Raw genomic sequence first — 113,579 nt, forward strand, 5'->3', positions numbered from 1 at the left:
CCCGCGAGCCGGAGATGGTGAAGGCCTATCGCGACACCTGGACGCTGGGAGTTCACTCCTACCTGTCTTACTTGCGGGACCGGCTACTGCTCTGCAAGGAGTTGCTAGCGGACTCGGGCAGCATCTTTGTTCAAATCAGTGATGAGAATCTACACCGCGTACGCTCTCTTTTAGATGAAGTATTCGGGGCTGAAAATACGATTAGCGTAATTTCGTTCACGACAACTGGTGGGTTTGCAACGAAGTTCCTTAGTCGGGCTGGCGACTACCTGCTCTGGTATGCCAAGGACAAGGAGAAAGCTCGCTACTATCAGCTTTACCGCCTCAAGGCTGATGGCGGCCTGCAAGGTGACGACTACCGCTACCACCAAACACCGGAGGGCGAACTTAAGACGGCCACCGAGGAAGAGCATGCCGTCGTTGACCTAATGAGGCTTGACAACACCGTCAGCCAAGGAGCTGCTTCGGGGCCACAGCCCATAGAAATTAGTGGCCGCATCTACTCACCCAACGAGCGCACTCATTGGAAGGCGCAGTATCCCACCGGAATGACACGGCTGACGCAGGCGGGTCGATTATTCGCTAGGAGCGACAGCTTGGCATACAAGCGGTTTGTTTCCGACTATCCTGCCTTCGAACAGACAAGCCTGTGGGGCGATACCTCCATTGCTGGAACGGCCGCTGGCAAGGCTTACATCGTGTCAACCAACCCAAAGGTAATCGAACGGTGCATCCTCATGACGACTTCGCCCGGGGACCTGGTGCTCGACCCTACTTGTGGAGGAGGAACAACTGCTTTGGAGGCTGAGGACCTCGGGCGACGATGGATTACAGCGGACACCAGCCGGGTCGCCCTCAGCATTGCGCGGCAACGGCTGATGACGGCTCGGTTCGACTCCTACAAGATGCGTGCCCTTGACGGCAAAGATGTTGGGCAGAACCCAAGCGGCACGTGGCTGACCGACCCGAGCGGCGAACTCTCCGGACCGGTGACGTTCGACTGCAAGACGGTCCCCCACATCACCCTCAAATCCATCGCTCAGAACCAAGCCCTCGACCCCGTCTTCGACCGGTGGGACCCACAACTCAGGGAAGCCTGCGAACGAGCGAACGATGCGCTCCGAGCGTGTCCGGCTGACCTGCGGGTCAAGTTGCTCACCAAGGCGAAGGACTCCCTCGGCGAGAAGAAGGCCAATTCGGTGGGCAACGACCTCGCCAAGTTGAAGAAGGCGCTCTCCGACGCCGACTGGCGTCGATGGGTGCTCCCGCCCGACCTCAAGCCCACGCGCAACTACACGACCGTGGCGAACGACTTCGACGGCTGGTACGAGTGGGAGATGCCGTTCGACGCGGACCCCGACTGGCCGCAGCCGCTCCAGGACGCGGTGCGGCGCTACCGCGAGCTTTGGAAGGCGAAGATGAAGGAGGTCAACGACACCATCGCCGCCCGCGCGGAGCAGGAGGAGTTGGTCGACCAACCCATCAAGGTCCCCGGCGTGCTCCGGGTGAGCGGCCCCTTCACGGTCGAGGGGGTGATCCCGGTCGAGGAGAACATCGACGTGGACGAGGAGTCCCCCATCGAGCCCTACGACGAGGAACTCGACACGTTCGAGCCTGGTGCAAACGGATCCACAAGCATCGACGTGGCCGACGTCTCGAACGCGGACAGCTACCTCGACCAAATGACCGGGCTCTTGCGGAAAGACGGCGTCCGGTTCCTCAACAACAAGGTGCAGGAGTTCGCCCGACTCGACCGGGTCATGGGGGCCACCCACCACGCGGAGGGCGAGTGGGAAAACGGGCCCGACGGCAACGCGGCAAAGTCCGTGTACGTCGTGTTCGGCCCGCAATACGGCGCGCTGACGCGCGGCGTGGTGGACGATGTTCTGGCCCGGTCGCGGAAGGCGGACGTCGTGCTGTTCGTCGGGTTCTCCTTCGACGCGGAAGCAAGCGGCGAGCTTGGCTACCGCAAGGAGTTGTTCGAGGCCGAGCAGAAACGCGATCCCGGCTCGACCAATGTGCAACAGGTTGAAATGGTGCAGATTCGCCCCGACGCCAACCCGGCGATGGGCGACCTGCTCAAGACCACCGTGCACCAGCAACTCTTCACGGTGAGCGGCACTCCGCGGACCCGACTGGGCAAGTCGCCGACTGGCGAGCTCCAAGTCTTGATGGAAGGCGTCGACATCTACGACCCGATTGAGAACGTGGTGCGGTCGAGCGGAGCGGACAAGGTGGCGGCCTGGTTTGTCGACGGCGACTACGACGGCCGCACGTTCTGCGTGACCCAGGCGTTCTTCCCGGACAAGTCGGCATGGGAAAAGATTGCCAAGCACCTGGACAAGAGCGGCGCGGTCGACATGGAGCGGTTCGAGGCGTTCAGCGGGACCACGTCGCTCCCCTTCCCACCGGGCAAGCACAAGCGGGTCGCAGTGAAGGTCATCGACCCGCGTGGCAACGAGGTCATGAAGGTGCACCGACTGGAGGGATTCGGGTCGTGAGAAAAGAGGAGGTCCTCAGCTTGATCGTCAAGCGCATGCGCGAAACGTTCGAGGTGCGCCGCATCATCTTGTTCGGTTCCCAAGCGCGGGGCGACGCAGACCCGGAGAGCGACTTTGACGTCCTCGTGGAAGTGGAGAGCGACTTGCCCTTGCGAGCAAGGCTCCTGGCCGGCCAAGCCGCGTTGAGTAAGCGCCGGTTCTCGATCGACCTGCTGGTCCTCACCCCCGAGGAAGTCGCCCGGCAGGCCAGCTTTCGCGGATCGGCAGTGGACTGGGCCCTTGAGGAGGGGGTGACGATCTATGCCCGGTGAACCGGAGAAGTGGCTCACCAAGGCCCGACAGGACGAACGGGCGGCGGAGATCTTGCACGGCGCGGGAGGTGCGCGAAGCCTTGTCGCCTACCACCTCCAACAGGCGGCAGAAAAGCGGATGAAGGCGGAAATGGCGGCGATGGGCTTGCGGCCACGGAAGACTCACGACCTGGAGGAAATCGCCGTGGCCCTGGAACGCCCGGTCACTGACGAAGTCATGGAAGCCTTGAGGTCACTCTCGACACTTGCCTGGATGACGCGTTACCCCGACTGGGACGAGCCTACCGAAGCCGAACCGGCCCAATTCATCGCGGAGCATCGCCGGGTCGTGGACTGGCTGGGAGCCCGAGATTGAGGCAAGAGCCACAGCCGATCCAGCCCGTCGAGTCGCCGGTCATCTGCAGCCCCTACCGGGAGCCGGACTGGCATTACGATTACGACCGCAAGACGGGCGAAGCGACCAAGAAGCCTGGACGACGCCCGGCCTACTACTGGTTCAAGTCAGAGGAGCGGGTGCGGGGCCAGGGCCAACTGTTCGAGACGGAGGAAGAGCGGCGCGAACTCGACTTGGTCAACAAGCTGCGCCAGGACGTGAAGCGGTGGAGGGAGTCCGGCTACCCGGGGGCGGAGAACGTCACCAAGGAGTTGCTGCGTCACTGGTGGCGGGCCGACCGTACCCGCCGACTGTTCTTCTGTCAACTGGAAGCGGCCGAGACCATCATCTTTCTGAACGAGATCCGCGGCCTCAAACGGGACGGGTCTCGCCGCCGACCGGTCTGGTCGCCGGAGTTCTCGGACACGGACTTCCAGGCCCTCACCGACCGACCGGCCGACCCCGGCTACGCGCCGCTGACCCGCATGGGCGCCAAGGTCTGCACCGGCGCAGGAAAAACCACGGTGATGGCCATGCTGATCGCCTGGGCCTTCTGCAACCGGGCCCGTGTCCCGAGCGACGAAAGGTTTCCGAAAGCGGCCCTCGTCTGCTGCCCCAACCTGACCATCAAGGAGCGGCTCCAGGTCCTCCGCCCCGACGCCAAGGGTCAGGACATCTACACCCAGTTCGACCTAGTCCCGACGCTCTACCGGCCCTTGCTGCAGACGGGCAAAGTCGAGATTGTCAACTGGCACGCCTTCAACCCGACGAGCGAGCACAGCGAGGGCGGCAAGTCGTACGCGGTCGTCCAGAAGGGTGCGGAGGACGACGAGTCGTTCGCCCGCAACCGGCTCGGCACGCTGTACGACATGGGCCCCCTGCTCGTGATGAACGACGAGGGGCACCACGCCTACCGCCCCAAGCCCGCGGACGGCAAGCTCTTCGTCGAGGGGAGCGACGACAACGACGAGGCGACCGTTTGGGTCCAGGGTCTCGACCGCATCAACAAGTCCTGCGGCATCCAGGTCTGCGTCGACCTCTCGGCGACGCCGTTCTATATCAAAGGGTCGGGCTTTCCCGAGGGGGAGCCGTTCCCGTGGATCGTCAGCGACTTTGGCCTGGTCGACGGGATCGAGAGCGGGATCACCAAGATTCCTCGACTCCCCGTCAGCGACACGACCGGCCGACCCGACGCGAAGTACTTCAGGCTGTGGAAGAACATCACGCGCGATTTGGCTGCCTCTCAGCGGGTCGCGGGTCGAAAGCCGAAGCCGGAGGTCGTCTGGGAGCGGGCCCAGGACGCCCTGGTCCAGTTGGCCGGCGAATATAGGAAGGCATTCGACGAGATCCAGGGGGCCAGCGACCTCCAACTGAAGGCTCCGCCGGTCATGATCCTCGTCTGCGACAACACGCAGATCGCCGAGCTCTTCTTCCGCAGCATCAGCGGTGAGGACGAGGTCGAGGCGCTCTACGCCGCCGAGTCCGATGACGACTCGGACGAGCCAGAAGTCGAGGAGGACGGACCCAAGAGGAAGGGCAAGAAGGCGAAGAAGAAGGTCGTGTACCGTGGCTCGCCAGACTGGGCCTCCTTGTTCGAGAACGGCCCGAAGTCCAGGCACACGATCAGCATCGACAGTAACCGCTTGGCGAAGGTGGAGAGCGAGGACCCGACGGCGACGAAGGACAAAGCCGCCCGGGAGCTGAGGGAGATCGTCAACACCGTCGGACGGATCGGGAAACCGGGGCAAGACGTCCGGTGCGTCGTCTCGGTCGCCATGCTGACGGAAGGCTGGGACGCGAACAACGTCACCCACATCCTGGGGCTGCGGGCCTTCGGCTCCCAGTTGCTTTGCGAGCAAGTCGTCGGTCGCGGCCTGCGCCGGATGAACTATGACCCGGACCCGGAGACCGGGCTGTTGCCCGAAGAGTATGTGGACGTGTACGGCATCCCGTTCTCGGTCATTCCCTACAAGGGCAAGCCGAGTTCCGCGCCGCCGGACAAGCCAGTCAACTTCATCCGGGCCGTTCCCGAGAGAAGTCACTTTGAGATCCGCTTCCCCAATGTCGAGGGATTCGTCTTCGCCCTAAAACGCAACCTCATCCGGGCTGACATCGACCAGATGGAGCGCATGGTCCTCGAACCGGAGCTGACACCGACCGCGACATTCCTCCGCATTCAGGCGGGGTATTCGGAGGGTGCGGCTTCTGGCAAGGGGCTCGGCGCATTTGTCGTGCACAACCGCGACGACTACTACGCGATGCATCACCCTCAGCAAATCGAGTTCGAGGTGGCGCGGCAGGTCGTGTCTGCCCTTGTGGGCGAAGGTGAGTTCGCGCCGGTCGGAGGGAACGCCCGGACCCGAGGCTACGCCCGCCATGAACTTTTCCCGCAGGTCGCCCGCCTGGTGCGGAAGTACGTCTCCACCAAGGTTGACTTCAAAGGCGCCGATCCTTGCGAACTCGGCCTCGACAAGTATGTGCGCCGTATCGTCGAGCGGTTGCGCGACGCTATCGAGCCGGACGACGACCAAGGGGAGGTGCCGTTGCTTCCGGTCCTGAACCGGTTCAATCCGGTGAGCAGCACGTCGGACGTCGAATACACGACTAAGCGCCCCGTGCACGCCACCGTCCGCTCCCACATCAACTCGGTGGTGCTGGACAGCACATGGGAGCAGACCGTTTCGTTCCATCTGGAGCGACTCACGTCTCTCGTCAGGTGCTATGCCCGGAACGACCGAGGATTCCTGACCATCCCCTACGAGTTCGAAGGAGTGCAGCACACCTACAGCCCGGACTACCTCGTCCGGCTGGCCGATGGTGCTGTGCTGCTTCTGGAGGTGAAGGGCCTGGCCGACGACGAGACCAACCAGAAGCACCAGGGCGCGCGGCGGTGGGTGTCGGCGGTGAACAACTGGGGGCAGCTCGGCCGGTGGGCCTTTGCGGTGTGCGGCAAGCCCCACGAATTGGAGGCGCTGCTGAGGGGATTTTTGCCGGAGGGGGAGGGCCCGAAGCGGGGGGTCGCGGGCGCCCGATGACAGGGCCTATTTGGGGTCCGGCGGGGGGCGTGGACGGGGGCTCGGACGAAAAAGTGAGCGAAAGGTGAGCGAAAGGTAAGCGAAAGGGTAGCACCAGTCGCGGAAAGGGCCCCGAAAGCCCGGTCCGGACGGTCGTCGGACTAGGCCCGGCGCCAGCCCGACCAGTCGCCGAGATAGAGGACTTCTTCCTCCAGACGGACCCCGAATTTCTGGGCGACACAGGCGGCGACGTCTTCGGCGAGGCGGCGGATGTCGGCGGCGGTGGCCCCGGCGACGTTGAGGATGAAATTGGCGTGTCGGCGGCCCACGGCGGCCCCACCGAGCCGCCTTCCCTTCAACCCGCACCGTTCGACCAGGTGACCGGCGGGGACGACCCCGGCGGCCTTGAGGGGGTCGGGGAGGTCGGGGAGCGACCGGGCGAAGGCGGCGTCGACGACGTTCTTGAAGAAGCTGCCGGCGCTGGCCGGGGGGGGTTGCTTGCCGATGCGCTGGCGCTGGTAGTCGCGGGCCAGGGCGTAGACCTCATGGGCGTCGCCGCGGGGGAGCACGAACCTGGCGCGGACCAAGCAGACGGGCTCGGCGCCGGGCTGGCGGAGGCGGGAGTCGCGGTAGGAGAACGCCATGAAGGCGGGGTCTTCCCACCGGCGGCGGCCCTCGTGGACGACTTCGACGGCGACGAGGTGGTCGCTGATGTTGGCGCGGTAGGCCCCGGCGTTGCTGACCAGGGCGCCGCCGACGCTGCCGGGGATGCCGACGGCGAAGCTGAGCCCGGCGAGGCCGGCTTGGGCGGTTTTGAGGAAGAGGTCTTGCAGCGGTGCGCCGCAGTCGGCGGTGACGGTGCCGTCGGCACCGACCTCGATCTGGCGGGTGAGGTTGAGGACGGTGAGGCCGGGGACCCCGGCGTCGCTGGGCAGGACGTTGCTGCCCCCGCCGAGGTAGGTGGCGGCGACGCCCTCCCGCTGGGTGTAGAGGGCGGCTTCGGCGAGGTCGTCGGCGCACCGCGCCACGGCGAACGACTCGGCGGGCCCGCCCGCCTGCAGGGTGGTGTAGGGGGCGAGGGGCTTGTTCCGGACGATCTGGCCGGGGTCAAACGCCAAAGGTCTCTCCCATGATGTGGGCGCGCTTGGCCTGGCTGATGCTGGGTCCGGCGACGTAGTGGGCGGCGAGGGCGAAGGCGTCGCCGAACTGGAGCCCGGCGAGGAGCGGGCCGGCGTTCTGCGCCCGCGGGACGACGTCTTCCCCGCTGGCGGCGTCGGCGGGGAGCCCGGAGACGACCGAAGCCACCCCGTCGGCGGAGCGGTAGAAGTATTCGCCCTTGCGGGACGGCAGGGCCACGGCGGCGGGCGCGCCGGTCAGGTCGAAGGAGGTGGTGGCGGCGACAGGCACCGCCAGCGCGTAGGCCCAAGTCTTGGCGACGGCCAGGCCCACCTTGACCCCGGTGAAGCTGCCGGGCCCCGCGTCGACGACGATCCGGCTGACGGAGGCGAGCCCGCGGTCACCGAGCAGGGTCAGGGCCAGTTGGATGACGGTGCCGCTCGCCGCCCGTGGGGCAGTCGCCTCGGCGGCGCCGGAGAGGCGCCCGTCCTCGTCGAACACGGCGACGCTCACCAAGGGCGACGACGTGCTGAGGGCCAGCGTCATAGCACCGTTTCGACGGACATGCGGTCGATCAGGTCTTGGACCAGGTCTTTGTCCGCCTCATAGTCGGCCTTGCTGACGGCCCGGTAGTCGAGCAACCAGAACTTGTCGTCCGACCAGCCGAGGGCGTAGACGGCGTACAAGGGCCCGGCGGTGCCCTGTCCCCACCGGCGACCGACGAGGACGCCGACCCCGGCCCGGTTCGGGTAAGGGGCGGTCTCCTCCCGGTGGTCGACCTTGGTGAACTCGGCAAGGGAGACACCGCCGATCCGGAGCCAGCTGTTGCGGGCCTGGACGGCATTGCCGGTGGCCGCCCGCAGGGTGACGGTGCCCTTCAGGCCCGCGTGTTTGGCGACCTCGCCGGTGACCGTCCAGCCCTCGGGCATGTAGTAGTCCCACTTCTCGACGCGTTGGCGGTTGGTCGCTTTCCCGGTCTTCGGCGGGGCCTGCAGCTTGGGGTTCCAGACTGTCTCAGACTTGGGTTTGGTCGGCTTGACCGGTGTCTCGACCTTCGTCCCCGGGGCCTCCGCCTTGGGCACCACACCCGAGACCGTCCTGATGGTGAGCAGGGCGGAGCGCCATTCGGCCTCGGCTTCGTCCGACGCCGCGGCCGAGGAACTGACCCGGAAGTTCAGCTTCTCCGCCGTCCGTGAATAGAGGAGTCCGATGAGGGTGACGCGGGTCTCCGCGCCCACCACCTCGGAGGTGCGGGTCAACAGCAAGGGGACACCGAGCAACTCCTCGGTCCATTGCTTGAGGACCTGGCGCTTGCTGGTCTCGCTGATGTCCCGCTGCAGGCTTTGCCACTTCTCCGCGTCGCTCCGGTAGGCGGTGTCGATGATCTGGACCTTGACAGGCTGGCCGGACTTGGTCTTGAACTCAATCACCGAGAAAAGGCGTTCTTTGCGGACGGCCCACGCCTTGGGGTGCTGGAACTCCAACCCAAGGCTCTCGTCGCGGTATGTCCGCATGTCTTTGGCTTGCACGATCGCCAACATCGCGAGGGCACAGGTCGCTACCGGCATAGGTCAGCTCTTCAGACGGCCGACGGGCCCCGGCAGGATCGCAGGGCGGGTCGGAAGGTCAAGTTACCCCATGCTGGTACCCTCGGGGCGTGGCCTTGGGCGTGCAGATGGAGCGGGAGATCCGCGAGCAACCGACAGTCTTGGCGGCGAACCGCGACCGGTACTTGGCCGAGTTGTCCGCGGCCCTCCGCGGGCGGTCGTTCGACCTTGTCCTCCTCGCCGCCCGCGGCAGCAGCGACAACGCCGCCCTTTACGCCCGGTACCTGATCGAGATCCACCTGGGCGTCCCGGTCACCTTGGCGGCGCCATCCGTCATCACGCGCCACCAGTCGGAACTTCGGTTCCCGGGCCGGACGCTGGCGATCGGCATCAGCCAAAGCGGCGCCGCCCCCGACGTCAGCGAGGTCCTCGCCTACATGCGCCGCCAGGGCCACACGACCCTGGCCGTGACCAACACTGCCGGTTCCAGGCTCGCCGGGGAAGCCGAGTTCGCCCTCGAACTGGGGGTCGGGGTCGAGGGAAGCATCGCGGCGACCAAGACGTACAGTTCGTCGCTTCTCGCCATGGCCCAGGTCGTGAGGGCCTTGGGCGCGGACCTGCCCGCACCGACGGTCCCCGACGAAGCCTGGGTCGACGCCTGCGAGGCGGCGGCGGAGCAAGTGTCGGGACTCTTCGTCCGGTCGTCCTTGGTCTTTTGCCTTGCCCGGGGGTACGACTTTGCCACCGCCCAGGAGACGGCCCTGAAGATGATGGAGTGCGCCATCGTCCCTGCGAAGAGCTTTTCGACCGCCGACTTCGCCCACGGGCCCCAAGCCCTCGCCGAGCATGGGACCGTGGCCCTCGTCTATGGTGAGGTGCCCGACGGACTTTCCGGAACGGGCACGGCCGTCGTGCCCGCCCCGCAAGCGGGACAAGGCGTCTACGACCCGCTCTGGCATGTCGTCTTCGGCCAATGGGTCGCCCTGAAGGTGGCCCGGGCCAGGGGCTTCGACCCCGACCGGGCGCAAAACCTCTCGAAGGTGACCAAGACGCTCTAGCACGGGGGCTTTACACCCACTCCCCCAACCCCGTCGCGCCGAGTCCCGTCCCTTTTGTTACAAGCTGAGACTATGGAACGCCGTACCGTCCGCAACATTCTGGTCGTCCTTGTGCTGGTCTTCGCGGCATGGCTTGCCTGGAAGGCCGTCATCGGTATCGCGTTCGGATTGCTCGGCGCCGCGTTCAAGGTGGTCCTGCCCGTCTTGGTGGTGGCTGGAGTCAGCTTCTGGGTGTACAAGAAGCTCTTCGGTGAACGCTCTCTGAGCGACCCGGGGCATCCCCGCCTGCCCCGCCGGTGACGGCCGACCTCCGGACTGGCTAGACTGGCGACGTGACGACGCTGATCCTGGCCTCCCTTCTCCTTCCCAACCAGCCGAACATCGAACGTGACCCCTTTGGCGTGCCGAAGGTCCACGCTGAAAACGTCGTCGAGGCGTACAGGCTTGACGGCTTGGCCTGCAGCCAGGACCGCCTGTGGCAGATGGAAATGAGCCGGCGGCAGTGCCGGGGCAAACTGGCCGAGGTGCTCGGCCCGGCCGCCGAAAGGAGCGACCGCCAGGTTCTCGCCCGAGCCTACACCGACACCGAGCTCCAGGCCCAGTTCGATGCCCTGCCCGCCGACGTCCGGGCGGCGTTCGCCGCCTATTCCGACGGCGTGAACCAGGACATTGCGGACCGGACGAAGGCGGGCAACCTCCCCGCCGGCTACAAGGAATACGGCTTCACTCCGGAGCCATGGACCGTTCTGGACTCTTGCGCCATCGTCGTCCGTTTGGCGCGGCTCTTTGGCACCGGCGGCGCGGGTGAGCTCCGGAACTTGGCCCTCCTCTCCTACCTCACGACCCAGAAGGTGAAGGGGCACGAACTCGACGTGCTCGACGACCTGGCGTGGCCCAACGACCGTCGGAGCCCGACGACGGTGGCCGGCGACGGCGGCCCTGCCCAAACCATCTTTGGCACCCCCACCAGAGCCGCGACGGCCGCCCAGTTCGCCGCCATACCTCGGCCAAACCTCCTGGAACTTGCCGGGGCCATCGCTATGGCCGACCAGACCGACAGCAAGTTGCTGGCCAGCCATGTCGGTGCGCCGTACAAGACCGGCAGCTACGCCGTCTTGGTGCCCCGCTCGAAGAGCGCCACCGGCAACCCGCTCCTGCTTACCGCGCCGCAAATGGGTCACGCGACTCCGAGCATCATCCACGAGGTCGCCATCGACGCCCCTGGGCTCCAGGTCGCCGGCATGGAAGTGCCCGGTATCCCCGGGGTCGCCATCGGCACAAGCCCGCAGATGGCCTGGGGCCTGACCAGTGGCGTGGCCGACATCGAAGACGTGTTTTGGGCCCCCATGGTCGGCAGGGACGGCTACACCTACGACGGCAAGACGCTGCCGATTGAAAAGGTCGTCTTCAACGTCAAGGTCAAGGGCCGGCCCGACTCGACCTTCACCCAACTCCGCACCCATCACGGGCCGGTGTTGCTCCTGAGTAGCGGCGCCAAGGTGGTCTTCAGTCTGAAGTCGGGGCTCTGGAAGAAGGAGCTGGCGATGACCCACGCCTTGTCGGGCCTTGCCACCGCCAAGACCGCCGCCGACGTGGACAAAGCGGTCGACTCCGTGCCCACCACCTTCAACCTGTTCTATGTCACCCGTGACGGCCACTCGGGATACCGCTATGTCGGCCATGTGCCGACCCGTAACCCGGCCCTGGACCCGCGCCTCCCGAGCGAAGACACCCCGGCCAACCAGTGGCGTCCCGCGGTGCCCCGCCCGGCGATGCCCCGCCTCGACGACAGCCCCCAGGGCCTCATCTCGAACTGGAACAACAAGTCGGTCGCGTGGTGGCCCAACGGCGACACCCCGGTCTGGGGGCGGATCTTTCGGGTCGACACCCTGCGCGCAAGCCTCGGCAAGGCCAAGCTGACGGCCTTCGACTTGGAGAAGGCGGCCTGGGACATCGCCCGCCGGGACGACACGAACGGCTTCTTCCGCGCCGAGATCGTCCGCGCCGTCGCCAAAGACCGGGGACGTTCGCCAGCCACCGAGGCCGAGAAGCAACTGGCGGGGTGGGACGGTTGGTCAGTCCAGGGGTCGGTGGGGGCCGAGGTCTACCGCGAGTGCGTCCGGCAGCTCCGCATGGCTCTCTTCCTGAAATCGATCGGCAACCTGACCGGCGAGGGGCTCTTCGTCCAAGCCGTCCAGCCCTCCGTGATCGCGGAAGCCCTGGACGGCAAGACGAAGTACGACTACTTGGCAGGGACGACCAGGGACGCCGTGCTCGTCGCGTCGTTCAAGGCGGCCCTGGCCGAGCTGGCCATGAAGCATGGCTCCGACATCCGGAACTGGCAGTACGGTGCCGGGTCCATCACCGTCCCCGGCGAAACACCTGTCCCTTACATCAACCGAGGGACTTACATCCAGGTGACCGAGTTCTTCCCCGACGGCCCCATGGCGCGGAGCGTCGCCTCGCCGGGGGTCAGTGAGTCCGGCCCCCACGCCTTCGACCAAGTTCCGCTCGCGCGGGCGTGGACTTTCAAGCCGATGTGGCGATGGTGAGACCGGCCCTGCAAGGTGGTGCCGTTTTTCCCCCGACACTGGGGTAGTTGATGGTCGTCCGCCGGCCACCCACCGTCTTTCGCCTGCTACAGGCCCGCGCCCCTGCGTGACGGGGCGGGAGACTCCCCGCCATGGGCCTTCGCCAGGGCTGAGGACGGCCCTCGGGACCGGTGCGCCCCGAGGCCCTTGGCCGGGGTATCTTCCTGGGGCCAGCGTGCTCCCGTCGTCTAGCGGTTCAGGACATCGCCCTCTCACGGCGAAGATCGCGGGTTCGAATCCCGTCGGGAGTACCACCTCTTTTTGAACCTATTTGAACGGATGAGATTCGAACCATCTTGAGGTTTGTCCGAGTACCTGGTTTGGATCGCGTACCTAGCCTCCGAAGAGCGCCACAACTCGCGCAACTCGGTAGACTGCGTCGTAAATGTCTCTACCACTGGAAGGAACACCGTATTTAGCGACCCGGGAAGTCGAGCATGCGATCGAGTCAAGACTCTCTGAACTACAAAAGCGAGTCGATCGTTTGCGTGGAGATGGGGTTCTGAGCTCGAGCGCTTTACAGCGGTACTACGGTCAAAAGCGTTTTGAGCAGGTCGCCGAATCAAATGCTATTGAAGGCAGTACCCTTACAGTTCGTGAGACCGAACTCGCCATTACGAAAGGGATAACTATAGACGAGCACAGCCCTAAGTATATAGCAGATGCTCGAGCCCTGGATAAGGCGCACGAAAGACTAGTCGAGTTAGCCTCGGCGGACAGGATCATTGATAATTCGGTAGTTAACGAGTTACACAGCCTTCTTCTCGCAGGTCATGGAGGCTCCGGGATGTTCAGGTCATCGAGTGTTCGCATCACTGGAGCCAAACACACTCCACCAAAGACTCGGGAACAGGTCACGAGTCAGATGGCTTCATGGCAAGAATGGTCACGACAGCATCAGGATACTTCGGCTCCGATTCGCTCGGCAATCCTGCATGCTTGGCTCACACACATTCACCCGTATACGGACGGCAATGGCAGGACCGCGCGAGCCGTGGGCAACCTGCAGCTTATTCAAGCAGGATATCCCCCAATCATTATCAAGAAGGTCGAGAGGGAGCGCTATTACGATTGCCTGAGCGAATCAGATGAAGGCAATCTAGGTCCGTTCTTGGAGCTGATCTTTGATCGATGCGAATCTTCCTTGATCGGGATTGAGCAAGCGACGAAGGCCGTGGCCACAGGACCTGTGCTGACAATTCGCGAACGTCAATTCAAACAACTTGAGATTTGGAACACAGCGGTCCATCTTCTCGGCCAAATGGTCGACTTGGAGGTCTCTCGAGCGATGGAACAGGTCGGTGGTTCTTCTAGTGTCCGCCTATTTGAAAGCAACTTCTCCCTCGAGGACTACCTTGAACTGTGTCAAAAACGGCCAGTTCCAAGATCATGGGCATTTCAGGTTCGCCTGACGATTCCAGGTCTTAGGCCGTTTGAGGCCTTGGCCTGGGTTGGGCCGCGCACGCCACCTATGTTCCACAAAATGGGGCACCAGGGCGGACCATCTGTTTTCTGGTCCGTTTTGAACCCTGACGGCTTTCCTCGATGGGTTCAAGATTACGAACACTCCCTTTTTGGTCACGAGATTACGTCGAGAAGCGGAAACGGGGATGCCTGGACTGTCTACGTAGGCAGTTCGACCTACGTAGAGTGCACTACAGGTGACCTCGCGGCAAAGATTAGCGATTCTCTATTAAATGCTGTCGCGGTGGCGGACTGAGCTGGGGCGATTCATATCTGCAAGGCGGTTCGAAGCGTGTACACTTCGGAGTACCATCCATCCCCAAGTCCTCAAGAGTCGGCCTGGCGCATCCCGTAGGTAGAGCCCAGTTGCCACCGGCACCGCCGCGAGGGTAAGACACGCCCACGATGGACCAGGGCATCCGCGACTATCACGACAAGCAAGACGACGACGTCCGGGCGGTTTGCGAAAAGCTCTATGGCGAGATCGTCGCCGCCCTCCCCGAGGCCGAAAGCAAGGTCTGGCATGGCAGCCCCGTCTGGTTCCTCGACGGAAACCCCGTGGTCGGCTACCACAAGTTGAAGGCGGGGGTCCGTTTGCTCTTCTGGAGCGGGAGGTCGTTCGACGAGCCCGGACTCAAGCCCGAGGGCTCGTTCAAGGCTGCCGAAGCGATGTACAAGTCTTTGGACGACATCGACACCGTCGTCCTGCGCGCCTGGCTTGCCAAGGCGCGGGACATCCAGTGGGACTACAAAAACATCATCAAGCGACGGGGCGAACTCATCCTATTGAAGGGCCCCGGAGTCTAGGGCCGGTTCATCGGTGGGACAGCCACGCGGCGAAGCGCCGGAGTTCTTCCCGCAGGGCCTTGGCACAACCTTTGGCCACCGCCAATTCCGGCGGCCCCACCGTGAACGCCCGGCCGATCGCCCGAAGGTGCTTCAGGCGGAACCGGTCGCCCTGGATGACGACCACGACCGGTTGCCAGTGGGGCGGGTGGAACTTTCCCTTGAACTCGGCCAGTCCCCGGAAGTTGTAGAACCGCGTGTAGTGTGCCCTGGCCCAGCCCCGGACAAGCCGTAACCACGTCGGGTCGGTGTCCAGTTCGGCCCCGTTCGCGACCAGGGGGACGATCCCCATGGTGAAGTACAGCGCCCCCGCTTCGGCAACCGCCTTGGCCGAGTGGTAGAGCAACAACTCGACCGTGCCGTTCGGCGCCTCGGGCCCGCGGACAAACTGCTCGGTCAGCCAGCCCCGGCGCGCCGGCACCGGGCACAAGGTCACGAAACCGATCGGCCGACCATGCCGTTCGGCGACGAAGATGCGCCGGTCGCGCAGGTCGCCGAGAGTCTCCGGTTCGACCAAGAAGTGGAGCGTCGGCAGGCCGCGGGTGGCGAGCCACGCTTGGAGCACCGCCTTCAGGGCTGGCTCGTGCTCAGCCCTCTCGCGAGACCATTCCGACACCTGGACATGCTTGTTACGGGCACGGTTCAACTGGGCGCGGAGCGAGGCGTCACCCTCCACCAATGCGACAAACTCGGCGGGGTCCCACTCGGGCTGAGACCCCAGGACGACGTTGACGTAGCCAGTCCGGGTGTCCAAACAATCCTGGAGGCGAGACTCGGCCCCGAAGTAACAGGCCTGCAACCCTTGGCCACGTAAGTACCCGTCCCACTCCTCCAGGGTCGCGTCCAGCCGATAGGCGGCGCAAACGGGGGCGCCCGCGACGATCGCCATGCCCCCCGACCGGACGAATCCGACCATGCTCTGCCCGTCGGCCGACCACCAGTGCTCAATGCCGTCATTGAGTAGCTGGTAGCAGGTGCTGTTCCAGCCGTGCCTCAAGACCAAGGCACGGTTCCGCTCCGACGCGGCCATCTCCCCAGGTTTACCTGGCTTCGAGCTGCGCTTTCAGCCTGTCGAACGCCGCGCCCCATGCCGCCCGCAGGCCGTCGGCCTCTTCCCTGCTCTGGATCCGCGCATGGGTCAAGGTGATCCCAGTCTTGCCTCCGCCTTTGTCGGCAAAGGCGGCGTCGACCTGGGTGCCGTGTTCGACGCCCTTGGTGCGCCATGCGATCCTCACGTCCTTGCCGGGCCGCAGGCGGAGCCATGTCCCGGTGTTCCCACCTGAATCACGGTACGCCCCGCCTTCTGTCGCGCCGTCGCAACCCAGCCAGCCACAGAGAGGGGCGTCGGTGAAGGCCTGGTAGACCGCGTCGGGGGTGGCGACGACCGTCTTGGTGACGCAGATGTTGTAACCCTCGCCCAAGCAGTCCTTTTTGTTGACGACGCCTTTGGCGCGCTCGTACTCGACCCAGACCGTCGTCGGCCACCACACGTCTTTGCCCCGCCCGGTCTGGTCATAGAGCCACTGGATGACCTCGCGCCTGCCGTCGGACGTTCCCCGGTCGTCCAGCGTCGCGAACCATTCAGTCAACGTCTTGCCGGTAGCCGCCTGGGCGGCGGCGTCGGTAACCGGAAAATCACTTTGCAGTGTCACATCCATCTTGGTGTCCTTGTCCCGGCACGCCGCCGCCCTAGTCGGAGTCACCGCTTGACCATCGGCGCCAGCGCCATTGTGGCGTAGCAGGTCGCGATAAACGACGAGTATTGCGATTCCCCGTGGGGGAAACCGGCTTCCATGTAGTTGTTCGCCGGGATCGCCCTCTTCACCACGTACCACGTCCCGTCGGGGTCTTGGTTCCGGAGCAAGAACTTCGCGCCCTTCGCATAGGCCGGCGAAGTCACTGGAGTCCCCGCCTTGCCCAAGGCGTAAAGGGCCAACGAGGTGCCGTAGGCGTCGCTCGGGACCCCAGACGCGGAGGCCCAACCTCCGTCGGCGTGCTGGTCGGTGGCCAGGTCGGCGGCGGCGGCCCTCACGTCCTTGGCCGGTGCACCGGCCCACTTCAGGCCGAGCACCTTGAACGCCTTGTCGTCAAGGGTCTTTGCCGGTGTCGCGGCGAGCCACTTGGCCGCCAAAGCGACCTTCCCTTTGTCGGGGGCGTATGCGGTCAAGGCGCGGACGGAGAGCGCCGTGTAGGTGAACAGGCTGGACTGCATCGGCGCCCGGGGCAGGCCGAACGACCAACTTCCGTCGGGGGCCTGGAAGGCGCCCAGCGCTTTGGTCATCGCCACGCGCCCGGCGTCGGCCTTCTCGCCTTTGGCCACCATGCCGACGAGCATCCAGGTGTATCCGGGGGTGACTTCGTTGACCTCGGCCAGCGGGATGTTGATCAGCTTCCGTGGGTCAGCGGCCCCGTCTTCGTTGAGGGGCTTCAGGGCGGTGACGGTCATGCCGACCCGTTGGGCCTGGACCTTGTCCAATTCTGCGCTGGTGGCAAATCCGTTCGCCTTGGCCACCGCCGTCGCCATGCGCCCCAACCCCTCGTGATGGCACGACACGCAGGCCGCGTTGTCAGCGAAGGTCTTCATCGACTTCTCGATGGCCTTGACGCTGGCCGCCACCGCCCGTCGGGCGGTCGGGACCGCGGACGCGGGGGCCTTGGCCCCGAGCAATTTGGCCGTCGCCGTGTGGCCCCGTCGCGCTGCGACGGCACCGGCGGCGGCCACACTACCCGACCTCGACCGGAGGTTTTCGACGACGCCGGGATAGTCCCCGTACGTCGCGGCCAGGACCAAGGCGTCGCGCCCGCTCTTGTCCTTGGCGTCCACCTTTGCGCCTCGGTTCAGGAGCATCTTGACAAAGTCGGCGTGGCCGTTCATGGCCGCCATAAGCAGGGGGGTCAAGCCCTCCTCGTCGGCGTGGTCCACGTCGGCACCGTGTTCGATCAGAATCTGGCCGACTTGCACATGGCCGCCTCGGGCGGCGTAGGTCAAGGCCGTCGCGCCGCTCGTGTCGGTCGTGTCGACCGCCGCCTTATGAGCGATCATTTCTTGGACAAACGGCACCGAGCCGGCGTTGGCCCCGTTCATTAAGGCCGTCTTGCCGTCGGCGCGGCTGGCGTTCACGTCGGCACCGTTGGCCAGCAGTATCTGCGCCCCGGGGGCGTTCCCGCTCAATCCCGCAAAGAGCAGCGCGGTGCCATACGGGCTGTCCGCGTTGACGTCGGCCCCGGCCTTGATCAGTTTGCCCATCACGCCCATCTGGAACGTGGCCGAGGCCAGGTAGAGCGGCGTGAACTCTAGTCCGTTCCGGGCATTGACGTCGGCTCCCCGGCCGATCAAGTCGTCGACGCCCTTGTCGTCGCGACGACCGACCGCCATGAAGAGCTCGGGGCCGAGGTTCCCACGGCTCATCGTCGGCGGGTCTGTGCTCCGTCGGTGTTGTTGTCCCTGCTGCACCGGGCCGAGCCCGGGGGCGACAGCAGCAGCGACGACCGCACCGACCGACAAGCACAAGGCAGCGCTATTGATTCGCGAAACGTTCATATTTGACAACTTTTTCATGCCCACATCCCCCCACAACCCCTATGCGGCATAATCTACCACTCCGCGATTGCTTGGGGTCGCAACCGGCCAGCTTGGGCCACGCCGGTTGGATTGACAAACTTACGGGGCGGGGAGGAGTCCGACGTTGCAACCAGCGCCAGAACGGGGCGATATGCCCGGGCCTCTTGGGCCCTCAGTCGCTCCGCGCGGGACCTTCCACCACCTTCCTCGCCGAAGCTCCCGACGAAACGATGGTCGATGTCACTTGCGAGACATAAGGGTCGCCGGTGGCACGGTGGAGCTTGGCAAGCCCGTCGATGATGTCAAACCTTATCTGGATGCTGTTCTTGCCCGACGTGCAGTTGTGGAACCAGTCTTGTAGCCCGTCGACGACCGTCCGTCGCAGGCCCTCTGACACCAAACCGACCCGCCAGATCTCGCGAAGGACCGTCCGCGCGACCGCCAGGCGGTCGTCCTTCACCAGCGCGAACACCCGGTCGAAGTCTCGGGACATGCGGGCTTCCTGGCCGTCCTTCGCAAGGAGACACAAGAGTCGGCCGGCCGCGGCACAGTTATCATTGGCCGGGCGACAGGCGATGGCGAGGACGAGGTCCCATGCGGCGTCGGCCCATGCGACCGGGCCGGAAGCCTGCTCGGTGATGGCGGCGATGGCGGTGGCCTGTTCGCGAGTCGTGCCGTTGGCCAGTGCATCCAGCAAATCAGAGTGACCTAGCGTGGCCAGCGGTGCGCGGGCCGACTCCGGATCTCTCGACCTATGTTCGTTCCCCGGTCGGAATTGGTCTAGCCAGGCGTCGACCTCTGCCATGGCGGCAGGCTCAAACGTGTAGATCCGACGCGTCCCCGCGGGTCGGACAGAGGCGAAGCCGGCGTCACGCAGGACTTTCAAGTGTTGGGACACCGCGGCCTGCGAGATCGGGAACTCGGCCTGCACCACGTCGACCATCTCGCCCGACGTCGCTTCTCCCTTACCCAGACGCTCCAAAATCCGCCGCCGGACCGGCTCGCCAAGGACCTCAAAGGCGTGCATCGCCACAGCCTTAACAATATCACACGGCACTTATACTGGGGTCCCCCGGGGGACAGATAGAATGACCCCATGGACGCACTCAACCAGGCGGTCTGCACCCTGTTCACCGAAGTCTTTGAGGGCACCCCGCCCGGTGCCGAAGGGACGTATTTTGTCCAGGGCGGCGAGGCAATGTGGGCGACTCTCGACGACCTGACCGCCGCCGAGGCGTCGACCCGCGTCTTCCCCGGGGCGAGCACGGTGGCGGCCCACACCATCCACACCAGCTACTACCTGGACTTGACGCTACGATGGATCGCCGGCGAGCGTCCGGAAGGGGATTGGCCGGGCAGTTGGGCCAAGCAGGAAGTCACCGACGAGGAGTGGGCCGGTGTCAAGGAAGAGTTCCGCCGCAAGGTGGCGGCCTTCGTCAGCCACGTGGCTTCAGCCACTCCGGACGAAGGCGACCTGCTGGGGATGCTCGCCAATTTAGGTCACGTGGCGTACCACCTGGGCGCGGTCCGTCAGTTGTATTTGGCAGTCGCCTCAGGACGCTGAGAAGATTTTTTGCCCAAATTGACGTTCGGGGAACTCGCCGCGCACGACGGCGGGTAGTGGGTGCAAAGGCTGTCGTAAGACCCGCGGTGGCCGCAAGAATCGCTCACTCCTGATCGCCAATGCCGTCGCCCCCGGCCCTGGAAACGCCGGAAATCCGGGGGGACCGCACTTCTTCCTCCCGCCTGGCTAGACTAGGGTCATGACCGCCCTCGTCGCCGCAGCCCTCCTGCAACCGGGCCGGCCCAACATCGTCTTCATCATGGCCGACGACTTGGGCTATGGCGAGTTGGGTTGCTACGGCCAAGAGAAGATCCCGACCCCCCACATCGACCGTTTGGCAGCCGAAGGGGTCAAGATGACGCGGTATTACTCCGCCAGTCCCGTTTGCGCGCCCGCCCGTTACTCCCTGATGACCGGCAAGCACCAGGGCCATGCCGCTATCCGTGGCAACACCGAGCGAGGCGGCGCCGGACCGAACGACCCCGAAGGACAGACCCCTTTACCTGACGGCGAGACGACCCTCGCGGACGTGCTGCACCGGGGCGGCTATCGGACCGGTGTCGTCGGCAAATGGGGCCTCGGCGGCCCCGGGCCGGACGGACACCCGCTCAACCATGGCTTTGACTTCTTTTACGGCTATATCTGCCAAAGGCGGGCCCACAACTACTACCCCGTCTACCTCTGGAACGGCTACCAACCCGACATCCTGCCGGGCAACAAACTGATGAGCGCCCACCAGCGGATCAAGGAGCCCTTGGCGTCCGAGGACGACTACTACACCCGGTTCGGTGGCCAAACTTATGCACCGGCCAAGATCACCGAAAACTGCCTCGACTTCATTCGGTCATCAAAGAAACAACCGTTCTTCTTGTACTACGCGCCGACCCTTCCCCACGTCTCTCTGCAGGCACCGAAGGAGTGGGTCGACAAGTTTCCGAGGGACTGGGACGCAAAGCCTTACCTCGGCGAGAAGGGCTACCTCCCGACGGCCCGCCCACGGGCGACCTACGCGGCGATGATCGCCTATCTGGACGACTCGGTCGGCCAGATCATGGCCGAGCTTGACCGGTTGGGGCTCAGCAAGGACACCTTGGTGGTGTTCACCAGTGACAACGGGGCCACCTTCACCGGAGGGATGGACCGCGCGTTCTTCAAGTCGAACGGAGCCCTCCGCGAAGGCAAAATGAGCCTTTACGACGGTGGCGTCCGCGAGCCGTTCATCGCCCGGTGGCCCGGCAGGATCACTCCTGGCACGACGACACCGCGCTTCGCCGTCGGATACGACGCTTTCGCCATGTGTTGCGAAGCGGCCGGGCTGAAGGCGCCACGGACCGACGGGCGCAGTTTTCTGGCCACGCTCACCGGCAAGTTCCAGCCCGTGCGCCCCTGGATGTACTTCGAGTATCCCGAGGCGTCGGCCCAGCAGGCCGTCTTCCTGCGCGAGCGGTGGAAGGTCGTCAGGCCTGACCTGAACAAGCACCCCGAGAAGGCCGAGCTCTACGACATTGTCGCTGACCCTTCGGAAACCAAAGATATGGCCCTCGCGCACCCTGAGCTGGTACGCGAGGGCCTTGACCTCATGGCCAAGGAGCACCGGCCCAACCGGCTGTTCCCCTTGGGACAAGCGGAGAAGGACTAGCCCTCGACCAGTCCGGCCAAGCGGGCCATGGTGTCGGCCAACCCCTTGTCCGCACCATACGTGTCGACACAGAGCACCTTCTCCTCCAGAGTCGGGAACTCCATGCTGAACGTCATCCGCGTCTCCTCACTGTTGAGGGCCTCGATGTCCACGGTGGCTTCAAAGTGCACGGCACCTCCGTCACCATAGTGCGTGTAGGTGATCCTGTCCGGTCCAGTTTGGTGGTACTTGAGGCGGTTGGGGTAGTCGCGCCCGTCGGGCCCGTGCATGGTCAAGACCCACCAGCCGCCGGGCTCGAACGCCAGTTCGTGGGTCGTCGTGGTGAAGCCGACCGGCCCCCACCAGTTGCTGAGGTGGACGGGGTCCGACCACATCGAGAGGAGCTTCTCTGGCGTCGCCCGGTACACCCTGCTCAGGGTCAGGGTCCGCTCGGGATGCAGGACCGTCACCGGACCACCTCCAACGAGCCCAGAAGGGTGTCGAGCTTCTCGAACCCTTCCCGGACACCGCGCTCCATGCCGAAGGCGACCATACCGTCGCGTGAGGCCTTGTCAGGAAATAGCGAATGGTAGGTCACTCTCGTGCCGTCCCCTTCCGCGTCGAAGGTGACGGTGTTGACCAGGGTGTGCCCGGGCGCGCCGTCCCACAGGAAGGTCGTGACGAGCCGCGACTTCACCACGACCTCGCGCACTTCGCCGTAGAACCGTTGTTCCGCGCCGTTGGAGTCCGCGCAGACCGAGTCCCAGATGCCGCCAGGCCGGCAGTCCATTTCGTACTTGGTGTACTTGATGGAGTGCGGGCCTTGCCAGCGGGCAAGGTGTTCGCCCTTCGTGTGGACGTCCCACACCAGGTCGACGGGAGCGGCGAAGAACCGCGAGAACTGGAGTTCCAGGTCTGACGGCATCAGGATGTCAAGGCTTTGCTTCATGGTTCGGATCCTTATTGGACTGAAGGTCACGGAGGTAGGCGTCCAGGCGCTCGAAGCTCTCGTCCCAGTACCGCCGGTACGGTTCGATCCAGTCTTGCGCCTCTTTGAGCGGATCGGCGACAAGCAAGCGCACGCGCTGTTGCGCCCGCTTATCGACCTTCACCAGCCCCGCCTTCTCCAGCACCTTAAGGTGCTTGGTGACCGCCGGGCCGGTCATGTCAAAGGTGCCCGCCACCTCGCCCATCGCCTTCGGCCCTTCGGCGAGCTGGGCCAAGATGGCCCGCCGCGTCGGGTCGGCGAGGGCAGAAAAAACGAGACTGAGGTGGTCGGACGCCATTAGTTACCGTGTGGTTTTATTACCACTTGGTAATATATCAGCCCACATCCAGAAAAGCAAGGGCAATTGTTGAAAAGTCCTTCCGTTTGGCTCAGAACCCGCGCAGGCCGGGCTCTCCGCGGAGCTTGGCGTACATCACGATGTCCTGGGGCGCGCCGCCCACCCAGAAGACGTGGCGGAGGACACCCTCCTGAACGAACCCGCACTTCTCCGCCAGCCGACGGCTGGCGGTGTTCCCTTCTTCGGCCTGGATCTGGATGCGGGCGAGGGGGAGCCAATCAAACAGATAGTCGACAAACAGGCTGACCGCCTCGGTGCCGTATCCCTTGCCTCGGTCGGCCAGGTCATAGAGGATGTAGCCGATCTCCTTCGTCGCATCATAGTAGTGCTGGGCGTTGAAATAGGAGACCGACCCGATGATGCGGTCGGTGACCGGGTCGACGATCAGCATCGTGCCGTCCTCCTTGCCCCACATCCCGTCGTCGTCAAAGCTCTTTTGAATGGCGACCTCACTGTGGAGGTCGAGGGGAAAGTACTGGCCCCGCGACCGAACCTCGGACCGAAGCTCCACAAGCTTTGGCAGGTCTGCGCGGCGGACCGTCCGCAGGTTGACGTGCTTTCCCCGCAACATGTTCAGAGGTTCTCCAGTGTCACGGACTTGAACTCGACCTCGGTGCCCTCCGCCTGGAGCGCGATTTTGCCGTGGTCGGCGGTGCAATCATGGCCGTCGTTCACCAGGTCACCGTTGACCCAGATGGTGATGTCCCTTCCCTTACACCTGATCACCATCGTGTTCCACTCGCCGAGCGGTTTCTCGCTGTTGTCCGTCAGATTCACGATACGGCGGTTCTTGTCGCCGTCTACCCCCCATTTTTCTCTGGGGCCACGGCGTATCTCCATGTTCGGCACGACAATGTCCTCGCCGATGCACCAAAAGTCACCGGCGTCGCCACTCTGCATCTGGCACTCCATCGACTGGGGGAACATGCCGCTGAGCCTCCGGAGCTTCGACGCGTGGACGAGGACCCCGCAGTTCCCCGGCCTGCCGGTGAAGCGATACACCACCGTCAGTTTGTAGTCGCGGTACTCCTTGGTCGTCAAGAGATGGCCGCCCGGTGTGCCAAGGCTGACCAGTTTGCCGTCGCGCACGATAAAGGGCACCTTGCCGTTGGGGTCGTTGTCCAAGGCTGGGACGTCCATCGTCCAGCCTGTGAGGTCCTTCCCATTGAAGAGCTCGACGGGTGCGCCTTGGGCCGTGGGGACCGACGGTCCCAGCAAGGCGAGAGTCGCTATCCAGGTGAACATACGCGGATTCTAACTCAATCCTAGGTGCCCCTCGAAATACTTCCAGCTAGCCAGCTTCCCGGTTCAAGACGCGGCCTTTCCACCTGGCATGGCCTTTGCCGTTTCTTGACGTCCGAGAGCCCATGAAAAAAGCCCTTTCCCTTGTCACTCTTTCGTTCGCCTCGGCCCTGAGCTTCGCCTCGTTGACTCTGCATGTCGACGGTCAGATCAGCGGTCAGCACGCCGGCATCGACGTCAAATACTTTGGCAACTCCAAGTCTTGGGGTGCCGGACCGTTCTCCGGAAACCTGGACGGCGGAGCGACCTTCCGCATGTACTGCGTCGACCTGGACCACACCGTGTCGCCGCCGGACAACTACGAAGTCGACCCTCAGTTCATTCCGGGTCTTTCGCTGTCCGACCGCCATCACTGGGCGATGCAACTCTATAACAAGTTCGACAGCACTGTCGACAACGCCACCAAGGGCGCCGCGCTCCAGATGGCGATCTGGGAAGTCATGGTCGACGGTAATGGCGACCTCGCCCACGGCAACTTCAAGGACAACGGCACGACCGCCGCGATCCGCAACCTCGCCGACACGTTCCTTGCCACCGACATGACCGGCGTCAGCGACGAAGGCTACTGGCTGAAGTCGGTCAACCACCGGGACGGCCAGAACCAGGACATGATCGGCCCCGTGCCCGAGCCGGCGAGCATGTCCGTCCTCGCCCTGGGTGCCGCCGGCCTGCTCCGCCGCCGCAACAAGAAAGCCTGAGCCTTGCACCGAAGGTCCCCGGGGTCACCCGGGGACCTTTCTAGTTTGTGGGCCTGACCGTTCGCTAACCTTACCAGTATTGCCCTTGAGCGGTCAACGCGGCACCACAATTGCTCTTCCAACGGGCATAGTGCCATGAATAGGATCACTACCCTCGCCACTCTCGCCGCTTGCTCTTCTCTGAGCTTCGCCTCGATCAACCTCCACGTCAACGGCCTGGAAGGCGGTCTCCACTCCACCGTCCACGTCAACTACAACGGCAACAACAAGGACTTCAGCGCTGGCCCGCAGACCGGCCATCTCGGCGCCGGCCCGGACTTCCGGATGTTCTGCGTGGACCTCGACCACACCGTCTCCCCGGGGAGCGACTACCAAGTCAACCCGACGTTGATCCCCACCATGGGCAACGCCGGCATGACCCTCGCCGCCAAGCTGTACAACAGCTTCGCCGGTGGCGTCACGACCGCTGACGAGGGCGCCGGCCTGCAGATGGCGATCTGGGAAGCCGTCGTCGACAATGGGGCCGTCGATTTCTCGAGCGGCAACTTCAAGGACAACGGGACCGCGGCCGGCATCATGACCAAGGCCAACTTCTACCTGGCCAACATCGGCAGCAACGACGCGGCCTACTTTCTGGACGCCGTCCACATCCAAGACAAGAACCAGAGCATGATCGGCCCTGTGCCCGAGCCGGCCAGCATGTCCGTCCTCGCCCTGGGTGCCGCCGGCCTGCTCCGCCGCCGCAACAAGAAGGCCTAAGGCAAACCCTTAGTCCCCATGAACCCGGCCCCGCCGACTACGTCGGCGGGGCCTTCACGCTTGCTGGGTTCTACCGGTCTGACGACTTTCCTGTTCAGCGGCGACGGCGCTTGAGCGCGAGCACCCCGAGGCCGAGGACGGCCATCGTCGCCGGCTCCGGTACCGCGTCAGTCTGGGAGAAGCTGATGTTGTCGATCCCCGCGTTGACGTTGGTCCCCCACTCGATCTTCAGGGTCTGCCCTACCAGATCAGGGCTGTAATGGTCGTGGGTGGGGCCAGCCCCGTGGGCGACGGTGGCACCAGAATCCCACACGATGTTGTCGCCCCCGTCGCGTACACGCAGGAACGTCAAGGGTTGGTCGGCAACGGGCCAGCCAGCCATGTCGAAGCTCTCCAGCCGGACCGCCCACCCGGCGTCTGCGGTCAGGATGACACGCCCGATCCCGGCCGAACCGTACGCCACGTGGTTCAGGTCGCCGTAGTCCGCACCCCAGTGGACCAATTGGTCGGAGACTTGGCCGAGGCCCGAGTCCAGACTGGCGTACGACGTGACGACGTTTGGCGTCCAGCCGCTACCCATACCGTACGAGCCGACTGCGTCGGACGTCGCCGTCACGTTGTCACCGTAGGCCGTGTCGATCGCGGCGGCATCACCAAGGGGTGACCCTGCACCGTCAGTCAAATCACTGAATGTCAAGATGGTCGCTTGGGATGTGCAAGCAAGTGCGGCCAAAAACGCCAACAGAGGTAATCGATTCATGTCCTCTCCTCAAGGCCACAGAGGCGGCTCTGCCAAACGATACTCGATCTTTTGCGGGGGATGATGTAAGGAATGCAGTTGACACTGCACTTTTTCGGGCAACGTCTTCGACGTCCAAACTTGGCTCACCCCCCTCAATTGAAAACGGCCCGACCGACATTGTCGTCGGACGGGCCGCGGGGTATGGTCTTCCAAAGTCAGCGGCGGCGGCGCTTGAGGGCCAAGGCCCCGAGGCCGAGCACGGCCATCGTCGCCGGCTCCGGTACCGCGTCAGTCTGGGAGAAGCTGATGTTGTCGATCCCAATGTTCCAGTTCTGACCCCACTCGATGATGAGAGTCTGGCCGACGATGTCGGGGGCGTAGTGGTCGTGCGTCGGCCCTGCCCCATGGGCGACCGTGGCACCGGAATCCCAAACCGTGTTGTAGCTCCCGTCTAGGACCCGAAGAAATGACAAGGCATGGTCTGCGTTGGGCCAGCCGGCGAGGTCGAAGCTCTCCAACCGCACACTCCAGCCGGCATCTGCCGTCAAGATGACGCGGGCGGTACCATTGCCGACCTCGGCGAACGCAATGTGCTCCAGGTCCCCGTAGTTAAGATCCCAGTGCAGGAGTTGGTCGGAATAGTGGAGGAGTGCCCCGTCCAAGGTCTCATACGATGTGGTGACGTTGGGCGTCCAGCCGGTGCCCATGCCATACGACCCGACCGCGTCGGACGTCGCTGTCACATTGTCGCCGTAGGCGGTGTCGATCGGGCCGTAGTTGCCCAGGGGGGCGCCGGCAGTGTCCGTCAGGTCACCAAACGTCAAAATTGTCGCTTGGGACGCGCATGCAAGGGCGACCAGGGCCGCCAGTAAAGTCAATCGGTTCATGTCCTCTCCGCAAAGCCAGATTTCTGGTTCACCATAACATACTCGCAAATTTCCCTTTGACCGCACTTGATTTGCCAACCTGGTACAAACTCTGGCAAGAAAGGATTAGGTTGGCGTTACATGTAACGCTCCAGTATGAGAAAGGGCCAAGCGCGGCCCCCGAGCCCGGAGCGCCCCCGCCAAAGACGTCGGCTATCCTTACCGCATGCCCTGGGCTCTGCGACCCGCGAAGCTGACCGACGTCCCCGAGTTGGGCCGTATCCATATCCAATGCTGGGACGAGACCTACCGCGGCTGGGTCCCCGACGAGGAGATCGACCGGCACACCGCGGAGTCCCGTTCCGGGGCATGGGCCCGGGCCGTCGGCGCGGGTGACTGGGTCCTTGTCGCCGAACGGGACGGGCGGGTCGTCGGCTTTGTCCACGCCGGCCCGGCCCGAAAGAACCAACCCGGGCATCCGGGCCAACTCCACTCCATCTATCTGCTCAAGGAAGTCCAGGGCCTCGGGATCGGCCAGGCCATGTTTGAAGCGGCCCGGCGACACCTCACCGAGGGGGGCTTGACCCCGTTCTTTTGTTACTTCCACCCCGACAACCCGGTCGCCGGCTTCTATCTGCGCAACGGCGGGGTCCGGATCGAGGCCGCCGAGCTGGCCGACGACAACCCGGGAGACGTCTGCGAAGGCTGCTTTTCCTTTAGCTGAACCGTCGGTCTCAGAACAGCCGCGCCAATGCGACGACGTCGGCGTTGCCGCCGCTGACCACGACCCCGGTCCGCTTACCGGCCGCCGGAACCTTGCCGAACATCACCGCGGCCAGTCCCAGCGCCCCCGTCGGCTCCACGACGCACTTCAGCCGCTCCCACGCGAACTTGGTCGCCTGGACGAGTTCCTCGTCCGAGACCGTGACAATGCCGTCCACGTGACGCCTCGCCAGACCAAAAGTCAGTTCGCTGAGGCTCGGTGTGCGTGCGCCGTCGGCGATCGTCTGTGGGTTGTCGACCCTCTGGATCGATCCCGCCGCCAGCGACCGCGCCGCGTCGTCTCCATTTTCGGGTTCGACTCCAAAGACTTGGGTTCCGGGCCGCAAGGCCTTGGCTGTCAGCGAGCATCCGCCCATAAGCCCGCCGCCTCCGCACGGGACGACGACCAAGTCTAGGTCGGGACAGGACTCGAGGAGTTCCAGTGCGGTCGTGCCCGCGCCCGCGACGATGTGCGGATGGTCGTAGGGTGGTATCAGCGTCAACCCGCGTTCCTCGGAAAGCCGCCTGCCCAACTCTTCGCGGGACTGCTCGGCCCGGTCGTAGAGCACGACTTCGCCTCCGTAACCTTCGGTAGCCGACTTCTTCACCGCCGGGGCGTCATGGGGCATGACCACCGTCACCGGACAACCCAGGAGCGAGCCGGCCAGCGCCAGCGCCGCGGCATGGTTCCCACTGCTGTAGGTCAGGACACCCTTCCGCCGTTGCTCCTCGCCCAGTTGCGACAGGGCGTTGTAGGCCCCACGGAACTTAAATGATCCTCCACGCTGGAAGCATTCCATCTTGCAAAAGACCGAAGCCCCCGCCCGTGCGTCCAGAGTGCGGGAGGTGACGACAGGCGTCACGTGGGCGACGCCACGGAGCCGCCCTCGCGCCGCTTCGACGTCGGCAAGACTGACCATGGGTTCTCAGTATGCCGACATCAAGACAATGGGCAAGATGATTTGGGACCACCTCGCCGTCGTCGTCGCCGTGCTCGCCGGGATCGCCACCGTCGGCCTCCATCACATCGGTTAGGCCCGCAAAACCCGCCGTCGCCCCACCTCGTATACTGCAGTGTCAGGAGACGACTGAAGTAATGAGTCTGTGGGACAAGATCAAAGGCGAGTTTGTCGACATCATCGAGTGGACTGACGACTCCACCGACACGATGGTCTACCGCTTCGAGCGGCATAACAACGAGATCAAGTACGGCGCCCAACTCACCGTGCGTGAGTCTCAGGTGGCCGTCTTTGTCGACGAAGGCAAGTACGCCGACGTCTTCACGCCCGGCATGTACACGTTGGAAACGCAGAACATGCCCCTCCTCAGCACGCTGAAGGGCTGGAAGTACGGGTTCAACAGCCCGTTCAAAGCTGAGGTCTACTTCATCAACACCAAGCGGTTCAACGACCTCAAATGGGGGACGATGAACCCGATCATGATGCGCGACGCCGACTTTGGTATGGTGCGCGTCCGCGCCTTCGGAACTTACGCGATGCGCATTGTGGACGCCAAGAAGTTCCTGAGCGAGGTGGTCGGCACAAACTGGGAGTTCACCACCGACCAGATCAGCGAGCAATGCCGCAACAACGTCGTGAGCGCCTTTGCCAAAGCCATCGCTGACGCCAACCTGCCGGTCCTCGACCTGTACTCCAGGTACGAAGAAATCGGGTCGAGCCTGCTCACCAAGGTCCAGCCGACGATGGCCGAGATGGGTATCGAACTGCTGAACCTCCTTGTCGAGAACGTCTCCGTGCCACCCGAGGTCGAGCAGGCCATCGACACCCGCAGCAAGATGGGCGCGGTCGGCGACATGAACAAGTTCATGCAGTTCCAGGCCGCCGAAGCCATGGTGAAGGGTGCGGAGAACCCGGGCGGGATGGGCGGTCTGGGCGCCCAACTGGCCGCTGGCCAGATCGCCGGCCAAGTCATTCAAAACGCCCAGTCGGCCCCACCGCCGGTACCTGCCCAGAAGCAGTTCCACGTGGCCGTCAACGGTGCCCAGCAGGGCCCGTTCGGCATTGACGCCTTGCGCGGCATGGTCGCGTCGGGACAGCTGACGCCCTCCTCGCTCGTATGGAGCCAAGGCATGGCCCAGTGGCAGGCGGCCGAGACGGTCGGGGAGTTGCAAGCCCTCTTCGCGGCGGTACCGCCGCCGATGCCTCCTTCGTCCTAAAGGGACTCCCGGGACAAACGAAGAAGCCCCGCCACTGGAGTGGCGGGGCTTCCTTGTCCTCAAACGGACTCAGGCTTTGCGGCGGCGCTTGAGGGCCAACGCGCCAAGGCCTAGGACGGCCATCGTGGCCGGCTCCGGCACCGCGCTGTCGGAAATGACGTCGCCCGGGCCACCGCCGACGCCGATCGAATAGTCACCCCAGGTCCTCACGTCGGCAGCGTCGTACACGTCAAACGTCGTCGCGACGAGGACGTAGTTGACACCGGCGGTGAGGGTCGTGCTGAGCGAGGACCGCAGCAGTCCACCGGTCTGATAATCAGCGTCCGGCAGGACGACGAACGCCGCCGAGTTGTCGTCGTTACCCGCCACGTAGTTTGTCAACGCGTCGTTCGCGTCAAACGGGGCCTCATAGATGAACATAAACGTGTCGATCGTGTTCGACGACGTGTTGGGGTTGCCCATTTCGGCCGTGTAGGTACCGGTCGCGGTGACGTGAAACGCGTGGGTAGCGTAAAGGTTGTCGACACCGACGCTGCTCAACCCGCTCCCATCAGCGAAGGGCCGGTTCCAGTGGGGGGAGTTTGCGTCCAGCGTGCCGTTCTCGATCAGGTTGACACCAGCGAAGCTGGCCGATGCGACGGCGGCAAGCACTACGAGGGACAATGTTCTCTTCAACATAAGGATCACTCCAGCAAAATCAACAGATTCTGCGACACCCTAAGCATGACCCATCCGCTCTCCCCGTGTAACCATGGGGTGCCTAAAAACCCGTAGATTTGTCGGGGAAGGCGGGTCTACCGTAACCAGCCGGTCCCCGAGCGGGTAAGAAGGGAGAGAGATGGCTGAGCGGTTCCCTTGCGCCCAATGCGGCGCCCAACTGGAATTCGCGCCCGGCACGACCTCGCTCAAGTGCCCCTATTGCGGCTTCGTCCAAGCACTGGTCGTTTCGACTTCAGGCGTCGTCGAGCTTCCCTACGAGCAATGGGTCCACGCGGACATCGCCCCCAACCCCAATCTCCAAGAAGTCGTCTGCCAATCTTGCGCGGCGACCTTCAGCCTACCGCCCAACCAAGCCGCCGGGGCCTGTCCCTTCTGTAGCGGCAACATCGTTTTGCCGCCCCACCAGTCGGGACAGATCCAGCCCCGCGCCCTGCTTCCGTTCGCGGTCGATAAAAAGCTCGCCCGCGACAAGTACCGCCAATGGATCGGGAGCCGGTTTTGGGCTCCTAACGACCTCAAGAAGCTCGCCATGGTCGAAGGTGGCTTGACCGGCGTCTACGTCCCGTTCTGGACCTTCGACAGCCATACCGTCACGGCGTACACCGGCATGCGCGGGATCGACCGCTACGTGACCGAGACCTACACCGACTCCGATGGTGAGACCCAGACGCGGACGCGCGTCGAGACCGACTGGTGGCCGGCGGCAGGCACCGTCGAAGTACCGTTCGACGACGTCCTCGTCCTTGCCAGCGGGCGTCTCCCGCCCCGGTACGCCCAGGCCATGCACACCTGGCAGCTCGGCGGGCTCATCACCTATGCGAACGAGTACCTCTCCGGCTTTCAGGCGGTGCGCTACGACAAGGGGCTCCAGGACGGCTTCACAACCGCCTGCGAAATGATGCAACCGGGGATCGACCAAGCCATCCGGTCTGACATCGGGGGCGACCGCCAGCAAATCAACAGCAAGGACACCGACTACCTGGACACGACGTTCAAGCACGTTCTGCTTCCCATATGGAGCGGTGCATACCGGTACCGGGGCAAGACCTGGAACTACCTGGTCAACGGCCAAACGGGCGAAATCCAGGGCGAGGCCCCGGTCAGCCCCTGGAAGGTCGCCATCGCCGTGATCCTCGGTCTGCTCGTGCTCGGCGGCATCCTCTACCTGTATATGCAGGACAAGGGCCACTAGGCATGCCGGAGACAGGTCGGGGCACCGACGCCGTCATGTTGTATGCTCAGGGGCACCATGCCGGGTCTCTCGCAACGTGCCGCCGCAATGCCTGCCTCGCCGATCCGCAAGCTGGCTCCGTTCGCCGAGGCGGCGGCCAAGCGCGGCGTCAAGATATTCCACCTCAACATCGGCCAACCTGACGTCCGCACCCCGGACGAGTTTTGGGAGGCGGTGCGCCGCCCCGACTTGACCGTGCTGGAGTACAGCCATTCAGCCGGCCCTGTCGCCCTGCGCGAAGGAATCGCCGCGGCCTACCGGGACATGGGCCTGGACGTCAAAGACGACGAGGTGATCGTCACCACCGCCGGCTCCGAGGCTCTGTCGTTCGCCATCGGCAGCGTGTGCGACGCGGGCGGCGAGGTCATCGTCCCCGAACCCATGTACGCCAACTATATCGGCTTCGCCGCGGGGATGGGCGTCAAGGTCGTGCCCATCACGACCCGGATCGAGGACGGGTTCGCCCTTCCTTCCGTCGACGAGTTCGCCAAGCGGATCACGCCGCGCACCAAGGCGGTCGTCGTGTGCAACCCCAACAACCCGACGGGGACGGTTTACTCGGACGACCAACTGGAGGGTCTTAGAAAACTCGCCCTCGCCCACGACATCTTCATCATCGCCGACGAGGTGTACCGGGAGTTCAACTACCTGGGCGGGCGCCCCAAGTCGGTCTTGGAACTCGAAGGGCTCGAGCAGCACGCCGTCATGGTCGATTCGGTCAGCAAGCGCTATTCACTCTGTGGGGCCCGGGTCGGCTTCATCGTCTCGCGGAACAAAGACCTCATGTCCGCCGCCCTGCGCTTCGCCCAGGCCCGGCTCTCCCCGCCGACCTTGGAGTGCCTCGGCGTGATCGGCGCACTCCGCACCCCGGCCAGCTACCTCGAAGAGGTCCGGACCGAGTACCAGAAGCGGCGTGACGTCGTGGTCCGGCGGATCAACGCGATCCCGGGCGCCCTGTGCCCGAGGATCGACGGCGCGTTCTATGCGACGGTCCGGCTGCCGATCGACGACTGCGACAAGTTCTGCCAGTGGCTGCTCGAGTCCTTCGACCACAACGGCAAGACGGTCATGTTCGCCCCCGCCACCGGCTTCTATGCCACGCCGGGCCTCGGAAAGGACGAGGTGCGCATCGCCTATGTCCTCAACACTGACGCGATGGAAGAGGCGATGGACTGCCTCGAAGCAGGCTTGGCCGCCTACCCCGGCCGCAAGTCACTGGCGGGTGTCTGAACCGCCAAACCCGGACAAAAAGAGAGCCCGGTCCTCGTCGAGGACCGGGCTCTCTTTACATGAAAGTGGTCGGTTTCAGACACCGTAGCCGGTTTTCTTGAGCCATTCCTTGGGAACCGGCTTGAGGCCACAGAGCACCTGGGCGAACATCTCGCTCTTCATGACCGACGTGGCGACCGTCAGGCGGACCTTGCCCGTCGGCGTGGTGATGGTCACCTTTTGCAGGTTGGCGTCCTGCACGCGGTTCTTGTGCGGGGCACGGAACTTCCATGCCGAGTGCCGGTGGCGAACATGCTTCGCGTGATTGGCTTTCTTACCGCTGACTTGACAAACCCTGGCCATCGACTTCTCCTAACTGGTCAACGCCTGCTTCCAGGCGGTCTGACATGGTACTCGGCACACCCCGCTCAGTTCAACAGACCGGGCCTTGTGGCGTCCCGCCCCTGTCCAAAGGAGAAGAGGGTGGTGCCGCAGGCCGGACTCGAACCGGCGACCCAAGCATTTTCAGTGCTTTGCTCTACCAACTGAGCTACCGCGGCACTATGGCGAGGATGACGGGACTTGAACCCGCGACCTCCGGCGTGACAGGCCGGCGCTCTAACCACTGAGCTACACCCCCGCGTTGCAGAGGCAGATTATTCCATGGATCGCCCCAAAAAAACGTGAGGACTGGGCCCCCGCGACCCCGTCATTCGGCGAGAAAAGCTCGGACCGCCTCGGTCTGACCAACATCGTCCAGCAAAAAGGCGTCATGTCCCATGGGCGCGTCGATCTCGACGTGCCGGGACCGGCACCCCGCCGCCTGGGCCATGGCATGGAGTTCGGCGCTCTGGTGCGTGGGATAAATCCAGTCGCTCGTGAAGCTGGTGAACAGGTATTCCGTGGTCGAACCCGCCAAGGTCTTGAGGTCGAAGTAGTCGATCGCCCGCGTCACGACCAAGTAGCTGTTGGCGTCAAACCGTCGGGTGAACTTGTCCCCCTGGTAACTCAGGTAGCTCTCCACGGCAAACTCTGGGCTGTAGGAAAAGTCGTATGCCTCCTTGTCTTGGAGGTTCCTCCCAAACTTCTTCTCGAACGCCGCTTCACTCAGGTAACTGAGGTGCCCCACCATGCGGGCCACGGCGAGGCCCTGGGTCGGCGGGTCGTCGGCCGGGTAGTCGCCGTCCCGCCACTTGGGGTCGCGCATGATCGCCTGGCGGCCCGTCTCGTTAAAGCCGATTTGCATGGCGTTATGGGCCCGGCATGTGCCCGTCCCCCAGACCTTTCGGACAAAACCGGGAAACCTTATGCTCCATTCCAAGGCCTGCATGCCGCCCATGCTGCCTCCGCACGCCAGCGCAAGGCCCGGGACACCCAGCCGGTCGAGCAGACGCCGCTGGACCTCCACCATGTCGCCGACGGTGACAAAGGGAAACCGGGAGCCATAGGGCCGGCCGTCAAGCTCGGACGCCGGCCCCGTCGTGCCCTGGCAACCGCCGAGCACGTTGGTGCCGATGACGAAGTACTTGTCGGTGTCGACCGCCTTCCCGGGGCCGACGATGCGGTCCCACCACCCCACGACGTGGCTGTCCCCGGTCAAGGCGTGACAGACCAGCACCGCGTTGTCCTGGGCGGCGTTCAAAGTGCCCCAGGTCTCGTAGGCGACGGTCACCGCGGGAACCACCGCGCCGCTTGCGCAGGTCAGGGACCCGACGTCCACCGTTTGGCGTCCGGACTCCACCGGCGCCTGGCGGTCGTTGTCCTGAAAGAGGGCGTGGTCGACCTCGTGCAATCCGCTACTCACGCTTGATCTGCTGACGCCACGGCTGGCCCTTCACCCCGGCTGACGGAGGAGGAGGGTTGCCGTCAGGGCCGGCCGGCGGGTTGCCGGTCGCAGGCGCCTTGGCACCAGTGTCGAGGATGCGCATGAACTCTCCGGGGTCCTTGGCTTTCCGTTTGGCTTCCTCGACATCGACAAGCCCGCCCTCGACCAATTTGGCCATGTACTGGTCCAACGTGTGCATCTTTTGCTTCGATCCCGTTTGGATGATCGAGCCGATCTGATAGGTCTTGTTCTCCCGGATCAGGTTGCGGACGGCGTGGGTGGCATAGAGCACCTCAAAGGTGGCGATGCGGCCGCGGCCGTCTTTCCGCTTGAGCAAGGTCTGGCTGATGACGCCCAGCAAGTTGACCGAAAGCTGCATGCGGATCTGCTGCTGTTGGTGTTGGGGGAAGACGTCGACGATGCGGTCGACGGTCTGGAGGGCGTCGACGGTGTGCAAGGTCGCAAAAACCAGGTGCCCGGTCTCCGCCGCGGTGATGGCCAAGTGGATCGTCTCCAGGTCACGCATCTCACCCACCAAGATGACGTCGGGGTCCTGGCGGAGCACGTACTTGAGGGCGTTGGCGAAGCTCAGGGTGTCGAAGTCCAGTTCGCGCTGGTTGATCAGGGCGACGTGGTCGTCGTGGACAAACTCGACCGGGTCCTCGACCGTGACGATGTGACAGTGCTGCTTGCGGTTGATCCGGTCGATCATCGCGGCCAAGGTCGTCGATTTGCCCGACCCGGCCGGGCCGGTCACCAGGACCAGGCCGCGAGGCCGCTCAATGAAGTCGTAGCACGCCTCGGGCAGGTGAAGCTCCTCCATATTGCGGATCTCGTAGGGGATCACGCGGAAGACGGCCTGGGCATGGTTGCGCTGCTGGAAGAGGTTCCCGCGGAACCGCGACACGCCGACGATCTCGTGGGCGAAGTCCAGCTCCATGTCGCGGTCGAACTTGGCGACCTGGTCGGGGCGAAGCAGGCCCTTGATCGCCGTGCGGAACTCGGCGTCGGTGAACGCAGGGACGTCCTCCAACAGGACCAGGTCGCCATAGACACGGACATAAACCTTGCCGGTGTCGGTCTTGATGTGGAGGTCGGACCCGTCCATCTGGACGCACCGACGCAAGAGGTCTTCAATGTGCAAGGGTCGTCTCCTCGATGAGGCCGTCCTTCAGGGCGCGGCGGTGGAACTCGCTCGTGTTGGAGCTCTTGGACAGGGCGTGCTCGTAGTCGATGACCTTGTCGCGCAGGAGTTGGAGCAAGCAACCGTCCAAGGTCTGCATCCCGTGCTCGTGGCCGGTCTGGATGTCCATGTACATCTGGTGGGTCTTGCCCTCGCGGAGCAGTGTGCGGATCGACGGCGTGGCCACCATCACCTCGAAGGCCGCCACCCGGCCGTCGCCTTCCCGGGTCGGGAGCAAGGTCTGGCTCACGATGGCGAGCAAGGTCACGCCAAGCTGGGTGCGGATCTGCGCCTGCTGGTCGGGGTCGAAGACGTCGACGATGCGGTCGATGGTCTGCGCCGCGTCGACGGTGTGCAGGGTCGAGAAGACCAAGTGCCCCGTCTCCGCGGCGGTGATCGCGAGTTGGATCGTCTCCAGGTCGCGCATCTCACCCACCAAGATCACGTCGGGGTTCTGCCGCATGACGTGGCGCAGGGCGTCGGTGAAGGTGTGGGTGTCGGTGCCCAACTCCCGTTGGTTGATGATGCTCTGCTTGTCCTGGTGGACGTACTCGATGGGGTCTTCGATCGTGATGATGTGCTTGCGGCTGTTCTCGTTGATGTGGTTGATCATCGCCGCAAGCGACGTCGACTTGCCAGAACCGGTCGGGCCGGTGACGAGGACAAGGCCACGGGGCGCCATCGCGATGGACTTGGTGACTTCGGGCAAGCCCAGTTCGTCGACGGTACGGATGCGGTACGGGATCAAGCGGAAGACCGCGCCGATCTTGCCCCGTTGCCAGTACATGTTCACGCGGAACCGGGCCAAGCCCGGCACCGCGTGCGACAGGTCGACTTCCTTGAACGAATAGAGCCTTTCCCGCCGTTCCTCGTTGAGGACGGCGAGGAGCATCGCCTGGCTTTCCTCCTCGCTCATCGGTGGTCCGTCGATGCGTTTCAGGTCTCCCCGGACACGCATCATCGGCGCGTTGCCTGCCTTGATGTGCAGGTCGCTGGCGTCGAGCCGGACGACCTCCTTCAGCAGTTCGTCGAGTAAGTAGGCCATGTCGTGGTCACCCTATCTGCGAAGCATCTGCTTCAACTCCGAGACGATGCCCGCGTAGTTCAGGGCGGTCTCCTCGCTGATGATCCCCGCCTTCACATAGCGGGCCAATCCCTGGTTCATCGTCTGCATGCCCCAGAATCCACCTTCGTTCATCAGGTGGTAGAGGTCGCCGAAGTGGCCGTCTTCAATCGCCTTGCTCACCGTCGGGGTGCAGATGAGGATCTCGGCGACGACGACGCGGCCCTGGCCGTCGGCCCGCGGGACCAGCTTTTGGGCGACGATCGCCCGCAACGAGTTGGCCAGGCGCTGGCACAGGTGGACCTTTTCGTGGGGCGGGAACATGTTGACGACGCGGTCCAAGGTCTCGTAAGCGCTGGACGTGTGGACGGTGGAGAAAACGAGGTGCCCCGTCTCACCGGCCTGCAGGGCGACGTTCATGGTCGTCGTGTCGCGCATCTCACCGATGAGGATGACGTCGGGAGCTTCGCGGACGACGGCGCGCATCGCCGGATAGAAGTCCGTCGTGTCGATGCCGACTTCGCGCTGGCTGACGTAGCTGTTCTTGTCCTGGTGCTCGACCTCGAGGGGGTCTTCGATGGTGACGATGTGGCACCGGCGCTCCTCGTTGATGATGTCGATCAGGGCGCTGAGCGTGGTCGTCTTGCCCGATCCGGTCGGACCAGTCACCAAGGCGAGTCCCTGCCGGTTCTTGGTGATTTCGGCAAGGCTCGGCGGGAGGCCCAGCTCCTCCAAGTTCTTGATCTTCGTCGGCACGATCCGCATGACCGCGGCCATCGAGCCCCGTTGGCTGTACACGTTCGTACGAATACGGCATTTGCCTTCCAGAACGAAGGCCAAGTCCATCTCGTTATGGTCCTCAAAGTGACGGCGCTGCCTGTCGGTCATGACCGAATAAAGGAGTCTCTTCACGTCCTCGGGTTCAAGGACCGGCCAGTCGCCGGGCAAGTCCCGGACGAAGCTGTGTTGCTTCATCTTGGGCTTGTTGTGCGCCTTGATCATCACGTCGGAGGCCGTGTTTTCATAGCCCACAGTGATCAGGTCTCGGATGTCGATCGAGGAAGCGTCTTGCATGGTGCGGCCTTGTCGCGCTCTAGCGCGGCTCCGCGTCGCCCGGGGAGCGTCGCGAGTATACCAACGCCCCTGGTCTCCACGGCCTGCTTCAGCGACTCCCTGGAGACTTGTCTTTCCTCAGCCCCAGATACACCAACACCCCGGCTCCGGCGACACCGATCCCCAGCAGAGGCACGACCGCCGGGTGCAGCCCTTTCGAAGGTGGTGGCGTGGCCGAGGCGAACGGTTCCTTGTGCGGCACGTTGCGGGGGACGCTCACTTGGGCCGGGTCTTGGGTCAGCGAGACAACGCGGTACTCGATGCCCGGTTCACCGCCCATCTCGGCAGCCTCGACCCTTACCGTTCCCTTGCGCACCGACCGGACCGTCCGGTTCGTCGGCTTCTCCCCGTCAAAGACGATCAGGAAGGACTTCACCGCGTACTCCGCAGGCCCACCAATGAAGGACTTGACCAGCGCCTCGATGTTGAGTTCGCCTTCTTCCCTTTCAATCAGGTGGTTGCAACCGAACTGGGCCGAACTGGCCGTGTTGTCGGCCGGGCCGCCGAGCCAGGAGGCGTATACGTACAGCCCACGGACGTCGCTCCCCGTCTCCTTGCCGACCGCCTCGCACTGCTTTTGCAGGACGTCGAGCGGATAGCCCTTCTTCATCATCCGCACCTCGACGATGTCCGCCCCGCTGGAATGCTTGTGGACGGTGATAAAGACGTCGGGGGCCACCGTGCGCGGGTCGACCGTCTCGCCCGACTGGGCAAACGTTATGGCGCACAGAAGGCTGGCGACAGCCGCGAAACGCCGACGCATAGGTGCCTCAAGATACCAGTAGACCGGACGGACGACCCTGGGGATATCCACCAAGCAACCCGAAACTTTCTGTCCAGAAGTGGCGTCTCTCCCCGGAAGAGTCCTGGGTTCCGCTAGACCCGGAGTTATAATGCCCAATCCCTCGCGTGAGGGCATGGTCTGCCGACCAAGGCAAAGTGACATGGACGAGCTCGAAATTGAACAGTCAGAACCAGTCCTGCTGACGCAGGAAGGCATGGACAGGCTGAAGGCCGAGCTTCAACGCCTGACCATCGTCAAACGCGCCGAGATCGCCGAGCGCATCCGCGAGAGCAAAGACCACGGCGAGTTCAGCGAAGACAACAACGAGCTGGACGAGGTCAAGGTCGAACAGGCGATCGTCGAGTCGCGGATCTCCGAGCTGAAGACGATCCTTTCTGGTGCCGCCGTGCTCAGCGACGACGACATCTCCACCGACCAGGTCGGGTTGGGGTCACTTGTCACCGTGACCGACGACGAGCGCGGCTTTAGCTTCGACGTCCGCATCGTCGCCAGCGTCGAGGCGAACGCCGACCTCGACCTGATCTCCGAAGAGTCGCCGATGGGCCAGGCCCTTACCGGCGCCAAGCCCGGCGAAACGGTTTCCTTCGAAGCGCCGGCAGGCCTGATCAAATACAAGATCGACGCCATCAAGAAGTGACCGTCAGGGCCCACAAGGGCACTTGATTTCTTGTCGTCCGGTGGTATCCTCGGACATCCCCCCAAAGGCACGGAGCGGAAAAAAGTGTTTGTCCCCTTGGGACGATCTTCCGTGAACTAACCATGGACGAAAGCAAAAAAGTAGGCAGCCTGCCGTTGCCGTCATCAAAGAAGGGTCTCCGCGGGTTCTTCCGGGACGTCAAGCTGGAGATGAAGCATGTCACTTGGCCGACTCCCAAGGAAGGCGGCCGGTTGACCTGGATCGTGCTGGGCGTCTGCGCCCTCGTCACGATCATGCTCACCGTCTTCTCGTACGCCATCGAGATCCTGATCAAGTTGCTGATCACCGGGGGCAAGTGAAGCTGACGCCATGGCACGATCCTGGTACGCCGTCCACACCATTTCTGGGCACGAAAACAAAGTCCGCGATTTGCTGACCCGTCGGGCCCAGGTCGAAGGCTTTTGGAACTTCGACCTCTTTGACATCTTGATCCCGACCGAACAGGAGGCCGCCAACCGCGCCGGCAAGCGCGTGACCCGCGAGCGCAAGGTCTTCCCCGGCTACATCCTCGTCCAGATGAATTTGAACGACGAGACGTTCAAACTCGTCAAGGGCACGTCCGGGGTGACCGGGTTTGTCAGCAGCGGCAACAAGCCGGTGCCGATGGAGGACTATGAGGTCAGCCGTATCCTCCACAACCTGGAAAGGTCAAAGGAAGTCCCCAAGGTGGCCTTCGACAAGGGCGACATCATCCGTGTCATCGACGGCCCGTTCCTCGACTACACGGGCCGCGTGGAAGAAGTCAATTCCGAAAAGGAAAAGCTCAAGGCGATGATCTCTATCTTCGGCCGCGACACGCCTGTCGAGTTGGAGTTCAATCAAGTCCAGAAGGACTGACCCTGCCGCCCCCTTGGCCCCGGCCAAGGGGGCTTGCCTTTTTCAATCTAACGAATTTTGTGCATGAAAAAGGCATTTGACCCTCGTTTGAGGCGAAACCGCCCTCGCCGGCGTACCTAGTCTTGTCATTGGGGGCGTCTACCGCACAGGTAGGATCAACCCCCAAGGAAGGAACCAACAGAGTGTTTTGGATAACCGTACTGGCCATCGCCCTTTTCGGCGTCGTTTTTGGAAGTCTGATCGAGGGCCTGTTCCACCAGTTCATCCTTCACACTCCGCAGCGGAAGTTGATGGGAGGGCGGCTGTACGAGGCGTTTGACAAGCACGCCCTGCAGCACCATCCTGAGTACCGGGAAGACGACTACCACAAAGTCCCCGACCACCACGAGAACCCCATCAGCCTGGGCCCCCTCATGTGGCCCGCGACGATGCTCTTCACGTCACCGGTGACCATCGCCCTTTGGCTGTGGCTCGGCCCCGTGGCCCTCACCTTCCCCATCACCCTCACCGCGTACTACGTGATGTACGAGTTCCTGCACTGGCATATGCACTTCCCGAAGTCGGACGGCACGCCGCGCTGGTATCACCGGTATCCACCCACCAAGAACCTTTTTGACTGGTTTGACAAGCGGCACTACGCCCACCACATGATCGACGACTTGAACTTCAACGTCGTCCTCCCGGTCTACGACCTCATGATCGGTCACTACACCACCGACCACACCAAGCTCCCCTGGGGAATCCGCCGGCGCAAGGCCAAGGCCAAGGCCAAGAGCGAGAGGTTGCGGCAGGAGTACGCCGCCAAGATCGGCAAAGAGTAGTCAAGGCCACGCCGCCGAACGAGTCGCCACCCCGAGAAGTCGGGGCGGCGATTGCTTTGTGACTTAAGCGTTCTCAAGCATCAAGACTTGGTCGTCTTCGGACTCCATCGCACTGTAGTAGTACGGTGTCGCCGACTCGAACTCGCCGGCGCAGGTGTCGACCATCTTGTAGACACTTCCGCCGGAAGCTTCGGCGATGGTCTGCTCATGTTCGACGGCCAGGGGCCCCAACAACTCGCGGACCGTGGCCGCAGGGACGCCCAAGGCGACCGCGCGGACGACGTCGGCGGCCGTCTCGTCCTTCCGCTTCCGGCCGTTGGCGGCCAAGCGGAGACTCTCGGTGACCACGACGACGCCGAGGATCTTGCGCAAGAACCAACGGTCGACGCGGCTGTGGGCGTAAACCTCGTCGAGGCTCCACCCCCGGCGCAAAGCCTCGGCCAAAGCCCAGAGCCGCTCGTCAGTCGGGTGGGACAGGGCGTGGCGTAGCGCAGCGTCGTCGCAGACCTCGGGCGCGAAGTTCGCGTGACGCAAGTCCTTAGCCTTCACTTCGAGCCCCCGCACCGCCTTGAGCAAGGCCGCCTCAAAGGTGCGGTCGATCGCCATGACCTCGCCGGTGGCCTTCATCTGCGTCGAGAGCCGCCGGTCGCCTCCGCCGAACTTGTCGAAGGGCCAGCGCGGCACCTTCACGACACAGTAGTCCAAGGCCGGCTCAAAGCACGCCTTCGTCGTCTTGGTGACCGCGTTGTCGATCTCGTCAAGCGTCTTGCCCGTCGCGATCTTGGCGGCGACCCGGGCGATGGGATAGCCGGTGGCCTTCGACGCCAGCGCCGAAGAGCGCGAGACACGGGGGTTGACCTCGATGACGTAATAGTCGAAGCTGTCCGGGTTCACCGCCAACTGCACGTTGCACCCGCCTTCGATCTTGAGGGCGCTGATGATCTTCAGCGACGCCGTCCGGAGCATGTGGTACTCGATGTCGCTGAGGGTCTGGGACGGGGCCACGACGATGGAGTCACCTGTGTGGACCCCCATCGGGTCGAGGTTCTCCATGTTGCAGACCGTGATGCAGTTGCCTTTGCCGTCGCGCATCACCTCGTACTCGACCTCCTTCCAGCCGAGCAGACTGCGCTCCACCATAAGTTGGGAGCGCATGGACAGTTTGAGGCCCTTGCGCCCGGTCTCCCACAGTTCGTCGCGGTTGTTGGCGATCCCGCCGCCCGTCCCCCCCAGCGTGTAGGCAGGTCGGATGATGCAGGGGTAGGGGACGACGTCGAGGATCGCTTCGAGGTCGGCTTCACTCTCGACGATCCAACTCTCGGGCACCGGCTCGCGGATCTCGCGCATCAAGGCCCGAAAGAGTTCCCTGTCCTCGGCCTTCCGGATCGCCTCCAGCTGGGTGCCAAGGAGCTTGACCCCGTACTTCTCGATGATGCCGGCCGCGTCAAGTTGGGAGGCCAGGTTCAGACCCGTCTGCCCGCCCAAAGTCGGCAAGAGGCCGTAGGGCTTCTCCCTGGCGATGACCCGTTCCAGAAACTCGACGGTGAGCGGCTCGATGTAGACCGCGTCGGCCGTCTCCTCGTCGGTCATGATCGTGGCCGGGTTGCTGTTGACCAGCACCACGCGATACCCTTCTTCTCGCAGGCTCTTGCAGGCCTGGGTGCCCGCGTAGTCAAATTCGGCGGCTTGGCCGATGATGATCGGACCGCTGCCGATGACAAGGATGGTCCGCATGTTCCAAGGTCTGATTATGCCTGGACTGGCACCGGAGGGGCGGGCCGGGCCTTCAGGGCGAGCATCGGCTTTTCAAGCAGGAACCAGCTGAGGGCCGCCGCCCCCAGGCTCAGGGCAAATCCGACGACAATGTAGTTCCAGCCCCGAAGGCCCATCTTGTCGCACAGGGCCAACATGGGGAGATGGAGGACATAAAGACCGTACGAGAGGTCGTCCCTGAGGCGGGGGATTTTGACTTCGAGGGTGCCGAGCCCCAGCACCCCGAAGGCCCCGCCGACGACCATGAGCGAGAACAACGCCCCGCGCACCTGCACCTCGGCAAAGTTCACGTAGACGGCGGCGATCCCCACCGAGGTGGCGATGAACGCCCACCAGTAGCGGCGCACCACCGGCAGGTACGGGCTGTCGGCCATGAACGTGCCCGCGACAAAGCTGAACGCCACCGCGAATCCGGTCGCGTCGCCGTCCATCGCATGCCGGATACGCAACACCGAATAGACCGCCATGACGCAGAAGGCGACCCAGAAGAACCCCCGGTGGAAGTGGCGGACCCCGTAAGCCCCCACCGCACTCAGGAGCACCATCAGGCCGTAGAGGCACTCCTCGACCGAGAGGCTCCACATCGCGAAGTTCGAACCGACGACCCCCGGCGTGATGATCGGGTGCATCAAGGCGTAGCTCAGGAGGCTGTCCCGAAGGGCGGGGACGCCGTGGAGCGCCACGGTCACCAGCAACGCGAGAAAGAACGCGGGGAGCACGCGCAGGGCGCGGTTCCGCCAGAATGTGCCGATCTTCCGCGTCCTTTGGAGCGATTGGAAGACCAAGAACCCCGAGATCGCGATGAACGCGGGCACCGGGTCGATCGGCAGCACCAAGAGCTGGTTTCCCCGGTGGGCGACCGGAATGTGCAACCAAACTACCTCCAAGGCAAGGAAGAGACGGATGTAATTGAACAGAGGGTAGTGGTGCCGGTCGGGAGGAACCGTGACCGCACCAGGTTCAATCACCCCCGTCAGGTTCAACCCTTCGCCTTGCATGTGCTCGCCGTGAAGCCAGTCTCCACCTGGGCCGCCCGTGGTCAGTCGCGATCAAAGAACCGGTCGACCGGGTCTTGACCCAGATAGAACTGACCGAGTTTGACACGTTTGGAATGGCCGTCCACCCAATAGACCGTGGCCCCTTCGGCGTAGGTCGGTTCGGGCCTTCCCCAGCAGTCGGCGGCGTCCATCGACGGGGGCAGGACGTACTTGCCGTCGTCCCCGCACCAACTCCCTTCGACGCTGGACTTGGAGGTGCTGAACAGCACCGAGTCGGCCGGCTCCAAGAACGAACTGGCGGCAAAGGTGTGCTGGTCGTTCACGTTACTGAAGTCGACCGCCATATCAGTCGTGTAGTGGGCGTTGTAGCCGAAGTGGGTGGTCAGGACCCCGTTCGTGTCCGTCTTCTTCACGCTCGATCCAGGGCACACCCACACCTGTTTGTCCTTGACGTACGGGTCGAGCAGGTCATGCCAGATGAAGAACCCCGTCTCGTTCCCGTACGCCGCCGGGACAAAGTGGTCGTCGTAGTCCGAGAGGTAGAGCTGGGACGCGGTGCCAAGGTTGCGCTCGTTGGACATGCACTGGACGGCCAAGGCACTGGCCTTGGCCTGGGCGAAGACGGGAAAGAGGATCGCGGCGAGGACCGCGACGATGGCGATGACGACAAGGAGCTCGACCAGGGTGAACGCGCGGCGACGGGGCATGGGCGACCGAGACCAATTGTAGCAGGCCAAGGCAGAGCCGGCCCGCCGCATTCGCGGCGGGCCGGCCAGACGGATCCGGGTCGGATCAGAACGGGGAGTCGGGATAGTAGAACTGGTCAGCGTTCTCGGGCGTGATGAGCTCGCACTTGATCGTGACCTTCTGCTCCGCTCCACCCGGCTTGGTGCCGGCTTTGAGGGCCTTGACGCACTCATCGACGCCTTGGTAGATCATCTTGGGCGGGTACGTGGTGTCAGCGGGGATCGCAGGGTCCTTGTCCATGATCCGCTTGACGACGTCCTTCATTCCGGCCCCACCGAGCATCCAAATGTTCGCGCGGTTGGCTTCCTTCAGGGCTTTCTCGATACCCAGGGCCATGTCGTCGTCACTCGCCCAGATCGCGTCGATCTGCGGGAACTTGAGGAGGGCGGTCTGGGTGACCTTGTAAGCTTCCTGCCTGTCCCACTTGCCCGGAAGTTCGGCGAGGACTTCGATGCCGGGGTTGGCCTTAAAGACCGCGTTCGCCGCATCGACCCGGTCGGTGTCGACCGTGCTCGGGATTCCCCGGTACACCAGGATCTTGCCCTTGCCGCCCAGCTTCTTCACGATGTACTCGGCGGAGATTTTGCCGAACTCCTTGTTGTCTCCCTGCAAGAAGATGTCGACCGGCGTCTTGACGCCGCGGTCGACCGAGACCAGAAAGATGCCTTGGTCCTTCAGCTTCTTCACCGCCGGTGTGACCGGGTCGGTCTCGGTCGCCAGGAAGACGATGGCGTCCATCCCCTGTGTGGCCAGCGTCTCCAACTGCTTGACCTGCTCTTCGGGCCCCTTCGCGGTCACGACCGTCACGTCCGCGTCGGCGGCCAAGTCCTTCTTGGCCTGGTTCGCCCAGTAAACGACGCCGGAGGTCCAGCCGTGGTCGGCCGCGGGGATGCTGACGCCGATCTTGTACTTCTTCCCTGTCGATGCCGTGGCGTCGGGCGCCTTGGCCCCAGGTTCCGTCTTCGGGGCTTCGGGCGCGTTGCACCCGGCCAGGGCGACCGCCAGAGACGCGGCCGCAAACCAAGCGAAGTTCACCTTCATGGTGACGCCATTCTAGCCGGAACGGCCCGACGATTGTCGCCCTACCCGCTCTTCTGACCGCGCTGGATGAGCACGGCGAGCAGGATGATCGTCCCTTTGACGACGCCTTGCCAATAGATGCTGACCCCCGACGCGACCAGCATCGTGGTGATCATGCCCAGCAACAACACCCCCACCAAGGTGCCCCAGACCCGGCCCCGCCCGCCTACCAGGCTCGTGCCGCCGATCACGACCGCGGCGATCGCGTCGAGTTCGTAGAACGAACCTGACGATGAACTAGAGACGGAGTTGAGCTTGGACGCCCCGATGACGGCGGCAAGCCCGACGCACAGGCCGACCAGACAGTAGGTGACGATCTTGACCTGGTTGACCGGGACGGCGGCATAGAGCGCGGCCTTTTCGTTGGCGCCGACAGCCACGACCCGTCGCCCGTACGGCGTGCGCTCCAGGAGGAACGTCGCCGCCACCACGGCAAGGACAAAAGCGATGACGATGAACTGGACCGTCAACGGCTTGCCGTTCGTGCCCATGATAAACGGCACCGGGACACCGGCGGAGGCGATGTTCTCAAACGCGCCGGTGCTGAGCGAGTTGATCGTCCCCCCGTCCGATAAGGCTTGGGTCAACGACCGGAACGCCAGCAGTCCACCCAAGGTCGCGACAAAAGGCGCGATCCGCCCGACGGTGACGAGGAGCCCGTTGACCAACCCTCCCACCGTCCCGACCGCGACCGATGCCAGGACCCCGGCCATGACGGCAGCCCCTTCGGCCCCTTTCCCCTCGATGACCTTGTTCATGGCCAAGATCCCCACGCCCCCGGCCAGGGCCATGAGGCTCCCCACGCTCAGGTCGATGCCGCCACTGACGATCAGCAAGGTCATCCCGATCGATATGAAGCCGACCTCGCAGTTCTGGGAAAAGAGGTTGCGCAGGTTGTCTGGGTTGAGAAAGACCTTCTGTTGGGTGACCATGTTGAACCCCAACAAGGCAAAGAAGGCGATCAAGACGCCCCACTTCTGCATGAACTCGCCGAACTTCAAGCCTCGACTCCCGCAACCAACATCATCATCTTCTCTTCCGTCATGTCTGCTCCGGTGAGCTCGCCCACCGTCCTACCGTCCCTGATCACCACCGCGCGGTCACACAGGCCGATCAACTCGGGCATTTCACTGCTGATGACCAGAAACGTCATTCCTTCCGCCGCCAAGCGTCGCACCAGGTGGTAAATCTCGCTCTTCGTCCCCACGTCGACGCCGCGGGTCGGTTCGTCGAGGACCAGCAGGCGGGGCTTGGTGTCCAACCACTTGGCCAGACTCACCTTTTGTTGGTTGCCCCCGCTAAGGGTCCTGACCTCCACGTCTGGCCCGGCGACCTTGATCTGCAGGTCCTTGATCCAGTCCCGGACACTGGCCTCTTCTTTCTTCCGGTCGAGGACGAGTTTGCCGTACGCCCGCAGGTTGGCCAAGGTCACGTTTTCTCCGACCGACCGGCTGAGGTGGAGGCCCAGTCCCTTGCGGTCCTCGCTCACATAGGCGAGGCCAGCGGCCAGGGACTGGCGCGGGTTCTTGAATTGGACTTGCTGGCCCGCAAAGGTGACACGGCCCGTGCCCTTGCGGAGGCCGACGGTCGCCTCGGCCGTTTCGGTACGACCGGCCCCGACGAGCCCGGCCAAGCCGACGATCTCGCCTCGCCGGACCCGAAAGCTGACGTCCGTGGCGTGGTGGGGTACCTGCAGGCCCTGCACTTCCAGCATCACCTCGTCCGTCCAACGGGGCTTCTTGTCCGGATAGTAGTCGGCCAGCTCGCGGCCCACCATCATCTTGGCCAGGCTTGCCTCGTCACACCCGCCTCGTGGCGAGGTCGCGACGAACTGGCCGTCGCGGAGCACGCTGATCCGGTCGCAGACCTCGATCAGTTGCTCCAGGATATGGGAGATGAAGACGACCGTGGTGCCCTGGTCGCGCAACCGGCGCATGAGTTCCAGCAGGGCGGTCGTCTCGCGCTCGCTGAGGACGGCGGTCGGCTCGTCCATGATCAGCACCTTTGCCTCGTAGCTCAAGGCCTTGGCGATCTCGACAAGTTGCTGGCCCGCGATACTCAGGTCTTCGACCATGGCGTCGGGCTGGATCTCCGCCCGGACTTCGGCCAACCACCGTGTGGCGGTCTCGCGGGCACGCCGTCGGTCGATCACGCCGAAGGAGCCCGGCTCTCGGCCGAGGGCGATGTTCTCGGCGACGGTCAGGGTGCCGACCAGGTTCAACTCCTGGTGGATCATCGCGACCCCGTTGGCCAACGAGTCTCGGACGCCGTTCCACTGGACGGGCCGCCCTTCGACCAGCACTTCGCCCGACGTGGGGCGTTCCACCCCCGAAAGGAGCTTCATCAGGGTGCTCTTCCCTGCCCCGTTTTCCCCGATGACCCCGTGGATCTCGCCCGGCTCAAAGGCCAAGCTCACCCGGTCAAGCGCCAGCACCCCCGGGTAGCTTTTCGAAACTTCTCGAGCCTCAAGCCTTGCCACGTCAGGGGCTATCTTAGCTGGTCCGGTAGGATCAACCCATGGCTTCTCTGGTCATCGCCCTCCTCATCGGCTTCCTCGCCGGCATCCTCAGCGGCATGTTCGGCATCGGTGGGGGGATCCTCGTGGTCCCCGCCCTCGTCCTGATGAACAAGCTGGACCAGAAGACCGCCCAAGGGACCTCGTTGGCCGCCCTCCTCGCCCCGGTCGGCATTCTGGGGGTCATCGCATACGCCAAGCAGTCGAAGGTCGATTGGCCGGTCGCGGCCTGCGTGGCCCTTGGCCTTGTCCTCGGACCGATGATCGGCGCCAAGTTTGTGCTGGATCTCGACCCTCTCACCGTCAAGAGGGTGTTCGGCACCTTCGTCATCCTCGTCGGCCTGTACTTCGTCTGGGGCAAGTGAGCCGGTCGACCGGTCCAGGGTCCCGGCCCTAGACTCCCCCGGCGCGTCAGAACCTACTGATGGTCAACGTCCTCGTCGCCGCGCTGTGCCTGGCCGCCTACCCTGACGTCACCGACGTGAACGGCCACAGTTACCGGCTGTCGGGACGGCCCGCGACGGTCGTGGTCTTCGTCACCGTCGATTGCCCCATCGCCAACCAGTACCAGCCTGAGATCGAGCGGCTCAGAAAGAAGTACGAGCCCCAAGGGACCGGGTTCTTCCTTGTCCATGTCGACCCCGACGTGACTGAAACCAAGGCCAAGGAGCACGCCCGGGAATACGGCGCCGGTGCGCGCCTCGTGATTGACCGTGGCCACACCTTGGCGAAAGCCTTCGGGGCCAAAATCACGCCGGAAGCGTTCGTCCTGGACTCCCGGGGAAAACTCGCGTACCGGGGCCGCATCGACGACCGGTATGCCGGGCTCGGCAACCAGACGGCCGCGCCAAAGCACCACGACCTTGCCGACGCCCTCCGCGCCGTCATTGCCGGACGGCCTCCGAAAGTCGCCGAGACCACCGGCTATGGCTGCTTGATCCCGAGGCTCTAGGAGGCTACGCGGTCGCTGCCGCCGCGTCGCCCGACTCCCCGAAGGTGGGGTCCAGCGCAACGTTGGTCAACTCGCCGGTTTCCTCGGCCAAGAGGACAGCCTTCAGCGAAGCCACCGCGACCTCAAGGTGCTTTTCCTCCGGCTCCTCGGTGGTGATGTACTGGGTCATCAAGCCCGGCTTGAGGAGCACGTTCACCCAACGCTGGTCCTTGGCCTTGCCGGCGGCACGGATGATCTCGTAGCTGATGCCGGCGATGACGGGCAGGACACACAACTCGATGCCCAGCCGGATGAGCACGACCAGCGCCATCGGCGCGTCTGCCTGGCCGAACCGCGGGATGAGGGGGAACAGGAGGAGTCCGACAAGCAGGACGATGATGGCGAAATTCGTTCCGCAGCGCGGATGGAGCCGCGTCTGGAGCTTGGCCGCCGCGACCGTCAGGTCTTCCTTCGCCTCGACCACGTTGATCGCCTTATGCTCGGCGCCGTGGTACTTAAAGACCTCAAGGATCGCGGGCAGTCGGCGGATCAGCATCAGGTAACCGATGAAGAAGACAATCTTGATCAGCTCGGCCAGATAGTTGGTCCCGGTGCCCTGCTGGTCTTTGGCACCCGGCCGCAACCACTGGGCGATCGCCTCCGGCCCGAGCTTGAAAACGAGAAACCCGAACCCGAGCGAGGCGAGCAGGGTCAGGGCGAGGGTCACATTGTCCAGGGTCTTGGTCTTGGCTTGCCCCTTGGACTCGGCCTCCAGTTGGACGTTCGAGGCGAAGTTCATCGCTCGCGACCCCAACGCCATGGTGTCGAGCATGGCGAGCGACCCTCGCAAGAACGGCTTCTTGAGCCACTTTTGCCGGCCGATCCAGGTTTGGGTCAGGGGCTCGGTCTTGACGACGATTTGTCCGCTGGGCGCCCGGCACGCCACCGACCAATAGTGAGGCGAGCGCATCATGACCCCTTCGACGACGGCCATGCCGCCGAACTGCAAGTACTCGCCCTGGGACATCTGTTTTGAGTCTACCGCCGCCACTTCTAGATGATCTGGCAAAAAACCTGACCCCTACAGGGGAACACAGGACTGCCGATATCTGTCAATATTATTGGACGAGTCGGGCGATGTTGCCCAGCTTGCTCATTCATAAACAATAAGGAGTCACAACCATGGAGATCCGACAGGATCGGTTGGAACTCACCGAAGACGAGGCCTTCGCGCTGTTGACCCTGGCCATGACCAGCGGCATCGCCCTAGACTCCGTCGGGGAAAGAGCGGTCAGGAAGCTGGCCGAACACTGCAAAGTCCATACAAGAAAACCGAGCAATCATCGAGATACGGACCGTGAGTTCTGCGAGGCAGGCTGAAAAGCCTGCCTCAACCGTTTTTGGAGGCCCGGTAACCTGCACGCATGGTCCCCGTTTCCGCTGTCGTCGCCGCGGTCGAGAGGCTGGCCCCGCCTGAGTTTGCATTTGGGTTCGACAGGACCGGGCTCCAGGTCGGGGTGCCGTCCGCAAGCGTGGGTAGGGTCGTCGTCTCCCTCGACTCGTCGTTGGCGGCGGTCCGGCACGCCGTCGACGTCAGGGCCCAGGCGCTCGTCTGCCACCACCCCCTGATCTGGGAACCCTTGCGAGACCTCGCCGGTGAGGGTCGGGTCGCCCAGGCGGTGAGACTCCTCATGAGGCACGACATCGCCTTCATCGGCGCCCACACCAACTGGGACTGTGCTCCTGGCGGGATCAACGACGTGCTGGCCGAAAGGGTCGGCCTCCTCGATGTCACCGCCTTCGGGACCGCCGAGCCAAGGCGCACGACAAAAGTCGTCACGTTTGTCCCCCCCGAGCATGAACGGGCGGTCATCGACGCCATGTCCGGCGCCGGTGCAGGCCAGATCGGCCTGTACCGGCGTTGCGCCTTCAGCACCCTTGGGACAGGCACCTTTGAACCGGACGAGGCCGCCGACCCCTACCTCGGCAGGCCCGGCGAGCGGGAATCAGTGGGCGAATCGCGGGTCGAGATGGCGGCCCCGACGGCACGGGTCGCGGCCGTGGTCTCCGCATTGCGGTCGGCCCACCCCTACGAAGAGCCCGCCTACGACCTCGTGCCTCTCGCCGACGTCCCCGGGCAACCGGCGGGAAGGGTCGGGTTCCTTCCCTCCCCCCTGTCGGCCGCCCAGTTCGCCGCTCATGTCGACCAATGCTTGGGCACCCGGACACACCTCTGGCAGGGGCACGACCGGCCCATTGCCAAGGTCCTCGTCGTCGGCGGTGCGGCGGCGGACTGCTGGCGCGACGCGGTCCAGGCCGGTTGCGACGCCTTTGTCACCGGCGAGGTCCCCCAGCACGCCGCCGTCGAGGCGTCCGAGGCAGGCATGACCGTCCTCGCCAGCGGGCACTACGCGACAGAAAACCCCGGCATGGCCCGCATGGCGGAGTTGCTTGGGGCCGCGCTGCCGGTGGAGGTGGAGTTCTTTGAGCCTGGACCAGGTTGGTCGGGCCGGCCGATCTAGGCCCGGGCCGGCCCCGTCCGACGTCCGGCCATGGCGAGGAATCCCGCGCCGGCCAAACCGGCCACGACCGAGGTGACGAGGACGGAGAGTTTCGCCACGGTCAGCGCCTCGGTGCCGGGGAACGCCAGGCCCGCGACAAAGAACGACATCGTGAACCCGATGCCGCCGAGCAGCGACGCGCCAAAAACGTGGCGGAAGGTGACCCCACCGGGCAAAGGCAGCCGGAAGGCCTTGACCGCGACCCACGTGGCGACGAAGATCCCGAGCGGCTTGCCCAAGAGGAGCCCCAGAAAGACCCCCAAAAAGACGTGATGGCCGAGTGCCGTCGACAGCCTCGCCGCGTCCACGGGCAGACCGGCGTTGGCCAAGGCGAACAAGGGGACGATCAAGAAGACCACCCAAGGGTGGACGAGGTGGAGCCAGCGGTTGAGGGGTGTCGTCACCCGCTCGGCCGACCGTTCGAGCATTTGGAGGCTGGACTCTTGGCTCTCGTCCAGCAGGTCTGACTGACAACCGCTGATCTCTTCGATCCTTTGCCTCGCGTTGGCCAAGAACTCCGGCACGTCGATCCTCGCCCGGGCCGGCACGGCAAACGCGGTCAGGACCCCCGCGACCGTCGCATGGACGCCCGAGTGGTGGGTCAACCACCAAAGGACCAAGCCCAAGACTCCGTAAAAGCCCAGCCACCGGACGCCCAGCCGGCCACCGACGACCATGACCACCCAGACCGCCAAACCCGCAAAGAGGTAGGCGGCCTTGACCGAGCCCGCATAGAAGAGCGCGATGACCACGACCGCCCCAATGTCGTCGACGATGGCGAGGGCGGCCAAGAACACCTTGAGTCCAGTCGGCACCCGGTCGCCGAGCAGGGCGAGGACGCCCAACGCGAAGGCGATGTCGGTCGCCATCGGCACCCCCCATCCCTTGGTCTCCGGTGTGCCCAGGCAGACCACAGAGTAGACCAAGGCAGGAACGGCCATGCCCCCGAGGGCCGCGGCCATGGGGACCATGGCCCGCCCCACCGACGACAATTCGCCGGCGACCATCTCACGCTTGATCTCCAGCCCCACGGCGAGGAAGAAGACCGCCATAAGCCCGTCGTTGACCCAGGTGATGACTGGGTACCCCTCGGTGTACCCAGCCCACTGGAGGCCGAAACGGCTTTGGAGCAGGTCGAAGTAGGGCCCCGCCCAGGCCGAATTGGCCAGGAGCATGGCCACAAGGGTCGCCACCACCAGCACCACGCCGCCAGCGGCCTGTTGCTCGGCAAAGGCCTGGAACGGCCTGACGACCCGCTCGATGACGGGGCTGCGGTGGACCCTCACGTCATGAAGTCTTGCCCGGGACGAGCGTGTCGGCCGACTCGTGGGCCTTGTTGGTGTTGATCACCCCTTGCCGCTCCCGCCGTCGTCGCCGGATCAGCAGGGCGTCGTGGGCCTCCTGCAAGTGGAAGAGGGCCGTCGCGTTCTCTTCGCAGGCCAGGCCGCGTCCCTGATGGTCGAGCAGCCGTTGCTGGAGCAACTCGATGACGTCCTCGATGCGGCAACCGTTCTCGCCGACCTCGTTGTAGGGCCCGTGTTGGAAGACGATCTTGATATAGGGCGTCTCGACCGTGCTTACGCTACCGTCTAGGCTCCGGTGGGCTTCCATGTTTTCTGACATCGTCTTTTTCTCCAGGACACCGAGGCGTCCAAGCTTCATTGTAGGAAATCGCGCCTGCTCTGTGCTGGCAAGTTGTCCACACACCGACCTCACGCTCGCCCGAGCATAATTGGGACGTGAACGGAACCGGGCGAATCTCTCTCGTCGCCGCCAGCTTGGCCCTTGCCTCCACGCCGGCATGGGCCGACGTCCATCTGGCCAGCGTCTTTGGCGACCACATGGTGCTCCAACGCGAGACCCAGGTCTCCGTCTGGGGTTCCGGCGCGACGCCGGGGCGACAGGTCAGCGTCTTCGGCTCGTGGGGCGCCGCAGCGTCGACGACCGCCGACAGCCAGGGCCGGTTCAAGGTCAAGCTGAAGACCGGCAAGGCGGGCGGGCCCTATCTGCTCACTCTCCGCGCCCAAGAATCCAAGGTCTACGGCGACGTCATGCTCGGCGAGGTGTGGGTCTGCTCGGGCCAGTCCAACATGGAGATGCCGGTGGGCTCCTTTGGGTGGCAGCCTCCGATCGACGACGCCCGCAAAGAGGTCGATGCCGCGAACCATCCTGACCTGCGCCTTTTCCACGTCCCCAACCGCTACTCGGCGACTCCCCAGACCGAGGTCGACGCGCATTGGGACGCCTGCACCCCGACGACGGTCACCAACTTCTCTGCGACGGGCTACTTCTTTGGCCGCGAGCTGCAGGGCGCCCTCAAGGTTCCCGTCGGGCTCATCATGACCTGCGTCGGCGGCACCGAGGCCGAACTGTGGACCAGCACAGACAAGCTCCGCCAACTTCCGGAGTTCGCCGCTTCGCTGGCCGGACGCGCCAAGACCCAGCAGGAGTACGCCGCCCGGGTCAAGGAGGTCAACGAATCCAACCTCCAGAAGGACCCCGGCTGGACCAAGTGGCAGGAGCCCGGCCTCGACGACTCGGATTGGGAGGCGACATCACCGACGATGTTTTCGACCACCGGTCTCGCCCAGTTCGACGGGCTGGTCTGGTACCGGGCGGTGGTGACTGTTCCGGAGTCGGCCGCCGGCAAGACGGCGACGCTCACCCTCGGCCCCATCGACGACGCCGACGTGACCTTTCTCAACGGTCGCCAAGTCGGCACGACCCACGCCTACAACCAGCCGCGCCAATACGCCGTCCCGGCGGGCCTTCTGAAGGCTGGTGAAAACGTGCTCGCCGTCCGCACCCACGACACCGGCGGCGAAGGCGGGTTCACCAGCCCGGGCGACATCGCCCTGAAGGGTGAGGGTTGGCAGGGCTCGTTCAGCGGGTGGAAGCGCAAGGTGAGCACCAAGCAGTCCGACCTGACCCCGTTGCCGGGCGCTCCGGGAGGCTACAGCCAACTCTACAACGGGATGGTCGCCCCACTGCTCCCCTACACGATCAGAGGTGCGGTCTGGTACCAGGGAGAATCCAACGTCGGTCGCGGATACCAATACCGGACCCTGTTCCCCGCCATGATCGAAGACTGGCGTGCGCGGTTCGAGTCCGGGGCGTTCCCGTTCTATTTCGTCCAGATCGCCCCGTTCAGCGGCTACGGCGGTGCGTCGCCCGACCTACGCGAAGCCCAGTTCTTGACCTTGGGCAGGCTCAAGTCCACGGGGATGGTCGTGACCACCGACCTGACTCCCGACGTCGACAACATCCACCCTCCCCGCAAGAAGGAGGTGGGGCAACGGCTGGCCGACCTCGCGTTGCGGGAAATCTTCCACAAGACGTTCGTCGTGCCGAGCGGCCCCCTCTACAAGTCCGTCACATTTGGCGGCGGTAAGGCGACCGTCAGCTTCGCTTGGAACAAGGGCATGCACGGCACCCTGGACGGGTTTGAACTGGCCGGGGCGGACCAGAAGTGGCACCCGGCCCAGGCGTCCGTCGTGGGGGACAAGGTCGTCGTCACCGCCGCTGGCGTCCCCGCTCCTGTGGCCGTCCGTTATGGCTGGAGCGACGTTCCCAGGCCGACCCTCTTCAACTCCACCGGCCTGCCCGCGTCGCCCTTCCGGAGCGACTCGTGGGGGCGAGTGACCCAGAAGAACAAGTGGTGACGGAGAAGGGTCGGGTAACTGCACATTTCGGGTGACAATCCGCCCCCAAGTGTGTAGAATGCCCGACCATGGACAACGATGTGGCCTCGGCGGAAGGCCGCGCCGAGCGGCGCATATGGCCGGTCATCCTGGCCAGTTCCGTCGGCACCCTGATCGAGTGGTACGACTTCTACATCTTCGGGGCCCTGGCCTCGATCTTGTCCAAGCAGTTCTTCCCTTCGGGCAACGAGGCCGGCCAACTCCTCAGCCTCCTCGCGACCTTCGCGATCGGCTTTGTCGTCCGCCCGTTCGGCGCGTTGTTCTTCGGCAGGATCGGCGACATCGTCGGCCGCAAGTACACGTTCCTTGTCACCCTCCTGGTCATGGGGGGGTCGACCGTACTGATCGGGTTCCTGCCGAGTTTCGCCGTGGCGGGTTGGATCACCCCGGTGGCCGTCATCGTCCTTCGCCTGGCCCAGGGCCTTGCCCTGGGTGGCGAATACGGCGGGGCCGCGACCTATGTCGCCGAACACTGCCCCGACGGCAAACGCGGCTTCTACACCAGCTTCATCCAGACCACGGCGACCCTGGGTCTGTTCGTCTCCCTCGTCCTCATCATGGCCTGCCAAAACTACTACGGGAAGGCGGCCTTCGAAGACTGGGCGTGGCGTGTCCCCTTCTGGCTCAGCAGCGTCCTCGTCGCCTTCTCGCTCGCCATCCGCGTGCGGATGGCCGAGTCGCCCCTCTTCGCCCATGCCAAGAACAAGGGCAAGACGAGCGCCAACCCGCTGCGAGACAGCTTTATGAACCCCGAAAACCGGCGGCTCGTGCTGATCGCCCTCTTTGGCGCGACGATGGGGCAAGGGGTCGTCTGGTACACCAGTCAGTTCCAGACCCTCTACTTCCTCAAGAGCGTGGTCCACATCGACGGGCAGATGGCCAACTGGCTTGTGGCGACCGCCCTGATGGTGGCGACACCGCTCTTCGTGTTCTTTGGCTGGCTGAGCGACCGCATCGGGCGTAAGCCCATCATCATGGCGGGTTGCGCCCTCGGCGCCCTTGCCTACTTCCCCGCGTTCCACGCTATCGCTGCAGCGGCGAACTACAACCCCGCGACCCCCAAGGCCGCCGCCCAGAACCCCGACCTGGCGCTCATCTTTTGGATCGTCGTCGGGCTTGTCACCCTCGTCACCATGGTGTACGGACCGATCGCGGCGTTCCTCGTGGAACTCTTCCCGACGAGGATCCGCTACACGTCCATGTCGTTGCCCTACCACATCGGCAACGGCGTCTTCGGCGGCATGGTGCCGTTCACGATCACCCTGATCCAAGACACCACCAAGGACCCGTTCATCGGGTTCGCCTACCCCGTCGTCATCGCCGCCGTCACGTTCGTGGTCGGCAGTGTCTTCATCAAGGAGAGACGCGACGTCAAGATGTGGGACGAGGAGGCAGCCCCCGCGTGATGCAGTCCTGGTTTCCCGAAGCCAAGTTTGGGATCTTCATCCATTGGGGCGTCTACGCCGTCAACGGCACGCTGGAAAGCTGGGAGTTCTTCAATGGGCACAGCACCTACGAGGAGTACTTCACTCAGGCATCCGGTTTCACCGCGTCGAAGTACGACCCGGAAGACTGGGCCGCCCTGTTCAAGGAGTCGGGGGCCCGATACGCCGTCCTGACGACCAAGCACCACGACGGCGTGGCCCTCTGGGACACCAAGGCCGGCGACCTCAGCGTCGTCAAGAGCACCACCGCCGGTCGCGACTTGGTCGGGCCCTATGCCGACGCGCTGCGACGCCACGGACTGCGGGTCGGGTTCTATTTCAGCCACCTCGACTGGTCGCATCCCGACTATGCTTCCATCGGCACCGACGACCCGGCCGCCAACCGCTTTGCCTTCCGCCAGGGCCCGACGGACGAGGCCGGATGGGAGCGGTTCTTGACCTTCCACCGCGCCCAACTCCGCGAACTTTGCACCCAGTTCGGGCCGGTCGACCTTCTGTGGTTCGACGGCGACTGGGAGAGGGACGCCGAGACCTGGCGGATGGCCGAGCTGCGCGACCAACTTCACGCCTGGCAACCGACGGCCGTCATCAACTCCCGCATGCAAGGACACGGCGACTACGCCACCCCCGAACAAGGAATGCCCCTCGTTCCTCCCGACGGCCCGTGGGAGTTCTGCGTGACCCACAACGACAATTGGGGGTGGAGATTCAGTGACAAGAACTGGAAGTCGCCGCAATACGTCTTGCGGATGCTCCTTGAGACCATCGGTATGGGAGGCAACCTCCTCTTCGACATCGGGCCCCGCGAGGACGGCACCGTCCCGCCCGAGTCGCGCGCCGCGCTCCTCTTTGTGGGCGACTGGGTGGGCCGGCATGCCGAGGCGGTCTATGGCACCCGTGCTGGCGTCCCCACCAACTGCTTCTACGGCCCGTCGACGAGGAGCCAAGACGGGAAAACCCTGTACCTCTTCGTCATCGGCGACCCCAAGGGCCACGTCGGTCTGCGGGGCGTCAAGGGCGACATCGTGTCGGCGACCTTGCTTGACGGGACGCCCTTGACTTGGAAAAGATTCGGCCACAGCGACTGGAACCCCGTCCCGGGAGCCTATGAGGTCGCACTGCCAGAACGCGGGCTCGATCCCGAGGTCACGGTGGTGAAGATCACGTTCAAGGAACCCTTCAGCGTCTACCAGGGCCCCGGTCGAGACTGACCACCCCCTGAATGTCACCTCCCATGGAGAAGGACGGTCGGCAAATTGACCGATAAAGACATGAGGGAGGGACCGTGGGTAGTACTCAACCAGCGTGGGCTTGGCATAGCGGACGGACCAATTCTCGCAACCGGTCTTCGCTGAGGACCAAGTTGATGTTTGCCGCGACCGTCGCGGTGACCGTCATGTCAGGTGTCCTGCTGGCTTCGGTCGGTGCGATCGCGCGCCAGGAGGTCGGCCGCTCCACGGCGGCCAGTTCAGAACGGGCCAACGCGGCCCTGGCCTCTCTGGTCAAGCACCGGCAGGAGAAGCACCTGGCCGACGCCCGGATGCTTGCTGGCCTACCAGTCCTCTCCGCCGCCGTCTTGACCAAGGACGTCGCCTCGGTCGAAGAGGTGACCAAACGCTACCGTTACATGGTCGGGTCAGGTTGGCTTGTCCTCACCGACAGCGACGGGAACTACCTTGGGGGCATGGGCCCGGAAGGGAGGGACGTCGGCCATTGGTCGCCCGACCAGTCGGCCCTCGCCGCCCGGACGGGAAGACCGCTTCAGGGCAACCTGGCCATTGACGGCCGTCTGGCGATGGCCTCGACTGTCCCGGTGGCCCTGGACGGGTCCAATGTGGGGGCATTGACCATCGCCACCCCCGTTGACGACGGCTTCGCCAAGGAGATCGCCGACTCCGCCCGCACCGACATCGCCTTCGTGACCAAGGGCCGGGTGCTGGGTTCGTCGGTCCCCATGGACCTCGCGGGCCCCTTCGATGCCCAGCGTCCCGAAGTCAATGTGGACGGTCAGACCTACGCGGTCTCTGCCCGCGTCCTCCCCGACGAATGGGGTGGTGTGCCTCTTTCCTTCATCAGCCTCTACGACACGTCCAAGGTCGACGGGGCGTTCCACGCGATCCAGCGTGTCCTGGCCCTCGTCTTTGGCGGTTCGGTCATGGCCGCTTTGTTGATGGGCTACACCTTGGCCGACCGACTGACCAGACCGCTTGAGGACCTCGTCGCCTCGGCCAGGGAACTCCAAGCCGGGCGATGGCCCGACCCCACTCCGACTAAGCGACGCGACGAGATCGGCCTCCTCCAAACTGTGTTCGACGAGACGGTCGTGTCGCTACGGGACAGCCAAGAGTCCCTCCTGCAGATGATGCAGGTCGACCCGTTGACCAGACTGCTCAACCACAACACGTTCCGCGACCGCCTCGCCAGCGAAGTCTTCGCCGCCCAGGCCGCCGGCAGACAGATGAGCCTTGTCCTGATCGACCTCGACAACTTCGAGGAGTTCAACGTGGACCGTGGTCGCGAGGAGGGCGACGTCGCTTTGGTGACCGTCGCCGACATCCTCCGCCAGTGGGCCGGCGCGACCGGGTGCGCGGCACGCTTCGGCGGCAACGAGTTCGCCGTCCTGTGCCCCGACGTCACCGCAGACGAGACCCTCGAGCGGGTCTCCCAGGTACTGGAGGAGATCTTTGTCCGCACCGGGGTGACGGCCAGCGCCGGTGTCGCCCCCCACACGTCCTCGACCGCGCGTCCCGATCTCCTGGTCTTGGCGGCGAACCTGGCCGTGCAACAGGCCAAGCTCGCGGGCAAGAACCGATGCCGCGTCTATGCCGGTGACGTGACCTCCGCTTCGCCCGACGACCTCAAGAGCTTCCTCCAGGGAGGCAGCTACGCCGCCGTGCGGGCCCTCGCCGAAGCGGTCGACGCCAAGGACCAATACACCCGGGGACACAGCCAACGAGTCGCCGAGTATGCCCGTGACCTCGCCCGTGCCGCCGGGTACGACGACGGGTTCGTCGAGCTCGTCTTCACCACCGGGACGCTACATGACGTGGGCAAAATCGGCGTCCCCGACCATGTCCTTCACAAGGAAGGGCGCCTGACCGACGAAGAGTTCGACCTCGTCAAGATGCATCCCGAACTGGGTGAGAAGATCGTCTCCCAGATCGCGACCCTCCATGAGACGCTTCCCGGCATCCGGCACCATCACGAACGGTACGACGGCAAGGGCTACCCCGACGGCCTGGCGGGAGAAGATGTGCCTCTGATCGCCCGGATCTTGGCCGTGGCCGACACCTACGACGCCATGACAAGCGACCGTCCCTACCGGCGGGGGATGCCGGTCGAGGCCGCCCTCGACGAGATCGCCATGAACGCGGGCACCCAGTTCGACCCCGACTTGGCGTCCCTCTTCGTCCTTTTGCGGCGGCGTGAGCTGGCCGCCTAGGGGTCGGGGACCATCCGGCGGACCCACTCTTCGACGGAGACGCCCAGCCAGCCATGTCGCCACCGGAGGACCGACAATACGGTCTCTTCCGTCCCTGCGCGGCCCTGCGCCAGCATCGACTGCCATACCGCGGGGAACTCCGCGTCGATCGTCGCCGCGGTCTCGGGCAACATCAGGGCCGCCCCGGCCACGACGTACGCCGAGTCGGCCCGTGCCCCGGTGGCCTGGGCCAGCCGGGACATGTCATTGAAGCTGAGGCCGTGAAACGTGGGGCGGTGGTTCTTGTTCGGGCGCCACTTCCGCGGGACCGTGGCAAACACCGGCTTCCTTTCCTCCTGGCGGACGCGCAGCCACGCCAGAAGCTCCTTGTCCAGCTTGTCACGGTCGTAGCCCTGCCAATCTTCGGGCACCCGATGGTCGTAGACGACGCTGAAGAGCAGGCCCGCGTCCAACCAGAGCACGTCCCCATAGGCCTTTGCCGCACCGGTCATCGCCGCGCACTTGGCCAAATACACCATCGGAAGGTGAGGCATCGAGAATTGGGAAAGCCCCTCGTTCTTGGGATGCCACCTCAGACGGACCGCGTATTGTTCCTGCCAATCTTCCGCCGCCCAGTACTTGCGGGCCATCTCCACATGGTCGGCGACGGTGACCAACTCAATTCCGTCGACAAAGCCCCACGGTTCGTTGGTGTAGACGACCATCGGCAGGTCGGTCTGGCCGCGCAACTGGTTCAGGAGGAGGCGGTAGTAGGTGCCCGTGTCCCGGTCGGGCCTCATGCCGAAAAGAGCCAGGCTGGCGATGGTGAGGGGACGGGTGGCGGCCATGAGACACAAAAACGCCCCTGGCCTCAGGGCCAGGGGCGGGCAGGGTCAGTCCTTCTTCTTGCGGTGCTCGCGCAAGAAGGCGGGGATGTCGATCTCCGACTCGTCGAAGATCTCATCGGGCTGGCTGGCCTCGCGCTGGGCGGTGCTGGCCTTGTCCCAAATGTCCTTGATCGTCGTGCGGCTGGCCCCTAGGCGCGCCTCGGTCTGGCCCGCGTTCGGGGTGAACGGTTGCACGTCTTGCAGGCTGGGCGCCGGCGGCTCGCCGACCACCGCGGTCGGCGTCGCACTGATGGAGTGCCGGGCCGCGGGAGTGGCCGAATAGGCCGGGCTCGTGAACCCGGTCGCCAAGACGGTGAAGCGGACTTCGTTGCTCAGGCTCGGGTCGACCACGGTGCCGAAGAAGATGTTGGCGTCCTCGGAGTCGCACAGCGAGTGGATGTAGGCCATTGCCTCGCTCACCTCGCTGAGAGTGAGGTCTTCGCTGCTCGTGATGTTGACGAGGAGGCCCCGGGCCCCATGGATGGACTGCTCGAGCAGCGGGCTGCTCGTCGCCTGCTGGGCGGCCTGGAGGGCGCGCTGGTCGCCGATGCCGTAGCCGATCCCCATCAGGGCCGGGCCGGCGTCGGTCATGACCGCCTTCACGTCGGCGAAGTCGACGTTGATCTGGCCAGGGACGGTGATGATGTCGCTGATGCCTTGGACGCCCTGACGGAGCACGTCGTCGGCGACACCAAAGGCGTCAAGGAACGTCGTTTTGCGCTCCACCACGTCCAACAATCGGTCGTTCGGGATCGTGATCATCGTGTCGACGCGGCCGACTAGGGAGGTCACCCCGTTCTCGGCCAGGCGACCGCGGCGCGGGCCCTCAAAGCCAAACGGCTTGGTGACGATGGCGACCGTCAGCGCGCCGATCTCGCGGGCCAGGTCGGCGACGACGGGAGCGGCGCCCGTGCCCGTCCCCCCGCCCATACCGGCGGTGATGAAGACCATGTCGGCCCCCTCAAGCACCTTGCGCACCTCGTTCTTACTTTCCTCGGCCGCCGCCTTGCCGACCTCGGGGTTGCCACCGGCGCCAAGGCCGCGGGCCAGGGTGGTGCCCAGTTGGATCTTCTTGCCCGCCAACGAGCGGTCCAACACCTGGACGTCGGTGTTCATCGCGATGAACTCGACTCCCTGGATGTTCGACTCGACCATGCGGTTGACGGCGTTGCATCCGCCTCCCCCGACTCCGACGACTTTGATGATTGCGCTGCTACTGCTCACTTTGACCCTCTGGTTACCAACTCAACGAAGCGGACTGGCGGGGAGCTAACGCGCCCCGAAGAGTGATTTTAGACTACGGACGGTCTCCTGCCACCCGGACTGGGCGGAAACGGGGACAAACTCGTCGTCGTGCCCGGCCAAGGCGTGCTTGGCGACCCCGACCACGGTGGACATTTGCGGCACCCCGACGTCCCGCGTGTGGCCGCCCGCCACGCGCGGATGGCTCGTCCGCACCTTTTTGCCGTCCAAGGCCCTGGTGAACAGGACCTCGGTACCCGGCAGAAGGCTGCCGCCGCCGCACAAGACGACCCCGGCGCGGGGGAACGTGGTCATTCCCGCGTCACCCACGGTCGCCAACGCCAATTGGACGGTCTCCTTCATGCGGCTCTCGACAATCTCGGCCAACACGTGCCGCTGCATCGGTCGAGAGCTGCCGTCTTCCTGGACGACCTGAACGACGTCGTCGGGGGCGACATGGTCGCCGATCGCACTGCCATGGGCGAGTTTGATCCGCTCGGCCTCGTCGAACGAGACGCGGAGCAAGGCGGCGATGTCGTTGCTGACGTGCCAGGACCCGACGGGGATCGTGGCCAGATGGACACATGCCCCGTTGTCAAACACGGCGATGTTCGTCACCGACCCGCCGATGTCGACGACGACGACCCCGGCCTCGCAGGCGTCCTGGCTGACCACGCCTAAACCGGCCGCAAGGGACTCGGGGACGATCTCTTCGACGTGGCGGCCACCGGCGGCGACGACTTCCTTGACCGCCAAGGCCTCGGTGCGGTCCACCGTCACCAGGTGGGTGGCGACCTCCAACCGGGCGGCATTGTGGCCGACGGGTTGGCCCGGGACGCGGTGCCCGTCGACGAGGAACTCGGCGGGGGTGGACATCAGGACCTCACGCCCTTCGGCCACCATGACCTGACGGCTGTTGCCGATGACTTGGTGGACGTCTTGGCGGCGGACGACGCGGCCGGTCGGCACGATCGGCACGTAGGCCCGGGTCAATTGGCTGGTCACGTGCACCCCGCCAATGGTCACAAAGACGTTTTCGGCCCGGCTGCGCACCTCGCTCTCGACCCGGCCCACCGCCCGGTCGATGGCCAAGGCGACGGCCTCTTTGTCCTTCACCAGCCCCTTGACCACGCCTTTGCAGGGGACCGAGGCGACCGCCTCGACCTTGACGTGGCCCTGGTCGTTCAGGGTCGCAGACAAGGCGGCGACCTTTGTCGTGCCGAGATCGACGGCGAAGACGCGCGGGTTGTTCATAGCGGTGTTTGAGGCGCCTGCTGCGCCTGTTGGGCGGCGACCTCGGCCTCAATCTGCTTGCGCTGACGGCCGTCTTGCCACTTGGTCAGGGCCATGCGCCTCAGGAGGCTGAGGTTGTTGAAGATCCGGGTGCCGAACACGAGGGCGGCGACCAGGTACAGGTTGACGTTGATCCGCGTCCCTAGCCAGACCAGGAAGACGGCGATGAGGATGTTAAAAATGAAGCCGGTGATGAAGACGTCGGTGTGGAACTTCCCTTCCAGGCCGCTACGGCTTCCTCCGCACACCGAGTCAAGCCCCGCCAAAACCGCCACGCCCAAGTAAAGGGCGACGTCGCCCTTGACCGGGGTGTTGATGACAAACCCCAGGACGATGCCGATGACCAGCGCGACGATCGGGACGAGGATCATGTCTTCGGCGGCGGCTCCTTGGCGTACTTGCGCGTCGTCGCCCCCGACCACGCGGGCAAATGTTGCTTCTCGACAATGTCGACCTTGACCATGTTGGGGTCGACCAGTCGGATCTCGTCCAAGACCCCCCGTGGGATGTTCACCCCGCCGTAGAGGTCCTTGGGGTTGCCGATCGCCTTGATCGTGATCGGGCTGGCGATCCGCTCGCCGTCGACGAGGACGGTCGGCCCGACGCACCGGACACTGCTGGTCGCTGCTAGGCGTCGGTTGTCGACGGCGACGGCCTCGGCGCCGGCGGCATAAAGCTCGTTGACGACCTTGATGATGTCGTTGTCATGGATCGTGCCCGCCTCGCTGCTTGGTAGTTGGTCCTGCTTCTTCGAGTCCGTCAACGTGATCGTGATCCCCGGGCCCTCGACCTCGGTCAGGCCGGCGAACAGGCTGGTCTCCTTGAGAGTCTTGTTGATCTCTTTGCTCGCGGAGCTGCCTTCGGCAAGTTTGCTCTGGAGGGCCGAGAGGTCGCCCCGCAACTTGGTGATCTCGCTCTTCTGCTCCGCTAGCTTGCGCCCAAGCTCTTGGTCGGTGACCACGGCAGGGAGCTCACCGGGAGCGAAAAGGCGCCCCAACTGCTCTTGGATGCGGGCGCTTCGGTCCGTCACCGACCAAGCCGTCGAAAACAAGAATCCCACGACCAGCATGAGGACGCTGACCGGGACGACCCAGTTGTTCGGTGGCTTGCGGATATGGAACGGGTTCAACATCGCCGGACGGCCAAGTTCAAGGCTTGTACACCGGTTGGTCTGGCGCGGTCAGGTTGATCACCGAGGCCGAACGCACGATGTCAGGTTGGGTGGACAGGATCTTTGCCAGCCCGTCGACCTTTTCTTGCAGCCTCTCCGACGTCCCGAGCACCACACGGGGGCCTTTACTTGGACTAAGAATTATGACTGACCTGGCGTCGATGTTGATAGTCCACAACGTGTCAGGAAACCGTGATCTTAGTTGGAGGGCCAACCAGGCGATATCACGGGCGGGCAGCGGGTTGGTCAGGAGACTCCATGGCCCCTCGCCGTCCGGCGGCAGCGCGACATGGACCAGTCCGGATGGTCGGTGCCGGCCCGCGTAGACGTCCCCTTGGTCGCTCAACAAGGCGGGACGGGCCCCGTCGACGACGGCGGCCGGGTTCCGGTACGTGATCCGAAGCACCCCACGGCCGAAGACGTTGCCCTCGTACCGGGCCGCGGCGATGTCCGGGACACGACGGACAAGCTCCTCCAAGTCATGGCGGTTGACCCTGGCCCAGGGCGTGCCGGTCAGGCTCTGCACGGCCTGGGTCACAGCCACGTGGTCGTCGGGGCGCGCGCCGACGACGCGGACTTTTCGCGGGGCGGTCAAGGGACTGAACCACATCCCCGCCGCCACCGACGCCGCAAAGGCGGCCCACAGCGGCACGGCCCAGTTCAACGGCCTTCTAGACTTCTTGGCGCGCCGCATCGCAGACCATCCATTCCACAAGGTCGTCGAAGGTCATGCCGGCGTTCTGGGCGGAAATCGCCACCAGACTGGTGCTGGTCATGCCCGGCAAGGTGTTGACTTCCAGGGCGACCGGCCCACGCGCCGTCACGATCATGTCCGTCCGAGTGACGCCCCGGCATCCCAGGGCCTTCACCGCCCGGACAGCGTAATCCTGGGCCGACTTGGTGTCAGCCTCACTGATGCGGGCGGGACAGTGTTTCGTCGCCTCGCCGGGGGTGTACTTGGTGGCAAAGTCGTATTCCCCACTCCCCGGAACGACCTCGATCGGGGCCAAGACACGCCCACCCAGACAGGGCACCGTGATCTCCACGCCTTCAAGGAACTCTTCGACGAGGACCTCGTCACCGTAGGCCAGGGCCTTCTCGACCGCTCCGGCGAGTTCGCCGTCACGCTTGACGAAGGTCAGGCCGACCGTCGATCCTTGGGCGTTGGGCTTGACGACGAGGGGCGCGGGCCACTCCGGCAACGGGTCACCGGCACGGAGCAGGATCCCTTTCGCGACCGGGACACCGGCCCGGGCCAAGACCTGCTTGGTCATGTCCTTGTCCATGGCCAAAGCGTTTGCAAGGACACCGCTGCCCGTATAGGGCAGGTGGGCGCACTCGAGGAGTCCCTGCAACGCACCGTCCTCGCTCCGGACACCGTGGACAGCAAGGAAGCAGACGTCCGGGCGGTCATTGCCGGTCAACTTGCTCAGGTCGCCACGTCCCAGCAGAAGGTCGGCCACGTCCACAAGGTAGGCGTCGTATCCGAGCCGCTCGAGGGCGCCAAGCACGGCGCGCCCGCTGTGCAGGCTGACCTCACGCTCGGGTGAGTCTCCACCCGCGACCACTGCCACCCTTCGCACCGGCCCGCGGGCGGCCTCGCTGATGAACGCGGGGACAAACTCTTCGATGTTCCCCGCCCCCATACCCACGACCACGTCTCCAGGCAACGCGAGCTTTCTGACCTCACGCGGCAACAGGTGGCGGCAGGGGACATAGGCGAACGGGCATGTCAGGGCCTCGACGACGCGCAAGGCGCTGACGCCGGGCAGCGGTTCTTCACGCGCAGGGTAGATGTCGGTGACGACGGCCAGGTCGGCCGCCGAAAGGGCCTGGGCGAAGGCGTCGTATTGGTCCTTGGTGCGGGAGTAAAGGTGAGGTTGGAAGACGACGAGCAGTCGCCGCCCGGGAAACTTCTCGCGCAGCGCGGCCACGCTCGCCGCGATCTCGGTCGGGTGGTGGGCGTAGTCGTCGACGACAGTGACGCCGGCCTCGTCCCCTTGTCCAGCAAGCTTGACCGTGGCGACAACCTGGAGCCGCCGCTTCGCACCATGGAACTTGGCGATGCCCTCCGCCGCCTTCGCCACGTCTGCGCCCGCCTCCACGCAAGCGAGGAGGGCGCCCCCCGCGTTCGCCCGGTTGTGCACCCCCGGAGACGACAACGTGAGGCCTGGGGCCATCCGGCCGAAGGTCGTCACGTCGTACTCCTTCTGGTTCCTGCCGAGAAGCGCCCCGACCTCCGCCGCGCCCTTCTGGTCCGAATGGACCAAGGTGCCGCCCAGCGGGATCGTCTTGACAAAGCGGACCACGCTTGCCAGAAGGTTCTGGTAGTTCTCGTGGAAGTCGACATGGTCGAGCTCCAGGTTGGTGAGCACCACGATATGAGGGTCAAGGTCGTGGAAGGAGTCGTAGGCCTCGCACGCCTCGACGACCGCCCACGGGTCCTTGCCGACGACCACCGACGAGCCAAACTCCGGCACTTCAGCACCGACGACCACCGTCGGGTCCATGCCTGCCGCCCTCATCCCGGCCGCGACCATGCCGGTCGTCGTCGTCTTGCCATGGGTCCCCGTGACGGCGACGACCTTCAGCCCCTGGAGCAACCAACCCAACGCCTGGGATCGTCGGTACACCGGGACGCCAAGCTCCTTGGCCCGCGCAAGTTCGGGCGACGTGTGTAGGTCGATGGCGTCCGAGAGGACCAACGCGTCCCCGGGATCCAGTCCCTTGCCGGTGTGGCCGATGTGGACATCGACGCCCGCCCAGGCCAACTCCTCGGTCAGCGGTGAGGCCGTCGAGTCAGACCCCTTGACGCGGCATCCTTTGTCCAGCAACAGGCGGGCGATCCCGCTCATGCCTGCCCCGCCGACACCGACGAGGAAGAAGGCCTGGGCCGAGTCCAGGCCGCTCCGGTCACGAAACTCAGTCTCGATCTCTTGTTTTGTCCGCATCAGTCAGCCGCTTCTTTGATGATGGACAGGATGCGCGGCACCGCGTCCGGCACGTCCCACTCGGCCAAGGCCTTCGCGGCGGCGTCACGCCGGTCGGTGTCCATCAACCAACTCAGAATACGCGCCTCGACCTGGGCCGGGTTCATGTCGCCCTGCGCCACCATCTCGGCCGCCCCCATGGCGACGAACTCGAGGGCGTTGTGGCGTTGGTGGTCGCCGAAGGCGTGCGGGTACGGCACGAGCAACGACGGCTTGCGGAAGGCGGCAAGCTCGGCCATCGTCCCGGCCCCGCTCCGGCACCACGCCAAGGAGCACTCAAAGAGGGCCGCCGCCATCTCGTCGGAGTCCAGGTAGGCGCGGACCTTATAGTCGCTCCGCACCGCCATGCGTTGCAGCGAGTCGTGGGTGACGTCGAAGTGGCTCGTCCCCGTGACATGGAGCCACTGCACTTCGCTCTTGGCCATGCGCACGGCCGTGCTGAGGGCCATGTCGTTCAGGGCCGAACTGCCCTGCGACCCTCCCATGACCAAGACCACCGGGGACGCCGAGCCGTGGCCGTGCTCCAGACTCAGACGGCCTTGGGCGCTTTGCCGCAGGGCGCGCCGTACGGGCATGCCGGTGCGTTGCACGTTCGCTCCCTTGAAATGGCGCGCCGTGCCATGGAAGGCGGTGCAGACCGCATAGGCGTCGCGGCCCAGGATCAGGTTGGTCCGTCCGGGGACGGTGTTCTGCTCGTGGACGACCAGGGGCACCTTGCGCTTTCGGGTGGCGTTCATCACCGGCGCCGCGGCAAAGCCGCCCGTGGCAAAGACGGCCTGGGGACGGTCTTCATCAAATGCCCTCAGCACTTGGCCGGTCGCCCGGACCAAGGTCAGTATGGACCGCAGCCCCTTGAGGGACAGCGGCTTGTAGACGGGCCGGGCGTCAAACGTGCGGAGCGACATCCCCGCCTTTGCGCAAGCGCCGACCTCGTGGCCCCGGGCGGCCCCGTAGAACTGGACTTCCCAGCCTTCGTCGCGGGCGCTGAGGGCAGTCTCAAGCGCGGGAAACACGTGGCCGCCCGTGCCGCCACCCGTCACGATCAATCTCATCTGCCCCCTCCTTGGCATGCGCTCTCACGGGATCGCCACAGAGCACCGACTGGCACACGCCGACCGCCACCCACAGGGCGACGAGACTCGAACCACCCGCACTGACGAAGGGCAACGGCACTCCGACGGGCGGCGCGGCCCCGTTCACCATCATCACGTTGACCATGGTCTGGATCGCGATCCAACTCGAGACCCCGCCCAGCACGGCCCGGCCGAACACGTCCTCGCGCGCCAGCGCGTGCACCATGAGCCGCCACGACACCGCGCCGATCAAGCCGATGACTGCCAGCGAACCCACGAGCCCGAACTCCTCGCCCACCGTCGCCAAGACAAAATCGGTCGTCGGGGCAGGCAGGACATATTTGGCCTTCCCGTTCCCCAACCCGACGCCCAACAGGCCGCCCCTCGCAAGGGCCGACTCGCTCTGGGTCGTCTGGTAGCCGGCGTCGTCGGCGTTCTCGCTACTCCAGCGGTGCAGGTGGTTGGCGAAGCGGTCGGCCCGGTACGACTCCTTGAAGACGAACACCCCTGTCGCGATGGTCATGGCGACAAAGAGAGTGGCGAGCAGCTTCTTGTCCACCTGGGCGACGACCAAGGCCCCGAAGCCTGCGCTGACCACGACGAGCATGGTGCCCAGGTCGCGCTGGCGCTCGATCATCAGCAGTGTCAGCACGATGAACAGCGCGGGGAGTCCCCGGACGATCCGAGGGACCCACACGCGGTCGAGGGTCTCCCCCCAGTGTTTGGTCACCTTGGCCTTCACCGGCTTCCACACCGCCAGCATCGCCCCCAAGAAAAGGACGACAGTCAGCTTGGCGAACTCGGCGGGCTGGACGGTGAAGGCCCGGAAATCGAGCCAGCGGCGAGCCCCGTTGATCTCCTTGCCGAGACCAGGCACGTCGACCAGCGCCATACCCACGACCACCGCCAAGACGCCAAGGAAGGCGAACCGTTTGAGGTTGCCGGGCCGCACCCGGCTGATGAAGACGGCCCCTAGCACGGACACGGCTGCGAAGACGATCTGTCCCTGAAGCTCCCGGGGGACAATTTGGCCGTTGGCGGCACCCCTGGCGTAGCCTGAGTCCCACACGGCAAGGAGGCCGACCAAGGTCGCCATAAACGCGAGGATGGTCAAGACGTGGTCGCTCTGTCCTTGAGTCTTCTTCATGTCCCTAGCCACTCCTTGGCTATCTTTCTGAACGCTTCGCCGCGCTCGCGGAAGTCGGCAAACGGTTCGGCGCTCGCGCACCCCGGCGAGAGGACGATGACCTCGCCCGCGGCCGCGCCGGCGACCGCCGCCTGGAACGCTTCTCTCAGACTATTATACGCGGGCCACCCACCCCCGAGCATCGCGTTCAGGTGGTCGGCCCTCGGCCCGAACAAATACACCTGGTCGTCGGTGTTTTCCAGGAACCGGGCGACCGGCGCAAAATCGAGGTTCTTGGTCTTGCCGCCCATGATGACGTGCTGCCGGGCTTTGAGCGCCATGCAACTGGCGACGACGGCGGCCGGGTTCGTGCACATCGAGTTGTTGATGACGGTGACTCCGTTGCGTCGCCCGACCAATTCCATGCGGTTGCTGAGCCCGGGAAAAGTCGTCAGGCCCGAAACCGCCGCGAGCGTCGGCTTGACGACCGCCCGCGCCATCTCCCAGGCCACCATCGCGTTGGCCAGGTTGTGCTCGCCGACAATCAGAAGCTCGTCGAGCCCAAAGGACTCTTCGTTGATCCACAGCTTATCGGTCGTGCGCTTGACCGAGGCGTTTTCCCCGACACCGTGGCCGCGTGGCGAGACAAGGACCAGCTTTGCCCCGTGCGACATGGGCTTGCGTAACCGGCTGACCGGGACCGACCGCTCGTCCACGTTCGCCACGATGGTGTCGCCGGTGCCCATGTTTTCAAACAGCCGCATCTTCGTCTCAAAGTAGTCGTCGAAGCTGGGGTGCCGGTCCATGTGGTCGGCCGTGACGTTGGTGCACGCGGCGACCCGGGGCCGGAGCGTCTTGACGAACTCCAGTTGGAAGCTGCTGACCTCGGCGACGAGGAAAGCGTCCTCGTCCGCGCGCATCGCCGCGCGGGTCAGGGGCTCCTCGGGGAACCCGCTCCCGCTGATGTTGCCGCACAAGATGGCCTCACGCCCCGAGGCGCGGAGGATCGTGTAGAGCATCGCGACCGTCGTGCTCTTTCCGTTTGTCCCGGTGACCGCCAAGATTGGAGCCCGGGCGACGCGCCCCGCGAACTCGACCTCGCTGATGACCTCTCGGCCCGCCATGTCCTGCACGCACGGATGCTCCCGCTGGAACCCCGGGGAGACGACAAGCAGGTCATAGTCGGCGGCGTCAAGGCGTCCGTTCCAACCGGTGACGACCTCGATCTCTTGGGCCTGGAGCTTTTCGGTGACGTCGAGAAGGGCCGGCAGGTCGCCCGGCCGCTGTTCGAAGACGGTCGCCCGGGCACCCAGTTGGCCACACGCTTCGGCCACCGCGACACCACTCACTCCCATACCCGCGACGGCGACCCGGGCCCCCAGAAACCGGTCGCGGCCCGTCACTTGGGCACGCCTCCGATAGCGACTGCGCCTGCCGAGCACAGGATCTGGGCGACGTGGAACAGCCGCACGATCCTTGGCTCGTCCCAGCCCTTCTCCTGGAACCCGTGGTGGACCGGCGTTTTGAAGGGCAGCAACCGACGCTTGAACACCTTGACGCCGCCGATCTGGACGACCACGGGCACGATCATCGCGAACATCATGCCCGCGAGCACGGCCACCTTCGGCACAAATGTGGCGGGGTCAGGGACGGCCAAACTAAACGTCGCCAACCCGAAGTAGGCGCCGATGGGCAATGAACCCACGTCACCCATGAACACCTTGGCCGGCGGAGCGTTCCAGACCATGAAGGGCAGCACGGCGCCGAAAAGGGCGGTGAGGACCGGATCAAGGTGTCCGACCGACAGGGCCTGGACCCCCACGACCGTCCACATCGCGATGCCGCCCGAGAGATTGTCCAGTCCGTCGGAAAAGTTGAACGCGTTGGCGTAAAAGAGCACCCACACCACCATGCCCGCCACCAGGGCGATGTTCGTCGACCCTAGCGTCAACGTGGCGGGAAGGGCCGCCACCACCTGCATCGCCAGCTTGGGCCCCCAACTCAGGCCCCGAGACCCGGTTTTGAGGCGGGGCACCAGGAAGTCGTCAATGTAACCGATCAGGGCGAACAGGACGATCGTGGCGAGCGCGGGCCAAAGCTTGGCCGTCGGCACCGCGACGCTCCCCGCGACCCAACCGACCAAGATGATGATCCCTCCCATCGTCGGGGTGCCTTGCTTGTGGGCGTGCTCCTGAATATGCTTGCTGACGTTTTGGCGGCTCTTGGCGGCGACCAACGCCTTCATGACGAAAGGAGACGCCACCGCCGCGACGACGAAAGCGACAAAAAACGGCACCAGGTCGGCTGGTCGGATCACGCCGTCCCCTCCAGCGCCCTTTCTAGCCCGAGGGCGCGGCTGCCTTTCAACAAGACCACGTCTCCAGGACGGGCCGAGGCGAGAAAGCGGCGCACGTGGTCAAGGTCCAGCGTTTCGTCGGCGTCGATCTTGTCGGGGCTGAACCCGACCTTCGTCGCTTCGTCTCCGATGAAGCAGGTCGCGCCACCGGTGAGGAGGACACGCTCGAACGGCAACGTTGCCAGCACCGCGCCGACCTGGCGGTGGCCGGTTTCGGTCTGGCCGCCCAACTCTTTCATCTCTCCCAACACGGCAAGGCGGCGGCCTTCGACCGGGGTGTCCGCGAGAGACCGCATCGCCGCCACCGTCGAGTCAGGCGAAGCGTTGTAGGTGTCTACCAAGAACCTGACCCCGTCGCGTTCAACAACCTGCATCCGCATTGGCATCGGCTCGACAGAGGCCGCTGCAGATGCCGCCTCTTGCACGGGGACCCCACAGGTGTGGGCGGCGAGGATGGCGGCGGCGACGTTGTTGGCCTGGTGCCTCCCGACCATCGGCAGTTCGACCTGCCACTCTTGCCCGTCCAGACGCCCCATCACGTGGCACCCTTCGAGACCGACGGCACGATAGCCCACGACCCGGCACTCCGCGTCCGGGCTTGTGCCGAACGTCCGGACCGGACCTGGGGCACGCGACGCCAGTTCGGGGAAGAAGTCGTCGTCCATCGGCAAAACGCTGGCTTTGATCCCGGTAAGGTGGCCAAGCATCTCCGCCTTGGCCCGCGCGATCCCGGCCCGGCTCCCCACCATCTCGACATGGGCCGTGCCCACCATGGTCACGAGACCCACCGTCGGCTGGGCGACCGACGCCAAATGGTCGATCTGGCCAAAGCCGCGCATGCCCATTTCGACCACCACCGAGCGAGTCTCGGGGGTCAGGTTTGCCCAGAGGAGGGGCGAGGTGAACTCCGTGTTGCGGTTGCCTTCGTTCTTCAGCACCGGCCCAAGCGGAGCAAGCGCGGCGGCGACGAGCTCCTTGGTCGTGGACTTGCCGTTGCTGCCGGTGATCCCGACCACCGGTCCGGTGAACTCGGAACGGAAGGAGCGGCCAAACCGGGCCAGCGCCTGGACCAGGTCCTCGACCAAGACATGCGGGCCGGGGACGGGGCGCTCGACGACCACGGCGACCGCCCCCGCCATAAGGGCGCGGGAGACAAAGTCGTGGCCGTCCACGTTGGCACCCTTGATCGCGAGGAAGACGACCCCCGGCGCGGCCTCGCGGGAGTCGGTGGCAAAGCCCTTGACTAGCTGACCAGGCTCCTCGACGTGGGCTTCCCCGCCGAGCCGACGGGCCAGGTCTCCAATCGTCATGGCCGGGCCTCCAGCGCTGCACGGGCCAGAAGCCGGTCGTCCATGGGGTGCTTGGTCCGGCCGATGATCTGGTAGTCCTCGTGGCCCTTCCCTGCGATCACGACGAGGTCGCCTGGTCGCGCCATCGCGATCGCCGCGGTGATCGCCTCGGGCCGGTCGATGATCTGCACACTTTCCGCGCCGGGCCGCAAACCCGAAGCGACTTCGGCCAAGATCGCCGCGGGGTCCTCGGTCCTTGGGTTGTCGCTCGTGACGACGCTCACGTCCGAGTTCGCGCTGACAACCGCCGCCATCTTCGGCCGCTTGGTGCGGTCCCGGTCGCCCCCGCAACCGAAGACGGTGATGATCCGGGCGGGCCCCAGCTTCCGCGACGACTTCAGGAGCTGCTCCAAGGCGTCGGGGGTGTGTGCATAGTCGACGATGACGCCGATACCCTTGTCGTTGGTGACCGCCTCGAACCGACCGGGGACGGGGCTCACCTGGGCGAGGGCGTCCAAAGACTCGGGCAACTGGTTCCCGAGGGCCAGCAGGGCGGCAAGGGCCGAAGTCGCGTTCTCGACGTTGAAGAGTCCGCCGAACCGCAGGCGCGCGGTGTGCGACCGCCCTTCGTAGGCGGCCTTGAGGGTGATCCCGTCGACCGCGACGTCGGGGGCGGTGACGACGAGGTCGGACTCCTCTGTGCCGTAGCCCAAGACCCGGCACGGAACCTCACCGGCCCATGCGGCGGCGACCGGGTCGGCCAGGTTCAACGCGGCGACGAACGGCTTTTCTGACGCGGCGGCGTATTCGGTGAAGAGGAGCTTCTTCGCGTCCGCGTACGCGGCCATCGAGCCATGGAAGTCGAGGTGGTCTTGCGTCAGGTTGGTGAAGACGCCGACGTCAAAGCGCGTCCCCGCCAAGCGCCGCTCAAATAGGGCGTGGCTCGACGCCTCCATGACGAGGTCGTCGCAACCGTTCTCGACCGCCAAGCCATACAGGCCCCACAGATCGGCCGGGAACGGTGTCGTGTTCTCCAGGGGGACATGGCCGGCCGGGTCTTCGTAGCCCAGCGTCCCCAGGTAGGCCGTCCTCCGCCCAAGCGTCGACAAGGCGTGACGCACCATCCACGCGGTCGTCGTCTTTCCGTTCGTCCCCGTCACGCCGACCACCCGCAACCCGGCGGTCAAGTCGCCGGCCACGTGCCGGCACGCCCGGGCGACGGCCGTGAAGAACCGCTGGGGGCGGGGGTCGACAAGCAGAGCCGACAGACCGGCGTCCGAGGCGGCGACGAGGCCGGCGGCAGAATGGACGACCGCCGCCTCCACTCCTTCCTTGGCGACCATGTCGAGGAAGACATGGGTGTCGCGGCTCCGCGACGGCATACAGACAAAGAGGTCGCCCGGCCGCACCTGCCGCGAGTCCGCCACGACCCGTTCGAGCGGGCGGCGCGGGCCGGGGCCGGCGCATTCGTCCGGGCGCACACCGAGTGCGGTCAAGAGGCCGGGCCACTGGCCAGAAATCACGGCCGAATCGTACCGCTGGCCGGTGACTTCCTTAGGCGGGAAGGCGACTTGGTGGCGGCAGGCGAGGTCGGCTTCTTGGTGGGCTTGACGATCTTCGTCGCCTTCGCCGGCTTGCCGGTGGTCGGCGCCTTCGTCGGTTTCTTCAACCGGGTCGCAGCCGGAGGTGCGCCCACCTTTGCCGGTTTGTCGGCCCGGGCCGAGACCGGAGGGGCGGCCACCGGGTCGATCGTCGTCGCCTTGGTCACCGGCACCCTCGGGGCCGGGGCAAGGGCAAACCGCTTCACGACAGCCTTGGCGATCTCATGGAACACCGGCCCCGCGACTTCGGCGCCGTAGTACCCGCCCTTCTGGGGGTCGTCGACCATCACGAGGATGACGGCCCGGGTGTCGTCGGCGGGGACGAACCCGACAAAGCTGCTGACATGGCCGGCCGGGCCGTGGGGGCCGACCTTTTGGGCTGTGCCCGTCTTGCCCGCGAGGGGATAGCCGTCCACCCGCAGGCCGAACCCTGTTCCGTAACCCATCTCGACGACCGACCGCATGTAGCTCCGGACAAGGTCGCTGGTCGCGGCGGAAAACACCCGCTCGCCCTGACCGGCGGGGGCCTCCTTGCCGCCGACCGACTTGACGAGTCGCAACGGCATCCGCAGGCCATGGTTCGCCAACGTGGCGTAGGCTCCCGCCAGGGCCGCCGGGGTGGCGGTCAGGGCCTGGCCAAACCCAAAATTGGCGAGTTGCATCTTGTAGCCGGCGTCCTTCGTGTTGTAGCGCCCGCGCACCTCGCCGGGCAGTTCGAGCCCTGGCCGCTCGAAGAGGCCAAGCCTCTTCATCATGTCGATCATCTTTTCCCGGCCCACCGCCTGCGCCCAGGCGACGGCGGAGACGTTGCAACTCTTGGCGATGGCTTTGTCCAAGTCGACCGGGCCGTGGGCACGGTTCCCGTGGTGTAGGTCGCACTTGACGAAATGTCCCTTGGTGATCTCGACTTGGCCCGGACAGACCGACTGCCAGTCGGGGGCCACTGCCTTCGTGTCGAGGGCCTCGGCCAGCGTCAAAACTTTGAACGTCGAACCGGGCTCAAGGACGACCATGGACCCGGCCTCGATGTCGGTGCCCGGTCGGATCGAGCCCTGGGGGTCGTAGGACGGCCAACTGGCCATCGCCAAGACGTCGCCGGTGCGGGGGTCCACCACCACCGCGCTACCCCGCGTCGCGGCATGCTTCTCGACAGCGTCCCGCAAGGTCGCCGCCGCCACCGACTGCAACCGGGAGTCGATCGTCAGGACGACGTCGGCGCCGTCGGACGCCTCCGTGCCCTTGACATTGTCATTGGGCATGAAGAGGCCGGTCCGGTCGACCATGCCCTCCAGTTCACCCGGCGTCCCGGCCAACTTTTTGTCCAAGGAGCTCTCAAAGCCGGTGACCCCGGTGGTTCCACGGACGATGCCGACGATGTTGCTCGCCGCGTCGCCCATCGGATACTGGCGGTTGAGAACGGGGACGAGCGAGACCCCGTCGGCCCGCCACCGGCGGCGGACGTCGCGCACCGCCGACGCCTGGGCGCCGGTCAACGGCTCCTGAAAAATCTTGTACTTGCCGGTGGCCTTGCCGTCGAACTCGCTGGCGGGCAGCCCGGTCGCCGCCGCCATCTCCACCGCAAACCCGGGAGACCGCGGTGATTTGGCAAAGGAGACCCCTAGCTCGAACGAGTCGACGCTTTGGGCCAACACCTTGCCGTCGGATGTGGCGATGCTCCCCCGCCGGGCGGGAATCTCCTTGGTGACGAACTGCCGGTGGTTGGCCTTGGCAAGGGCCTCGACCCTTGCCCGGTTGAACAGCTGGGGCATGGCCTGGGTGAGGGCCGCCGCAGCGAACGCCCCGCAGACCAGGACCAGCGGGCCCTGGACGGCCGCCTGCTCAGTCGGTTTGGCGCGCCTCATCGAGCACTCCCGCGACGGCGTCTTCGGGCGCCTCTTCAGCCTGAGTGACCGCCCCCAGGTGCCGGGGGACGTAACCCTGTTCGTGCGCCCAGGACTGGAACGAGGCCGCCGTGGTCAAGCGGTCATAGGCAAGTTTGAGGCGGGTGACGTCGGCACGGGCGGCCCGGGCCCGAATCGTCGATGTCGCGTAAGACCGGCGCTCCAACTCGCCATAGCCCTTGCCGAAGAGGGCCGAGCCCCCGTAGACGGCAAGTCCAGCCAAACAAGCGACGACCGACCACTTGAACATCAGAGACAAGGCGCCCGTGGCCGGCGTGGCCTGGGCACGTGGCCGAGGCCGTGGGGTCGCCACCGGCGCGACGGTAGACCGACGGCCCACGCGGGGCGCGTCAACGGCAGACGCACTGACCGAGGCCGAAGCCGTGCTCCGGCGTCCGGGCCGAGAGTAAACGTCCCGCGGGTCGCGGGAACCAATGAATGGGGCGGCGCTCATGTTCTAATGGATCCTTCGGACCGCCCTCAACTTGGCGGACCGGCTCTTGGGGTTGCGGGCGACTTCCTCATGGGTCGGCGCCAGGGGCTTCTTGTAGAGGTCTTGGAACTCTTCGGTCTCGACCAACCGCCGGACGGCATGCTTGGCGGCCCGGTCTTCCCCGCTGTGGTAGCTGAGCACGACCATCACGCCGTGCTTGGCCAACTCCATCCCTGCGGCGAAGAGGGCGTCCTCAAGACCCTCGAGCTCCTTGTTGACGAAAATCCTCACGGCCTGGAACGTGCGCGTGGCCGGGTGGATGCGCTTGTCTCGCTTGGCCGCCGGGATCGCGGCCAGCACGCAGTCGACGAGGTCCTGGGTGGTGCGGAGCGGCTGCTTTTTCCGGCGGTCGACGATCACCTGGGCGATGCGGCGGGCCCATCGCTCGTCACCAAGGTCGAAGAGCACGTCTTCAATCTCGGCGGGCGACATCCGGTTGAGGGCCGCGCTGGCGGGCTCACCCCGGCCACGGTCCATGCGCATGTCGAGAGGCCCCTCCGACCTGAACGTGATGCCACGCGACACGTCCTCGATCTGGGCGTTGTTCAGGCCCAAGTCAAGCAGGATGCCGTCCACGCCACGCGGCCGGCCCGCCTCGGCCAGGGCCGCGCCGACAACCTGCGGCAACGTCCGATAGTCTCCATGGTGGAGGCTCAGCCGTCCTTCTTGTCCATCTAAGCGTTCCTTCGCCATCTTCAGCATCTCCTGGTCCCAATCCATGCCGACCAGCATCCCGTCCTTACCGACTCTCTCCAGCAGGCGCAGGGCATGCCCCGCCAAGCCGAGTGTCCCGTCCACCACGACGGCCCCCGGCCGGGGATCCATGACCCGCAAAACTTCTTCGACCATGACCGGCTCGTGCCACGGGGCCGCCAAGCCTAGCTCTTCCTCCGCATCGCGTTGTAGCAGGCGAGCACCTGGTCACGAGTCTCGCGGTTGTAGCCTTCCCGGTCGCTCTTGTACGTCTCGTACTCTTCCTTGTCCCAGATCAGGTAGCGGTCACCCACACCGATGACCACGACGCGGCTCTTGATGTTCGCCATCGTGCGCAGATGCTTGGGGATGACCACCCGCCCCTGCTTGTCGCAGTTCATCATGTCTTCGGCCGGGCCGAGGAACAACATGGCGTAATCGACCCGGTACGGGTCGCCCACCGGCACCTCACTGAGCTCTTGGACTTTGGCCTGCCACGATTCCTCGGGGTAGGCGGCCAAGCATCCGTACTCGCTGGTGGTCATGACAAAGTTGGGCCCCAACCGGTCGCGCTGCTTCTTTGAGATCGCGACACGACCCTTCTCGTCGACCGCCGATTCCTCTTCGCCGATCAACTTCATCAGGTCGATGCCGTTTCTGCTTTCCATCAGCCAGCGATTCCTGAGAAGGGAGAAGACCGGCTGCCGTCCCTGGCGGCCGGTCTTCTGTTAACTCGCCCGGACACCCCGCCCGGAGCAGATCGCGACCACATTCCTTGGATCGCTCACCACCGGTCACCACTATACCACCACATTTCTTCCATCTAGTGGCATGTTTTGGTGTTTTTTCGCTAGAAACTCGTCACGGTTTCGCCCCGCTTAACTGATAAGTAGGCATATGTCTACTATTAAGAGATGGGCGACAAGGCGGTCTTATGGGTTGTCGTGGGATGATTTGAACCTGAAGGTGCTCGACCGACGCCCACCGACAGATGGTGGTGAAAAGTGGAGGAAATTTCTTCGACCTGGTCGCCCAGGTCAGGCGTCGAAGGCGTCGGGCGGTGCGCTTTGGGCCGAAACAGGGTCAAGCCGCAGGCGTTCGTAGACCCATGCGCCGAGCACGCCCCCCACCACTGGCGCGACGAGGTACAGCCAGACGTTGGCCAAAGGGGCTCCACCGGCCACCACCGCAGGGCCAAAAGACCGGGCCGGGTTCATCGACCCGCCGGACAACGGCCCCGCGACCATGATGCCGACGACCACGGCCAAGCCGATCGCGAGGGCCGGCGTCGGTGCGGCGACCCGTCGGTCGGTCGCCACCGCCATCACGACGACGAGCAGGGCGGCGGTGATCAGCACCTCCATCACGAAACTCTGCCCCAGCATCCCCACCGCCGGCACATGCGTCCCGCCGACCTGCCCGAGAACCGCCCGCGCCGTGGACGCGGCCAAGAATCCACCGGCAAACTGCGCGACCGCATAGCCCGGCACCCGTGACCAGGGGAAGCGGCCCGTGCAAGCGAGGCCGACCGTCACCGCCGGGTTGAAGTGGGCCGCCGAAACCGGCCCGAGGGCAGAGACCATCGCGGTCAGGACAAGCCCAGAGACCCAAGCTGCCGCCGCCAAGCCCGACGCGCCCCCCGGCCACTGGCCCGTCGATCCGACCGCGACGGGCATGAAAACAATGAAGAACGTCCCGACAAACTCCGCTGCGTACCTCCGGAACACGACTTCACCGCCTACCACCATACTGGCCCGACCGCACCGGGCCCCGTCAATACTTCTCCATAAACGAAGGCAGCGACCAGACCACCAGGCCCGGCCGCTGCCAAGTCTCCGACCCCAGGTCGGGGGGAGACGCCCGGCTAGCAGTCCGGACAGTCGCAGCACGAACCCGTACAGGTCGTGCCGCAGCAACAGCCAGACTGGTCTGGGCCGCCACCGCAACAGGCCGCGCTGTCCGTGGCTTGGCCGGTCATGTCTTCTTGGTCATGTTCTTTGGTTGGTTTCATGGTTGTCTTTCCTGGTTCTTCACAGCACGGGCTAGAGACGCCGTCCGCCAGAGCGGCCAGAGTGGACGCCACGTGGCGCAGACCTTCGGGCCGAAGGGAACAGACGGTCACTCTTCCCCGTCGCTCCAGGTTCACCAGCCCGGCCAACTCCAGTTCGTGCAAGTGGTGCGATATCGTCGAATTGATCTTGTCGGCCCCCGTGATGTGGCAACACACCTCGCCTGCCGACGGCCCTTCCACGCCGCCGTCCTCCCGCACCGGAGCGCGGCCGCAGCACATCTGCGACAGGAACTCGACGATATGGAGTCGGGTGGGGTCGGCCAGCGCCTTAAGGGACGCCTTGGTCATTTCGTCCGTCATCGCAATTTAATATACGGCATGTTTCGATCTATATCGAAATTATTGGGACGTTTTGCCGTTCCCGGCCTGTCCGGTCTGCCCCGCCCTCGCCATGCCGGAGCCCCGGCGATAGGCCCGGCCTCCTCCTGGTCCCCCGCTGTCCGCCGACTTTCTCCCGCCTCGTGGAGAAGACGGGAGGGAGACGGGAGGGAGACGGGAGCCCGTCGTTCAGATGGATGACCGCTTGGGCAACGGGGGCACGCTTCTCCCGCGACTTGGCCTCGTCCCTATGGGGGGGCCGTCGTCGGGCCCGGCCGGATCGAGCCGGGGCCCTTCGGGCCGCCGTCTTCTTGCTGGTGCCAGGGTCAGGGCGGCACCTGCCACAATGAGCCCACATGTTCCGCGTCATCATGCTCAGCTGGGAGTACCCGCCCCGGATCGTCGGCGGGATCAGCCCCCACGTCTACGAGCTGTCGCAAGAACTGGTCAAGCGCGACATCGAGGTGCACGTCGTCACCAAGACGACCCCCTTGGCCCCCGACGAGGAGGTCGAGGCGAGCGGCGTCCACGTCCACCGCGTCCACCTGGAGGCCGAACCGGACAATTTCGTCCACGAGATCCAGCTGCTCAACAAGGCCACCGACCTGCGGTGCCGCCGCCTGCTGGAGGACTGGCGGCCGGGCGGCCAACCGACCGTCTTCCACGCCCACGACTGGCTGTCGCTCGACTCGGCGCGGAGCCTCAAGTACGAGTACCAACTGCCGATGGTCGCCACCGTCCACGCCACCGAGCACGGGCGCAACAACGGCATCCACAACGATCTGCAAAAGTACATCCACGAGCAGGAGTACTGGCTGACCTACGAGGCCTGGCGGGTCATCGTGTGCTCGGAGTTCATGCGGCACGAGGTGAACCGCTACTTCAACTCCCCCTACGACAAGATCGACGTCATCTTCAACGGCGTCTCGCCCGCCAAGTTCGAGTTCGAGTGGAGCGAGAAGGAGCGCGCGGCATGGCGGGGCAAGTTGGCGACCCCAAAAGAAAAGATCGTCATGTACGTCGGCAGGTTTGTCCGCGAGAAGGGCATCCATGTCCTCCTGAACGCGGCGAGCGTGATCCTGAGCGAGGAGCCGGACACTAAGTTTGTCATCGTCGGCGGCGGTAACCGCGAGAACCTGGAGAAGTTCGTGCGCTGGTACGGGCTCCAAGACAAGGTGCTCTTCACCGGGTTCATGGCCAACCGCTCCCTCCACCAACTGTTCCGGAGCGCCGACGTCGCCGTCTTCCCTTCCCTGTATGAGCCGTTCGGCATCGTGGCCCTCGAAGGTATGGCCGCCGGGGCCGCGGTGGTCAGCAGCGACGCCGGCGGGCTCAAGGAGGTCGTCCTCCACGATAAAACGGGCACGCTCTGCTATTCCGGCGACCCGCAGAGCCTGGCCTGGGCCGTCCTCAACGTCCTGCGCGACCCCGTGCGGGCCGAGAAGCTGAAGAAGGCGGCCCGCAAGCGGCTGGACGACGACTTCAACTGGGGCAAGATCGCCGACCAGACGATCGACGTGTACAAGCGGGTCTGGGAGGAGTTCCTCCGCTCCTATTGGGCGGACAAGACGGTGTGGCCCGTCACTCCGGGGGCCGAGGAGCGGGCCACCGTCGCCCGACTGCGCGAAAAGGCCCTTACCGGGTCGTACGTGCCCAAGCCGATGCCCTACGTCGCGGTGCCGAGCGTCAAGATCGACCCAGACGCGGCCCTTGCCGCCGGTGCACCCGACGAGCAGGACGGGGACTGACGACCGAACGAGGGTTGTCTTGAGGAATCAAGTAAAACTACTAGTGACCATCGCTGTAAGAAATGTGGTCTATTGTGGTTTGAGGTTTGATTATGCGAAACACGTTGCTCATCACTTGCTTGGCTGCTTCGGCGCTGAGCCAAGCCGCCCTCTGGGACAACACCGCGAACTGGACGAACACCACGCACCGGAGCCAGGGTAACAACCCCGCCCTGCACATCACGAATACGACCGGAAGTGCAGTCGGTGTGTCCCACGTCGCCTTTCAGGGTCAGAACATGGTCGATCAAAACATCAAGTTCTTCCTGGCTGACAGTGGCGGTTCGATCTTGGACGAGGTGACGGTGTTCCGTTCGGCCACCGGGGCCCACGTGTTGACTGGTGCCGATGTCAACTGGTCTCTCGCCGCCGGTCAGTCCTACTTCATCGGCGCGGCATGCGAGACCAGCGGGAACGACTACGACTACTCCACGAGCGGCTTCCACCTTGAGAATGGATTGCAGAGTTCAGACAACGGGAACTTCAACGGTTACGGTAGCTTGACTCAGGGCGGCGGCGGTGCTGCGGACATGTCTTGGCAACTGGATTCCGTGCCTGAACCGACCACGATGGCCCTCGGAGGGTTGGCTCTGGCCGGCTTCTTGGCTCGACGCCGCAAGTCCTGACTTGATCCTCGACAAGAAAGCGGCTGCCGCCCCACGGGACGGCAGCCGCTTTTTTTTGGGGTCAGGGTGCCCTAGCCGCTCAAGCCAAGGCTCTTGAGGAACGCGTCCATCTTCGGGGCGCGGCCCAAGTACTCCTTCAGCATCTCCATCTCGTCTTCTGTCCCGCCCTTGGCAAGGATGTGGTCGCGGTACCACTTGCCCGCCTCCGGGTTCAGAAGGCCCTTCTCCTCGAACCGGGTGAACATGTCTTGGGCGTAGACCAGTGACCAGAGGTAGCCGTAGTAGGCCCCTTCATAACCCACCAGGTGCCCAAACGCCGCCTGGGGCAACGTCCCGGGCATTTGCTTGAAGACGGTGTCCTCGTCATAGACCTCGAAGGCGACTTTGGTCGTGTCGATCTTGCCGCCCGGGGCGAGGTGGTAGCGTTGGTCCATCTCACCGAGATAGACCTGTCCCTGGTTCTCGATCCCGCTCCCCAGGGTGCGGGCCTTCTTCATCCCTTCCAACAAGTTCGCGGGCAGGGGCTCGCCGGTCTTGTAGTGCTTGGCAAAGGTGGCGAGGACGCCCGGGTCCCACACCCAGTTCTCCAGCATCTGGCTCGGGGCCTCGACAAAGTCGCGGGCGACGCCCGTACCGGCGAAGCGGGCGTACCGTGACTTACTGAAGAGGCCGTGCAGACCGTGGCCGAACTCGTGGAACAGGGTCTCGACGTCGTCATGGCTGAGCAAGGCAGGCTTGTCGCCCTGGGGTTGGTTCAGGTTGCAGACGAGGGCGACGAGGGGCAGGCGCTCTGTCCCGTCTTCGTCGATCCGGTGCACCTGGAGGCCCCAACAAGCGGCGTGGGTGTACTTGCCGGGCCGCGGATAGAGGTCCATGTAGCACCGGCCGAGCAGCTTGCCCGACGCCTTGTCCTTGACCTCGAAGAGCTTGACGTCGGGGTGCCACACCGGCAACCCCAGCTTGGCGGCCTGGTCGGTGACATCGGTGTAGCTCACCCCGAACAATGTCCCGGTGACGTCGAACAACCCTTTCAGCACGTTGGGGACGGAGAAGTACTCCTGGATCTTCTCGCTGTCAATGGCGTACTTCTTCTCCAGCAGCTCGCGCTTGTAGTAGCTGTAATCCCACGGGTCCAGTTCGGCCTTGGGGTCATGGAGGTCGTCACGCTTGGCTTGGGTGAACTCGGCCTTGTCCAGGGCGGCCTTCTTGGCGAGGATCGGCTTCAGGTCGGCATAGAACTTGGCGACGGTCTCGCTGTTCTTCGCCATGCGGGTCTCGATCTCATAGTCGACGGTGTTCTTGTAGCCCAGCAGGTGGGCGAGTTGGTCGCGCTTGACGAGGAGTTGGGCCAGCAGCTCGACGTTCTTCTCTCCGCCGCGACGCAACCAGATCCACCGCGCCTTCTGGCGTGTCGCCGGGTTCGAGGCAAAGTCGACGATGACGGAATAGTTCGGCCCGGTCATCGGCACCAGGTAGCTTCCGGCCAGCTTCACCCATCCGCTGCGGGCGTCTTCGGGCACGCCGGCCAGTTCCTGCTCCGTCAACGGGAGTTGCAGGGTGTCGACGGCGATGTTCTCGTCGAACTCCAACCCGATCTTGTTGAGGTCTTTCTCCAACGCGGCGGCCTGGTCACGCTTGTCCTTGGGCAAGTCCATGCCCGCCCGGCGGTAGTCGCGGAGGGTGAACTCAAGCAGCCGCTTCTGCTCGCCCTGGAGGTCGGGTTTGGTGTCCGCGTACTCCTTGACCGCCTTGTAGAGGTCTTCTCGCTTGCCCAATTCGACGTAGTAGTCGCCGAGGAACTCTTCGGCGGCGCCGGCGTCGGCCCGGACTTTGGCGTCGGTGCTGACATTGCGAAGGAACACGGTCAGGCTGGTCGAACGGTCGAGGTCGTCGGTCAGGCGGTCGAAAGCGCCGATGGTGTTCTCAAACGTGCGCCGGTCTTTGGGGATGTTCACGATGGCGGCGACGGCTGCGTCCGCCTTGGCGACGGCCGCCTTGACGGATGCGGGGACTTCTTGGGCGCCGGAAAGCGTGGCGAGGGCCAGCAAGCCAGCGGCGAAGTACGGCTTCATAACCCCTGTAATACCCACTACGGCGGCAAGCGAGTTTCCTGGGGCCCTCAAGTCCGGCGGACTTCGACCGTGACCACCGACCCCGACGAGACCCTCACCTGGTCGTGTCCGTCCGCCCTGGTCACGTGAAGGGGGCGAGGGTCGTGGGGGCGGGCGGGGTCGGCGGCAAAGGCGCGCACCTGGCCCGCAAACGGCAGGCTGAACGCGGCCTCCCGGCCCGAACGGTTGATGAAGACAAACACCCAGCGCTTCGGGTCGGCGCTGTCACGAGAGGCGTGCACGGACGCAAGGGCGGGGTCGCCCGGTCGTCCGGCCTCCGTGAACGTCGAGGCCACCGAGACGTCTCCGAACCGAGACCCCTTGCCGTCGAAGCTCAGGTACGCGGCGAACCCGGCCAACTGCGCGGGCGACTTGACGTCCACCCCCCAGTTGGCGGCGGCGAACACGCCATATCGGCCGAAGAGACCGAGGACGTCGGCCTGGGCGACCAGGCCGCTCGGCTCACGGCCGCCGCCGTAGTTGTATTCCGTCACCGCAAGTTTGGTGCCCGGGTACGAACGGTCGATCCTCGTCTTGAGATAGTCAAGGAGCATGATCGGCTTCTTGCCCAGGCTGTCGGCGATCCAGCTGGTCTCGACATAGGTGGGGTCCCACAGCGACCGGGGAGCCTGCATCCGTGCCTCGGCGAGGGCTGACCCTCCCGGACTGTCGGTCGTGACCCGTTTGCCGCCGCCCTGGGCCTCGGGATACCAATGGACGTCCAAGACGTCCAGCAGCCGACGGCCCGCCTTGTGTCCCGCCGCCCGCATCCCGGCCAGATAGAAGTCAAGGAAGTCACGACCGTCGGCGTCCGGGGCGTCCTGGAGCCGACGGTACCCCTGCCACCCGTAGCTGGCCGGCCCGAACACCAAGGTGTCCGGCGCGACGCGCTTGATCCCGGTCGCGAACGCGACCCCGGACTTGAGGACGTCGTCGTATTGGACAGGGAGCGGCCGCAGCCGGGCATGGGTGCTGTGCCACAAGTCGGGTTCGTTGTCGAGTGAGTACCAGACCGGCGTGGCCTTTGTGCGGTGCGCCTCCACCCAAGCGACCATCTCGTCCTGATAGACCACGCCGTCTTTGGTGTCGGGGGTGGCCGCAAACGGGCCGGGTTTGACCGGTTTACTCGGCAAGAACCGCTTATGGATGTAGTCGGTCGTCTTCTTGACGTCTCCGTCACCGCGCTTGTCCGCACTGACGTACCCCGCGCACGGCACGGTGAGGAGCACGGCGGCCCCGTGCCTCTGGGCGGGCTCGAAGAAGTTGCGCAGTGTCCACCCGGGCTCATCGGTCTCGCCCAAGTAGCCGTCGTTCTGCATGTGCCAGTCCGCTCCCGCGTTGCTGGCGTTGGTCTCCCAGTTGTAGGCGGTCATCCGGTTGCCACCCTGCCGGACGAAGGGGTAAGCGGTCTTGGCGGCGTCCCAGTCAGGCTGGTTCGCCCCATAGATATAGGGCGAGACCGGCCGAGTGTCCTCAGGGTCGACCGTGACCGTAAAGACCGTCACTGCCGGCAGGGCGCTGAGCAAAACGGCGGCCAACATCGTCCTGTGGTCAAGTATGTGCCGCGGCAGACGTCAAGATAAGGGATGGCCATGTCGACCACCGTCGCGATCGACCCCGCCGACCTGACTGTGGCGGCGACCTACGACTTCCTCAGCCGTGTGGTCGTTCCCCGGCCGATCGCCTTGGTCAGCACCCTGGCCGACGACGGGACCCCCAACCTCGCCCCCTTTAGCTTCTTTATGGCCGGCGGGGCGAACCCGGCCAGCCTCGTGTTTTGCCCGGTCCGGGCCGTCGGAGGGCGCAAAAAGGACACTTTGGCCAACATTGAGGCGACCGGCGAGTACGTCATCAACCTCGTCGACCGCGCGATGGCCGAGGCGATGAACGCCACGAGCGCCAAGCTCCCGCCCGAGGCCAGCGAATGGGAGCACAGCGGGTTCCTCTCTGCCCCGAGCGTCAAAGTCGCCCCCGCCCGCGTGGCGGCAAGCCCCGTTTCGTTTGAAATGAAGTTGTTCCGGACCCTTGACCACGGAACCGGCGACACCTCGGCGACCTACGTGGTCGGCGAAGTGGTCTTGGCCCATGTCCATGAGTCAGTCTGGAACGACGGGACGGTCCAGGCGCTCCAGCCGATCGCCCGCTTGGGCGGGCCGAGCTACATCGACTTGGTGGGCGGACAGGTGTTCGACCTCGTGAGGCCCAAGGCACCGGGACCTGGCTAGGATTTGACGACGGACGGGACGTCGATCTCGACCGGCTTGGCGTTTTCCAACCGCCTGCGTTTGCCGTCCAGACCATAGAGGAACTGGCCGCCGTGGCCGCTGTGCCCGACGAGCAACACCCGGCCCCTGGCATAGAGAGTCCTGAACTGCTTCACTGACGCTTGGACTTGGGCGAGACCCGACTCCCATGTCGGAGACGAGGGATAGCGGTCCATGTCGGGCATCAGTTTGAATAGCCCCTCAAGGTCCTTGGGCAAGGTGATTTTGCTGCCCCAGGCGAACTGGGTGGCCGGCTTGCCCGTGCTCTTCATCGTGCAGCACTCGTACAGCAAGGGCCAAACCGTCGCCCGCTGTCCCGTCGCCCGGAGGTACGGGGCGATCGTCTTGAGGGCCCGCGGTGACGGCGAGACCAGGATGAGGTCGTACTTCGGTTCCTTCCGGAGCAGGACGGTCAAGGCATCGACCTGCTTTGTCCCCTTCTCACTGAAGACGTTGATCGTCTTCGAGTTGTACTTGCCCGTCGCGTTCGCCTCGGTCTCGCCGTGACGGACAAACGTCAGGTGGCACGGGGAGACGGCGGCGAGGGCGACGATGGCGGCGAACATGCCTGAGAGGATAGCATCCGCCCCCCACCCGCCCTGCTGACGGCAGGGCAGGAGGGGGACTGCCGGTCAATACGACGCCGAGTTTCTTTCAATCCGCACGCTTGGCAGGCGCGTGGTCTGGTTGATGTTCAGGTCATACCGACGGCTCGGGCCGTTCGTCCGGTCCACGTTAATCCGGAGTTCCAATGTTTCAAACCGCGAAGCCGTGTTCGGGACCTTCACCCATACGTAGTACGGAGTCTGGGTACTTCGCGTCCGGAAATTGAGCGTCAGTTCGGTGTTTGTCGCGTTAGCCGACCAACCGTCACACCACGTTGGGCGGTTGCTGGTCGAGGCGAAGCTTTCATGGTTGCCGGTGCTGAACGTCGTCGCTCCGTTCTTCGTGATGTACACCTCGTAGTTGCGCATGTCTTGCGTACCGTCTGTCCGCAGAAGTCGCACCACGACGTCCGAGTCAATACCGAGAGCCTTGCTTCCGCCGCAACCCGCCATCAAACCGGCGAGGGCGGCCCCACCGGCCCAAATAAACACTCTCCTCATAGGTAAGGGATTATGAAGCCGGAGATACTTGCCCACGCAAGAGAAGAAAAGAGACTTACCGGTCAAGGGACTGGCCACTTCCCCGGTCGACGCGGCCCTCGGGGTGCCGACGGCGGGTAGTACACTTCGACCCATGCCTCGACGCGAGTTGGACGAGTGGATGCTCCAGGTGGCCGCCGACTTCCAACGCCACACCGGATCCACGAGGAACCTGCGCGGCGGCTTCACCCAACAACGGGAATGGGCGCCGCGGGTGGACTTGCTCGAAGCGGAGACCCACTTCATCCTCCGTGTCGAACTCGCCGGCGTCGACCCTGGGCAGGTGACGATCCAGTTCGACCCAAAGCGGCATACCCTTGTGGTCAAGGGTGAGCGCGCTGACGGCCTGTGCGGTCGCAAAGAGCGCTACAACCCCCTGCAATTGGAGATCGAGACTGGAGCGTTCACCCGGGAGGTCCCCCTCCCCCACGTCCTTGTCGACGTGCGGAATGCCCAGGCCTCATGGACCAACGGCCTGTTGCAGGTCGTCGTACCAAAGGAGACCTACCTTGACGAGGTCGAGGTCAGGCACATCACGATCCAACGCCTGAAATGAGCGACACCGAAACCCGAACACCGGACGACGAGCCGGTCGTCGTGGCCATTGACGAGTCACCGGACGACACCACGGCCGACAGTGCCGAGGAGGCGAAACCGAGCCTTCCGGAAGTCCTCAACGTGCTTCCCTTGCGCGAGTCGGTGGTCTTCCCCATGCTCATCGCGCCCCTCTCGGTCTCACGGCCCGCCAGCGTCCAGTTGATCGACGACTCCGTCGTCAGCAGCGACCGGGTGATCGGCGTGGTGGCCCAACGAAACCCCGACACCGACGAGCCCGGCTTTGACGACATTTACGGAGTGGGCTGCGCGGTCATCGTCCGGACCCTCATGAAATCGTCCGACGCGACCCGCCTGATCGTCCAGGGCACGTCGCGATTCCGCATCGTCGAGGTCGTCCAGACGACGCCGTACCTGAAGGCCCGCATCGAGCCGGTCTCCGAGCCCACCGTCCCTGAGGAGGAAGCCGAGGAGGTCGAGGCCCTCCGCCGGACTGTTGCCGCCCTCTTCGAGCACGCTGTGCGCCTGTCGCCCGCCATCCCCGACGAGCTCCGGCAACTCACCGAGAACGTCCACGAGGCCAACGTCATGGCCGACCTTGTCGCCGCGCACCTCCCGTTCAGCGTCGTCGACAAGCAAAACGTCTTGGAGTCCGTCGACCTGAAGGAGCGGATGCACAAGCTGCTCCACATGCTCTCGCGCGAGGTGCGGATCCTCGAACTGACGAGCAAAGTCCAGCACGAGGTCAGCGCCGAGCTGAGCAAGACCCAGCGGGACTACTACCTGCGCGAGCAGTTGAAGGCGATCCAGCGTGAGCTTGGCGAGTCCGACGGCCCGGGGGCCGAGGTCGACGATCTCGCGATCCAAGTCGAAGAGTCGGGCATGCCCGAGGAAGCGATGGCCTCCGCCAACCGCGAACTCGACCGGTTGCGCCGGATCAACCCCGGGTCACCCGAGTACACCGTCGCCCGCACCTACCTGGAGACGATGCTCGCCGTCCCGTGGCAGACCTCGACCACCGACAACCTGGACCTGAAGCATGCCCGCGCCGTCCTTGACGCCGACCACTTCGGCCTGGAAAAGATCAAGCGCCGCATCATCGAGTTCCTCGCGGTACGGAAGGTGAAGGAGGGCGGCGCGGTCCGCCAGCCGATCCTGTGCTTCTACGGCCCGCCCGGGGTCGGCAAGACTTCCCTCGGCCGGTCCATCGCCCGGGCGTTGGGACGCGAGTTCTACCGCATGAGCCTCGGCGGCGTCCGTGACGAGGCGGAGGTCCGCGGCCACCGCCGCACCTACATCGGCGCCATGCCCGGGCAGATCGTCCAGGGGCTCCGGAGGGTGGGCACGAACAACCCGGTCTTCCTCCTCGACGAGATCGACAAGCTGGGCAACGACTTCCGGGGAGACCCCTCGTCCGCCCTGCTCGAAGTGCTCGACCCGCACCAAAACAGCGAGTTTCGCGACCACTATCTGGACGTGCCCCTCGACCTCTCCAACGTGCTCTTTCTCACCACCGCCAACCGGCTGGACACGATCCCCCATGCCCTGCGCGACCGCATGGAGATCATCGAACTAGGCGGATACACCGAAGAGGAGAAGCTGGAGATCGCCAAGAGGCACCTGGTCCCCCGCCAGGTCGAGGAGCACGGGCTTGCCGTCGGCAAGCGACGCAGGGCCAAAGTCAGGTTCGAAGACGACGCCTTGAGTGAGGTGATCAGGGGGTACACCCGGGAGGCGGGCGTCCGCAACCTCGACCGCGAGGTCGCCGGCGTCGTCCGCCACGCGACCCTGAAGTTTGCCGAGGGACGCAAGTCGGCGTTGACCGTTGACAAGGCGTTCGTCCACGCCGCCCTGGGTGCCCCGCGGTTCACCCACGACGAAGTCGCGGAGCGGGATCTGGTGCCCGGCGTGGCGGTCGGCCTGGCCTGGACGCCGGTCGGCGGCGACGTGCTGTTCATTGAGTCGGTCCGCACTCCGGGCAAGGGACACATGACCGTCACCGGCCAGCTTGGTGACGTGATGAAGGAGTCGGTCTCAGCCGCCATGACTTACCTGAAAGCCCACGCCGCCGAATACTCTCTGACCGAGGAAGACTTCGACAAATGGGACGTCCACATCCATGTCCCGGCCGGCGCGACCCCCAAGGACGGCCCCAGTGCCGGCATCACGATGCTCACCGCCCTCGCTTCCCTCTTCACGGGACGCCGGGTCAAGCAACGGTTGGCGATGACCGGCGAGGTCACCCTGACCGGACAGGTCCTCCCCATAGGCGGGGTCAAGGAGAAGGTGCTCGCCGCCTTTCGGGCGGGCGTCACGACTCTTTTGCTTCCCGATGACAACCGTAAAGACTATGCCGAGGACGTCGCCGACGACGTCCGTCGAAAACTCAAGGTCCATTTCGTCAAGGACGCGTCCAAGGTCCTTGAACTGGCCCTCCGTCGGTGAGAAGCGTTACTAGTAACACATATTTCTGCCAGGGAAACACTTCTTTAACTCTCACTAGCCTGAAGTGTGATTACCATGAGTTGTCAATCACGGAGGCATCCATGAAACGCACCATTTCAACCCTGACCATAGGGGCCCTACTCGCCGGGGCCGCCCATGCGAACCTCATCACCAACGGCAGCTTCGAGGAAGGCGTCCTTGTCCCAAACGGCGACAACACCATGGCGCTTAACCCCGGCTCGACAGACATCACCGGGTGGGTCGTCCAGAATTCCTCGGTCGCCTGGATCGCCGACCCCAACCCGTTCAATGGTGTCGCCGCGAGCGACGGGGTCAGGAGCCTTGACCTGACCGGTTACAGCGAAGGCCCCGGCGGCGTCTCCCAATCCTTCGGCACGGTCGTCGGCGCGGAATACACCGTCACGTTCGACCAGGGGGCCAACCCGGCGTACGGCCAGTCGACCATCCGGGTCCTTGCCGCGGGAGACAGCGAAGATTTCACCCTGACCAGTGACAACGGCCAACTCTGGGCGAACCGGACCTGGACTTTCACCGCCGTCTCGTCTGTGACGACCCTGGAAATCGGCCACTACTTCGGCGGAGACGTCTACACCGGCTTGGACAACGTCGTCGTCACCGGCCAGCCCGTGCCCGAACCCGCGACGCTCTCCCTGCTCGCCCTCGTCCCGATGGCTCTCCGCCGTCGTGCGCGCCGCTGAGACAAACACACCGCCCCGGCCCGCGGTGCGGGCCGGGGCGCACGGCGTCAAACGGGTCGTTCAGGCGCTCTTGGCCAATCGTGAGAACGAGTCCTTGTCCACGGCGCGCATCAAGCACTCCTCAAAGCTGACCTGTCCCTGGCGGTAGAGGTCGCTCAACGAGCGGTCCATCGTCTGCATGCCGACGTTCTGGCTCGTCTCGATGACCGAGTACATCTGGTGCGTCTTGCCCTCGCGGATAAGGTTCTTGATGGCGGGGACGCCGATCATGATCTCCAAGGCGGCGCGGCGTCCGCCACCGAGCCGGGGCATGAGTTGCTGGGAGATGACGCCCTCGATCGTATTGGCCAGCAACACGCGGATCTGGTCTTGCTGGTCGCTCGGGAAGACGTCGACGACACGGTCGATGGTGGCCGGGGCGTTGCGGGTGTGCAACGTGCCGAAGACCAAGTGGCCCGTCTCGGCCAAGGTCAGCGCGGCCTCGATCGTCTCCAAGTCGCGGAGCTCACCGACGAGAATGATGTCCGGGTCTTCGCGAAGCACCGCGCGCAGGGCGTTGTGCAACGAGTAGGTGTCGCTGTGCAGTTCGCGCTGGTTGACCATGCACTTCTTGTGCTTGTGGAGGTACTCGATCGGGTCCTCGATGGTCATGATGTGGGACGTCCGGGTCGCGTTGATGTCGTCGATCATCGACGCGATGGTCGTCGACTTACCGGAACCGGTCGGCCCCGTGACTAAGACCAGCCCCGACGACCGCTTGGCGATCTCCCGGATGATCGGCGGCAGGCTGAGTTCCTCGAACGACGGGATCCGGTTCGGGATCATACGCAGGGCCGCGCCGACCGCCATCCGCTGCATATAGATGTTCATACGGAACCGGGCGAGGTCTTTGACGGTGTATCCGATGTCGAGCTCGTGGGTCTGCTCAAACTTCTGCAGATGTTCGTCGGTCAAGACCTCGTAGCAGAGCCGCTGGGTCTGGTTCGGGTCGAGGACTTCGTAAGGCAGCGCGCAGATTTCGCCGTCCATACGGATCATGGGAGGGAGGCCGGCGGTCAGGTGGACGTCACTCGCCTTGCGCTCGACGGCCATCCGTAGGATCTCGTCGATGTGGACTTGGTCCACCGGCAAGGCTTGTTCGGTGATCCTCGTGAACTCATCCGGCTGAATATCACCGACGAAGTACTTCCCTTGCCCCTTCTCGGGCTCCAAGACGTGCAACGGCACCGGGGCCGGCATGTAAGGGTTTCCGTCTTCGTCGTCCTCAAAACGGTTCGCGGGGAGGTCCATGTCTAGGTTGTCCTTGGGTGGTGCGGTGTTCTCGACCAGAGTCAGGGGCGGTTCGGTGGCCACGGTCGGCATCGGCGGCGCGCTCACCTCCGTCGGGGGCATCGGTGGCTCGGCGCAGGCGACGGCATCGTGCTCCTCTTCCGGCGACTCGGGCGACTCGACGGGTTCGTCGTGCTGCTCCTCGTGGGCCTCGGCGACGAGTTCCTCACCGGACCCGTGGTCGGGCTCCGGTTCAGGCTCAGGCTCTGACTCCGCCACCGGCTCATGTTCTGGTTCTGGCTCTGGTTCCGGTTCAGCCACCGCCTCCGGTACCGCGGCAGGCTCCTCCGCCTCTGGCGGAGCGAGCGGATCGTCGTTCTCCTTCTTCGGCCCGAGGAACTTTTCCCAGTCAAACTCTTGTGGCATTGTCTCGTTCTCCCTTTTACATTCCATGTCGCGCCGCGTCAGACAACGCGGTCTGCACTTCGCGGGCCAGTTCGGCCAATTGCGTCTCGTCCAGCCCCAGGGCCGCGACGGCCCAATGCCCGTCGGCAGTCAGGGCGGAAAGGTCACCTTCCAGGACCTTCTCGGCCAGCCAGTCCGCCAAGCCGACGACTGTCCGCAGGCCTTTGCCCGGGTCGTCGTCTTCGGGCTGGTCAGCGTAGTTGAGGCCCTGTGACAGGGACTCGGGGAAACCCCATGCCTTTGCCGCGGCCAAGAGGATGTCGACATGGTCGCAGCCAAAGACCATGACCTCCGCCTTGCGGGAGTCGACCTTTTGCTCGGCGATCTCCACCCGCTCGTATTCCGTGCTGTTGTAGCGGCACAAGATCGTCTTGCCCAGGTAGTGGAGCAGGCCGCAGGTGTAAGCGGTCTCCGGGTCGCACTTCTTCGTCTTGGTCGCGATGAGCCGCGCCCCGACCGCCGTGTCCAAGGAGTGACGCCACCACTTGCGCCGCCGTAGCGACTCCTTGTCCGTCTTGCCGACGAACATGTCGAAGACGCCGACGGTCATGGCCAGACAGCGGACTTGCTTGAATCCCAGGAACATGATCGCCTCGCGGATCGAGGAGACTTTCTTCGGCAACCCAAGGGCGGCTGAGTTGGCCTGGGTCAAGAGCTTGGCGGAGAAGCCGGGGTCGACCACCACGGACCGTTCCAGCGTGCCAGCGGACGACTCCTCCGACGCGGTCATCTCCATGATCTGGAAGACGACGTGAGGCAACACCGACACGTCCTTGGAGCGCGACATGATGCGCTCGACCGCGGCGGCGGACGCTTGGGTTGGGATCGGCGCTGCAGACATCAGATCTTGTTCCCTCTGGGGGCTTTCCTATATATGTCGGATTGTTCGGTGTGGTTTCTCAAGCGTAAATGACCCTAATGACTTCGTCGACAGAGGTGACGCCGGTCAAGATCTTGCTGACCGCGTCCATCTGCATGGTCTTCATGCCCGCTTCCTGGGCCATCTTGTGGATCACGTGGGTCGAGCCACGTTTCAAGATCTGGTCGCGGATCTCCTCGGTGAGCACCATGACCTCATGGATTCCGGTGCGCCCTTTGTGGCCGGTCTGCTTGCAGATTTCGCAGCCGCGGCCCCGGAACAAGGTGATCTCGCCGTTCGTCTCTTGGCCCAGGTCGTCCGGGATGGGGAACCCATAGCGGAGGAGGCTTTCCCGCGTGACGGTGTATTGCTCCTTGCAGTGGTCGCAGATCTTGCGGACCAGCCGCTGGGCAAGGACGGCGTTGATGGCCGAGCTGATCAGGAACGGCTCGACCTCCATGTCCATGAGGCGGCTCGGCGCCGACGCCGCGTCGTTGGTGTGCAAGGTGCTGAACACCAGGTGGCCGGTCAAGGCGGCCTCCATGGCGATGGTCGCGGTCTCGGTGTCGCGCATCTCACCGACCATGATCACGTCCGGGTCTTGGCGGAGCATGGCGCGTAGCCCCGCGGCAAAGGTCATGCCCGCGCGGACGTTGACGCTGCACTGGTTGATATTGTCCAGTTCGTATTCGACCGGGTCCTCGATCGTGATGATGTTCTTGAGTCCGTCGTTGCTCTGGTTGATCAAGGAATAGAGCGTCGTGGACTTTCCCGAGCCGGTCGGCCCGGTGACCAGCATGATGCCGTAGCTCCGGCCCGCCATGTCCTCCAAGGTCTTGAGGTTATGCGGCAGAAAGCCCAATTTGGTCAGGCCGACGTTGATGCCGCCCTTGTCGAGGACGCGCATGACGATCTTCTCGCCGTAGACGACCGGCAAGGTCGAGACACGGAAGTCGTAGGGCTTGCCCCCGATCACCGCGCTGATGCGGTTGTCCTGGGGCACCCGCTTCTCGGCGATGTCCATGTTGGCGACGATCTTGAACCGGCTGGTCAACGGGGCGATGACCTTCTTGGGCAATGTCATCGCGTCGACCATGATGCCGTCGATGCGGAACCGGACGATCAGGGCCTCCTTGCGCGGCTCCATGTGGATGTCGCTCGCTTTGTCCTGGACGGCCTGGTTGATGATCATGTTGGCCAGCCGGATGATCGGCGCGTCGTCGGCTTCCTTGTCGTTGCCCCGCTCGTCGTCGTCGGGGGTGGCGGTCAGGTCGATGCCAAAGTCATCGAACTCCTTGACGACGCCGGCGATCATCTCCATCTGGCCGACGTCGGTCTTGTAGTGGAGGTTGATCGCGCGGAGAAGGTCTTCCTCGACGGCGATCAGGGGCTGGATTTCCAGCCCGGTGGTCATGCGGAGCTCGTCGATGACGAAGACGTCGAGCGGGTTGGCCATCGCGACGGCGAGTCGGAACTCGTCCCGTCCCAACGGCAGGGCCTTGAACCGCTTGGCCAGTTGAGGCGAAAGCATGTCGAGGGCGTCTTCACGCGGGACGACCTCGTCGATCTCGATGAACGGGATCTCCCACACCTTCCCCATGCACCGGACACGGTCCTTCTCGGTGATGAGGCCCATGTCGACCATGACCCGGGCGATGGGGTCGTGGCCGCCGAGTTCAACCTGCTTGCTCACCGCCAGCTGCAGCTGCGCGGGTGAGACCAAGCCCTCCTGTACGAATACTTCGCCCGTGAGCATGACCTTGACTCCCTGGAATCATCGGCGTGGCGGAGCCCCGAGACCTCCATGGAAATACTGGGTTATCGGCAGGCCAAGAGCAGGCGAAAATCGGCGGGGCTAAAGCTTGTTCCACATTTCGCCGAAGATCAACCACAGAAAAGCCGCCGACCTACGAAAAATGTGATCAGGGTCGGCCGGCCAAGTGATGGGAACCGAGAGACATGAGCATCCGGATCAACACCAATGTCCCGGCGATGACCGCCTTGCGGTACTTAGGGCAAACGGACGACATGTTTGGAGGAGTCGTGACGCGGCTCTCCACGGGCCTGCGGATCAACACCGCGGCCGACGACCCGGCGGGACTGATCAACAGCGAGGGCTTGCGCAGCTACATTAACGGCATCGACGCCGCTGTGCAAAACAGCCAGGACGCCGCGAACATGTCCAAGACCGCCGAGGCGGCCCTCGGCGAGGTCTCGCGTCTGTTGCTCGACATCCGCGCGATCGCGGTGCAGTCGGCCAACACCGCGGTCGTCGATGCCAACCAGCTTCAAGCCAACCAAACCACAATCAAATCGATCCTTGCCTCGATCGACCGCATCGCCGCCCAGACCAGTTGGGGCAACAAGCGTCTGCTCAACGGGGCCTCCGGCGCGGTCAGCAACGTGACGCGCACCGACCTCGTCAGCAGCATGTACATCGGCAGCACCTTCAACGGTGAGACGGTCAAGACCGGCAACCTGACGATCCAAAGGTCGAGTGCGGCGACCCAGACCACCACCGGCGCCATGGCGACCACCTTCGCCACCGCCGCGACGGCGGTGAACCAAGGCACCTTCGCGATCAACGGGCAGACCTTTGTGGTCGGTCCCGGAGAGTCGGTGTCTGCGGTCGTGGCTAAGATCAACCAGGCGTCCGACCAGACCGGTGTCATCGCCAGCTGGACGGCCGGCGCGGGCGTCACTCTGACCTCGACCAAGTACGGGTCGAACTTCCCGATCCGCTACACCGAGACAAGCACGATTCTCAACGGCGGCGCGGTCGCCAGCCCGGCGGTCGGCCTCAACGCGGTCTTCACTGTCACCGCCCCGACCACCACGTCCGGCACGCAGACGGAAACGTTCGTCGGCGGGCAGGGCCCGGGGGTCGACGGCCTCACCCTGACGTCAGCGAGCGGCAACCGCATGACACTGAGCCCGGCCGGAAACGCCACCGGTGCCAGCACCCTCGTCGGCGCCCTCAACGTCGGCTCACTCCAGTTCCAGATCGGCGCCAGCGCGGACCAGACCGCGACGTTCTCGATCCCGAACATGGCGTCATCAAACCTGGGCACCACCGCCGTCCCCGGATCGAGCCTGGCGTCGATGGACGTCACTACCCAAACCGGCGCGAACAACGCGATGAAGATCGCCGACGAGGCGATCCAGCAAATCGCCACCTTCCGAGGCCAGTTGGGTAGTTTCCAGAAGGACTTCATCGAGTCCAACATCCGGTCTCTTGGCATCGCCAAGGAAAACCTGACCGCCAGCGAAAGCGCGATCCGAGACGCCGACGTCGCCTACGAGATGACGCAGATGACCAAGCTGAACATCCTCAAGCAGAGCGGCATGGCCGTCCTCGCCCAGGCCAACCAGTCGCCGCAATCGGTCCTCCAACTCCTTCGCGGCGGCTAGTCCGCAGGCCTCACCGCACCAACCCCGCCAAGGGGAACGGCGGTGAGGCGAGGGGACGCACGGCCAAGGCGACGAGCACCAGGGCCGAATCGTCGGCCAGCACCCGGTTGCTCGACAGGGCCCCGCACTCACGGCACCGGTGGACGAGCGCCCATTCCCCGTTTGTCCGCGCCCACACCGCGATGGGCTCCATCGTCCCGCCGCAGTCCGCCGCCCGGTCGCCCGGCGAGTCGTCCACGTGCTTGGAGTGGAGGCAGTCTGGACAATGGTTGCGGTGGGCGCTGCCTGCCCCACCGAAGCTCACGAAAGTGCCGCAGTTTTGGCAGTCAAACCCTCCCCGTCCGTGCGGGTCGTCACCGACCCGGTTCAAACAGTCTTGGAGTGGCAAGGGCCGCCCTGTCGCAGCGGCCTGACGGCGTCGTTCTTGGACGGCGCGTCGGCGCGCCTTCTTGCGTATGCGGTCGGCGCGGGCGTCAAAGCCGTCGCCGTTGTCATGGTGGTTCTTCAAGTGTCTGGGTGTTCGTACAAAGGGTCTGGACGCACGACGGCCTAGGCCGTTGTCGCGTGAGAATATGGCAAGACACTTGGCGCGTCGACCGGCCCTCCATAGAGAGCAGGCCGGTGATCTGGTCACGCGCCGAAGAACACTGAAGCTTTTGCCATCGAACACCCCCGATAGGGACTTGCCTCTATTCTATCACAAGGTCAAGACTTGTCTGCCGAATCCCTATCAAAATGGTGACGCCATGGCCATCAAGACCGCCCTGCAACTCTACAGCCTGCGCGACGACTGCGCCGTCGACCTTCTCGGGACCATCGAAAAGGTGGCGGAACTGGGCTACGAGGGCGTCGAGTTTGCCGGGTTCTTCGGCCACAGCGCCTCGGCTGTCCGTGCCGTACTGGACAAGACCGGGCTCGTCGCCGCCGGTACCCACACCGGCCTTGACGCCTTTAAGGACGAGAACCTCGCCGCCACGATCGACTTCCATCGGGAGATCGGGGCCCCCTTCGCGATCATCCCTTGGCTTCCCCATGAGCTGCGCGAGACAAGCGGCAAGACAGAGGAGACCGCCCGGCTCTTGACCGAGGTCAGCGCCAAGGTGCGGGCCGCGGGACTTTACACCGGCTTTCACGCCCACGACGCCGACATGCGCCCCCTCGATGACGGCCGGTCGGCGTGGGACATCCTGGGCCGCGGCACTCCCGACGACTTCCTGATGCAGTACGACACCGGCAACGGACGGCATGGGGGCGCCGACCCTGCCCAGCCCTTGCTCGACCATCCCGGCCGGGGACGGAGCGTCCACCTGAAGGGCCACCCGTTCGGCAAAATCATCGGGAAGGACGAGATCGACTGGAAGGCCATCGTCGCCGCCTTGCCCGTCGCGGGGACCGAGTGGGTCGTCATCGAACACGAGACCTACGAGGGGGTGACCCCGCTGGAGTCGGTCAAGCAGTGCCTGGACGGTTGGAACGCCGTGCTCAAGGGCTGACCAGGCATAATCATCAGGCGATGAGAAGGGCGTTGGGGAAAGGGTTGGCGCAGATGCTCGCCGAGGCACAGCCGGAGGTCCGTGACGAGGCTCCGACGCAACTGCCCGTCGGGAAGATCGTCCCCAACCCTCGGCAACCGCGCGGCCGCTTTGACGACGAGGCCCTCGCCGAACTCACCACTTCCGTCCGCGAGTTCGGCGTGCTTCAACCGTTGATCGTCCGCCCCCGAGGCGACGGCAGCTACGAGCTGATCGCCGGCGAGCGGCGGCTGCGCGCGTCCAAGGCCGCCGGGCTCAAGGAGGTGCCGGTCATCGTCCGCTCGGCCAGCGCCCAGGCGTCCCTTGAGATCGCCTTGGTCGAAAACGTCCAGCGCGCCGACATCTCGCCGGTCGACTGCGCCATCGCCTACAAGAAGTTGGCCGACGAATTCGGCATGGGCCAAGAACAAATCGCCGCCCGCGTCGGCAAGTCTCGCGCCTCGGTGGCGAACACGATGAGGCTCTTGAAGTTGCCGGAAGACATGCTGGACGCCCTCGCCGAGGACATGATGACCGAGGGACATGCCCGGGCCGTCCTCATGGCGGACGGCCCGGCCCGGCAGCGTCTCGTCTTCGACCGGGTCATCGACGAAGGGCTCAGCGTACGCGAGGCAGAGCGACTGGCCCGGCAGGAACCGCGGACGCCCGGCGCGGAAAAGTCCCCCACCACCAAGAAGCCGGCCCCGGCCGACCCTGAGTACGCCGCCCTGGAACGCGGCCTCAGTGAGTACTTTGGGTCTCCCGTCCGCATCACCAGGTCAGAAGTCGGCGGCAAACTCAGCGTCGATTTCTACTCCGACGACGACCTCCAGCGTATCCTGGACGTGCTCGGTATCAGCCTCTGACCGCCAGACGGTGGATAACCTGGCGAATCGCCCCGTGCGTCAGGCCCGTCCGGACAATGAGGTGTCACCCTTCCTCGCTCTCGTCCCGATGCTTATGCCTGTCGCCCCGGCGGCGCAGCAGGTGCCCATGTTGCCCCCGATGGCGGTCGAAGAGACCAACCGCCTGGCCCTGACCCCGACGATCGACGGCGACGTCCAGCCGGGCGAATGGGAGACGTTGGCCGGGCCGACCGCATTCCAGTGGGAGCCCGACACGCTCTATTTCGCCGCCACCGCCAAGCTCGGCGAGGACGTCATCATCAGCATCGACTACGCCGGCGACGGATGGTTGGTGGGCGACGACAACCTGGAACTCCGGTGCCACCTGGAGGACAACCGCCTGAAGGTGACCCTCCGACGCCTCGACGCGACCAATCCCAACGGTCCGAAGTGGGTCGAAGCCGCCCTCGTCTCTGAAGCACTCAAGTTCGCCGCCAAGGTCAACGGCGACAGTTGGAGCATGGAAGCCAAGGTGGACGCCGACGAGAAGGGAGAGCCGGTCAAGGACGGCAAGCGCCTGGGAGTCCGCATGGACACCTTGCCCAGCAGCACGGACACCGACAAGCCTTACCTTCCCCGCACGATGGCGTTTGTCCGCCTGCAACTGGACAACAGCACCGGCCTCTTTTCGGGTGTGTCGTGGCGACCCGTCATCACGAACCGGAGCTTTGCCCTGGAAGACGAGTTCAAGATCCGGTACGAGTTCCATGTCGACCCGGACGGGCCGAGCCTCAAGACCTTTGAGGTCGAGGGGCAAGGGCGTGCCTCCGGCGTCTTGACCAAGATCCGCAACCCCTTCCCCATCGTCGACCGGGGCGGGCGGGCGCGGGTGGACTACGTCACGAAAGTCGCTCCGGGCGCGACTCCGGGGTACCGGATCGTCAGGGGGACTCTGGTGACCGCCGACGGTCGGGAAGCCGTCCTCCGCTCCAGCGTCCGCATCGCCGACCTCGTGGACATCGACGTCAACGTCCCGCTCGAACTCAAGGTGAGCGACGACGCCCAGATCATCCGGGGTGGGGTCACCTACAAGTCGCAGGCCCAGGGCCGCATCACCGGCACCCACACGATGACGGTCCCCGCCGGCTGGACGGTCAGCCGGGGCGCCCAAGCCAACCTTCTCATCTATCACACCCGCGGCCAGCAACGGATCGGCCTCGAGTACATCGTCCCCAAGGGCACAAAAGGGACGTTTCCGATCACCTTTGTCGCCCACATCGGCGACCGGACGATCACAAAGACCGCCTACGTCCACATCAAATGAGCGCTGACGCCCGCGAGCAGTTCGGACCGGTCGCCCAGCGGTACCTGACAAGCCGCGCCCACGCCCAGCCCGACGAGATCAACAAGGTCCTCGACCGGCTGGCCTTGGTGGAGGGCACCGCCGTGGACGTCGGCACCGGCGCCGGACACCTGGCCTACGCTTTGGCCGAGCGCATGGACCAGGTCCTTGCCGTCGACATCACGCCGCAGATGCTGGAGGTCGTCGCCGCCCAGGCGGCCGAACGTGGCCTGAGCAACGTCACCACCCGCCTCGCCCCCGCCGAAGACATGGGTCTCGTCGACGAGTCCGTTTCGCTCGTGGCGACGCGGCTGGCCGCCCACCACTTTCTCGATGTCGACTCGTTCGTCGCCGACGCGTCCCGGTCACTGGAGCACGGCGGTCTCTTCCTCGTGATCGACACGATGTCCCCCGAAGATGACGAGGTCGCCCGCCAAGTCGACGCCTTCGAACGCCTCCGCGACCCCTCCCACGTCTGGAACCTCAAGCCCTCGGAGTGGACGGACAAGGCCCGGGCCAACGGCCTGGAGCCGCTCTGGCACGACGTCCGGCGCAAGTCGCTCGACTTCGACGACTGGACCGAGCGCATGCGCGTCTCCGCGGCCGACACCGCCCGGTTGCGCACGATGGCCGAAAAAGCCACCGACGGTTTCCGGGACTACCTGGCCCCCCGCATGGTGGACGGGCGGCTCTGGTTCGACTTGTTGGAAATCTCTTTCGCGGCGACAAAGCCATGACCCCCACGGACCGATTCCTCGTCCCCCTTGTCAGCGCCTTCACCGACGACACCACCGCCGTGAGCGAGGTGCGTACCGCCAAGCTCGTCCGGGCGTACCGAGACCTCGGTGCCGCCGGCTTTGTCGTGGGCACGGACATGGCGGAATGGCCCGCCTTAGCCCTCAGCGAACGCAAGGAGGCGATCGAGTGGGTGATGCGGGAGAGCCAAGGCCTCCCGGTCTACGTCGCGATCACCGCCTTCACGACCTCGATGATGATCGACCTTTGCCAGCACGGGGCCCGGCACGGGGCCCGTGCGGCCGTCTTGTCCCTGCCCCCCGGCGCGCACCTTTCACCTCATGAGATCAAGAACATGATGAACGTGGTGCGGCGGCACGGGCAGCTGCCGGTCAGTTTGCTCGACGCGCCCGAGCGGCTCGAGGAGGTCGCCGAGGAGTTGGGCCTGGCCAACCAAGGCGCCCGGCCCCTGGCAAGCCACGACCTCGGCGGTCTCCAGGTGGCCAAGTCGCCGTCCACCATCGAGTTCGTCTGTGCGGACGGCTTCTGCACGCCGATGGCGGTGTTGGGCGCCAGCAAGGCCGAGACGGTCTTCCGTTCCTGGCACACCGCGGCGCCCGTGGCCCAGGGCCTGTGGCGGCTGGCCGGCCCCGTGCGACTCGGCAAGGCCGCCGCCGAAGCCTTGTCCCTGGAGGTCGGCGCACCCCGGGGTCCGGCACTGGGTTTGGACGACACCGGACGGACTGTCCTCAAGCGCCTCTTCGACTTGACGGCCCCGTGAAACTTCCGGCCCCCGGACGCAGTCGCGACCAGGGGCCGGGTACCTCTCGCGACTACTCGCCGACCGGCGTGACCAGGTCGCGCCGACGGATCTCGCCGCCACCGGCGGTGTAGTGGCGTGACCCCCACTTCCAGTGGTTCTCGTCCAACAGGCCCGAGGCCGGCACGCTCTTGGCGTGGGTGTCCGCAAAGCTGTAGTTCGCGTTGTTGCCGAAGCGGTCGGGCTGGGTGTAGACGATGTGGTTGTATGCGGTGGAGACCAGGCCGGCCTTGCAGTCGGCAAAGTCGGCCTTGGCGATCTCCGGGCTGACCACCGCGTACCATGGGAGCCCGACTTCGCCGGCCGCTTCACCCTGGAACTTCGTCGTCCCGTCCTGAAGGGTCAGGGCGTTGGTCGGCCGGTGCGACTTGAACGCCACGCCCGAGGCCGCGGAGCCGTCGTTGATGCAACTGGGCGTGTGGGTCATGGGGGCGAGGGCGATCACTCCGGCCACGTTCTCGATGACAGTCGTGCTCACCACTTTCATGGGGTCGATCGCCCGACGCTTACGCGGGAAGATCTGGGCGTTGGCCACGTAGCTCAGTCGAGGGGCCTGGATGTCCTGGACTGGGTTCTGGGACACCTGGCCGCCCGGAGCACCCCACCCGCCGTTGTCGCCGACGAAGTTCGTCGGGGCTAGGCCACCGCTTGGGTCGACCGGGCTGCGGAAGATCTCAAAGTTCTTCACGTAGGGCATGACGACCCCGGTCCAATGGGTGTACCCGCCGGACGAGTTGGTGTCGTTATTGTAGTAGTAGGCTGACGGATACGTGTCGTCGTTGTCACCGAGGTAGATCGCCGTCGCGGTGCCGATCTGCTTCATGTTCGAGAGGTCTTGGGTCTTCTTGGCCGCCGTCTTCGCTTGGGCGAAGACCGGGAAAAGGATCGCGGCAAGGATCGCGATGATCGCGATGACGACGAGGAGTTCAATCAGGGTGAAGGCCTTCTTCATGGCTAGTCCCAGCCCGGGCTTGGCGTTCGACAAGAACGAGCTACGCCGGGAGTGTGGGCCGCCGGTCACCGCCATAACCTGGCGTTAACACGCGTTAAAGGCGGCTTAACATATCGCCGAGACAAATCCCTATAAGTCGTAAACAGATGTGCCCACCAATCAATTGGCGGGCACCCCATGTTGCTCACTCTTTCGCAGCTAGTTCTTCACCAGCTCAGGCTTTTCCTTACCTCTACCGCCTGTCTTCTTCGTGAACCTCACGCCGCCCTCGCCGTCGACTTCCGCCACGACGGTGTCGCCGGCCGCGAAGGTGTTCATCAGCAGGGCCTCGCTGAGCGGGTCCTCGATGTACCTTTGCACCGCACGGCGGAGCGGCCGGGCACCGAGGTTCGGGTCATAACCCTTGTCCACGAGCAAGTCCTTGACCCCTTCGCTGAGCTCGATGGTCAGACCGATGTTGGCGGCCTGCTCGTTCACACGCTTCATGTAGAGGTCGGCGATGGTCAGGATCTCTTCGCGCTTCAGGTGCTCGAAGACGATGGTCTCGTCGACCCGGTTGATGAACTCGGGCCGGAAGAGCTTCTTCATCTCGTCCAACATCTTCGTCTTCATGTTCTCGTAGGTCTTGGGGTCGTTGATGTCTTGGACGACGTCGCGGAAACCCAAGCCCTTGTCGAGTTCGATCGGTCGGACACCGACGTTCGAGGTCATGATGATGAGGGTGTTGCGGAAGTCGACGGTCCTGCCCTGGCTGTCGGTCAGCTGCCCGTCCTCCATGACCTGCAAGAGCAGGTTGAAGACCTCGGGGTTCGCCTTCTCGATCTCGTCGAGCAGGACGACGCAGTACGGGTTGCGGCGCACCTGTTCGGTGAGCTGGCCACCCTCGTCGTAGCCGACATAGCCGGGAGGGGCCCCGACCAAGCGGCTGACACTGAACCGCTCCATGTACTCGGACATGTCGATCCGCACCATGTTCGACTCCTTCTCGTAGAGGTACTCGGCGAGTGCCTTGGCGAGCTCGGTCTTACCGACACCGGTGGGGCCGAGGAAGACAAAGCTGGCGATCGGCCGCTTCGGGTCCTTGAGGCCGCTCCGGGCGCGGCGGATGGCACGGGCCACGGCGCTGACGGCGTCCTTTTGCCCGATGATGCGGCGGTGAAGGTCTTCCTCCATCCGCAGGAGCTTCTGCTGCTCGCCCTCGACCAGGCGCGTGACCGGGATACCCGTCCAGCTCTGGACGATGGAGGCGATCTCGTGCTCGCCGACGACGGGGACGGCCTTCTCGCGGTCGTTCCACGTGTCCTCGCGCTCGATGATGCTCTGCTCCAGGTCTTCGAATTCCTTCTCGGCTTGGTCGAGCCGGTCACCCTCGGGGTGGCGGCGGAGGTGGTCGATCTCGGCGCGCAACTTGTTCAGCCGGACTTTGTCCTGTCGCACCTCGCTCGGCGGCAGGCTCTCCTGGAGCCGGACGCGGCTGGCGGCCTCGTCGACCAAGTCGATCGCCTTGTCGGGCAGGGTGCGGTCGGTGATGTAGCGCAGCGAGAGCTGGACGGCGGCCGTGATGGCGTCGTCGGTGATCTCGACGTTGTGGTGCGCCTCGTACCGCTCTCGCAGCCCTTTCAAGATGTCCACGGCCTCTTCCTCGTTCGGTTCGCGGACCTTGACGGCCTGGAACCGGCGCTCAAGGGCGGCGTCCTTTTCGATGTACTTACGGAACTCGTCTTGCGTGGTCGCGCCGATGCACTGCAGTTCGCCACGCGCCAAGGCGGGCTTCATGATGTTGCTGGCGTCGATGGCGCCTTCTGCGGCGCCCGCGCCCACCAGCGTGTGCAGCTCGTCGACAAAGAGGATGACCTGGCCCTCGGCCCGACGCACCTCTTCCATGACTTTCTTCATGCGCTCCTCAAACTCGCCGCGGTACTTCGTCCCGGCGACGAGGCCGGCGAGGTCCAGGGCGACGAGGCGCTTGTCCTTCAGCAAATCGGGGATGTCGCCGCTCACGATGCGGAGGGCGAGGCCCTCGGCGATGGCGGTCTTGCCGACGCCAGGCTCACCGATCAGGCACGGGTTGTTTTTCGTGCGCCGGGTGAGGATCTGCATGACCCGCTCGATTTCTTGCTGCCGACCGACGACCGGGTCGAGTTTCCCGTCTCGGGCCAACTCGGTGAGGTCGCGGCCGAACTCGTCGAGGGTCTGCGTCTTGGCGGAGCCGCCCGCCGACTGACCGGAGCTGCTGGACTTCGTCGACCCCCCGCTGCTGCGCGTCTGGGTGTCGTTGTCCTGCAGGGCCATGACTTCGCGTCGGGCTCGCTCGAGCTCGACGCCTAGCTTGGCCAGCACCCGGCCGGCCAGCCCGTCACCTTCGCGGATCAGGCCGAGCAACAGGTGCTCCGTTCCAATGTAGTTGTTGTTGAGGTTCCGGGCTTCGTCGTAAGCCAGGTCGATCACCCGCTTGGCGCGGGGCGTCAGGGTCATGTCTTGGCTTTGCCGGGCCTCGCCACGGGGCAGCTGTTTCTCAACCTCCGACCGGATGCGGCTGAGACTCACCCCGAGGCGCTCGAGGACTCGAGCCGCCACGCTGTCCGTTTCCCGGACCAAGCCCAGCAGGAGGTGTTCCGTCGAGACGTAACCCTCTCCAAACTTTTGGGCTTCTTCTTGGGCATAGAAAACGACTTTTCTCGCCCGCTCAGTGAACCGTTGCCACATACTCTGATTTTGTCTCCTGGCGGAATTTCCTGCTGGTCCTTCACGCCTTCACTACAGATAGACGGCCGGGGGCCAACCCTTGTGCCGTGCACGTGACGTTGGGCCCCCGTCCAGGCATGATTGTCGGTCGGTGTCCCAGGCTGGCCTAGGTGTCTTGAAGGTGATTCGGAACCGAGCCCGCTATAATGCGGGCATGCGGTCGGCTTGGCAGGTCGGGCTCTTCGTCGTTGTCTTTGTCGCGCTGGTGGTCGGTGGCTTGGCCGTCCTCCAGAAGGGGTTCTTGGCCGAAAAGACCGACACCTACTACGCAAAGTTCGCCGACGCGGGCGGACTCGCCAGCGGCGCCCCCGTCCTGCTCTCCGGAGTCCAGATCGGCAAAGTCGAGAGCGTGAAGCTGGACATCGACAACGCGGCGGTGGTCCGTCTGGCCGTGCGCCGCGGGCAGGCGATCCCGAAGTCCATCGTCGCCACGCTGCCGACCTCGTTTGTCTCGATCGGCGACAAGCAGGTCTTGCTGAAGCGCGAGCTCCCCACCGAGGGCTTCTACGCGCCGGGCAACGAGGGCGACCCGATCCCGGGCAAGTTGCTCGGCCCCCTTGAAGGTGTCGTCCCCGACAGCAAGGAGACGGTCGCCGAACTGAACAAGACCCTGGTCGCCTTCCAAAACCTCCTGAACGACCAGAAGCTCAAAGGCAGCCTGACCGGGCTGATGGACCAGAGCAAGGAGACCGCCGCGAAGTTCGGGGCCCTCGCCAGCCGTATCGACGGGCTGGTCGCCCAGAACCAGGGCAGCATCGGCAAGATGCTCGGTTCGATGACCGCGAGCATGGAAAACCTCCAGGCTGTCAGCGTGAAGATCAAGCAGATCGCCACCGACGGCGCCCTGGAAGGCAAGATGAACGACCTCCTTGCTTCACTTAACGAGGCGGCCGTGAGCGGCAAGAAGATGGTCGCCGACCTGCAGTCCTACACCAGCGACCCGGAAATCAAGGAGAACCTCAAGGCCACGATGGCGAACTTCAAGCAGATGAGCGAGAGCGGCACACGGATCGCCGCGGACGCCGAGATCATGGCCAAGAACGGGGCCAAGGTCAGCGGCAGCGGCGTCGAAATCGGTGAAAAGGCCAGCGCGCTCCTCGACAAGGCCAACAAACTTGCGACCGACATCGACGGCCTCGTCCAGAAGTTCAAAGAGACGGTGGACAAGGTCAAGATCCCAGGCTTGGGCGAGGGGCTCCCCAAGATCGGACTGGAAGCAGGCGTCACCCGCGAGACCGACCCCAACCGCAACCGGACGGACATCACCGCCATCGTGCCGATCGGCAAGGACTACCTCCATTTGGGACTCTACGACGCCTTTGAGTCGAACAAGGTGAACCTGCAATACCAGAAGACCTTCAACCCTCGTCTGGGCCTTCGGTATGGGGTCCACGCCAGCAAGCCGGGGATTGGGGTAGATTACGCCTTCGCGCCGAACGCTTGGTTGCAGTCGGATGTCTTCGGGCTCAACGACACCCAGTTCGACCTCAGGCTCAAGTACGGTTTTGGCAGCGGAATCCTAGGTTGGATCGGCGTCGACCGAATTTTCGAGCGCAACGCCCCGACTATAGGGATCGGCATCAAGAAGTAAGAAGGTTTGCGATGAAAGTCATCCTGAAGCAGGCTGTCCCGAAGCTGGGGAAAGAGGGCCAGGTCGTCAATGTGAAGGACGGTTACGCCCGTAACTTCCTGTTCCCCCACGGCATGGCCATCCTCGCCGACAAGTCCCAGATGGAAGTCTTGGCTCGTCGCAACGCCAAGGTCGCCCAAGGCCTCGCCGACACCAAGGCGGCGGCCGAGGCCACCAAGGAAAAGATCGACGGGGCCGTCGTCAATGTCGGCCAGAAGGTGGGCCGGGACGGTGTCCGCCTGTTCGGCGCGGTGACCTCGCAAGACGTGGCCGACGCGGTCAAGGAGCAGTTGAAGGTCGAGGTCGACAAGAAGGGCGTCCTCCTCATCCAGCCGATCAAGCGCCTGGGTGTCCACGATGTCGAACTCGACATCCACCGCCAGGTCGTCATCCACATCAAGGTCAACGTCTTTGACCAAGAGCACCCTGAGTCGGCCGCCGCCCAGCTTGCCGCCACCACTCCCCAGACCGCCGAGGCGGAACCGGCAGTCGAGGCCGAGGCCGAAGCCGTCGAAGCCTGACCATCCTCAGTTCCACGGACACGAAACTCCCGTCGGCCACGCCGACGGGAGTTTTCTCTTTCTGCCCCTTAGCCGCGCAGGGCCTTCATGCCCGCCCAGCCGTCCTTGACCTCCACGAGCCGTTCGACGCCAAGACGCTCCAAGACGCTCACCGCCACGGGCGAACGCGAGCCGCCTTGGCAATGCACGGCGTACGCGACTCTCGGGTCAAGGTCGGCGATCCGGCGCGGGAGAAAGCCATAGGGGATGGTGTGAGGGCTGGTCGACGGGTCGCTCTCATGCTCGCTCGCCCCGCGGACGTCGAGGGCGACCAGACCCTCGGGTAAGTCGGCGGCCGCCATGCTGGGAATCGTGCGGACTTCGCCACCCGCGGCCCTGACCGCCCCGACGATCTCCGGCCCGGCCCACGCCACGACGCGGTCTAGCCCGACCAAAGCCATCTCCTGCGCGGCCAGTCGGGCCGACCCTTCGTCGGACGCCACCAGGTGGATGTCGGTGTCGTAAGGCACGAACCACCCGCAGTTGATGGTGAAGAGCTTGTCCAGGGGGGCGTGGACGGAGCGGTAGATGTGCGACTCCAAGTATTCGGGGCTCGGGCGAACGTCCACGACCAGCGTGTCCGCCGACGCATACCGGGCGGCGTCGCCGGACCGCACCATGGCCGGGCGGTCGGCGGTCCGGGCGGGGCCCCGCTTGTTGCGCGCCTTCATTTCGGCGTAATAGGCCGGTGGTTCCGGCTGACCGCGCAAGACCTCGGCGACAAACGCGGACTCGTCCTCCATCAGCAAGGCCCAGTTCGCCGACTTCTCGTATCCGACCGTCGAGACCGGCACAGCGCCGAGGGCACGTCCACACGGCGACCCCGCACCGTGGGCGGGCCAGACCAATACGTGATCGGGCAACGACTTGATCCATTGCAGGGACTGGAACAGCGACCTCGCCCCGGGCTCCTGGGTGCCCTTGACCCCGGCGGCCTGCTCCAAGAGGTCCGGCCGTCCGACGTCGCCGACAAAGACAAAGTCGCCGGTGAAAACGGCCACGGGCTTCTCAGACCGGCCCAGGTCGCGCAGGACAAACGAGATGTGCTCCGGCGTGTGACCCGGGGTGTGTCGGACGGTCAGCTCGACGCTTCCCGCCGTGATCTTGTCACCGGTGCGGACAAGGGCGGCCCGGTCGCCAAACCCGTACTGCCAGTCAGCCGGACCTTCGGCGCTCAGGAAGAGCGTCGCCCCCGTCGCTTCAGCCAGTTCCTTGGCTCCCGACAAGAAATCGGCGTGGATGTGGGTCTCGGTGACCGCCGTGATCTTCATCTTGCCCTTGGCGGCAGCCTCGATGTACTGGCCAAAGTCGCGGTTTGGGTCGATCACGACGGCAGAACCGTCACCGGGGCATCCCACCAAGTAGCTCGCGTGAGCCAAACGATCGTTGTAGAAGCGCTGGACGACCATGTCAACTTTATGGACGCCACGTTACCCGGCGAGTGCGAACGGACTCAGGCGGCGTCGGACTGGTCGCTGTACACCGACACCCGGTCGCGTCCGGAATGCTTGCTCTCATACAGGGCCATGTCGGCCTGCCTCAAGATGTCCCGCGGGTCGTGGTGACCCGCCTCCGCCGTGGCGCAGCCGACGCTGACGGTGAGGTGCAGTCCGTCGAACGGTTCCCGCGCGACCGCCTGGCGCAACGACTCGGCGGTGTGGGCCGCGCCCTCCTCGTCGGTGTCGGGTAACAGGACGGCGAACTCCTCACCGCCATAGCGGGCGACCACGTCGGACTTGCGGCAAGTGGCCTTCAACCGCTCGGCGACCGCGCTCAGGACCTTGTCGCCGACCAAGTGGCCGTACTGGTCGTTGACCGACTTGAAGAAGTCGATGTCGAGCATAAGCACCGACAACGGCGCCCGGTTGCGGACGGCGAGCTCCACGGCATGCAGAAAGTGCTGCTGGAACGACATGTGGTTGTGCAGGCCCGTCATGGCGTCGGTCGTCGCCTGCTGGCTCAGGGCTTGGTTCATTTCCTCGACCTGTTCCATGCGCAGTTTGAGCTGCTTCTGTAAGTCCACAAGCTGGGTGACATCGTGGCCGTTCACGACCACAGCGTTGATGAGCGGCGTCGTCAGGTGGTTCGAGATGTCTAGTTGCAGAATGCGCCTCAGCCCGTCCGGGGTCACAAACTCATACATCCCCCGCACCCGGCCGTTCTCCTGGGCCATCGCGGCAGCCAGGGCCGACTTCAGGGCGTCTGGGCACGCGGCGAACTCCTCCAGGGGGTGTCCCTGCACGTCGGTCGGCTCGCGTCCCGTGGACACCGCCAAGCCCGGGCTGGCATAGGTGACGGTGGCCGTCTCGTCCAGCAAGAGCAGGACGTTGTCCGAACCTTCGACCAGAAGTTGCATACGGTCGATGGACTCGCGGCGGGCAAGGTCGAGCAGCACACTGTCGGTGACGTCGTGGACCACGACGAGGCTGTCGGACATGCCGCACGGAGAAACGACGACGTCGAAGTAGCGGCCCGAGGCACCGTGACGGAACCGGGCCGCCCGCTGGTCAAAGGTCGCCGTGCGCATCGCTTCGCAGACCATCTCGCCAAGCCCGGTCGGCAGGGCGACCGTCCACAGGAAGCCTTCGACGAGGGCGTCGGGCGCGACCAGACCCGCGTTGTCGCACAGCCGGACAAGCGACCCTTGGTAGTCGACCCGGAGCATGGTGACCGGTAATGAAGCGAGGAGGGCCTCGTCGGCGGCCAGGTGCTCGTGGAGTTCTTCGCGGAGGGCGTGTTCGTTCGTCTGGTCGTCGAGAGCCAGAGCGGCCCAACCCGAATGGGCAAACGCAGAAATCTGTGCGCTCAGGCGCAACTCTCGGCCGCTGGGGGTCGCGGTCACCCAGTCCAACTGCGGGCACGGCACGCCGTGCTCCATGTCCGACCAAGCCCGCTTCACGAGGGTGAGGTCGCCGCTCAGCCCGACGACGTCCCACACCAACTGGTCGCGGACGGCGTCTGCCGAGGTCTCGAAGAGGTTGGTGAACGACCGGTTCGTCATCTGCACGCGGCCGTCGCGGTCAAAGAGGGCGACGGGACGAGGCCAGTCGGCGACCATGGCCTGGAAGTCGTCGGAGATCGGCGTCATCCCTTCCCTCCCGGCAGTCGGGCCAGCCACTGGTCGACGTCGTCTGGAGTCATGGTGGCTAGGGCGAGGACCTTGGACCTCGACTTAGCCCCCTGCCTGACCGTGACGCTGGTCTTCGCCACCCCAATCGACTTTGCCACCAGTTCGACCACTGCCTTGTTCGCTTCCCCGTCGGCGGGCGGTGCGCTGACCCAGACCAAGCAACCCCCTGCCCCGTCTGGCTCCACCCGTTCTCGCGAGGCCCGGGTCGTCACACGGACCCTCAGCTCAGCGCACGGTGGCGTCAACAGCACCTCCTG

106 protein-coding genes and 3 tRNA genes are annotated in these 113,579 nt (G+C 64.8%); 44 read left to right on the top strand and 65 right to left on the bottom strand.

Annotated elements, in window-relative coordinates:
- The 4 genes from KF857_00005 to KF857_00020 all read left to right on the top strand — a co-directional run.
- Positions 1-2,501: site-specific DNA-methyltransferase (locus KF857_00005; protein ID MBX3110364.1), on the top strand; the 2,501-nt coding region annotated here is incomplete at its 5' end.
- On the top strand, positions 2,498-2,812 hold the full coding sequence (locus KF857_00010; protein ID MBX3110365.1) for a nucleotidyltransferase domain-containing protein: 315 nt from the start codon (positions 2,498-2,500) through the stop codon (positions 2,810-2,812). The genes KF857_00005 and KF857_00010, both read left to right, overlap by 4 nt.
- Entirely contained in the window at positions 2,802-3,167 is a 366-nt protein-coding gene (locus tag KF857_00015) for a HEPN domain-containing protein (GenBank protein MBX3110366.1), read from the top strand. Before KF857_00010 ends, KF857_00015 begins: the two co-directional genes overlap by 11 nt.
- Entirely contained in the window at positions 3,164-6,220 is a 3,057-nt protein-coding gene (locus KF857_00020) for a DEAD/DEAH box helicase family protein (GenBank protein MBX3110367.1), read from the top strand. The genes KF857_00015 and KF857_00020 overlap by 4 nt, the downstream gene beginning before the upstream one ends.
- Before the next feature lie 140 nt (positions 6,221-6,360).
- Here KF857_00020 and murB read toward each other — a convergent pair whose 3' ends face one another.
- The 3 genes from murB to KF857_00035 are packed head-to-tail and all read right to left on the bottom strand — an operon-like array spanning position 6,361 to position 8,883.
- The gene (gene murB / locus KF857_00025) at positions 6,361-7,317 is read right to left on the bottom strand and encodes a UDP-N-acetylmuramate dehydrogenase (GenBank protein MBX3110368.1); all 957 of its coding nucleotides are present in this window, start codon (positions 7,315-7,317) and stop codon (positions 6,361-6,363) included.
- Complete coding sequence (gene tsaB, locus KF857_00030) at positions 7,307-7,861, bottom strand: tRNA (adenosine(37)-N6)-threonylcarbamoyltransferase complex dimerization subunit type 1 TsaB (GenBank protein ID MBX3110369.1); 555 nt, start codon at positions 7,859-7,861, stop codon at positions 7,307-7,309. The genes murB and tsaB overlap by 11 nt, the downstream gene beginning before the upstream one ends.
- Positions 7,858-8,883: a hypothetical protein gene (locus KF857_00035; GenBank protein MBX3110370.1), complete on the bottom strand. Its 1,026-nt coding sequence runs from the start codon at positions 8,881-8,883 to the stop codon at positions 7,858-7,860. Before KF857_00035 ends, tsaB begins: the two co-directional genes overlap by 4 nt.
- Positions 8,884-8,972: 89 nt before the next feature.
- Between KF857_00035 and KF857_00040 the strand changes: the two genes are divergently transcribed.
- From KF857_00040 to KF857_00065, 6 genes are all read left to right on the top strand, one after another.
- Positions 8,973-9,920 carry an SIS domain-containing protein gene (locus tag KF857_00040; protein MBX3110371.1) on the top strand — a complete coding sequence of 316 codons (948 nt, stop codon included), beginning with the start codon at positions 8,973-8,975 and terminating at the stop codon, positions 9,918-9,920.
- A gap of 72 nt (positions 9,921-9,992) precedes the next feature.
- Positions 9,993-10,220: a hypothetical protein gene (locus tag KF857_00045; GenBank protein ID MBX3110372.1), complete on the top strand. Its 228-nt coding sequence runs from the start codon at positions 9,993-9,995 to the stop codon at positions 10,218-10,220.
- A 32-nt stretch (positions 10,221-10,252) separates the two neighbouring features.
- On the top strand, positions 10,253-12,472 hold the full coding sequence (locus KF857_00050) for a penicillin acylase family protein (protein ID MBX3110373.1): 2,220 nt from the start codon (positions 10,253-10,255) through the stop codon (positions 12,470-12,472).
- Positions 12,473-12,688: 216 nt separating this feature from the next.
- Positions 12,689-12,765 (top strand) — tRNA-Glu (locus tag KF857_00055).
- A gap of 131 nt (positions 12,766-12,896) precedes the next feature.
- A complete protein-coding gene (locus KF857_00060; GenBank protein ID MBX3110374.1) occupies positions 12,897-14,231 on the top strand; it encodes a Fic family protein in 1,335 nt (444 codons plus the stop codon).
- A gap of 149 nt (positions 14,232-14,380) precedes the next feature.
- Complete coding sequence (locus KF857_00065; protein MBX3110375.1) at positions 14,381-14,782, top strand: DUF1801 domain-containing protein; 402 nt, start codon at positions 14,381-14,383, stop codon at positions 14,780-14,782.
- A gap of 7 nt (positions 14,783-14,789) precedes the next feature.
- Here KF857_00065 and KF857_00070 read toward each other — a convergent pair whose 3' ends face one another.
- The 4 genes from KF857_00070 to KF857_00085 all read right to left on the bottom strand — a co-directional run bounded on the left by KF857_00070 (position 14,790) and on the right by KF857_00085 (position 19,410).
- Positions 14,790-15,851 (bottom strand): DUF2156 domain-containing protein, encoded by a 1,062-nt coding sequence (locus KF857_00070; GenBank protein MBX3110376.1) that lies wholly within the window; start codon positions 15,849-15,851, stop codon positions 14,790-14,792.
- Between the two features lie 10 nt (positions 15,852-15,861).
- Positions 15,862-16,479 (bottom strand): SRPBCC domain-containing protein, encoded by a 618-nt coding sequence (locus KF857_00075; GenBank protein ID MBX3110377.1) that lies wholly within the window; start codon positions 16,477-16,479, stop codon positions 15,862-15,864.
- Positions 16,480-16,520: 41 nt separating this feature from the next.
- Positions 16,521-18,362: an ankyrin repeat domain-containing protein gene (locus KF857_00080; protein ID MBX3110378.1), complete on the bottom strand. Its 1,842-nt coding sequence runs from the start codon at positions 18,360-18,362 to the stop codon at positions 16,521-16,523.
- A gap of 193 nt (positions 18,363-18,555) precedes the next feature.
- Complete coding sequence (locus KF857_00085; GenBank protein ID MBX3110379.1) at positions 18,556-19,410, bottom strand: winged helix-turn-helix transcriptional regulator; 855 nt, start codon at positions 19,408-19,410, stop codon at positions 18,556-18,558.
- 69 nt (positions 19,411-19,479) lie between these two features.
- Here KF857_00085 and KF857_00090 point away from each other — a divergent pair, with 69 nt between their 5' ends.
- Positions 19,480-19,947 (top strand): DinB family protein, encoded by a 468-nt coding sequence (locus KF857_00090; GenBank protein MBX3110380.1) that lies wholly within the window; start codon positions 19,480-19,482, stop codon positions 19,945-19,947.
- Between the two features lie 199 nt (positions 19,948-20,146).
- Positions 20,147-21,586 (top strand): arylsulfatase, encoded by a 1,440-nt coding sequence (locus tag KF857_00095; GenBank protein ID MBX3110381.1) that lies wholly within the window; start codon positions 20,147-20,149, stop codon positions 21,584-21,586.
- Here KF857_00095 and KF857_00100 read toward each other — a convergent pair.
- From KF857_00100 to KF857_00120, 5 genes are all read right to left on the bottom strand, one after another.
- Positions 21,583-22,035 carry an SRPBCC domain-containing protein gene (locus KF857_00100; GenBank protein MBX3110382.1) on the bottom strand — a complete coding sequence of 151 codons (453 nt, stop codon included), beginning with the start codon at positions 22,033-22,035 and terminating at the stop codon, positions 21,583-21,585. The two genes, KF857_00095 and KF857_00100, sit on opposite strands and share 4 nt — an antisense overlap.
- A complete protein-coding gene (locus tag KF857_00105) occupies positions 22,032-22,514 on the bottom strand; it encodes an SRPBCC domain-containing protein (protein MBX3110383.1) in 483 nt (160 codons plus the stop codon). Before KF857_00105 ends, KF857_00100 begins: the two co-directional genes overlap by 4 nt.
- The gene (locus tag KF857_00110) at positions 22,498-22,851 is read right to left on the bottom strand and encodes a winged helix-turn-helix transcriptional regulator (GenBank protein MBX3110384.1); all 354 of its coding nucleotides are present in this window, start codon (positions 22,849-22,851) and stop codon (positions 22,498-22,500) included. Before KF857_00110 ends, KF857_00105 begins: the two co-directional genes overlap by 17 nt.
- 91 nt (positions 22,852-22,942) lie before the next feature.
- Positions 22,943-23,482, bottom strand: a complete 540-nt coding sequence (locus KF857_00115) for a GNAT family N-acetyltransferase (protein ID MBX3110385.1) — start codon at positions 23,480-23,482, stop codon at positions 22,943-22,945.
- Positions 23,483-23,484: 2 nt separating this feature from the next.
- The gene (locus KF857_00120; GenBank protein ID MBX3110386.1) at positions 23,485-24,156 is read right to left on the bottom strand and encodes a DUF1080 domain-containing protein; all 672 of its coding nucleotides are present in this window, start codon (positions 24,154-24,156) and stop codon (positions 23,485-23,487) included.
- A 122-nt stretch (positions 24,157-24,278) separates the two neighbouring features.
- Between KF857_00120 and KF857_00125 the strand changes: the two genes are divergently transcribed.
- Complete coding sequence (locus tag KF857_00125) at positions 24,279-24,911, top strand: PEP-CTERM sorting domain-containing protein (GenBank protein MBX3110387.1); 633 nt, start codon at positions 24,279-24,281, stop codon at positions 24,909-24,911.
- Between the two features lie 135 nt (positions 24,912-25,046).
- On the top strand, positions 25,047-25,670 hold the full coding sequence (locus KF857_00130; protein MBX3110388.1) for a PEP-CTERM sorting domain-containing protein: 624 nt from the start codon (positions 25,047-25,049) through the stop codon (positions 25,668-25,670).
- 94 nt (positions 25,671-25,764) lie between these two features.
- Here the strand turns inward: KF857_00130 and KF857_00135 are convergent, their stop codons facing one another.
- Positions 25,765-26,430: a PEP-CTERM sorting domain-containing protein gene (locus KF857_00135; GenBank protein MBX3110389.1), complete on the bottom strand. Its 666-nt coding sequence runs from the start codon at positions 26,428-26,430 to the stop codon at positions 25,765-25,767.
- A gap of 197 nt (positions 26,431-26,627) precedes the next feature.
- Positions 26,628-27,299, bottom strand: a complete 672-nt coding sequence (locus KF857_00140) for a PEP-CTERM sorting domain-containing protein (protein MBX3110390.1) — start codon at positions 27,297-27,299, stop codon at positions 26,628-26,630.
- A gap of 205 nt (positions 27,300-27,504) precedes the next feature.
- Here KF857_00140 and KF857_00145 point away from each other — a divergent pair, with 205 nt between their 5' ends.
- Complete coding sequence (locus tag KF857_00145; protein MBX3110391.1) at positions 27,505-28,002, top strand: GNAT family N-acetyltransferase; 498 nt, start codon at positions 27,505-27,507, stop codon at positions 28,000-28,002.
- Between the two features lie 10 nt (positions 28,003-28,012).
- Here the strand turns inward: KF857_00145 and KF857_00150 are convergent, their stop codons facing one another.
- Entirely contained in the window at positions 28,013-28,960 is a 948-nt protein-coding gene (locus tag KF857_00150) for a threo-3-hydroxy-L-aspartate ammonia-lyase (protein MBX3110392.1), read from the bottom strand.
- Between the two features lie 176 nt (positions 28,961-29,136).
- Between KF857_00150 and KF857_00155 the strand changes: the two genes are divergently transcribed.
- Positions 29,137-30,216: an SPFH domain-containing protein gene (locus KF857_00155; GenBank protein MBX3110393.1), complete on the top strand. Its 1,080-nt coding sequence runs from the start codon at positions 29,137-29,139 to the stop codon at positions 30,214-30,216.
- 69 nt (positions 30,217-30,285) lie between these two features.
- On the opposite strand, the gene KF857_00160 is transcribed toward KF857_00155, so the two are convergent.
- Complete coding sequence (locus KF857_00160; GenBank protein ID MBX3110394.1) at positions 30,286-30,894, bottom strand: PEP-CTERM sorting domain-containing protein; 609 nt, start codon at positions 30,892-30,894, stop codon at positions 30,286-30,288.
- A gap of 160 nt (positions 30,895-31,054) precedes the next feature.
- On the opposite strand from KF857_00160, the gene KF857_00165 reads away from it, so the two are divergent.
- Together KF857_00165 and KF857_00170 are read left to right on the top strand one after the other, a co-directional pair.
- Positions 31,055-32,128 (top strand): hypothetical protein, encoded by a 1,074-nt coding sequence (locus KF857_00165; GenBank protein ID MBX3110395.1) that lies wholly within the window; start codon positions 31,055-31,057, stop codon positions 32,126-32,128.
- A gap of 57 nt (positions 32,129-32,185) precedes the next feature.
- A complete protein-coding gene (locus KF857_00170) occupies positions 32,186-33,397 on the top strand; it encodes a pyridoxal phosphate-dependent aminotransferase (protein ID MBX3110396.1) in 1,212 nt (403 codons plus the stop codon).
- A 75-nt stretch (positions 33,398-33,472) separates the two neighbouring features.
- On the opposite strand, the gene KF857_00175 is transcribed toward KF857_00170, so the two are convergent.
- From KF857_00175 to KF857_00210, 8 genes are all read right to left on the bottom strand, one after another.
- On the bottom strand, positions 33,473-33,739 hold the full coding sequence (locus tag KF857_00175) for a hypothetical protein (protein MBX3110397.1): 267 nt from the start codon (positions 33,737-33,739) through the stop codon (positions 33,473-33,475).
- Between the two features lie 121 nt (positions 33,740-33,860).
- Positions 33,861-33,936 (bottom strand) — tRNA-Phe (locus KF857_00180).
- A 4-nt stretch (positions 33,937-33,940) separates the two neighbouring features.
- Positions 33,941-34,016: transfer RNA gene (locus KF857_00185), tRNA-Asp, on the bottom strand.
- Between the two features lie 69 nt (positions 34,017-34,085).
- The gene (locus KF857_00190) at positions 34,086-35,180 is read right to left on the bottom strand and encodes a homoserine O-acetyltransferase (protein MBX3110398.1); all 1,095 of its coding nucleotides are present in this window, start codon (positions 35,178-35,180) and stop codon (positions 34,086-34,088) included.
- The gene (locus KF857_00195) at positions 35,173-36,345 is read right to left on the bottom strand and encodes a type IV pilus twitching motility protein PilT (protein MBX3110399.1); all 1,173 of its coding nucleotides are present in this window, start codon (positions 36,343-36,345) and stop codon (positions 35,173-35,175) included. Before KF857_00195 ends, KF857_00190 begins: the two co-directional genes overlap by 8 nt.
- A complete protein-coding gene (locus KF857_00200; protein MBX3110400.1) occupies positions 36,335-37,429 on the bottom strand; it encodes a type IV pilus twitching motility protein PilT in 1,095 nt (364 codons plus the stop codon). Before KF857_00200 ends, KF857_00195 begins: the two co-directional genes overlap by 11 nt.
- 12 nt (positions 37,430-37,441) lie before the next feature.
- Positions 37,442-38,521, bottom strand: coding sequence for a PilT/PilU family type 4a pilus ATPase (locus KF857_00205; GenBank protein MBX3110401.1), 1,080 nt, complete (start codon positions 38,519-38,521; stop codon positions 37,442-37,444).
- A gap of 88 nt (positions 38,522-38,609) precedes the next feature.
- Positions 38,610-39,323 carry a hypothetical protein gene (locus tag KF857_00210; GenBank protein ID MBX3110402.1) on the bottom strand — a complete coding sequence of 238 codons (714 nt, stop codon included), beginning with the start codon at positions 39,321-39,323 and terminating at the stop codon, positions 38,610-38,612.
- Between the two features lie 181 nt (positions 39,324-39,504).
- Between KF857_00210 and KF857_00215 the strand changes: the two genes are divergently transcribed.
- From KF857_00215 to KF857_00230, 4 genes are all read left to right on the top strand, one after another.
- The gene (locus tag KF857_00215) at positions 39,505-40,002 is read left to right on the top strand and encodes a transcription elongation factor GreA (protein MBX3110403.1); all 498 of its coding nucleotides are present in this window, start codon (positions 39,505-39,507) and stop codon (positions 40,000-40,002) included.
- A gap of 122 nt (positions 40,003-40,124) precedes the next feature.
- Complete coding sequence (gene secE / locus KF857_00220) at positions 40,125-40,361, top strand: preprotein translocase subunit SecE (protein MBX3110404.1); 237 nt, start codon at positions 40,125-40,127, stop codon at positions 40,359-40,361.
- Positions 40,362-40,371: 10 nt separating this feature from the next.
- A complete protein-coding gene (gene nusG / locus KF857_00225; protein MBX3110405.1) occupies positions 40,372-40,899 on the top strand; it encodes a transcription termination/antitermination factor NusG in 528 nt (175 codons plus the stop codon).
- A 182-nt stretch (positions 40,900-41,081) separates the two neighbouring features.
- Positions 41,082-41,720 carry a hypothetical protein gene (locus tag KF857_00230; protein MBX3110406.1) on the top strand — a complete coding sequence of 213 codons (639 nt, stop codon included), beginning with the start codon at positions 41,082-41,084 and terminating at the stop codon, positions 41,718-41,720.
- A gap of 63 nt (positions 41,721-41,783) precedes the next feature.
- Here KF857_00230 and carB read toward each other — a convergent pair whose 3' ends face one another.
- The 6 genes from carB to KF857_00260 form a co-directional block, all read right to left on the bottom strand.
- Positions 41,784-43,454, bottom strand: coding sequence for a carbamoyl-phosphate synthase large subunit (gene carB / locus KF857_00235; protein ID MBX3110407.1), 1,671 nt, complete (start codon positions 43,452-43,454; stop codon positions 41,784-41,786).
- Between the two features lie 14 nt (positions 43,455-43,468).
- On the bottom strand, positions 43,469-44,491 hold the full coding sequence (locus tag KF857_00240; GenBank protein ID MBX3110408.1) for an acyltransferase: 1,023 nt from the start codon (positions 44,489-44,491) through the stop codon (positions 43,469-43,471).
- 41 nt (positions 44,492-44,532) lie between these two features.
- Entirely contained in the window at positions 44,533-45,198 is a 666-nt protein-coding gene (locus KF857_00245; GenBank protein ID MBX3110409.1) for a type II secretion system protein, read from the bottom strand.
- A gap of 85 nt (positions 45,199-45,283) precedes the next feature.
- Positions 45,284-46,279, bottom strand: a complete 996-nt coding sequence (locus tag KF857_00250; protein MBX3110410.1) for a substrate-binding domain-containing protein — start codon at positions 46,277-46,279, stop codon at positions 45,284-45,286.
- A gap of 41 nt (positions 46,280-46,320) precedes the next feature.
- On the bottom strand, positions 46,321-47,319 hold the full coding sequence (locus tag KF857_00255; protein MBX3110411.1) for an ABC transporter permease: 999 nt from the start codon (positions 47,317-47,319) through the stop codon (positions 46,321-46,323).
- Positions 47,316-48,752 (bottom strand): sugar ABC transporter ATP-binding protein, encoded by a 1,437-nt coding sequence (locus tag KF857_00260; GenBank protein ID MBX3110412.1) that lies wholly within the window; start codon positions 48,750-48,752, stop codon positions 47,316-47,318. Before KF857_00260 ends, KF857_00255 begins: the two co-directional genes overlap by 4 nt.
- A gap of 83 nt (positions 48,753-48,835) precedes the next feature.
- Between KF857_00260 and KF857_00265 the strand changes: the two genes are divergently transcribed.
- Complete coding sequence (locus KF857_00265; protein ID MBX3110413.1) at positions 48,836-49,198, top strand: sulfite exporter TauE/SafE family protein; 363 nt, start codon at positions 48,836-48,838, stop codon at positions 49,196-49,198.
- A gap of 59 nt (positions 49,199-49,257) precedes the next feature.
- Entirely contained in the window at positions 49,258-49,785 is a 528-nt protein-coding gene (locus tag KF857_00270) for a redoxin family protein (GenBank protein ID MBX3110414.1), read from the top strand.
- 4 nt (positions 49,786-49,789) lie between these two features.
- On the opposite strand, the gene KF857_00275 is transcribed toward KF857_00270, so the two are convergent.
- The gene (locus tag KF857_00275) at positions 49,790-50,791 is read right to left on the bottom strand and encodes a DUF1385 domain-containing protein (GenBank protein ID MBX3110415.1); all 1,002 of its coding nucleotides are present in this window, start codon (positions 50,789-50,791) and stop codon (positions 49,790-49,792) included.
- A gap of 155 nt (positions 50,792-50,946) precedes the next feature.
- On the opposite strand from KF857_00275, the gene KF857_00280 reads away from it, so the two are divergent.
- On the top strand, positions 50,947-51,144 hold the full coding sequence (locus KF857_00280) for a hypothetical protein (protein MBX3110416.1): 198 nt from the start codon (positions 50,947-50,949) through the stop codon (positions 51,142-51,144).
- Between the two features lie 44 nt (positions 51,145-51,188).
- Positions 51,189-52,286: a Nif3-like dinuclear metal center hexameric protein gene (locus KF857_00285; GenBank protein ID MBX3110417.1), complete on the top strand. Its 1,098-nt coding sequence runs from the start codon at positions 51,189-51,191 to the stop codon at positions 52,284-52,286.
- Here the strand turns inward: KF857_00285 and nhaA are convergent.
- Both nhaA and KF857_00295 read right to left on the bottom strand, forming a co-directional pair.
- Positions 52,283-53,611 (bottom strand): Na+/H+ antiporter NhaA, encoded by a 1,329-nt coding sequence (gene nhaA / locus KF857_00290; protein MBX3110418.1) that lies wholly within the window; start codon positions 53,609-53,611, stop codon positions 52,283-52,285. The two genes, KF857_00285 and nhaA, sit on opposite strands and share 4 nt — an antisense overlap.
- 1 nt (position 53,612) lies before the next feature.
- Complete coding sequence (locus tag KF857_00295) at positions 53,613-53,987, bottom strand: hypothetical protein (protein MBX3110419.1); 375 nt, start codon at positions 53,985-53,987, stop codon at positions 53,613-53,615.
- A 77-nt stretch (positions 53,988-54,064) separates the two neighbouring features.
- Between KF857_00295 and KF857_00300 the strand changes: the two genes are divergently transcribed.
- The 4 genes from KF857_00300 to KF857_00315 all read left to right on the top strand — a co-directional run bounded on the left by KF857_00300 (position 54,065) and on the right by KF857_00315 (position 60,913).
- The gene (locus KF857_00300) at positions 54,065-55,987 is read left to right on the top strand and encodes a beta galactosidase jelly roll domain-containing protein (GenBank protein MBX3110420.1); all 1,923 of its coding nucleotides are present in this window, start codon (positions 54,065-54,067) and stop codon (positions 55,985-55,987) included.
- Positions 55,988-56,055: 68 nt separating this feature from the next.
- A complete protein-coding gene (locus KF857_00305) occupies positions 56,056-57,432 on the top strand; it encodes an MHS family MFS transporter (GenBank protein ID MBX3110421.1) in 1,377 nt (458 codons plus the stop codon).
- Positions 57,432-58,682, top strand: coding sequence for an alpha-L-fucosidase (locus tag KF857_00310; protein ID MBX3110422.1), 1,251 nt, complete (start codon positions 57,432-57,434; stop codon positions 58,680-58,682). The genes KF857_00305 and KF857_00310 overlap by 1 nt, the downstream gene beginning before the upstream one ends.
- Before the next feature lie 155 nt (positions 58,683-58,837).
- Positions 58,838-60,913 (top strand): diguanylate cyclase, encoded by a 2,076-nt coding sequence (locus KF857_00315; GenBank protein MBX3110423.1) that lies wholly within the window; start codon positions 58,838-58,840, stop codon positions 60,911-60,913.
- On the opposite strand, the gene KF857_00320 is transcribed toward KF857_00315, so the two are convergent.
- The 19 genes from KF857_00320 to KF857_00410 form a co-directional block, all read right to left on the bottom strand.
- Positions 60,910-61,740: a hypothetical protein gene (locus tag KF857_00320; GenBank protein ID MBX3110424.1), complete on the bottom strand. Its 831-nt coding sequence runs from the start codon at positions 61,738-61,740 to the stop codon at positions 60,910-60,912. The two genes, KF857_00315 and KF857_00320, sit on opposite strands and share 4 nt — an antisense overlap.
- A gap of 45 nt (positions 61,741-61,785) precedes the next feature.
- Complete coding sequence (gene ftsZ / locus KF857_00325; GenBank protein ID MBX3110425.1) at positions 61,786-63,003, bottom strand: cell division protein FtsZ; 1,218 nt, start codon at positions 63,001-63,003, stop codon at positions 61,786-61,788.
- A 45-nt stretch (positions 63,004-63,048) separates the two neighbouring features.
- Positions 63,049-64,275, bottom strand: a complete 1,227-nt coding sequence (ftsA, locus tag KF857_00330; protein MBX3110426.1) for a cell division protein FtsA — start codon at positions 64,273-64,275, stop codon at positions 63,049-63,051.
- Complete coding sequence (locus KF857_00335) at positions 64,272-64,685, bottom strand: small basic family protein (protein MBX3110427.1); 414 nt, start codon at positions 64,683-64,685, stop codon at positions 64,272-64,274. The genes ftsA and KF857_00335 overlap by 4 nt, the downstream gene beginning before the upstream one ends.
- Positions 64,682-65,446: a DUF881 domain-containing protein gene (locus KF857_00340; GenBank protein MBX3110428.1), complete on the bottom strand. Its 765-nt coding sequence runs from the start codon at positions 65,444-65,446 to the stop codon at positions 64,682-64,684. Before KF857_00340 ends, KF857_00335 begins: the two co-directional genes overlap by 4 nt.
- Positions 65,447-65,462: 16 nt before the next feature.
- Positions 65,463-66,179 carry a hypothetical protein gene (locus KF857_00345; GenBank protein MBX3110429.1) on the bottom strand — a complete coding sequence of 239 codons (717 nt, stop codon included), beginning with the start codon at positions 66,177-66,179 and terminating at the stop codon, positions 65,463-65,465.
- Positions 66,157-68,436 (bottom strand): D-alanine--D-alanine ligase, encoded by a 2,280-nt coding sequence (locus KF857_00350; protein ID MBX3110430.1) that lies wholly within the window; start codon positions 68,434-68,436, stop codon positions 66,157-66,159. The genes KF857_00345 and KF857_00350 overlap by 23 nt, the downstream gene beginning before the upstream one ends.
- Entirely contained in the window at positions 68,436-69,527 is a 1,092-nt protein-coding gene (locus tag KF857_00355) for a UDP-N-acetylglucosamine--N-acetylmuramyl-(pentapeptide) pyrophosphoryl-undecaprenol N-acetylglucosamine transferase (GenBank protein MBX3110431.1), read from the bottom strand. The genes KF857_00350 and KF857_00355 overlap by 1 nt, the downstream gene beginning before the upstream one ends.
- Positions 69,472-70,695 (bottom strand): FtsW/RodA/SpoVE family cell cycle protein, encoded by a 1,224-nt coding sequence (locus tag KF857_00360; GenBank protein ID MBX3110432.1) that lies wholly within the window; start codon positions 70,693-70,695, stop codon positions 69,472-69,474. The genes KF857_00355 and KF857_00360 overlap by 56 nt, the downstream gene beginning before the upstream one ends.
- Positions 70,692-72,077, bottom strand: a complete 1,386-nt coding sequence (murD, locus tag KF857_00365; protein MBX3110433.1) for a UDP-N-acetylmuramoyl-L-alanine--D-glutamate ligase — start codon at positions 72,075-72,077, stop codon at positions 70,692-70,694. Before murD ends, KF857_00360 begins: the two co-directional genes overlap by 4 nt.
- Positions 72,074-72,991, bottom strand: coding sequence for a hypothetical protein (locus KF857_00370; GenBank protein ID MBX3110434.1), 918 nt, complete (start codon positions 72,989-72,991; stop codon positions 72,074-72,076). Before KF857_00370 ends, murD begins: the two co-directional genes overlap by 4 nt.
- Positions 72,988-74,340 (bottom strand): UDP-N-acetylmuramoyl-tripeptide--D-alanyl-D-alanine ligase, encoded by a 1,353-nt coding sequence (murF, locus tag KF857_00375; protein MBX3110435.1) that lies wholly within the window; start codon positions 74,338-74,340, stop codon positions 72,988-72,990. The genes KF857_00370 and murF overlap by 4 nt, the downstream gene beginning before the upstream one ends.
- The gene (locus KF857_00380; GenBank protein MBX3110436.1) at positions 74,337-75,842 is read right to left on the bottom strand and encodes a UDP-N-acetylmuramoyl-L-alanyl-D-glutamate--2,6-diaminopimelate ligase; all 1,506 of its coding nucleotides are present in this window, start codon (positions 75,840-75,842) and stop codon (positions 74,337-74,339) included. The genes murF and KF857_00380 overlap by 4 nt, the downstream gene beginning before the upstream one ends.
- Positions 75,839-77,782: a hypothetical protein gene (locus KF857_00385; GenBank protein ID MBX3110437.1), complete on the bottom strand. Its 1,944-nt coding sequence runs from the start codon at positions 77,780-77,782 to the stop codon at positions 75,839-75,841. The genes KF857_00380 and KF857_00385 overlap by 4 nt, the downstream gene beginning before the upstream one ends.
- Positions 77,760-78,275 carry a hypothetical protein gene (locus tag KF857_00390; protein ID MBX3110438.1) on the bottom strand — a complete coding sequence of 172 codons (516 nt, stop codon included), beginning with the start codon at positions 78,273-78,275 and terminating at the stop codon, positions 77,760-77,762. The genes KF857_00385 and KF857_00390 overlap by 23 nt, the downstream gene beginning before the upstream one ends.
- 3 nt (positions 78,276-78,278) lie before the next feature.
- Entirely contained in the window at positions 78,279-79,190 is a 912-nt protein-coding gene (gene rsmH, locus KF857_00395; GenBank protein MBX3110439.1) for a 16S rRNA (cytosine(1402)-N(4))-methyltransferase RsmH, read from the bottom strand.
- Positions 79,191-79,192: 2 nt separating this feature from the next.
- Positions 79,193-79,675: a hypothetical protein gene (locus KF857_00400; protein ID MBX3110440.1), complete on the bottom strand. Its 483-nt coding sequence runs from the start codon at positions 79,673-79,675 to the stop codon at positions 79,193-79,195.
- A 369-nt stretch (positions 79,676-80,044) separates the two neighbouring features.
- A complete protein-coding gene (locus KF857_00405; protein MBX3110441.1) occupies positions 80,045-80,734 on the bottom strand; it encodes an aquaporin in 690 nt (229 codons plus the stop codon).
- 137 nt (positions 80,735-80,871) lie between these two features.
- Positions 80,872-81,378 carry a helix-turn-helix transcriptional regulator gene (locus KF857_00410; GenBank protein ID MBX3110442.1) on the bottom strand — a complete coding sequence of 169 codons (507 nt, stop codon included), beginning with the start codon at positions 81,376-81,378 and terminating at the stop codon, positions 80,872-80,874.
- Between the two features lie 374 nt (positions 81,379-81,752).
- Between KF857_00410 and KF857_00415 the strand changes: the two genes are divergently transcribed.
- Positions 81,753-83,144 carry a glycosyltransferase family 4 protein gene (locus KF857_00415; protein ID MBX3110443.1) on the top strand — a complete coding sequence of 464 codons (1,392 nt, stop codon included), beginning with the start codon at positions 81,753-81,755 and terminating at the stop codon, positions 83,142-83,144.
- A gap of 92 nt (positions 83,145-83,236) precedes the next feature.
- A complete protein-coding gene (locus tag KF857_00420) occupies positions 83,237-83,809 on the top strand; it encodes a PEP-CTERM sorting domain-containing protein (protein MBX3110444.1) in 573 nt (190 codons plus the stop codon).
- A 71-nt stretch (positions 83,810-83,880) separates the two neighbouring features.
- On the opposite strand, the gene KF857_00425 is transcribed toward KF857_00420, so the two are convergent.
- Positions 83,881-85,881 (bottom strand): Zn-dependent oligopeptidase, encoded by a 2,001-nt coding sequence (locus KF857_00425; GenBank protein ID MBX3110445.1) that lies wholly within the window; start codon positions 85,879-85,881, stop codon positions 83,881-83,883.
- A gap of 47 nt (positions 85,882-85,928) precedes the next feature.
- Positions 85,929-87,461, bottom strand: a complete 1,533-nt coding sequence (locus KF857_00430) for a hypothetical protein (protein ID MBX3110446.1) — start codon at positions 87,459-87,461, stop codon at positions 85,929-85,931.
- Positions 87,462-87,512: 51 nt separating this feature from the next.
- On the opposite strand from KF857_00430, the gene KF857_00435 reads away from it, so the two are divergent.
- Positions 87,513-88,145: a flavin reductase family protein gene (locus tag KF857_00435; GenBank protein ID MBX3110447.1), complete on the top strand. Its 633-nt coding sequence runs from the start codon at positions 87,513-87,515 to the stop codon at positions 88,143-88,145.
- On the opposite strand, the gene KF857_00440 is transcribed toward KF857_00435, so the two are convergent.
- Positions 88,142-88,750, bottom strand: coding sequence for a histidine phosphatase family protein (locus tag KF857_00440; GenBank protein MBX3110448.1), 609 nt, complete (start codon positions 88,748-88,750; stop codon positions 88,142-88,144). The two genes, KF857_00435 and KF857_00440, sit on opposite strands and share 4 nt — an antisense overlap.
- Before the next feature lie 66 nt (positions 88,751-88,816).
- Positions 88,817-89,290 (bottom strand): hypothetical protein, encoded by a 474-nt coding sequence (locus tag KF857_00445; GenBank protein MBX3110449.1) that lies wholly within the window; start codon positions 89,288-89,290, stop codon positions 88,817-88,819.
- Positions 89,291-89,423: 133 nt separating this feature from the next.
- On the opposite strand from KF857_00445, the gene KF857_00450 reads away from it, so the two are divergent.
- From KF857_00450 to KF857_00460, 3 genes are all read left to right on the top strand, one after another.
- Entirely contained in the window at positions 89,424-89,885 is a 462-nt protein-coding gene (locus KF857_00450) for an Hsp20/alpha crystallin family protein (GenBank protein ID MBX3110450.1), read from the top strand.
- Positions 89,882-92,329 (top strand): endopeptidase La, encoded by a 2,448-nt coding sequence (gene lon, locus KF857_00455; GenBank protein MBX3110451.1) that lies wholly within the window; start codon positions 89,882-89,884, stop codon positions 92,327-92,329. Before KF857_00450 ends, lon begins: the two co-directional genes overlap by 4 nt.
- A 101-nt stretch (positions 92,330-92,430) precedes the next feature.
- Entirely contained in the window at positions 92,431-93,048 is a 618-nt protein-coding gene (locus KF857_00460; protein MBX3110452.1) for a DUF642 domain-containing protein, read from the top strand.
- Positions 93,049-93,108: 60 nt separating this feature from the next.
- Here KF857_00460 and KF857_00465 read toward each other — a convergent pair whose 3' ends face one another.
- From KF857_00465 to KF857_00475, 3 genes are all read right to left on the bottom strand, one after another.
- Positions 93,109-94,287 carry a type IV pilus twitching motility protein PilT gene (locus KF857_00465; protein MBX3110453.1) on the bottom strand — a complete coding sequence of 393 codons (1,179 nt, stop codon included), beginning with the start codon at positions 94,285-94,287 and terminating at the stop codon, positions 93,109-93,111.
- A gap of 472 nt (positions 94,288-94,759) precedes the next feature.
- Complete coding sequence (locus KF857_00470) at positions 94,760-95,623, bottom strand: HDOD domain-containing protein (protein ID MBX3110454.1); 864 nt, start codon at positions 95,621-95,623, stop codon at positions 94,760-94,762.
- A gap of 58 nt (positions 95,624-95,681) precedes the next feature.
- Positions 95,682-97,364: a type II/IV secretion system protein gene (locus tag KF857_00475; GenBank protein ID MBX3110455.1), complete on the bottom strand. Its 1,683-nt coding sequence runs from the start codon at positions 97,362-97,364 to the stop codon at positions 95,682-95,684.
- 236 nt (positions 97,365-97,600) lie between these two features.
- Between KF857_00475 and KF857_00480 the strand changes: the two genes are divergently transcribed.
- Positions 97,601-99,052, top strand: coding sequence for a hypothetical protein (locus KF857_00480; GenBank protein MBX3110456.1), 1,452 nt, complete (start codon positions 97,601-97,603; stop codon positions 99,050-99,052).
- Positions 99,053-99,062: 10 nt separating this feature from the next.
- Here the strand turns inward: KF857_00480 and KF857_00485 are convergent, their stop codons facing one another.
- On the bottom strand, positions 99,063-99,560 hold the full coding sequence (locus tag KF857_00485; protein ID MBX3110457.1) for an RNHCP domain-containing protein: 498 nt from the start codon (positions 99,558-99,560) through the stop codon (positions 99,063-99,065).
- Between the two features lie 238 nt (positions 99,561-99,798).
- Between KF857_00485 and KF857_00490 the strand changes: the two genes are divergently transcribed.
- From KF857_00490 to KF857_00510, 5 genes are read left to right on the top strand one after another with little or no spacing between them, the layout of a single operon-like run.
- Positions 99,799-100,545, top strand: coding sequence for a sugar phosphate isomerase/epimerase (locus tag KF857_00490; protein MBX3110458.1), 747 nt, complete (start codon positions 99,799-99,801; stop codon positions 100,543-100,545).
- 20 nt (positions 100,546-100,565) lie between these two features.
- Positions 100,566-101,429, top strand: a complete 864-nt coding sequence (locus KF857_00495; GenBank protein MBX3110459.1) for a ParB/RepB/Spo0J family partition protein — start codon at positions 100,566-100,568, stop codon at positions 101,427-101,429.
- 34 nt (positions 101,430-101,463) lie between these two features.
- Complete coding sequence (locus KF857_00500; GenBank protein MBX3110460.1) at positions 101,464-102,732, top strand: hypothetical protein; 1,269 nt, start codon at positions 101,464-101,466, stop codon at positions 102,730-102,732.
- Positions 102,729-103,487 (top strand): class I SAM-dependent methyltransferase, encoded by a 759-nt coding sequence (locus KF857_00505; GenBank protein ID MBX3110461.1) that lies wholly within the window; start codon positions 102,729-102,731, stop codon positions 103,485-103,487. Before KF857_00500 ends, KF857_00505 begins: the two co-directional genes overlap by 4 nt.
- A complete protein-coding gene (locus KF857_00510) occupies positions 103,484-104,266 on the top strand; it encodes a dihydrodipicolinate synthase family protein (GenBank protein MBX3110462.1) in 783 nt (260 codons plus the stop codon). The genes KF857_00505 and KF857_00510 overlap by 4 nt, the downstream gene beginning before the upstream one ends.
- A 52-nt stretch (positions 104,267-104,318) precedes the next feature.
- On the opposite strand, the gene KF857_00515 is transcribed toward KF857_00510, so the two are convergent.
- Together KF857_00515 and KF857_00520 are read right to left on the bottom strand one after the other, a co-directional pair.
- On the bottom strand, positions 104,319-105,257 hold the full coding sequence (locus KF857_00515; protein MBX3110463.1) for a prepilin-type N-terminal cleavage/methylation domain-containing protein: 939 nt from the start codon (positions 105,255-105,257) through the stop codon (positions 104,319-104,321).
- Positions 105,258-105,455: 198 nt separating this feature from the next.
- Positions 105,456-107,963 (bottom strand): ATP-dependent Clp protease ATP-binding subunit, encoded by a 2,508-nt coding sequence (locus tag KF857_00520; GenBank protein ID MBX3110464.1) that lies wholly within the window; start codon positions 107,961-107,963, stop codon positions 105,456-105,458.
- Positions 107,964-108,156: 193 nt separating this feature from the next.
- Between KF857_00520 and KF857_00525 the strand changes: the two genes are divergently transcribed.
- Together KF857_00525 and rplI are read left to right on the top strand one after the other, a co-directional pair.
- Complete coding sequence (locus tag KF857_00525; protein MBX3110465.1) at positions 108,157-109,593, top strand: MCE family protein; 1,437 nt, start codon at positions 108,157-108,159, stop codon at positions 109,591-109,593.
- Between the two features lie 11 nt (positions 109,594-109,604).
- The gene (gene rplI / locus KF857_00530) at positions 109,605-110,153 is read left to right on the top strand and encodes a 50S ribosomal protein L9 (GenBank protein ID MBX3110466.1); all 549 of its coding nucleotides are present in this window, start codon (positions 109,605-109,607) and stop codon (positions 110,151-110,153) included.
- A 68-nt stretch (positions 110,154-110,221) separates the two neighbouring features.
- On the opposite strand, the gene KF857_00535 is transcribed toward rplI, so the two are convergent.
- Genes KF857_00535 through KF857_00545 form a run of 3 tightly spaced genes read right to left on the bottom strand, consistent with a single transcriptional unit; the run spans position 110,222 to position 113,567 of the window.
- Positions 110,222-111,601 carry an MBL fold metallo-hydrolase gene (locus KF857_00535; protein ID MBX3110467.1) on the bottom strand — a complete coding sequence of 460 codons (1,380 nt, stop codon included), beginning with the start codon at positions 111,599-111,601 and terminating at the stop codon, positions 110,222-110,224.
- A gap of 44 nt (positions 111,602-111,645) precedes the next feature.
- Positions 111,646-113,280, bottom strand: coding sequence for a diguanylate cyclase (locus KF857_00540; GenBank protein MBX3110468.1), 1,635 nt, complete (start codon positions 113,278-113,280; stop codon positions 111,646-111,648).
- Positions 113,277-113,567, bottom strand: coding sequence for a DUF167 domain-containing protein (locus KF857_00545; GenBank protein MBX3110469.1), 291 nt, complete (start codon positions 113,565-113,567; stop codon positions 113,277-113,279). Before KF857_00545 ends, KF857_00540 begins: the two co-directional genes overlap by 4 nt.
- Positions 113,568-113,579: the final 12 nt, after the last annotated feature.

This window comes from Fimbriimonadaceae bacterium, assembly GCA_019638795.1.
Taxonomy (GTDB): domain Bacteria; phylum Armatimonadota; class Fimbriimonadia; order Fimbriimonadales; family Fimbriimonadaceae; genus JAHBTB01.

What these genes read in the sequence shown, in the direction of transcription:
- KF857_00015 (MBX3110366.1), top strand. Translation starts at nt 2,802, where the DNA reads ATGCCCGGTGAACCGGAGAAGTGGCTCACCAAGGCCCGACAGGACGAA.
- tsaB (MBX3110369.1), bottom strand. Translation starts at nt 7,861, where the DNA reads ATGACGCTGGCCCTCAGCACGTCGTCGCCCTTGGTGAGCGTCGCCGTG.
- KF857_00035 (MBX3110370.1), bottom strand. Translation starts at nt 8,883, where the DNA reads ATGCCGGTAGCGACCTGTGCCCTCGCGATGTTGGCGATCGTGCAAGCC.
- KF857_00045 (MBX3110372.1), top strand. Translation starts at nt 9,993, where the DNA reads ATGGAACGCCGTACCGTCCGCAACATTCTGGTCGTCCTTGTGCTGGTC.
- KF857_00060 (MBX3110374.1), top strand. Translation starts at nt 12,897, where the DNA reads ATGTCTCTACCACTGGAAGGAACACCGTATTTAGCGACCCGGGAAGTC.
- KF857_00065 (MBX3110375.1), top strand. Translation starts at nt 14,381, where the DNA reads ATGGACCAGGGCATCCGCGACTATCACGACAAGCAAGACGACGACGTC.
- KF857_00070 (MBX3110376.1), bottom strand. Translation starts at nt 15,851, where the DNA reads ATGGCCGCGTCGGAGCGGAACCGTGCCTTGGTCTTGAGGCACGGCTGG.
- KF857_00075 (MBX3110377.1), bottom strand. Translation starts at nt 16,479, where the DNA reads ATGGATGTGACACTGCAAAGTGATTTTCCGGTTACCGACGCCGCCGCC.
- KF857_00080 (MBX3110378.1), bottom strand. Translation starts at nt 18,362, where the DNA reads ATGAACGTTTCGCGAATCAATAGCGCTGCCTTGTGCTTGTCGGTCGGT.
- KF857_00085 (MBX3110379.1), bottom strand. Translation starts at nt 19,410, where the DNA reads ATGCACGCCTTTGAGGTCCTTGGCGAGCCGGTCCGGCGGCGGATTTTG.
- KF857_00090 (MBX3110380.1), top strand. Translation starts at nt 19,480, where the DNA reads ATGGACGCACTCAACCAGGCGGTCTGCACCCTGTTCACCGAAGTCTTT.
- KF857_00095 (MBX3110381.1), top strand. Translation starts at nt 20,147, where the DNA reads ATGACCGCCCTCGTCGCCGCAGCCCTCCTGCAACCGGGCCGGCCCAAC.
- KF857_00105 (MBX3110383.1), bottom strand. Translation starts at nt 22,514, where the DNA reads ATGAAGCAAAGCCTTGACATCCTGATGCCGTCAGACCTGGAACTCCAG.
- KF857_00110 (MBX3110384.1), bottom strand. Translation starts at nt 22,851, where the DNA reads ATGGCGTCCGACCACCTCAGTCTCGTTTTTTCTGCCCTCGCCGACCCG.
- KF857_00115 (MBX3110385.1), bottom strand. Translation starts at nt 23,482, where the DNA reads ATGTTGCGGGGAAAGCACGTCAACCTGCGGACGGTCCGCCGCGCAGAC.
- KF857_00120 (MBX3110386.1), bottom strand. Translation starts at nt 24,156, where the DNA reads ATGTTCACCTGGATAGCGACTCTCGCCTTGCTGGGACCGTCGGTCCCC.
- KF857_00125 (MBX3110387.1), top strand. Translation starts at nt 24,279, where the DNA reads ATGAAAAAAGCCCTTTCCCTTGTCACTCTTTCGTTCGCCTCGGCCCTG.
- KF857_00130 (MBX3110388.1), top strand. Translation starts at nt 25,047, where the DNA reads ATGAATAGGATCACTACCCTCGCCACTCTCGCCGCTTGCTCTTCTCTG.
- KF857_00135 (MBX3110389.1), bottom strand. Translation starts at nt 26,430, where the DNA reads ATGAATCGATTACCTCTGTTGGCGTTTTTGGCCGCACTTGCTTGCACA.
- KF857_00140 (MBX3110390.1), bottom strand. Translation starts at nt 27,299, where the DNA reads ATGAACCGATTGACTTTACTGGCGGCCCTGGTCGCCCTTGCATGCGCG.
- KF857_00145 (MBX3110391.1), top strand. Translation starts at nt 27,505, where the DNA reads ATGCCCTGGGCTCTGCGACCCGCGAAGCTGACCGACGTCCCCGAGTTG.
- KF857_00150 (MBX3110392.1), bottom strand. Translation starts at nt 28,960, where the DNA reads ATGGTCAGTCTTGCCGACGTCGAAGCGGCGCGAGGGCGGCTCCGTGGC.
- KF857_00155 (MBX3110393.1), top strand. Translation starts at nt 29,137, where the DNA reads ATGAGTCTGTGGGACAAGATCAAAGGCGAGTTTGTCGACATCATCGAG.
- KF857_00160 (MBX3110394.1), bottom strand. Translation starts at nt 30,894, where the DNA reads ATGTTGAAGAGAACATTGTCCCTCGTAGTGCTTGCCGCCGTCGCATCG.
- KF857_00165 (MBX3110395.1), top strand. Translation starts at nt 31,055, where the DNA reads ATGGCTGAGCGGTTCCCTTGCGCCCAATGCGGCGCCCAACTGGAATTC.
- KF857_00170 (MBX3110396.1), top strand. Translation starts at nt 32,186, where the DNA reads ATGCCGGGTCTCTCGCAACGTGCCGCCGCAATGCCTGCCTCGCCGATC.
- KF857_00175 (MBX3110397.1), bottom strand. Translation starts at nt 33,739, where the DNA reads ATGGCCAGGGTTTGTCAAGTCAGCGGTAAGAAAGCCAATCACGCGAAG.
- KF857_00200 (MBX3110400.1), bottom strand. Translation starts at nt 37,429, where the DNA reads ATGGCCTACTTACTCGACGAACTGCTGAAGGAGGTCGTCCGGCTCGAC.
- KF857_00205 (MBX3110401.1), bottom strand. Translation starts at nt 38,521, where the DNA reads ATGCAAGACGCTTCCTCGATCGACATCCGAGACCTGATCACTGTGGGC.
- KF857_00210 (MBX3110402.1), bottom strand. Translation starts at nt 39,323, where the DNA reads ATGCGTCGGCGTTTCGCGGCTGTCGCCAGCCTTCTGTGCGCCATAACG.
- KF857_00215 (MBX3110403.1), top strand. Translation starts at nt 39,505, where the DNA reads ATGGACGAGCTCGAAATTGAACAGTCAGAACCAGTCCTGCTGACGCAG.
- secE (MBX3110404.1), top strand. Translation starts at nt 40,125, where the DNA reads ATGGACGAAAGCAAAAAAGTAGGCAGCCTGCCGTTGCCGTCATCAAAG.
- nusG (MBX3110405.1), top strand. Translation starts at nt 40,372, where the DNA reads ATGGCACGATCCTGGTACGCCGTCCACACCATTTCTGGGCACGAAAAC.
- carB (MBX3110407.1), bottom strand. Translation starts at nt 43,454, where the DNA reads ATGCGGACCATCCTTGTCATCGGCAGCGGTCCGATCATCATCGGCCAA.
- KF857_00240 (MBX3110408.1), bottom strand. Translation starts at nt 44,491, where the DNA reads ATGCAAGGCGAAGGGTTGAACCTGACGGGGGTGATTGAACCTGGTGCG.
- KF857_00245 (MBX3110409.1), bottom strand. Translation starts at nt 45,198, where the DNA reads ATGCCCCGTCGCCGCGCGTTCACCCTGGTCGAGCTCCTTGTCGTCATC.
- KF857_00250 (MBX3110410.1), bottom strand. Translation starts at nt 46,279, where the DNA reads ATGAAGGTGAACTTCGCTTGGTTTGCGGCCGCGTCTCTGGCGGTCGCC.
- KF857_00265 (MBX3110413.1), top strand. Translation starts at nt 48,836, where the DNA reads ATGGCTTCTCTGGTCATCGCCCTCCTCATCGGCTTCCTCGCCGGCATC.
- KF857_00270 (MBX3110414.1), top strand. Translation starts at nt 49,258, where the DNA reads ATGGTCAACGTCCTCGTCGCCGCGCTGTGCCTGGCCGCCTACCCTGAC.
- KF857_00275 (MBX3110415.1), bottom strand. Translation starts at nt 50,791, where the DNA reads ATGTCCCAGGGCGAGTACTTGCAGTTCGGCGGCATGGCCGTCGTCGAA.
- KF857_00280 (MBX3110416.1), top strand. Translation starts at nt 50,947, where the DNA reads ATGGAGATCCGACAGGATCGGTTGGAACTCACCGAAGACGAGGCCTTC.
- KF857_00285 (MBX3110417.1), top strand. Translation starts at nt 51,189, where the DNA reads ATGGTCCCCGTTTCCGCTGTCGTCGCCGCGGTCGAGAGGCTGGCCCCG.
- KF857_00295 (MBX3110419.1), bottom strand. Translation starts at nt 53,987, where the DNA reads ATGAAGCTTGGACGCCTCGGTGTCCTGGAGAAAAAGACGATGTCAGAA.
- KF857_00305 (MBX3110421.1), top strand. Translation starts at nt 56,056, where the DNA reads ATGGACAACGATGTGGCCTCGGCGGAAGGCCGCGCCGAGCGGCGCATA.
- KF857_00310 (MBX3110422.1), top strand. Translation starts at nt 57,432, where the DNA reads ATGCAGTCCTGGTTTCCCGAAGCCAAGTTTGGGATCTTCATCCATTGG.
- KF857_00315 (MBX3110423.1), top strand. Translation starts at nt 58,838, where the DNA reads ATGTTTGCCGCGACCGTCGCGGTGACCGTCATGTCAGGTGTCCTGCTG.
- KF857_00320 (MBX3110424.1), bottom strand. Translation starts at nt 61,740, where the DNA reads ATGGCCGCCACCCGTCCCCTCACCATCGCCAGCCTGGCTCTTTTCGGC.
- ftsA (MBX3110426.1), bottom strand. Translation starts at nt 64,275, where the DNA reads ATGAACAACCCGCGCGTCTTCGCCGTCGATCTCGGCACGACAAAGGTC.
- KF857_00335 (MBX3110427.1), bottom strand. Translation starts at nt 64,685, where the DNA reads ATGATCCTCGTCCCGATCGTCGCGCTGGTCATCGGCATCGTCCTGGGG.
- KF857_00340 (MBX3110428.1), bottom strand. Translation starts at nt 65,446, where the DNA reads ATGTTGAACCCGTTCCATATCCGCAAGCCACCGAACAACTGGGTCGTC.
- KF857_00345 (MBX3110429.1), bottom strand. Translation starts at nt 66,179, where the DNA reads ATGCGGCGCGCCAAGAAGTCTAGAAGGCCGTTGAACTGGGCCGTGCCG.
- KF857_00350 (MBX3110430.1), bottom strand. Translation starts at nt 68,436, where the DNA reads ATGCGGACAAAACAAGAGATCGAGACTGAGTTTCGTGACCGGAGCGGC.
- KF857_00355 (MBX3110431.1), bottom strand. Translation starts at nt 69,527, where the DNA reads ATGAGATTGATCGTGACGGGTGGCGGCACGGGCGGCCACGTGTTTCCC.
- KF857_00360 (MBX3110432.1), bottom strand. Translation starts at nt 70,695, where the DNA reads ATGAAGAAGACTCAAGGACAGAGCGACCACGTCTTGACCATCCTCGCG.
- murF (MBX3110435.1), bottom strand. Translation starts at nt 74,340, where the DNA reads ATGACGATTGGAGACCTGGCCCGTCGGCTCGGCGGGGAAGCCCACGTC.
- KF857_00385 (MBX3110437.1), bottom strand. Translation starts at nt 77,782, where the DNA reads ATGAGGCGCGCCAAACCGACTGAGCAGGCGGCCGTCCAGGGCCCGCTG.
- KF857_00390 (MBX3110438.1), bottom strand. Translation starts at nt 78,275, where the DNA reads ATGAGCGCCGCCCCATTCATTGGTTCCCGCGACCCGCGGGACGTTTAC.
- KF857_00400 (MBX3110440.1), bottom strand. Translation starts at nt 79,675, where the DNA reads ATGGAAAGCAGAAACGGCATCGACCTGATGAAGTTGATCGGCGAAGAG.
- KF857_00410 (MBX3110442.1), bottom strand. Translation starts at nt 81,378, where the DNA reads ATGACGGACGAAATGACCAAGGCGTCCCTTAAGGCGCTGGCCGACCCC.
- KF857_00415 (MBX3110443.1), top strand. Translation starts at nt 81,753, where the DNA reads ATGTTCCGCGTCATCATGCTCAGCTGGGAGTACCCGCCCCGGATCGTC.
- KF857_00420 (MBX3110444.1), top strand. Translation starts at nt 83,237, where the DNA reads ATGCGAAACACGTTGCTCATCACTTGCTTGGCTGCTTCGGCGCTGAGC.
- KF857_00425 (MBX3110445.1), bottom strand. Translation starts at nt 85,881, where the DNA reads ATGAAGCCGTACTTCGCCGCTGGCTTGCTGGCCCTCGCCACGCTTTCC.
- KF857_00430 (MBX3110446.1), bottom strand. Translation starts at nt 87,461, where the DNA reads ATGTTGGCCGCCGTTTTGCTCAGCGCCCTGCCGGCAGTGACGGTCTTT.
- KF857_00435 (MBX3110447.1), top strand. Translation starts at nt 87,513, where the DNA reads ATGTCGACCACCGTCGCGATCGACCCCGCCGACCTGACTGTGGCGGCG.
- KF857_00440 (MBX3110448.1), bottom strand. Translation starts at nt 88,750, where the DNA reads ATGTTCGCCGCCATCGTCGCCCTCGCCGCCGTCTCCCCGTGCCACCTG.
- KF857_00445 (MBX3110449.1), bottom strand. Translation starts at nt 89,290, where the DNA reads ATGAGGAGAGTGTTTATTTGGGCCGGTGGGGCCGCCCTCGCCGGTTTG.
- KF857_00450 (MBX3110450.1), top strand. Translation starts at nt 89,424, where the DNA reads ATGCCTCGACGCGAGTTGGACGAGTGGATGCTCCAGGTGGCCGCCGAC.
- lon (MBX3110451.1), top strand. Translation starts at nt 89,882, where the DNA reads ATGAGCGACACCGAAACCCGAACACCGGACGACGAGCCGGTCGTCGTG.
- KF857_00460 (MBX3110452.1), top strand. Translation starts at nt 92,431, where the DNA reads ATGAAACGCACCATTTCAACCCTGACCATAGGGGCCCTACTCGCCGGG.
- KF857_00465 (MBX3110453.1), bottom strand. Translation starts at nt 94,287, where the DNA reads ATGCCGGCCCCGGTGCCGTTGCACGTCTTGGAGCCCGAGAAGGGGCAA.
- KF857_00470 (MBX3110454.1), bottom strand. Translation starts at nt 95,623, where the DNA reads ATGTCTGCAGCGCCGATCCCAACCCAAGCGTCCGCCGCCGCGGTCGAG.
- KF857_00480 (MBX3110456.1), top strand. Translation starts at nt 97,601, where the DNA reads ATGAGCATCCGGATCAACACCAATGTCCCGGCGATGACCGCCTTGCGG.
- KF857_00490 (MBX3110458.1), top strand. Translation starts at nt 99,799, where the DNA reads ATGGCCATCAAGACCGCCCTGCAACTCTACAGCCTGCGCGACGACTGC.
- KF857_00495 (MBX3110459.1), top strand. Translation starts at nt 100,566, where the DNA reads ATGAGAAGGGCGTTGGGGAAAGGGTTGGCGCAGATGCTCGCCGAGGCA.
- KF857_00505 (MBX3110461.1), top strand. Translation starts at nt 102,729, where the DNA reads ATGAGCGCTGACGCCCGCGAGCAGTTCGGACCGGTCGCCCAGCGGTAC.
- KF857_00510 (MBX3110462.1), top strand. Translation starts at nt 103,484, where the DNA reads ATGACCCCCACGGACCGATTCCTCGTCCCCCTTGTCAGCGCCTTCACC.
- KF857_00515 (MBX3110463.1), bottom strand. Translation starts at nt 105,257, where the DNA reads ATGAAGAAGGCCTTCACCCTGATTGAACTCCTCGTCGTCATCGCGATC.
- KF857_00520 (MBX3110464.1), bottom strand. Translation starts at nt 107,963, where the DNA reads ATGTGGCAACGGTTCACTGAGCGGGCGAGAAAAGTCGTTTTCTATGCC.
- KF857_00525 (MBX3110465.1), top strand. Translation starts at nt 108,157, where the DNA reads ATGCGGTCGGCTTGGCAGGTCGGGCTCTTCGTCGTTGTCTTTGTCGCG.
- rplI (MBX3110466.1), top strand. Translation starts at nt 109,605, where the DNA reads ATGAAAGTCATCCTGAAGCAGGCTGTCCCGAAGCTGGGGAAAGAGGGC.
- KF857_00535 (MBX3110467.1), bottom strand. Translation starts at nt 111,601, where the DNA reads ATGGTCGTCCAGCGCTTCTACAACGATCGTTTGGCTCACGCGAGCTAC.
- KF857_00540 (MBX3110468.1), bottom strand. Translation starts at nt 113,280, where the DNA reads ATGACGCCGATCTCCGACGACTTCCAGGCCATGGTCGCCGACTGGCCT.